Source organism: Paenibacillus herberti (assembly GCF_002233675.1).
GTDB lineage: Bacteria > Bacillota > Bacilli > Paenibacillales > Paenibacillaceae > Paenibacillus_O > Paenibacillus_O herberti.
In genome coordinates this window covers 795,519-902,504 of record NZ_NMUQ01000001.1, presented here as the reverse complement: position 1 = coordinate 902,504, position 106,986 = coordinate 795,519, and the positions used below count along the sequence as shown (strand labels likewise).

General features: G+C 51.3%; 79 protein-coding genes, 2 pseudogenes and 1 other annotated feature. Of the genes and pseudogenes, 14 read left to right on the top strand and 67 right to left on the bottom strand.

The genetic code is table 11. The annotated features are described in order from the left end of the window. A pseudogene (locus CGZ75_RS04125) lies at window positions 1–675 on the bottom strand (Y-family DNA polymerase); the annotation flags it as partial. A 328-nt stretch (window positions 676–1,003) separates the two neighbouring features. On the opposite strand from CGZ75_RS04125, the gene CGZ75_RS04120 reads away from it, so the two are divergent. Beyond that, window positions 1,004–1,549 carry a hypothetical protein gene (locus CGZ75_RS04120; RefSeq protein WP_089522997.1) on the top strand — a complete coding sequence of 182 codons (546 nt, stop codon included), beginning with the start codon at window positions 1,004–1,006 and terminating at the stop codon, window positions 1,547–1,549. Window positions 1,550–1,669: 120 nt separating this feature from the next. Here CGZ75_RS04120 and CGZ75_RS04115 read toward each other — a convergent pair whose 3' ends face one another. The 9 genes from CGZ75_RS04115 to CGZ75_RS04075 all read right to left on the bottom strand — a co-directional run bounded on the left by CGZ75_RS04115 (window position 1,670) and on the right by CGZ75_RS04075 (window position 11,705). Next, window positions 1,670–2,350 (bottom strand): ABC transporter ATP-binding protein, encoded by a 681-nt coding sequence (locus CGZ75_RS04115; protein WP_089522996.1) that lies wholly within the window; start codon window positions 2,348–2,350, stop codon window positions 1,670–1,672. A gap of 4 nt (window positions 2,351–2,354) precedes the next feature. Then, window positions 2,355–3,998 carry an ABC transporter permease gene (locus tag CGZ75_RS04110; protein WP_089522995.1) on the bottom strand — a complete coding sequence of 548 codons (1,644 nt, stop codon included), beginning with the start codon at window positions 3,996–3,998 and terminating at the stop codon, window positions 2,355–2,357. A gap of 3 nt (window positions 3,999–4,001) precedes the next feature. After that, on the bottom strand, window positions 4,002–5,129 hold the full coding sequence (locus CGZ75_RS04105; protein ID WP_089522994.1) for a Fe(3+) ABC transporter substrate-binding protein: 1,128 nt from the start codon (window positions 5,127–5,129) through the stop codon (window positions 4,002–4,004). A 192-nt stretch (window positions 5,130–5,321) separates the two neighbouring features. After that, window positions 5,322–6,386, bottom strand: coding sequence for an extracellular solute-binding protein (locus CGZ75_RS04100; protein ID WP_176444672.1), 1,065 nt, complete (start codon window positions 6,384–6,386; stop codon window positions 5,322–5,324). Beyond that, window positions 6,370–7,824, bottom strand: coding sequence for a HAMP domain-containing sensor histidine kinase (locus tag CGZ75_RS04095; RefSeq protein WP_089522993.1), 1,455 nt, complete (start codon window positions 7,822–7,824; stop codon window positions 6,370–6,372). Before CGZ75_RS04095 ends, CGZ75_RS04100 begins: the two co-directional genes overlap by 17 nt. Continuing rightward, window positions 7,821–8,498, bottom strand: coding sequence for a response regulator transcription factor (locus tag CGZ75_RS04090; protein WP_089522992.1), 678 nt, complete (start codon window positions 8,496–8,498; stop codon window positions 7,821–7,823). The genes CGZ75_RS04095 and CGZ75_RS04090 overlap by 4 nt, the downstream gene beginning before the upstream one ends. A 125-nt stretch (window positions 8,499–8,623) precedes the next feature. Then, window positions 8,624–9,472: a GNAT family N-acetyltransferase gene (locus CGZ75_RS04085; RefSeq protein WP_089522991.1), complete on the bottom strand. Its 849-nt coding sequence runs from the start codon at window positions 9,470–9,472 to the stop codon at window positions 8,624–8,626. 351 nt (window positions 9,473–9,823) lie between these two features. Further along, window positions 9,824–10,759 (bottom strand): DUF4037 domain-containing protein, encoded by a 936-nt coding sequence (locus tag CGZ75_RS04080; protein WP_089522990.1) that lies wholly within the window; start codon window positions 10,757–10,759, stop codon window positions 9,824–9,826. A 139-nt stretch (window positions 10,760–10,898) separates the two neighbouring features. After that, the gene (locus CGZ75_RS04075) at window positions 10,899–11,705 is read right to left on the bottom strand and encodes a class I SAM-dependent methyltransferase (protein ID WP_089522989.1); all 807 of its coding nucleotides are present in this window, start codon (window positions 11,703–11,705) and stop codon (window positions 10,899–10,901) included. Window positions 11,706–11,768: 63 nt separating this feature from the next. Further along, window positions 11,769–11,996: a binding site (T-box leader), on the bottom strand. 309 nt (window positions 11,997–12,305) lie between these two features. Between CGZ75_RS04075 and CGZ75_RS04070 the strand changes: the two genes are divergently transcribed. Further along, window positions 12,306–14,429, top strand: coding sequence for an RICIN domain-containing protein (locus CGZ75_RS04070; RefSeq protein WP_176444671.1), 2,124 nt, complete (start codon window positions 12,306–12,308; stop codon window positions 14,427–14,429). Between the two features lie 36 nt (window positions 14,430–14,465). Here CGZ75_RS04070 and CGZ75_RS04065 read toward each other — a convergent pair whose 3' ends face one another. Together CGZ75_RS04065 and CGZ75_RS04060 are read right to left on the bottom strand one after the other, a co-directional pair. Next, complete coding sequence (locus CGZ75_RS04065) at window positions 14,466–14,882, bottom strand: adenylosuccinate synthetase (RefSeq protein ID WP_483869962.1); 417 nt, start codon at window positions 14,880–14,882, stop codon at window positions 14,466–14,468. A gap of 38 nt (window positions 14,883–14,920) precedes the next feature. Then, window positions 14,921–15,791: pseudogene (locus CGZ75_RS04060) on the bottom strand (DUF2332 domain-containing protein). A gap of 80 nt (window positions 15,792–15,871) precedes the next feature. Between CGZ75_RS04060 and CGZ75_RS04055 the strand changes: the two are divergent. Further along, the gene (locus tag CGZ75_RS04055) at window positions 15,872–16,762 is read left to right on the top strand and encodes a LysR family transcriptional regulator (RefSeq protein ID WP_089522986.1); all 891 of its coding nucleotides are present in this window, start codon (window positions 15,872–15,874) and stop codon (window positions 16,760–16,762) included. A gap of 15 nt (window positions 16,763–16,777) precedes the next feature. Here CGZ75_RS04055 and aroA read toward each other — a convergent pair whose 3' ends face one another. The 4 genes from aroA to CGZ75_RS04035 form a co-directional block, all read right to left on the bottom strand. After that, entirely contained in the window at window positions 16,778–18,142 is a 1,365-nt protein-coding gene (gene aroA / locus CGZ75_RS04050; RefSeq protein WP_089522985.1) for a 3-phosphoshikimate 1-carboxyvinyltransferase, read from the bottom strand. After that, entirely contained in the window at window positions 18,099–19,337 is a 1,239-nt protein-coding gene (locus CGZ75_RS04045; RefSeq protein WP_089524545.1) for a Coenzyme F420 hydrogenase/dehydrogenase, beta subunit C-terminal domain, read from the bottom strand. Before CGZ75_RS04045 ends, aroA begins: the two co-directional genes overlap by 44 nt. A 62-nt stretch (window positions 19,338–19,399) precedes the next feature. Then, on the bottom strand, window positions 19,400–20,533 hold the full coding sequence (locus CGZ75_RS04040) for a DUF1611 domain-containing protein (protein ID WP_089522984.1): 1,134 nt from the start codon (window positions 20,531–20,533) through the stop codon (window positions 19,400–19,402). Continuing rightward, complete coding sequence (locus tag CGZ75_RS04035) at window positions 20,530–21,696, bottom strand: DUF1611 domain-containing protein (RefSeq protein WP_089522983.1); 1,167 nt, start codon at window positions 21,694–21,696, stop codon at window positions 20,530–20,532. The genes CGZ75_RS04040 and CGZ75_RS04035 overlap by 4 nt, the downstream gene beginning before the upstream one ends. 318 nt (window positions 21,697–22,014) lie before the next feature. Here CGZ75_RS04035 and CGZ75_RS04030 point away from each other — a divergent pair, with 318 nt between their 5' ends. After that, window positions 22,015–23,280, top strand: a complete 1,266-nt coding sequence (locus tag CGZ75_RS04030; RefSeq protein ID WP_245850694.1) for an MFS transporter — start codon at window positions 22,015–22,017, stop codon at window positions 23,278–23,280. Window positions 23,281–23,435: 155 nt separating this feature from the next. On the opposite strand, the gene CGZ75_RS04025 is transcribed toward CGZ75_RS04030, so the two are convergent. From CGZ75_RS04025 to CGZ75_RS04005, 5 genes are all read right to left on the bottom strand, one after another. Further along, entirely contained in the window at window positions 23,436–24,275 is an 840-nt protein-coding gene (locus CGZ75_RS04025; RefSeq protein ID WP_089522982.1) for a sugar ABC transporter permease, read from the bottom strand. Continuing rightward, window positions 24,272–25,582: a carbohydrate ABC transporter permease gene (locus CGZ75_RS04020; protein WP_089522981.1), complete on the bottom strand. Its 1,311-nt coding sequence runs from the start codon at window positions 25,580–25,582 to the stop codon at window positions 24,272–24,274. The genes CGZ75_RS04025 and CGZ75_RS04020 overlap by 4 nt, the downstream gene beginning before the upstream one ends. A gap of 99 nt (window positions 25,583–25,681) precedes the next feature. Further along, a complete protein-coding gene (locus CGZ75_RS04015; protein ID WP_089522980.1) occupies window positions 25,682–26,998 on the bottom strand; it encodes a sugar ABC transporter substrate-binding protein in 1,317 nt (438 codons plus the stop codon). A gap of 531 nt (window positions 26,999–27,529) precedes the next feature. Further along, window positions 27,530–28,564: a LacI family DNA-binding transcriptional regulator gene (locus tag CGZ75_RS04010; RefSeq protein WP_176444670.1), complete on the bottom strand. Its 1,035-nt coding sequence runs from the start codon at window positions 28,562–28,564 to the stop codon at window positions 27,530–27,532. A gap of 182 nt (window positions 28,565–28,746) precedes the next feature. Next, window positions 28,747–29,946, bottom strand: a complete 1,200-nt coding sequence (locus CGZ75_RS04005; RefSeq protein WP_089522978.1) for an iron-containing alcohol dehydrogenase — start codon at window positions 29,944–29,946, stop codon at window positions 28,747–28,749. A gap of 280 nt (window positions 29,947–30,226) precedes the next feature. Here CGZ75_RS04005 and CGZ75_RS04000 point away from each other — a divergent pair, with 280 nt between their 5' ends. After that, window positions 30,227–31,105 (top strand): GNAT family N-acetyltransferase, encoded by an 879-nt coding sequence (locus tag CGZ75_RS04000; protein ID WP_089522977.1) that lies wholly within the window; start codon window positions 30,227–30,229, stop codon window positions 31,103–31,105. A gap of 279 nt (window positions 31,106–31,384) precedes the next feature. On the opposite strand, the gene CGZ75_RS03995 is transcribed toward CGZ75_RS04000, so the two are convergent. The 11 genes from CGZ75_RS03995 to CGZ75_RS03945 all read right to left on the bottom strand — a co-directional run bounded on the left by CGZ75_RS03995 (window position 31,385) and on the right by CGZ75_RS03945 (window position 54,016). After that, complete coding sequence (locus tag CGZ75_RS03995; RefSeq protein WP_089522976.1) at window positions 31,385–32,782, bottom strand: MFS transporter; 1,398 nt, start codon at window positions 32,780–32,782, stop codon at window positions 31,385–31,387. A 63-nt stretch (window positions 32,783–32,845) separates the two neighbouring features. Next, a complete protein-coding gene (locus CGZ75_RS03990) occupies window positions 32,846–33,313 on the bottom strand; it encodes a MarR family winged helix-turn-helix transcriptional regulator (protein ID WP_245850693.1) in 468 nt (155 codons plus the stop codon). 129 nt (window positions 33,314–33,442) lie between these two features. Continuing rightward, complete coding sequence (locus tag CGZ75_RS03985; RefSeq protein ID WP_089522975.1) at window positions 33,443–33,622, bottom strand: hypothetical protein; 180 nt, start codon at window positions 33,620–33,622, stop codon at window positions 33,443–33,445. Window positions 33,623–33,828: 206 nt separating this feature from the next. Beyond that, window positions 33,829–35,520, bottom strand: coding sequence for a DUF2515 domain-containing protein (locus CGZ75_RS03980; protein WP_245850692.1), 1,692 nt, complete (start codon window positions 35,518–35,520; stop codon window positions 33,829–33,831). 852 nt (window positions 35,521–36,372) lie between these two features. Beyond that, on the bottom strand, window positions 36,373–42,468 hold the full coding sequence (locus CGZ75_RS03975) for a family 78 glycoside hydrolase catalytic domain (RefSeq protein WP_245850806.1): 6,096 nt from the start codon (window positions 42,466–42,468) through the stop codon (window positions 36,373–36,375). A 49-nt stretch (window positions 42,469–42,517) separates the two neighbouring features. Further along, window positions 42,518–43,528, bottom strand: a complete 1,011-nt coding sequence (locus CGZ75_RS03970; RefSeq protein WP_089522973.1) for an S-layer homology domain-containing protein — start codon at window positions 43,526–43,528, stop codon at window positions 42,518–42,520. A gap of 210 nt (window positions 43,529–43,738) precedes the next feature. Further along, window positions 43,739–49,051 carry a family 78 glycoside hydrolase catalytic domain gene (locus CGZ75_RS03965; protein WP_176444669.1) on the bottom strand — a complete coding sequence of 1,771 codons (5,313 nt, stop codon included), beginning with the start codon at window positions 49,049–49,051 and terminating at the stop codon, window positions 43,739–43,741. A 240-nt stretch (window positions 49,052–49,291) separates the two neighbouring features. Further along, window positions 49,292–50,374 carry a rhamnose ABC transporter substrate-binding protein gene (rhaS, locus tag CGZ75_RS03960; RefSeq protein ID WP_089522971.1) on the bottom strand — a complete coding sequence of 361 codons (1,083 nt, stop codon included), beginning with the start codon at window positions 50,372–50,374 and terminating at the stop codon, window positions 49,292–49,294. 69 nt (window positions 50,375–50,443) lie between these two features. Next, a complete protein-coding gene (locus tag CGZ75_RS03955; RefSeq protein WP_089522970.1) occupies window positions 50,444–51,433 on the bottom strand; it encodes an ABC transporter permease in 990 nt (329 codons plus the stop codon). 4 nt (window positions 51,434–51,437) lie between these two features. After that, window positions 51,438–52,487, bottom strand: coding sequence for an ABC transporter permease (locus CGZ75_RS03950; protein WP_176444668.1), 1,050 nt, complete (start codon window positions 52,485–52,487; stop codon window positions 51,438–51,440). 14 nt (window positions 52,488–52,501) lie between these two features. Then, a complete protein-coding gene (locus CGZ75_RS03945; protein ID WP_089522969.1) occupies window positions 52,502–54,016 on the bottom strand; it encodes a sugar ABC transporter ATP-binding protein in 1,515 nt (504 codons plus the stop codon). A gap of 461 nt (window positions 54,017–54,477) precedes the next feature. On the opposite strand from CGZ75_RS03945, the gene CGZ75_RS03940 reads away from it, so the two are divergent. Together CGZ75_RS03940 and CGZ75_RS03935 are read left to right on the top strand one after the other, a co-directional pair. Further along, a complete protein-coding gene (locus CGZ75_RS03940) occupies window positions 54,478–54,924 on the top strand; it encodes an SRPBCC family protein (RefSeq protein WP_089522968.1) in 447 nt (148 codons plus the stop codon). Window positions 54,925–55,445: 521 nt separating this feature from the next. After that, window positions 55,446–55,883: a hypothetical protein gene (locus CGZ75_RS03935; RefSeq protein WP_089522967.1), complete on the top strand. Its 438-nt coding sequence runs from the start codon at window positions 55,446–55,448 to the stop codon at window positions 55,881–55,883. Between the two features lie 98 nt (window positions 55,884–55,981). Here CGZ75_RS03935 and CGZ75_RS03930 read toward each other — a convergent pair whose 3' ends face one another. Then, window positions 55,982–56,551: a Type 1 glutamine amidotransferase-like domain-containing protein gene (locus CGZ75_RS03930; RefSeq protein WP_281255105.1), complete on the bottom strand. Its 570-nt coding sequence runs from the start codon at window positions 56,549–56,551 to the stop codon at window positions 55,982–55,984. A 187-nt stretch (window positions 56,552–56,738) separates the two neighbouring features. Between CGZ75_RS03930 and CGZ75_RS03925 the strand changes: the two genes are divergently transcribed. Further along, entirely contained in the window at window positions 56,739–57,164 is a 426-nt protein-coding gene (locus CGZ75_RS03925) for an NUDIX hydrolase (RefSeq protein ID WP_089522966.1), read from the top strand. Between the two features lie 290 nt (window positions 57,165–57,454). Here CGZ75_RS03925 and CGZ75_RS03920 read toward each other — a convergent pair whose 3' ends face one another. The 3 genes from CGZ75_RS03920 to CGZ75_RS03910 are packed head-to-tail and all read right to left on the bottom strand — an operon-like array spanning window position 57,455 to window position 61,945. Continuing rightward, window positions 57,455–59,092 carry a helix-turn-helix domain-containing protein gene (locus tag CGZ75_RS03920; protein WP_089522965.1) on the bottom strand — a complete coding sequence of 546 codons (1,638 nt, stop codon included), beginning with the start codon at window positions 59,090–59,092 and terminating at the stop codon, window positions 57,455–57,457. A gap of 2 nt (window positions 59,093–59,094) precedes the next feature. Further along, entirely contained in the window at window positions 59,095–60,900 is a 1,806-nt protein-coding gene (locus tag CGZ75_RS03915; RefSeq protein ID WP_089522964.1) for a sensor histidine kinase, read from the bottom strand. Then, window positions 60,890–61,945, bottom strand: coding sequence for an autoinducer 2 ABC transporter substrate-binding protein (locus tag CGZ75_RS03910; protein WP_245850690.1), 1,056 nt, complete (start codon window positions 61,943–61,945; stop codon window positions 60,890–60,892). Before CGZ75_RS03910 ends, CGZ75_RS03915 begins: the two co-directional genes overlap by 11 nt. 215 nt (window positions 61,946–62,160) lie before the next feature. On the opposite strand from CGZ75_RS03910, the gene CGZ75_RS03905 reads away from it, so the two are divergent. After that, window positions 62,161–62,859, top strand: coding sequence for an SOS response-associated peptidase (locus tag CGZ75_RS03905; protein ID WP_089522963.1), 699 nt, complete (start codon window positions 62,161–62,163; stop codon window positions 62,857–62,859). A gap of 172 nt (window positions 62,860–63,031) precedes the next feature. Here CGZ75_RS03905 and CGZ75_RS03900 read toward each other — a convergent pair whose 3' ends face one another. Beyond that, entirely contained in the window at window positions 63,032–63,967 is a 936-nt protein-coding gene (locus CGZ75_RS03900; protein WP_089522962.1) for a TauD/TfdA dioxygenase family protein, read from the bottom strand. Window positions 63,968–64,247: 280 nt separating this feature from the next. Continuing rightward, window positions 64,248–64,958, bottom strand: coding sequence for a GNAT family N-acetyltransferase (locus CGZ75_RS03895; RefSeq protein WP_089522961.1), 711 nt, complete (start codon window positions 64,956–64,958; stop codon window positions 64,248–64,250). Window positions 64,959–65,183: 225 nt separating this feature from the next. On the opposite strand from CGZ75_RS03895, the gene CGZ75_RS03890 reads away from it, so the two are divergent. Further along, window positions 65,184–66,203 (top strand): phosphotransferase enzyme family protein, encoded by a 1,020-nt coding sequence (locus CGZ75_RS03890; protein WP_089522960.1) that lies wholly within the window; start codon window positions 65,184–65,186, stop codon window positions 66,201–66,203. 113 nt (window positions 66,204–66,316) lie between these two features. Here the strand turns inward: CGZ75_RS03890 and CGZ75_RS03885 are convergent, their stop codons facing one another. The 4 genes from CGZ75_RS03885 to CGZ75_RS03870 all read right to left on the bottom strand — a co-directional run bounded on the left by CGZ75_RS03885 (window position 66,317) and on the right by CGZ75_RS03870 (window position 71,696). After that, window positions 66,317–66,772 (bottom strand): hypothetical protein, encoded by a 456-nt coding sequence (locus CGZ75_RS03885; RefSeq protein WP_089522959.1) that lies wholly within the window; start codon window positions 66,770–66,772, stop codon window positions 66,317–66,319. 14 nt (window positions 66,773–66,786) lie between these two features. Further along, window positions 66,787–68,613 (bottom strand): ABC transporter substrate-binding protein, encoded by a 1,827-nt coding sequence (locus CGZ75_RS03880; RefSeq protein WP_089522958.1) that lies wholly within the window; start codon window positions 68,611–68,613, stop codon window positions 66,787–66,789. A gap of 117 nt (window positions 68,614–68,730) precedes the next feature. After that, window positions 68,731–70,239 carry an ABC transporter permease gene (locus CGZ75_RS03875; RefSeq protein ID WP_089522957.1) on the bottom strand — a complete coding sequence of 503 codons (1,509 nt, stop codon included), beginning with the start codon at window positions 70,237–70,239 and terminating at the stop codon, window positions 68,731–68,733. 14 nt (window positions 70,240–70,253) lie between these two features. Then, a complete protein-coding gene (locus CGZ75_RS03870; RefSeq protein WP_425436433.1) occupies window positions 70,254–71,696 on the bottom strand; it encodes an ABC transporter permease in 1,443 nt (480 codons plus the stop codon). A 122-nt stretch (window positions 71,697–71,818) separates the two neighbouring features. On the opposite strand from CGZ75_RS03870, the gene CGZ75_RS03865 reads away from it, so the two are divergent. Beyond that, complete coding sequence (locus CGZ75_RS03865) at window positions 71,819–73,555, top strand: ABC transporter ATP-binding protein (protein ID WP_089522956.1); 1,737 nt, start codon at window positions 71,819–71,821, stop codon at window positions 73,553–73,555. 191 nt (window positions 73,556–73,746) lie between these two features. On the opposite strand, the gene CGZ75_RS03860 is transcribed toward CGZ75_RS03865, so the two are convergent. From CGZ75_RS03860 to CGZ75_RS03835, 6 genes are all read right to left on the bottom strand, one after another. Continuing rightward, window positions 73,747–74,943: a YeiH family protein gene (locus CGZ75_RS03860; RefSeq protein WP_245850689.1), complete on the bottom strand. Its 1,197-nt coding sequence runs from the start codon at window positions 74,941–74,943 to the stop codon at window positions 73,747–73,749. 227 nt (window positions 74,944–75,170) lie between these two features. Further along, a complete protein-coding gene (locus CGZ75_RS03855; RefSeq protein ID WP_089522955.1) occupies window positions 75,171–75,458 on the bottom strand; it encodes a stage VI sporulation protein F in 288 nt (95 codons plus the stop codon). 110 nt (window positions 75,459–75,568) lie between these two features. After that, window positions 75,569–77,632 carry an ATP-dependent DNA helicase RecG gene (gene recG, locus CGZ75_RS03850; RefSeq protein WP_089522954.1) on the bottom strand — a complete coding sequence of 688 codons (2,064 nt, stop codon included), beginning with the start codon at window positions 77,630–77,632 and terminating at the stop codon, window positions 75,569–75,571. Then, entirely contained in the window at window positions 77,629–78,486 is an 858-nt protein-coding gene (locus tag CGZ75_RS03845; RefSeq protein ID WP_089522953.1) for a DegV family protein, read from the bottom strand. Before CGZ75_RS03845 ends, recG begins: the two co-directional genes overlap by 4 nt. 81 nt (window positions 78,487–78,567) lie before the next feature. Next, window positions 78,568–80,385, bottom strand: a complete 1,818-nt coding sequence (locus tag CGZ75_RS03840) for a DAK2 domain-containing protein (RefSeq protein WP_089522952.1) — start codon at window positions 80,383–80,385, stop codon at window positions 78,568–78,570. Between the two features lie 20 nt (window positions 80,386–80,405). Further along, window positions 80,406–80,765, bottom strand: coding sequence for an Asp23/Gls24 family envelope stress response protein (locus CGZ75_RS03835; protein WP_089522951.1), 360 nt, complete (start codon window positions 80,763–80,765; stop codon window positions 80,406–80,408). Window positions 80,766–81,061: 296 nt separating this feature from the next. On the opposite strand from CGZ75_RS03835, the gene rpmB reads away from it, so the two are divergent. Beyond that, window positions 81,062–81,250, top strand: a complete 189-nt coding sequence (rpmB, locus tag CGZ75_RS03830) for a 50S ribosomal protein L28 (RefSeq protein ID WP_089522950.1) — start codon at window positions 81,062–81,064, stop codon at window positions 81,248–81,250. 138 nt (window positions 81,251–81,388) lie between these two features. Here the strand turns inward: rpmB and spoVM are convergent, their stop codons facing one another. The 19 genes from spoVM to CGZ75_RS03735 form a co-directional block, all read right to left on the bottom strand. Continuing rightward, a complete protein-coding gene (spoVM, locus tag CGZ75_RS03825) occupies window positions 81,389–81,469 on the bottom strand; it encodes a stage V sporulation protein SpoVM (RefSeq protein WP_089522949.1) in 81 nt (26 codons plus the stop codon). A gap of 200 nt (window positions 81,470–81,669) precedes the next feature. After that, window positions 81,670–81,939: a hypothetical protein gene (locus tag CGZ75_RS03820; RefSeq protein ID WP_089522948.1), complete on the bottom strand. Its 270-nt coding sequence runs from the start codon at window positions 81,937–81,939 to the stop codon at window positions 81,670–81,672. A 9-nt stretch (window positions 81,940–81,948) separates the two neighbouring features. Continuing rightward, window positions 81,949–82,593, bottom strand: coding sequence for a ribulose-phosphate 3-epimerase (gene rpe / locus CGZ75_RS03815; protein WP_089522947.1), 645 nt, complete (start codon window positions 82,591–82,593; stop codon window positions 81,949–81,951). 2 nt (window positions 82,594–82,595) lie between these two features. After that, the gene (gene rsgA / locus CGZ75_RS03810; RefSeq protein ID WP_089522946.1) at window positions 82,596–83,543 is read right to left on the bottom strand and encodes a ribosome small subunit-dependent GTPase A; all 948 of its coding nucleotides are present in this window, start codon (window positions 83,541–83,543) and stop codon (window positions 82,596–82,598) included. Continuing rightward, window positions 83,530–85,734 carry a Stk1 family PASTA domain-containing Ser/Thr kinase gene (gene pknB, locus CGZ75_RS03805; RefSeq protein ID WP_089522945.1) on the bottom strand — a complete coding sequence of 735 codons (2,205 nt, stop codon included), beginning with the start codon at window positions 85,732–85,734 and terminating at the stop codon, window positions 83,530–83,532. Before pknB ends, rsgA begins: the two co-directional genes overlap by 14 nt. Window positions 85,735–85,744: 10 nt before the next feature. Next, on the bottom strand, window positions 85,745–86,500 hold the full coding sequence (locus CGZ75_RS03800; RefSeq protein ID WP_089522944.1) for a Stp1/IreP family PP2C-type Ser/Thr phosphatase: 756 nt from the start codon (window positions 86,498–86,500) through the stop codon (window positions 85,745–85,747). A 12-nt stretch (window positions 86,501–86,512) separates the two neighbouring features. Then, window positions 86,513–87,583: a dual-specificity RNA methyltransferase RlmN gene (gene rlmN / locus CGZ75_RS03795; protein ID WP_089522943.1), complete on the bottom strand. Its 1,071-nt coding sequence runs from the start codon at window positions 87,581–87,583 to the stop codon at window positions 86,513–86,515. Window positions 87,584–87,853: 270 nt separating this feature from the next. Then, window positions 87,854–88,363, bottom strand: a complete 510-nt coding sequence (locus CGZ75_RS03790) for a hypothetical protein (RefSeq protein ID WP_089522942.1) — start codon at window positions 88,361–88,363, stop codon at window positions 87,854–87,856. An 803-nt stretch (window positions 88,364–89,166) separates the two neighbouring features. Then, window positions 89,167–90,993 carry an LTA synthase family protein gene (locus tag CGZ75_RS03785; protein ID WP_089522941.1) on the bottom strand — a complete coding sequence of 609 codons (1,827 nt, stop codon included), beginning with the start codon at window positions 90,991–90,993 and terminating at the stop codon, window positions 89,167–89,169. A 777-nt stretch (window positions 90,994–91,770) separates the two neighbouring features. Further along, window positions 91,771–93,354 (bottom strand): 16S rRNA (cytosine(967)-C(5))-methyltransferase RsmB, encoded by a 1,584-nt coding sequence (gene rsmB / locus CGZ75_RS03780; protein WP_089522940.1) that lies wholly within the window; start codon window positions 93,352–93,354, stop codon window positions 91,771–91,773. After that, on the bottom strand, window positions 93,351–94,361 hold the full coding sequence (gene fmt, locus CGZ75_RS03775; RefSeq protein ID WP_089522939.1) for a methionyl-tRNA formyltransferase: 1,011 nt from the start codon (window positions 94,359–94,361) through the stop codon (window positions 93,351–93,353). Before fmt ends, rsmB begins: the two co-directional genes overlap by 4 nt. Before the next feature lie 5 nt (window positions 94,362–94,366). Then, window positions 94,367–94,858 carry a peptide deformylase gene (gene def / locus CGZ75_RS03770; RefSeq protein ID WP_089522938.1) on the bottom strand — a complete coding sequence of 164 codons (492 nt, stop codon included), beginning with the start codon at window positions 94,856–94,858 and terminating at the stop codon, window positions 94,367–94,369. 107 nt (window positions 94,859–94,965) lie between these two features. Beyond that, window positions 94,966–97,440 carry a primosomal protein N' gene (priA, locus tag CGZ75_RS03765; protein ID WP_089522937.1) on the bottom strand — a complete coding sequence of 825 codons (2,475 nt, stop codon included), beginning with the start codon at window positions 97,438–97,440 and terminating at the stop codon, window positions 94,966–94,968. Beyond that, window positions 97,437–98,657, bottom strand: a complete 1,221-nt coding sequence (gene coaBC, locus CGZ75_RS03760) for a bifunctional phosphopantothenoylcysteine decarboxylase/phosphopantothenate--cysteine ligase CoaBC (RefSeq protein ID WP_089522936.1) — start codon at window positions 98,655–98,657, stop codon at window positions 97,437–97,439. The genes priA and coaBC overlap by 4 nt, the downstream gene beginning before the upstream one ends. A gap of 162 nt (window positions 98,658–98,819) precedes the next feature. Further along, a complete protein-coding gene (rpoZ, locus tag CGZ75_RS03755) occupies window positions 98,820–99,023 on the bottom strand; it encodes a DNA-directed RNA polymerase subunit omega (protein ID WP_089522935.1) in 204 nt (67 codons plus the stop codon). Window positions 99,024–99,039: 16 nt separating this feature from the next. Continuing rightward, window positions 99,040–99,660, bottom strand: coding sequence for a guanylate kinase (gene gmk, locus CGZ75_RS03750; RefSeq protein WP_089522934.1), 621 nt, complete (start codon window positions 99,658–99,660; stop codon window positions 99,040–99,042). Between the two features lie 14 nt (window positions 99,661–99,674). Further along, window positions 99,675–99,935 (bottom strand): extracellular matrix/biofilm regulator RemA, encoded by a 261-nt coding sequence (remA, locus tag CGZ75_RS03745; protein ID WP_006036475.1) that lies wholly within the window; start codon window positions 99,933–99,935, stop codon window positions 99,675–99,677. A gap of 639 nt (window positions 99,936–100,574) precedes the next feature. Beyond that, window positions 100,575–101,405 (bottom strand): diaminopimelate epimerase, encoded by an 831-nt coding sequence (gene dapF / locus CGZ75_RS03740; protein ID WP_089522933.1) that lies wholly within the window; start codon window positions 101,403–101,405, stop codon window positions 100,575–100,577. A gap of 207 nt (window positions 101,406–101,612) precedes the next feature. After that, a complete protein-coding gene (locus CGZ75_RS03735; RefSeq protein ID WP_089522932.1) occupies window positions 101,613–104,414 on the bottom strand; it encodes a calcium-translocating P-type ATPase, SERCA-type in 2,802 nt (933 codons plus the stop codon). 244 nt (window positions 104,415–104,658) lie between these two features. Between CGZ75_RS03735 and CGZ75_RS03730 the strand changes: the two genes are divergently transcribed. Then, the gene (locus CGZ75_RS03730) at window positions 104,659–106,581 is read left to right on the top strand and encodes an Rqc2 family fibronectin-binding protein (RefSeq protein WP_089524537.1); all 1,923 of its coding nucleotides are present in this window, start codon (window positions 104,659–104,661) and stop codon (window positions 106,579–106,581) included. A 152-nt stretch (window positions 106,582–106,733) separates the two neighbouring features. Continuing rightward, window positions 106,734–106,986, top strand: a 253-nt coding sequence (locus tag CGZ75_RS25065; RefSeq protein WP_176444667.1) for a hypothetical protein, incomplete at its 3' end; no start/stop codon positions are given.

Genomic DNA, 106,986 nt, shown 5'->3' with positions numbered 1-106,986 from the left:
TGACGACCGGGCTGGGATCAATGCCACGCGCCGTCTGCCAGTAATAACCGGCCTGAATGTCGCTTTGTTTGCCCATCTCCAGCCGCATCCGCCGCTTGAACTCGGCCAAGTCCATACGGGCGATATCGCCGATCGTATTCAGCCCCATCCGGTTGAAGTGCCGAGTCATGCGCGAGGCTACCATAAACATCTGATGGACGGGAAGCGTCCACAGCGTCGATTCCAGCTTGCCGGGACTCAGCTCGTAGATGCCTTCGTCGTTCTTTTTTGCGTAATTGTCCGTTGCCATCTTCGCCAAAATTTTCGTCGACCCAATGCCGATCCGTGACCAAACGCCCGTGGACAACAAAACGTGGTTCTGAATATCCTCCGCGATACGCTGCGTCGATCCGTATAACGCTCAAATATCCGTGTAATCAGCAGTGAAAGCTCGATGTATCTGCCCATCCGGGGCCGGATGACAACAAGCTCCGGGCATTTGGCCAGTGCCTCGCCGACCCGAGAGGCCGTCGTGACGCCCCGCGCTTTAGCCAGCGGGCACGCCGCCAGCACGATGCCGCTCATCCGCGACGGGTCACCCACCGCAACTGGCTTGTCGTGATACTCGGGATGCGCGGACTTCTCCACCGAAGCGTAGAACGACTGGCAATCAGCCAGCATAATAACTCTTTCCATCGGACACCTCCTTTTTGTGCGGAATCGGAGTCGGGAGCGGCTCGCGGAAAGTCTGCCCCACGGGAGAACGAATATATGTTCGCATCTTGTTCTAAACGTATTATATAGCGAATGTATGTTCTCTATGCAAGGGGGAAAATAATACATTTGTCCCATGACCAGAAACGCCAAATAAGCCTACCGAGAGGATCCGGCAGACTTATTTAAAAACTATCAGGACAACTGCCAAGTTCAACAGTCTTTCTTTTTGAATAATATGTTTATAGGAGCTTCATCCTAAACCGGAGATAAGCACCTTCTATCGCAATCCAAAATTGGAGGGTTAAAAATGGACAGTATGAAATCCGCTTCAATCAGCAATGTTAAAGGCTCCAGCTTAGGCATCATTCTCGTTTTGTTTATTTTGCTAGTCATCGTAACATGTGTTTTCTTCCCTGCTTCTCCGTACCCCGCAAATGGAAATGCCAACGGAAACAGCAATGGTAATGGCGGCGATTCTACCGGTATCCTAGCCACAAAAGGATTCAATCTCGAGAACCGGATGGCAGTAGGGTATACGTTAGTTTTCATCGAAAAATTTTACGATGCCTATGACCCCAATCCGACAACGCCTATTGGATTCAACAGCAACGCCCACTTTGAGGTACAAACCAAAGTATTAGGCGTAACTACTGGCGGGGCCTGGTATGACGTTCACTTCAGAGGCGAAAAGGTAGGCGAGCTTACTTTTTCAATGATTAATCGCAATGCAACGGCTTTCGGGAACAATGAGATCAAATACGTTACCTTAACGAGCGAGCCCGGTTACAATTTCAATTACCAAACATCGTCTCCTTCAAGAAGCGGCGACCCTTGGCTTCGAATAACTCTTTAGGTTAGTACAACACGAAACCTTTAACCCAACCCAAAAAAACCGATCAAAGAGCCGCTTTGAAAAGGGCTCATTGATCGGCTTTTTTGCATTCCTATACCTATCGTATATACCCGAGGTCACTCACCGGGCAAACTCAGCACTCCCGAAGTCGCTTGCCTCCACCGCTCGGACATGCAGGCTGCGGTCGCAAATCGCGTCTACATCCGCCTCGTCATGCGACACCAGCAGGCAGGTCGTGCCGGCCTGCCGCAAAATCTGCCGCAGCTCGCTGCGAATCGCAGCTTTCAAATGAGCGTCCAAATTGCTGAACGGCTCATCCATTAACAGCACGGACGGCTGCGGAGCAAGCGCTCTCGCCAGCGCGACCCGCTGCTGCTGCCCGCCGCTCAGCTCATGTGGATAACGCCGGACATATCCGCTCAGTTGCACCAGCTCCAGCATCTCCTCCAGCCGCAGGCGGCGCTCTTCCCGTTTCAGCTTATGCAGTCCGAATACGATATTATCGGCGACGGTCATGTTCGGAAACAGCGCATAATCTTGAAAGACCATGCCGACACCGCGCTTTTCCGGCTCCACAAAAACACGCTCGTCTACGATCACGCGGCCATTAATAGAGATGCTCCCGCGCTCCGGCATTTCAAGTCCAGCAATCAGCCGAAGCAGCGTACTCTTCCCGCTGCCGCTCGCCCCTAACACACCAACGGTTTCACCCCGTGACATCGCGAACGACAGATCTTCAATAACGGCGGATTGCCCAGCGGCAAAGCGAAACGTCACTCCATCAACCGCGACAAACGACATTCGCTCAGCTCCTTTCAGCTTTAAGGATAAAGAGTACGGAGATTAGTCCGATCAGAACTAGAAACAACGAGGGCAATGCGGCGTCAAAAACACGTTCATCCGTCGCATACTGATAAGCGCGGGTCGACAGCGTGTCGTAATTAAACGGTCGGAGCAGCATTGTCAGCGGCAACTCCTTGACGACCTCCACGAAGGTCAACACAAACCCGCTCAGCAGCGAGCCCCTGAGCAGCGGCAATTCCACCCGGAAGAAGGTGGCCAGGCTGCTTCTGCCAAGCGTCCGTGACGCCTCTGAATAGGCTTTTGGCATTTTTTCGTAGCCGGCTTCCAAAGCCCCATAGCCCGTTGCCATAAAGCGGATCACATAGCCAGTAATGAGCATCGCCAGCGACAAGCTGAGCACAAGCGCCCCTTCTTCTTTGCCCAGCATTCCGTAAAATGGAGCGAGCCACTCATCCAGCGCAATAAATACGGCCAGCACGCCGATCGCTACGATCGCGCCCGGTACAGCGTATCCTGCCGACAACAGGCGAGTCAGAGCTTGCATGAACGGCGAGTCGAACATCCGCGCCGCCCTTGAGGACAGAATCGCAATCAGCAGCACAATCGCCGTTCCCAATCCAGCACCCTTTAACGTGTTTACGGTCAAATCGAGGAAATCGGAGCGCCATACCGTGCCGCCAGTCTCAATCGCCCAAACGACCAACTGGGCAATCGGAAAGAAGAAAGCCAGCAGAAAAACAAGGGTGCAGAACAGAGTCGCTCCCCATGCAGCAATCCCCTTCAGCGGCTGTGGCTTGAGCGGATTGCTGCGGCTCGTTGGACTGGCATACCGCCTGCTGCGCCGCAGTAGACGCTCCAGCATGAAGAGGCCAAGAACAGCGACCATGAGCCATGCTGCCAGCTTCATCGCAGACTGCACATCGTACATCCCGAACCAAGTTTGGAAGATAGCCGTTGATACCGTCTGTACGCCAAAATAATTGGCGACCCCGAAGTCGCTGAGCACCTCGAATAGGACGAGCATAACGCCTGCCATAATGGCGGGCCGAGCAAGCGGCAGCACAACTCTGAAAAATACGGAGAGCGGCTTATGTCCAAGCAGCCTCGCATTTTCAATAAAGGAGGCACTTTGACGTTCCAGAAAAACGCGAGTAAGCATGAAAATATACGGAAATAGACAGAGCGTCAGCACAAAAATGGCTCCGCGATCCGACATCACATCGATCGTACCCGGCGGCAAAACGAGATCAAAACGATTGCGCAACGTCGCTTGAATAACACCTGTATAACCGGTCATCGAGCTATACGTGTAAGCGGCTATATAGGGAGGCATTGCCAGCGGCAGCACAAGCGCCCACTTGTAAAACCGGCGCAGCGGAAACGAATACCCTACAACAAGCCAAGCAAGCACAACCCCGATGAAAGTGGCAAAAAAGCCGGTGAAAATCACCAGCTTTGCCGACCCAAGTATATAATCCGTAAGCAAAAATTGTTTAACCTTGTCCCAATTTTCGTTTGCCGGACGGAACAACCCGGTCAGCACATAAAGGATGGGCAGCAAAACAACTGCCGCCCCGATTACGCTTGCCATCGTCCATCCGTTGATCTGCCTCCTGGCCGATCTCGGAAGCAACGACTTTTTCATGGCTTATTCCCAGCCGACCTTATTAGCGATTTCAACCGCTTTTGGATTCAGCTCGCCGTATTTCGCAAAATCAATGTTCTGATGTTTGAACGTTCCCCAGCTTGTCAGCAGCTCAGGAAGCTTCGCTTCGCTGTTGACCGGGAACTCGAAGTTAGCGGCCGAAATTTTCGTTTGCGCTTCTGCTGCGGTCAAAAACTCCAGCAGCTTGATTGCATTTTCTTTGTTTTTGCTAGTTTTGAGGAGACCCGCGCCACTCAAGTTCAAATGAGTTCCAGTCGTTTGCTGATTCGGGAAGAATACGCCGATTTGCTCAGCGACCTTTTTCTCCTCGGCATCTTCGGAAGCTGCCAGTTGGCCAACATAATAAGTATTCATAATCGCAACATCAGCTACGCCAGCTACGACTGCTTTGGCTTGATCACGATCGCCGCCCTCAGGCTTACGCGCCAAGTTTGCTGCGAAACCTTTAGCCCAAGCTTCTGCTTCTTTCTCGCCCATAACGTCGATGAAGGAAGCCAGCATCGATTGGTTGTACAGGTTCTCCGACGATCTTACGGCGATTTTGCCCTTCCATTTGTCCGTAGCCAAGTCCTCGTAAGTGGAGAGCTGCTCCGGCTTCACGCGGTCTTTAGCATAAATGATAACGCGAGCACGTGACGAGAGTCCGATCCAGTTGTTATCCTTGTCGCGCAGATCCGCTGGAACTTGCTTGTCGATCACCTCGGATGCGATCGGCTGCAACAGCTGTTCTGTTTTGGCCGAATTCAGAATGCCGCCATCCACCGTAATGAACAGATCGGCTGGCGTGCTGGCGCCCTCGCGCTTCATGCGCTCGATCAACTCTGGCGCTTTGCCTTCCACAACATTTACTTTAATGCCCGTTTGCTCGGTGAATGCTGCATGCAGTTCCTTATCCACATCATAGTGGCGAGCCGTATAGATATTCACTTCACCGCCGGACTTAGCTGGCTCCGGGCTGGTGGATGGAGCTGTCGATGGCGCCGTTGATGGTGCAGGCGTAGCTGCGCCTGTATTGTTTTGACCTGCGTTGCCGGCTCCACATCCTGCCAGCAGCGTTGCTGCGGTCATAAGCGAAACAACTAGAGTAAGTGGACTGCGTTTCGTGAACATTCTTTTGTTTCCTCCCCATATCGGTGCAACTGATGATAATATTCATTCTCATTTACTCTCGAAAAAAAAGAGTTTGTTAAGCGTACTTGCAAATGAGAATCATTATTACCGTTGCTGTCTATGGAACATTGTATCAACCGAAAATGAGAGAATGATGTGAAAAAATATTTTTATCCGCTAAACGCTCGGCCCTTACTCCCAACCACTTCGCTTGAAAATATCCGTCGCTTGCTGATGAAGGAGCGCGAGGCTTGTAACATCAACCTGCTGCCGCTTGAACGTCTGCCAGCTCTTGAGCAGCTCCGGCATGTCGGCCTCTACGTTAACCGGAAATTCATAGCTGCCTTGTGTAAGCAAGGTTTGCGCCTCTCGCCCCGTCAAATACTCGGCAAGCTCCAGCGCATTGTCCTTGTTCGGGGCATGCTTGGCCAGTCCAATCCCGCTAATGTTCATATGGGTGCCTGTCGTCAGCTGATCCGGGAAGAACACCCCGAGACCTTCCGCGATCTCCTTCTCCTCTGGGTCCTTCGAAGCCAGCATCTGGCCGATATAGTACGTATTCATAATGGCAACATCGCCGACTTTATCCGCGATTGCCTTAGCTTGGGCTCTGTCGCCGCCTTCCGGCTTCCGGGCCAGATTCCGCACGATGCCGCTCGCCCATTTCTCCGCCTCCTGTGCGCCGTTCAGCTCGATAAACGAGGCAAGCAACGATTGATTATACAGGCTTGATGCAGACCGCACTAACACCTTGCCCTTCCAACGCTCGCTCGTCAGCTCCCCATAGGTGGACAGCTCCTCCGGCCGCACGCGGTCCTTGGCATACACGATGACTCTGGCACGCGTGGCAATGCCTATCCAGTATTGCTCGGGATCACGCCACTCCGCTTGTACATTTTGCAATACAGCTTCCGACGACATCGGCTGAAGGACGTCATTCTGCTTCGCAAGCTGGAGACTGCCCCCATCAACAGCGATGAACAAATCCGCAGACGAGGTTTCCTCATCCCGCTTCATGCGCTCCACCAGCTCCTCCGGCGTCCCCTTCACTTCATTGACTACGATGCCGGTCCGCTTGGTAAAATCTTCGAACAACATGCTGTCAACCTCATAATGCCTTGCGGTATAAACGTTGACGACTTTTCGATTGCCATCGGATTGGAGGACATTTTGCCGACTCTCACCGCCGGATGTGCAGCCCGCTATAAGAAAAATAGCCGCAGCGAGAAGAACCGTGCTTTTAATCCGCCCCTTCACTGGAATCGACCTCCCTCTTCTCAATATATGGACGACATGCCAGCGAAATCGTGGCCGTCGTTCCTGCAGCTACCTTGCTGCGAATCGTCATGCTGCCGTTGTAACGCTCGACCAGCCGCTTGGCAATTGCCAGCCCAAGGCCTGTTCCGCCTTGCTGGCGACTTCTTGCCTTGTCCACCCGGTAGAAACGATCGGTCACAAGCGGCAAATCCTGTTCAGCAATGCCGATTCCACAGTCCGCGACTTCGATGAACGCCGCACCGTCCCGCACAGAGCCAGCAACGCGCACAGCGGATCCAGGCTCGGAATATTTCACGGCATTGTCTAGCAGAATCATCAGAATCTGCTCCAGATGCCCCTCGGAAACGACGATTTCCCAGTCCGCCAAGCCGACAAAGGCCGTTTCAAACGTATATTCGGGATGCAGCTCCTCCCATTGTCCAATCAGGCTCAGCATCGTCCGATCCGCTCGCTGTGTACGTTCATCCGCGGTGTCGCTGTCCTTTTCCTCTCTTGTGAGCAAAAGGAGATCCTGCACGAGCGCTTTCAGCCGCGTGAGCTCATGATAGGAGATGTTCAAGGATTCTTCCAGCGCCGCAGGATCGTTTTTGCCCCAGCGCAGCAACAAGGACAGATGACCGTCCATGATCGCAATCGGCGTCCGTAATTCATGCGAGGCGTCTTCAACAAATTGGCTTTGCTGATGAAAAGAACGCTCCACTTGATCCATCATGCCGTTGAACATTTTCATCAAGGTCGCGATCTCATCCTCGGTGCCCGGCAGCACCATCCGTTCCTGCAGCCCCTTCTGTTCGACGTTCCGTATCGTCTGAGCCATCGACTGAAGCGGCTTCAGTAATTGCCGCGCCAGCAAACCGCCTCCCAAGCCGCTTAACACAACAGCACCGAGGCCGGTCAGCAAGAACAGCCGCAATATCGCTTCGGTCAGCTGTTTGAACTGATCCATGTTTTTGACGATTTCGACCGTCCCATGGAATGAATAGATCGTCAGCGGACTTCTCATCACCAACAAGGAGTGGCCGGAATATTCAGTAATAGCAATTTCCGTTTTCCCCTTGGGCGAAGGTGCAATCCATTCCTCGGGAATGCCATTGGATACTGTAATCACCCCATTACCTTGCTGGTCAACGATGCGGATTAGTTCGTCACTCTCGTTTTTCTTGTCTAAGTAGCTTCGGAGCTGTGGCAACTCGGCTTCGGTAAATCCACTCTCCTTCTCCAGCAATTCATTGAGGATCTGACTCATTTTTTGCCGTGTGTCCGTCTTCTCCTGAGCGATCATCCATTTTTCAACAACTACATATTGTGCACTATTATAAGCAATAAACAGCACAAAAATAAGGAAAGCCGCCCCTAGGGTTAGCTTCCACCTAATCGGCACACGCGACAAAACCCGCTTCATCGCTTGAAGCGTCATAGCTTCATCACATAACCGATGCCGCGCACGGTATGGATATAGCTGGCTTGTCCTGGCTCGTCTATTTTATTACGCAAATAACGGACGTACACATCCACGACATTCGTATCAACTGCCGCGTCGAACCCCCACACTTTATCAAGCAGCAATTCCCGGTTCATCACCCGATTGACATTTTCCATAAGCGCTGTCAGCAGATCGAATTCACGTTTGGTAAGCCCGATCTCGGTGCTGCCTTTTTTCAGAACCCTCAAGTCCCTATTGACGGATAAATCCTGAAACGTAAGCAGCGCTTGAGCGGGTTCATCACGATCCGTTTGCCTTCTAAAAATCACTCGCATGCGAGCCAGAAGCTCCTCAATCGCAAAAGGCTTAGGCATATAATCATCGGCGCCGCAATCGAGGCCCGAAACTCTGTCTGTGACGCTGTCTCTCGCCGTCAGCATGATGATCGGCGTGTTTTTGGCCAGACGGATTCGCCGGCATACCTCCAGCCCGTCCAGCTTAGGAAGCATCAGATCCAGCAAAATCAGATCCCAATCCTCGGCAAGCGCAAGCTGCGCACCTGTCTCCCCGTCATACGCCAAAACCACGTCAAATGTTTCGCGCCGCAACTCCATCTCAACGAACCGCGCCATATGCCGCTCGTCTTCAATGAATAAAATCCGCTTCATCCCGTCCAATTCCTCTCATTCCGAACCTATCCTGATGTTATGCCCTTAGTATAACCCAACGAATTCGAGATGAGAATCCTTATCAGAACACGGCTAAAAATCGGACAGCCCTGCATCCAAAAGGATCAGGGCTGTCTGTCAAATTTGATATCTTCGATTTTCCCTGCTGGCTGGAATCCGATGCTGCGGTAGACCTTGTTGGAATCCGGGTTCACGCAGTCTGCGTACAGCATCGGAATCAGTCCGCGCTCCACGAGCAGGCCGGCTACTTCGGCCACGAGCGCACTGCAGTAACCTCTGCGGCGCCGATCAGGCGGCGTGTACACCGCATTGATGCGTCCATGCCTCGGCGAAGTTCCGCCGATACCCGCCATAGCGGACGGATCGCCGGTGTCCCCTATCCAAAAAAACAGCCTGCCGTCTCGGATCAAATTATCCGCCACCGTCAACTGTCCCTGCCCATCCGCCGGCTTCCCGTATACATCCCGAACCATACCGGCGAGAAACTCCGCCGCGAGGAGCCGCTCGGTAGCTTCGACCCGCTGCATGCCGCCCTTTACCCCGCGTGGCGGATTGACGATCGGACAATGGTACGCCTCCATCGTCATGCTGGAGGTCCAGCATCCGACGCCCGCATACAGATCGGAGAATAGCCGCGCTATATGCGGCTTGGCGGATATGCCCGGAAGCTCGAAGCTAGTTGGGGCAGCCTCTTGAAGGGTCGCCCTGGTCATGAGAGCATTCTTTAACTCTTGCATTCGGGCAAGCATCTCCTGCTCCGCCAGTTCTGGATCGAGCCACAGCCAACCGCTGCGGCCAGGTGTCTGGGCAAAAATCATTCGTCCGTCGGGCGATTTCAGCCGCCATGAATCCGACGAAGCACTGATCGTATGAATGAGATTAAAGGCCGCCTCGTCGCGGCTGAAACTTTCCTGGCTCAACACTTCATCTTCAGGTTCAAATGGTTGCAGCATCGCATTTCTCCCTTTCCGTGCTAGAATTATCCGCTTTATATCTCCGCTATCCAGCTTACTCTCTCAAATTGGGTATGTAAGTAACTCCCACAGAAGGAAATAGAGTGCCTGGTCGGAAAACGCAGAGTAACTCCCGCACAAAGAGGCAGAGCGCTTAATCAGCAAACGCAGATCATGTTTGTCTCGTTTACCTGTACAGCTACTCACTCCGCACTAAGGTTAAGCCGGACTTTTATCCACTTTCGAGGAGTTTTTAAAGTTATTCGAACTAACCTGCCCGTTAACGTAATAAAGCTGCTGGTCGAATGCCGGCAGCTTTATTATCTTAAGCTATTCAGCTACTCTGGCCCGTTAGGTTAATGAGAAATTCCTGATTTCTAAGTTCTTTATTGAAGCATTGATCCCTTTTGAGAATTCCAATAATTTAATAGTTTCCTTTGGATAGGCCGCCTCTGGCATATCATTTGGTTCAAATCCGATTTTTCTCAGCTCATTTATTAGCACAGCTTCGATTTGCTCCGTTATGTAAACAATATCTTTTATCTGATATATACCTCTTGAAATTAGATCTCCTAATTCCTGTCCTAAATGGGGTAACTTTCGAAACTGTACATATAACCATTTTTCATAAGGGGCATATTCCCGATTCAAAAGAAATCCAACTTTCATCACATGCTCCGCGAATCTTCCCCAAAGTACGCCAGCAGTAACAAAATCACCGCGCTTTGCAGCTCGATTCACGTACTGTACATTCCACCGCCAAAGTTCATGGATATGATGCGACAGTCGTTTTTTCCAAACATCCTCAGTATAATATTGTTTAAACGAAGTAAATCTGCGAGTCGTTTCTCCAGTTGCATCATAGAAGATGTGGCAATGTGTTATCTCAAACAATCTTTCTTCAGCGATATTTAGCCAATCGACCTCATTTGAAGGCGCTTCGAAAACTCCAACTTTCACTTTGATAAAATCATCAATATTAAGAATCAGACAAGCGTACTTTGCTTCCTCTTCATCAGCCCAACCATATCCCATAAATTGTTTTGGGATCCGATCTAGGACAGCCCTTAGTTCCGACTCGAATTGTTCTTTATAATCTTTTCGTAGCCAAACTCCAAAGCCTGGTCCCCAACAGTGATCGCGGGAAATCTCATCATCATTTTCATGACACTCAGAACCTCCACCTAATCCTGCAGCTAGATAGGGCATAATCTCTGGTAACTCCTGCTGAATTTTTGGTAACCCAACCTCGAAGAAGAATTGTTTACATAAATGAAGTCCTTTCATTTCACCACTCCCATACTGGGTACTGCAATCCTGTGTATAGGTATATGTCTATTTGATGTTGAACATAACTGTCCGTTAACGTAATAAAGCTACCGGTCACATTCCGGTAGCTTTATTACGTTAAGCTATTCAGCCACTTTTACTTCCTTCTCCCTATATACAGCAGATGGGATGAAATTCCCAAAACAGATGGATCATTAGCAGAGGTAATCAGAAAGTTAACCAACTTTTCATATTCATCTTGGTCTGTCCAATACTGTTTTTGCTCGTTGCTCAGCATGGCTCCGATGCTAGATGAGCCAATTAAATCAATGGTTTGAAATCCGTTCTTCTCCATAAAAGGTTTTACTTCATCAATGTTAAAAAAGTAGGCTCCTGTAAATCGGCCTTTATCATTATGATTGAAAACCCCGTTTTCATAAAAATCATGTATTGATTCTATGTTGTCATTTGGTTTCCAATATTGAGGAAACTGTAGTGATGTAATTGTCATTCTCATTCGACTTTGGAATGCTACAAAAACGATACCGTTCCTCTTTGTCACACGAAACAATTCCTTAACTGCTGAAACTCGCTCCTCTTCCTTTTGTAAATGATATAGTGGGCCTAACATGAGAGAAGCATCGAACTTCTCGTCTGGTATTCCTTCTAAATGTGTTGCATTCAACACATGAAAACCATTAAATTGTTCAGTTAACGCTAACTCCGATACCTTCTGCTTAGCAATTTCAACTAGCTTAGGTGTTAGGTCAGATAGAGTTACGTTATATCCGAGTTTAGCCAACTCAATCGAGTATTTGCCTGGTCCTGCGCCATTATCTAGCACAAACCCAGGTGTAGCTAAATACTTTTTTATATAGTGCAGATTAATAGTAAACTCGAGTGGTTCCCTATCCAACCTTCCCCACTCATCAAATTGGGAGTAATAATCAATAACGTTTTCCATCACCAAAACACCTACCTTCATTTAGTTGTTTTATTGTAGAGAATCGAAAAAACCTATCGCCTACAAAGAGGCGATAGGTTTAACCTTCGCGGTACCACTCTTCTTGATCATTGTTTTAATAAAAAGACAACGAATCTTAGAACCCGATTACGGAGGGTTAGCCGTTAAGATCTACTCATTTTCAATCTTACCGCTCATGGGTGAGTTGGGGAATCCTATTGACTGTCTTACACCAATCGACAGTTCTCTGGGCAATAGTTATTCCTTATTACTTTCAATCATTGCGTTTAGTCCGTATTGTATTTTGACCCAGTATACAATTTCCAAATAATCCCTGTCAATATATTGCTATAAACTTATGCCTCTAGCTCTAGAAGAGAGAGAAGCTATTCCTCAGTCATATGCCGCTCGTCTTCAATGAATAAAATCCGCTTCACCCCGTCCGCTTCCATAAGCTCAAGGCTATGGTCAAGAACCGCTTTCTATAGCTTCCCGACACAAGCCCTCACTTTTCCCCCCTCATTGAATATACAGTATCAGCTTGCATCAATCCCATTTCCGTTCTGCCAGTCTCTCATTTCACATTTAAGGAGATTTGTGATGGCCTCGATTATTCAGACCTTAATTGACGATGCGCTTGCTGCCCACCAAAGTGAAGTCACTATCCCGCCTGGAACCTACCTTCTTACGCAAACAACGGTCATTAATGGAGTGACCGATTTTACCGTTATAGCCGATGACTGCTTTTTTGTTATGACGAATTTCAACCGGGTATTTAACATTAACAATTGCGTAAACCTGACCATTCAGGGAGTAACCATGAACTACGATCCTCTCCCTTTCACGCAAGGCGTTGTTATAGCCAGCGATCCGGTGGCGCTTACGATTAAAGTGCAAATCGATCAAGGGTACCCTGTGCAGGCGTACAGCGCGAGGATTATTATTTTCGACCCGTTTGTAATGAAGCAAAAAGAAGGCGTGAATCTCTTTTCCGGACATGTCACCTTCGATCCTGTCCTGCCAAATACGTTAGACATCACCAATGTCAGTTCAGGAATCAGCGTTGGAGATTGGGCGACATTATCGACAAGCCCGGCGGTTCCGCACAGCATAGCAGTGACTGGCTGCACTTCTACGGTTTGGAGGAATTGCACCCTTCATACGTCCACCGGATTTGGCTATATCGAAGGCTCCGGTGTTTGCGGAACGCTAATGGATAACTTTCATATCGTGCCGGGCCCCAAGCCCGCAGGCGCCATAGTTCCCCCATTGCTGTCGACCATCCTTGACGCGATCCAATACAATAATATTCAAATAGGCCCAACGTTGCAGAACTGTGTCATCCAAAGCGCGGGGGACGATTCCTTCAGCATTCAAACTCCGGATTATATGGCTGTCTTGAACGCCTCCGGGACTTCGGAGTACATCGCTTTCAGATCCGCCCCTCTCCCGCTTCCAGCCGGTGATACGCTATGTCAATTTTTCGCAGAGCCCGCTACGATCGTCAGCGCGACGCTTGTTCCATTCGGAAGTTTTCCGATCCCACCGGCAATCGCGGCGGCAATTGCGAGCGCTCAGCCCGGGGACCCGTATGACATTAATAAAAACGCTATCTACCTCATTGTGTTCACGGACGTGCCCGCATTCGGCGTAGGAGATTTTGTGTTTAATCCCCGTTTTTCCGGGAGCGGGTTTGTTTTTCGCAATAACACGATATATAGCCAGGGTCGGGGAATGCTCCTGAAAGCGATCAATGGCCTCATTGAGAACAATATGTTTACCGCCGCCACCCAGTGCATCGTCGTCAATCCGGAGGGAAATGCCAATACTCAATCGGGATGCTCTCAGAACTTGACCATTACAGGAAACTACTTCCTGAGATCGGGATACCATCATTTGAATTTTGACTCCGACGAAGCCGGTTCAGTCTGTTTTAGCGCAGCCAATGTAACTGGTGCAAAAGCGTTTAACGGGATGCTGATCGAAAACAACATCTTTGACAGCGTTCAGGGGCTGAACCTTCAGATCATCAACTGTGAGGACTTTCAAGTTAATGACAACAATTTTTTAAACACGCATTGCAACGGCAACGGATTCCAAGGCGGCAGCAGCAACATCGATCAAACGACCGTCGTTTTTATCCGGAATTCCGACAGCGTATCTTTTCAAGGCAACGTCATTGATTTAATCGGTTCGTACGGTTCTATCCCGATTGTCATTTCAACTGGCGTAACCAACGTTACTGGACTTCCCGGCGGGCTTAAGCTATTAAATAAAATCAACATTCCTATCGATACGACCAAAACATACGCCATCATCAACCGCAATTCCAACAAAGCTTTGCAAACCTCAATGGGCGGTGTAACCGACGGGACGCATATCGTGCAACAAACGTTTAACTCGGCTGTTGCCTCCCAGCATTGGCAGTTCATCGTGAATGGCTTTAACTTCAACATCCTGCATGTGGCCAGCGGCAAATATTTAGATATCAGCGGAGAATCTATCGTATCCGGGGCAACTGCCGACATCTTCACGCCAAACGGAAGCTTAAGCCAGATATGGGCATTTGCCAACCAGGGAGGCGGGTTTTTCAAAATCAAAAACGTCAACAGCGGCCTTAATCTTAATATGCAGGGCAATGGAACGGGCAACGGCGTCCTGTTGGTTCAACTGCCTGACGGAGTGTCTCAAGTTCAAAGTTTTAGCATCGTTGAGGTCCCTTAAAAAAGCTTGCGGGCCTGCTGTGCGACGCATTAATTTCTATCCGCACAGGATCGTCTGGCCGCGCTCCGGCCCGACCGAAACATACTGCACCGGCACGTCGAGCGCCTTTTCTACGAACTCGACATAGGAACGCGCCTCGCGAGGCAGATCGGCCATCGTCCGCGCGCCGGATATGTCGCATCGCCATCCGGGCAAGCTCGCCAATACTGGCTTGGCGCTCTCCAGACGCCCGGTTACAGGGAATTCGTCCGTCCGCTCCCCATCAATCTCATATTCTACGCATATAGGAATCTCGTCCAAATAACCAAGCACATCCAAATTCGTCAGCGCGATGCCGGTAGCTCCCTGCACACGGCAGCCGTATCGCGCCGCCGGCACATCGAACCAGCCCATTCGGCGCGGACGGCCTGTCGTAGCGCCATACTCGCCTCCGCTGCCGCCGCGCTTGCGCAGCTCCTCCGCCTCCGCGCCATATACAGATAATAGTTCAATTATGATTCAAACCATCTGAACCACCGTCCGTGACCTTCCGTTTCTGCTAGCGTATGGCGGAACTCCTGGCTGTCCTTCCAATAATCCAAATGAAGCCGAACATCCTCCATGTTATTGTAGAGATGATAGACTTCTCTTGTATGCCCTAACGTTTGGATGTATTCAGTCAGCTTTTGTTTTGTTTCTGCAGGAAACTGATTGGCGACATGCGTATGAAAAATGACGAGCGCTGCGTCCTCAGGCATGGCTGCCGCCGTACTGGGCAGCAATTCCACAGCATCTCCTTCCAGAAGCTCAGGGGGCTCCTTCAGAAGCACCGCCGCCGCTTGATCCAATTGAATCTGACGGTCCGCATGCTCCGGCCAAATCAACGCCTTCAGCCAAAATAAATGCTCCGCGGAGCGAAGATCGTTGACATGCAAATCGATTCCAACGGCCGCAGCTACCGGGGGGCATACGGGATGAAGCAGCGGCGCAATAGCTCCCTTTGAAACCGTATGCAGGATACAGGTAGGCGCATCTTCCCACCTCATTCGTTTGTACAAGCCGGCGCTTAAGCAATAATTCAATTTGTCCGCGATGCTCGAAGCAAAAACTTCTGAAAGATGGGAACGCTCCGGCAGCAGGCAATGGCGTTCCACGGCATGTGCTAGGATAATAATTCGAGAGCCTGTGCTTGACGCCGCTTAACAGCAATTCATGAACCGCAGCGAACAAAAGGTTGGGAACCGGCTGCCCTTCGCGGGCGGAAGCTGCCACATGCAATAGCTGCGAATCTCTAGAGATGCTCTCGGCGAGATGTTCATAGAGCGGACTGCTTTTTTTGCATTGCTCAGCAAAACGGCGAAATTGAAGTGATATCTGTTCCATACCCAACCTCCATTCCTGGATTTGGAAATAAGATATCACGGACTACGCATAAATGATATTTTACATTTTCTTTATACCGCATGAATCCTAATCTGGAATGGTATCGGGTATTTTACTGGATCGCACGGACCGGCAGTCTGACTCGGGCGGCGGAGCGCCTGCATATTACTCAGCCTGCTGTAAGCCACTCGCTTAAACAGCTGGAGCAGTCGCTGGGCGGCCCTTTGTTTGTGCGCGATGCCAGGGGAGTAGCATTGACGGCAGAAGGCGAGATGCTGATGCGGCATGTCGAGGAAGCATTTCGTTCCCTGGAGCAAGGGGAAAAACAAGTCGGAGATATGAATGGCCTCTCGGCCGGTGAAATCCGCATTGGAGCGGGCGACACGTTATGCCGCCACTTCCTGCTGGAACATCTGGAGCGGTTCCGCCAGCTGTACCCTGCAGTCGCGATTCGTGTAATGAACCGCACAACGCCAGAAACGGCAACCCTGCTCAAGGAAGGGCTGATCGATCTTGGCCTGATCAGCCTGCCGCATGCCGATTCTGCGCTGGAAGTGCGCCCCGGTCCGCTGCTTAATGATTGCCTCGTTGCAGGCGAAGCTTATCGGCATCTTGCCGACCAATCGCTCTCATTGCAGGAGCTAGAGCAATATCCACTTTTGCTGCTCGAAAGCGGAAGCACCCGCCGCTACCTCGAAAATTATGCAGCAGCACATGGTGTTCTGCTGCAGCCAGAACTTGAACTGGGCAGTCTGGATCTGTTGGCCCAGTTTGCACGCAGTGGTTTCGGCCTTACTTTTCAAATTCGGGAGTACATAACTGAAGAACTGGCCTCCGGCACGCTGATCGAACTTCCCTTGATTCCGCCCTTGCCGCCCAGACATATTGGCATCGCCACGCGCAAAAACGCCCCTCTATCCGCCGCGTGTAAAGCCTTCCTCAAGCTGCTGAATAATAAAGATGGTTCCTAATCTTCCCCAGCCGCTTCAATCCAATAGCTCAATCTCAGCGAACTGCGCCAGATCAGCCAGAAAGTTAGGATAGGACACGGCAATGCAGCCGCAGTTTTTTATTATCGACGGCTCGTCCAGGCTGCTGGCGAGCACGGCTGCCGTCATTGCAATGCGGTGATCCCCGCAGCTGTCAACAACTGCAGCTGAAGGCCGCTGTTCGCCGTGAATCACCATTTCATCCTCGTTGTAGTCCACTTGTATTCCGAACGCGGCCAGCATGCGTGCCGTTGTCTCGATCCGGTTTGTGTCCTTATCTTTAAGCTCTCTGCAGTTCCTAATGACGGAAGTCCCTTCAGCTAAGGCGCAAATAGCAGCCAGCAGAGGGATCTCGTCGATTAGGCTCTGCACCTCTTCGTCTCCTTCCACAAGCACCGATTTCAAGCTGCTTCTAGGGGAGCAGTGAAGATCGGCCTGCGGCTCGCCCGACGGCAGATCATGCTCTCCACTCAGCTCAAGCTCCAAGCCCATTGCCCGAAGCGCGCGGAAGAAGCCGAGTCGAGTGGGATTGACGCCGACGTTGCGGATAGCCAGCTCTCCCCTCTGCTCGTCATTTCGAATGACATAGGCGGCCAACATAAAGGCTGCGGAGGAAATATCTCCGGGTACCCAGACGTCAAGGCAGGCGAAAGAGCTCGTCCCCTGAATAGAGGTGACATTCTCTTCCGTCTTGATAGCTATGCCAAAATACCGCAGCAGCCGCTCGGTATGATCCCGGCTCTGGCACAGCTGCCGATAATGGCTTGTTCCTTCCGCATACAAAGCCGCGAACAGCATCGCGGACTTCTCTTGTGCACTCGCCACAGTCGCTTCCACATCCAGTGGGAGCAAGGGGGCCCGCCCCTCGATCGTCAATGGCAAACGACCTGGATTGCCCAAATAATCGATCCGCGCACCCATACGGATTAGCGGATCTACGACCCATTCCATCGGCCGGGTCGAGAGCAGGCGGTTGCCCGCAAGCTCGACACGGAAAGGATGTCCGGCCAGCACCGACAGGAGAAGCCGAGCGGAAGTCGCGGTATTCCCGATATCCAGCTCGAATTCCGGCGGCTTTAACCCGCGCAGCCCTCTGCCGCTCACAGCCAGATCGTCACCATCCCAGATACATTCCACTCCTAGCTGGCCCAGTATTGCAACGCAGCTTTCAATATCTCGCGACCGCAGCACATTGTGGACAACTCCTCGGCCCTCTCCTATAGCATTCAAAATGATCCCCCGCTGAGAAACAGACTTGTCGCCCGGAACGGAGTCAAACAGGAAAGATTGCCCGCCCGGCTTCGACCTCACCGAAATATCAAAGGTTACGGACTGGCTCGCCTTGCTCTGAACCGATTCCATTTTGAATCACCTCCTCATCCGTAAGAATGCGTGAATACTTGCTGTCGCTGCCAGGTGCGAGCGGAATTTTCCTGTCTCCTCTTTCAACATAACTGCGATACCGCTGGCGTTTGCGCTCCAGCCCCAAATTATTGCTGAACACATAATCTGTCAGCTCAATCGCGCCGCGCCGCAGCGCCGCCTCGATCAGCCTTTTTCCCGTATCGGTCCGAACCATTACAGTTGACGACGGCTTGACCGATTTACCGTTTTTGCTGGAATCAAATATATTGGGATCGCCATCCGAGATGGATATATCCGCAATTCCTGACCACCAGTCGGCGCAGGATAGGCAGCGGAAGGTTTTGAACTTTTTGAATTCCTCCACCAGCCGGTAAAAAGGCAGTGTATATTCCTCTCCTTCGTCCGTCCTGACGACGAATTGGCCGGGATATTCACCTTCCCGATAGCGCATATAAACGACTTTTTCCAGTGGTATCCCTAAAATTTCGGTAATTAAATGCTCGGTTCCAGCTCTAGAGGTGTTGGAGGCGCAGCCCAGCTCAATCGTGAAAGCCACCTTGCGGGCAAGCGGTGATGCAGCTGAGGATTCCGGCAAATTCAGCAGCTTGTTGATCCCCTGGATTTGGCAAGGAACACCGATGATGCCGACCCGTTCATAGCGGGGATCGTTCAACAGATCCAGATTCGGCGTCAGGCTGTAGCTGGTCTGGGCACACTCGATAATCGCCTGCGGCGAATCTGCAACATAGGCCTTGGGAACCCAAGGCTGCTCCCGGTCCCGACCGACAACAATTACCGCATCGGCTATTTGCTCCTCAAGCGCTGTAATGGCAAGCGTCGTGCCCGCTCCTCCGGCCGCCACCCGCTTCAGAACATCCTGATTCGTAGTCGTGAGCTGGTAGGTGGACTGGTTTATCCCTGTCCAGCGCTCCTCTTCGGAACGGTTTCGGCCAAAAATCCGCAGTTCGGACTCCAACATGCCTGTATCATAGCCCGGGCATACATCCGAACAAAGCGAGCAGTCTAGGCAAATTTCCCGTGAACGCTCCAGTGATTCCCGAAATACGGGGAGCGAGACGGTATCGGCGCTCATGGACACAAAACCTCCCGGACATACGGCTGCGCAAAGCCCGCAGGACGTGCAAAGCTCGTGATCCAGAATCTCTTCTTTTAATCTGATGAATGAAGTCATGGAATCTCCCTTCTCCAATACAGATAAGACAAACGTTTGCATAAATAGGCGTGACAGCTCTCCTACTCCACCACTGCAGCGATTGTCGCCTTTTCCAGCAACAAATTCATAATCTCCTTGGAGTGCTCAATTCGTGCCGCGTGAATGCCGAAGCGCTCCTGCAGCTCTGCCAGTCGCAATTCCCTTTGATCCTCGGAGAATGTCTCGTACTTGCCATAGGATGTCTCCATCTTGTCCGGCAAGAGCAGAGCAACCGGAGCAGCGGAATAAATTCTTAGCATATCTAGAGCGTCCCTGATCTGCCCGTCGTCGCCATATCCGACAATCAAAAGGGAATAAGCAGGGCGAAACGCCTTAAGCATGGCAAAACGGAGAGAGTTGAAAGCGATATTGTCCGTTGGAAGAATGGAGCTCTGAGCTGACATGATGATCCAATCCTTGCCCTCGCGTTCAGCTTCACTGACGACAGTATCGATATAATAGGGGTACTGCTCAAGGGGACGATGCGCCAGAAATTTAAAAATATCTCCTTCGGGCTGACCGAACAGGCTGCCGGTCGGCTCCGTAATAAATGCTGTCGATCGAACTCCACTGTTGTGGAATTCACGGTATAAGCCCATCTGCGACGTAAATTTGCCGAGGCAGCCCCGGGTAGCAAACACCCCAACTGTGCGGATTCGACGGCTGCGAGAGAACATCCGGTGTTCATTCTCGAACTGCTGTAAATAGTTCTCGATATCCGTTCCGCCGAAGGCGTAGCGCTCGTCCATGACGCGAAACAACTCTTCGCTCATCGTTCCGTGCACCTCAATGTGGATCCCGTTATCGCTCAGCCATTCCAGGGTAGCCTTGTCATAGATTTCATGCACACTGACAAGCCGGATGCCCTTCTCCTTGGCCAAGGAAACCAGCTTCCGCCACATCCCGACTAAATCATGCTCATCGAAAACGCCTTTATTCCCTCCAAAAGTTGTTCCGGGATCGTTGAGGACAAGCGTATCTACCCCTGCCAGCCCCACTTCCATCAATCGATGGATCCCAATTCCGGCATATGCGCCGTCCACCAGTTCTCCGGCATCCTTTCCAGCTTCGAATACGAAGTCGATCACAGATACAATTTCCATCGACAGCAAATCCCGGAAGCGGATTAGACCCTGCGATATTTTGTTAAACGGATAAAGAGCTATTTTATTCATCCCGCCACCATGCCGGACTCCCGGCTAAGAGCACCATTTTTGTACTCGATCAGCTTCTGGGCCAGCTTGCCTATATCCAGCACGCTTTCCACATGCTCAGCGTTAAACAGCTGTCGTATTTCCTCCTTGCGGCTTTCCATTTCTTCCGGTGTCTTGGTTACATAAGCCCCAAAGCCCACCTCATATTTATCGGGGATAAGAATAGCAAAAGGCGCTTTTCCGTTCCCGTAAATCCGTAGCAGATCCAGGCTGTCTCGAATCTGGTCATTATCGTCATAACCGGCAATAAGTACGGTATGGTCCGGCTTGAACGCACATAGATAAGAAATTTTCGTTGCAGCGATGACAAAATTCTCGTTTGGCAACAAAGAGCCCTGTCCGGAAAGCAGGACGAAATCGCAGCCTTCCTCTTCTGCCTCACGAACGGCCGCGTTTATGTAATAGGGATAATGGCTTAGCGGTCTGTGCGCAATGAATTTCATAATATCGCCGCCCGGCTGACTGAAAAAAGGAGCTGTAGGCTCTGTAATAATCGCCTTCGCTTGCTCACCCGCCAACTTCAGTCCTCTAAACAGAGTCATCTGAGCCGTAAACTTGCCGAGGCAACCTCGAGTGGCGAATATACCCACCTTGCAAATGTTTTGGTTGAAGGCCGATAGTCTGGAGTCGAGATCGAAGTAGTTTAAATACACGGCCGTTTCGCCACCCTGGGAAGGGAACGCGTATTCCTGGTTCAGCCGCTCTTCCAGTCGGCTTGGAATCTGCGGTCCGACTTCGATAGCAATCCCGTGCTCTTCCATCCAAAGCAGCGTGTCCTGCTCGATGATTTCATGGACGCTGACGATCCGTATCTTTTTTTCAGAAGCCGTCATTACCATCATGCGCCAAAGGCTCTTCAGATTGTACTCACCGTATACGCTCTCATTATTGCCAAAAGGAGTGCCAGGATCGTTGAGAATCAGAACATCCGCTCCTTGAAGCGCTTCTTCGACATGATCCGTGACTGGAATTCCAGCCCCCTCTTCCCCAATCAAGACACCTGCATCGCAGCCCCTGTGCTGAACAAAGTCGACCACCGCCTTGACTGTGAAATCAGTCAAATCCCTGAATCGAATCATCCCTTGTGTAATTTTGTTGAAGGGATACAACACTGCGTTTTCCATGATGGATCACCTCTTCCATTGATATGAACCGACAAAATAACAGCCAAATCCCAAGTCATGACCAAACCCTTTCATTGTTTACACTTGGATGATATTACATTATTTTTCATTTTATATCAACACAAAAAAACTTATTTATTTTTATATGTAAATGATTTCATCTATTGACCTATAAATACAATCATGGTAATATGTTTTATAATGAATAAGCATAAAATAAATACCTTATTTAATCGAAAAAAATCTGTGCTTTCAAATTATCAACAACATATTGTTTTTGAACGTCACTCCGTGATTCTAGTGAAAGGAGAGTCAACTTTGAGCGAGCCCGCCCTCCGCACTTCTGGGACTGCAGTGATGCAGTCACATCCGACGATTTGGCATAACAGGAGGTTTTTGCTGCTGTTATGCTCCTTTTCAATCTCGTTATTCGGCAACACCTTCCATAGCATCGCCCTGAATCTATGGGTGCTGCAGACGACGGGAAGCGCCAAGATGATGGCCGTTATTACCGTAGCCAATTTGTTGCTTAGCTCATTGCTCGGTTCAATAGCCGGCACACTTGCCGACCGGTGGAACCGCAAAAGCATCATGCTCGTTGCAGACCTGGTCAGCTGCTGCATTTTGCTTGCACTGGCCTACGTTATCTCTCTACAGCAAGTCCCCTTCCTGCTTATCGTTGTCATGACCGGACTCGTCACGGTCTGCTCACTGTTCCAATCCCCCGCTTATCAATCATCTATCGTTAATGTGGTCGGCAAGGAGCATGTTCAGAAGGCGGTCGGAATTCTCAACTTGTCGGAAAATATTTGCCGCACAGTCGGTTTCTCCGCCGGAGGAGCTTTTGTTTATGCCTACGGCGCGCCTACTGCCATTCTCTTTGACGGCGTCACCTTCCTGATCTCCTTCTTGCTTGTGCTCTGCGTCGGCGCGATTCCTATGCCCGTTCGTGTGAATGCTCCGCCCAGGGAAGAAAGAAAGTTCATCCAGGATCTGGCGGACGGTATCCGCTACGTTTGGAAATTCCCCTTCGCTCGCTCTGTCGTTGTCATGCTGCCCGTGCTGACGATGCTGTTCATGCCCTCACTGATGCTGATGCAGGTCATGGCGGTCAAAAACTGGAATGCCAGCCCCTTTCAGTTCGGGTTGATGGAAGCCTGTATCCCACTCGGCTACATGATCGGTTCGGGAATGATTCTTCTGCTCGGAGATAGACTCAAAAGACGCGGCCTCATCATCATGCTTGGACTGTTTTTAATGGGGCCTCTGTACATACTATTGTCCTTGGTCGACAGCGCGACGCCCGCCATCCCGATCATTCTGCTAATCGGACTTGTCTTCTCGCTTTGCACATTGTTCATTAACACCATTCTGAGGCTGGAAGTGACGGAGGAGCTACAGGGCAGAGTATTCGGCGTGCTAGGTTCCATCATGAGCTTTGCGCCTTCCGTGGGGCTGACAGCCTTTTCTTTTCTGTCCGACTCCTTCACTCCCGCTCTCGTCATGGCCGTGATCGGCAGCCTCCTGCTGCTGTTCGCCATTACTTCCTGGCATGGCTTCAAGGTGATTCGGGATTACAGATAACAAGTCGGCTGCGAATGCGATCTGCAAAATAGTTATCAAAAAAACTCCAAACCCGCCCAAAAGCGGATGTGGAGTTTTTGACGTTCAAACCTGCATGGGGCGACATCGGACATCAGCCCTTTGTCCCCGACATTATGCCCTTGATATCCCGAATATCAGCCCTTGGAGGCCCCGGACATCATGCCCTGCACGAGGAAGCGCTGCAGGAAGAAGAACAACAGCGTGATCGGCAATGCGATTAGTACCGCACCGGCGGCGAACAGCGTAAAGTTACTGTTCTGGAACGAGTTGACGAGGTCCCACATGCCGACGGCCAGTGTCCAATTCTCTTTCGTACGCAGTACGAGTCGAGCGAAGATGAAGTCGATCCATGCGCCTGTAAAGCTCGTCAGGGCCACATAGGTGAGCATAGGCTTCGACAGCGGCAGCATAATTTTCACGAAAACCTGCAGATGTGTGGCGCCGTCAATACGGGCCGCCTCGTCGAGACTGCGCGGAATGGTGTCGAAGAAACCTTTAACGACAAACCCGCCCAGCACCGAACCAGCCGAATAAACAAGAATGAGCGCCGCATGAGTGTCCAACAAATTCAGCTGTAACAGCAAAATAAAGATCGCGATCATACTCATGAAACCTGGGAACATGCCCAGTACCAGCATCGCCGTCAGAATGCTCTGCCGACCGCGGAAGCGAAAACGGGAGAGTGCGTACATACTGAGCGTGATGAGGATTGTCGAGAAAATCATCGTCAGCGTGGCGATTTTCAGCGTGTTGAGGTACCACTGACCGTACTGGAAGCTTGGGTTATTGAACAGCTCTTTATAATGCACCAGTGTGAACGTCTCCGGTATAAGCCGTTCGCTGAACAACGAGGCGCCAGGGCGGAAGGAAGACAGTACAATCCAAAGCGCCGGATAGATTGCCGAGACTGCTAATACAATCAACACGACATATTTAAGCGTAAGAATGACGGCCGAGCGCATATTATTACTCATTGAATCATATCCTCCTCTTTGAACGACCGGGAGCGTCTGTAATTCCAGATGGAGAAGGAAGCCACGATCAGGAATATGACGATACCAATCGCCGATGACATATTGAACTGGCTGTTGTTGAGCGTCAGCTTATACAACCAAGTAACGAGCAAATCTGTGCTGCCCGCATACTGGTAATCACCATTGACAGGATCACCGTTTGTCAGCAGGAAGATAACGCTAAAGTTGTTGATGTTACCGGCGAACTGAGTAATCAGAATTGGAACCGTCGAAAACAGAATGAATGGCATCGTAATAATGCGGAATTTCTGGAAGCTCGTCGCCCCATCTACCTCTGCCGCCTCGTACATATCCTTCGGAATTGCGGTCAGGATGCCGAGAATGAGGACCATGGAAACCGGAATGCCGATCCACATATTGACCATAATGACGGTAACTTTAGCCCAGAAAGGATCGGTCAGCCAAGGCAGCTTGCCAAGGCCAAAATAACCGAGATACTGGTTAATCGGTCCGAACTGGCCGTTAAACAGATTACGCATAACGAGCAGCGAGATCAGTTGAGGAATCGCATACGGGAGAATAAAGATTGTTCGCCACATTTTCTTGAAATATACGCCCTTGGACTCAATAAGCAGCGCGACGAGAATGCCGCCTATGTAGGTCGTCACCGTGGCGATTATCGCCCATATGATAGTCCAGGTCGCTACACCGATAAAGGTTGCGCTCCATGTTTTCAACGTGACCAAGTTGGCGAAAGTGTCGAATCCAACCCAATCTACGAGCGATTTTGGTGGAATATTATTCGGTGCGGCGTAATTGGTGAACGCCAGCATAATCATGAACACAATTGGCATGACCGTCAGGAACAGTACACCGATGATCGGTACGCTAAGCATCAGAAGCGGGAATTTTTTATCCGTAACGTAAGCGAGCGTTTCCTGGAAGGACGGAATGGCAATTCCAGCTTCGCGGCTTTTGCCGGTCCGGTACGCATCGCGAATAGTCATGATATAGATGAGAATAAAAATAGCCAGTACGAACAGAGTAATCAACCCGCTGATTAGCAGATAAATGGAATGATCGCCTTCAACGCGTACATTCAGCTTGCCGACTTTCTGGAACCCTTGCGTTTTCTCTCCGAGCGTATAAACGCCCCAAAGCGCTTTGCCGATGTTCGGCATCAGCCAAATCAGCGCGGACACTTCGATGGCTGCAAACAGTAAACCCTTGATGTATTGACGATTGTACAGTTGTCCGAGTCCCATGAAGAGCGTGGACAACACAGCTGCAATGCCCCGTTGACGCATTCTGCCGGCTCCCTCCTCTATCTATCTATGTTGCTTCGCCTTATTAACAGAGGAGCCGTCGGGGGCTCCAAGCTCCCGACGGACCGCCTCAAGCTCCGTTTATTTCTTAGGAGCAGTTCCGTTATTGGCATCTTTGATTTGCTGTACAGCATTATCAAGCGCTGTTTTTGGATCTTTGCCTTTGTTCCAAACATCGGAAATAGCCGCATCGATCGGGCCCCATACGTTGGTCATTTCTGGAATGGACGGCATTGGCGTTGATTGGTTGAACTGATCCAGGAAACCTTTCACGATCTCGCTGCTTTGCACGGAAGGATCATTCGCCGCTTCTTTGTTAGATGGCAGCGCGCCCGTAATTTCGAAGTTTTTGAGCTGAGCTTCCTTCGTCGAAGTGAAGTAGGAGAACAAACGTGCTGCATTTGGATATTTGGAGAAGGAGTTGACGTACCAGCCTTTGATGCCGGAGAAGGAAGATGCCGGTTTGCCGTTAATCGACGGCAGCGGAACTACACCGAAGTCGATGCCGGCATTGCGGTAATCACCGATCGACCAAGGACCATTGATGTCCATTGCCAGCGTTCCAGACGTGAAGAGACCTTTTTTGACATCATAAGTGACGTCAGCAGAGTTCAACGGCACCAATTTGTCTTTCAAGGTGGCAAAATAAGTCATGCCTTGTACGGCTCCCTCGTTATTCAAGCCGATGTCGTCTTTGTTCGTGCCGTTGTCGCCGTAAATATATCCACCGGACAGGAACGGATAGTTGAAGTATAGTTTTCCAAGTTCCCACATCATAGCGTACTTATTGTTTTTAGGATCGTTGTACGTTTTAGCGAATTCAACCACTTCGTCGAATGTTTTTGGAGGTGTGGAAACGAGCTTTTTGTTGTAGAACAGGGCATAAGTCTCAACGGAGCGCGGATAGCCGTAAAGCACGCCGTCATAAGTTACAGCCGTAAGTGCGATATCCGAGTTTGCCGTTTTTGTTTCTGCCTCATAGTAATCATTCGGCAACACGAGACCAGCCTGAACCGCTTTGCCCAAGATATCATGCGGGAACAGCACAACATCTGCGCCGAGACCGGCAGGACCGTCATTGATCAGCTTGGTTACCTGGTCGGCGGCGGCCACTTCTTCGAACTTAACAGGAATGCCGTATTTGGCGGTGAATTCTTTGGCAATCGCCTCGACAAACGGGCGCTCCTCTTTACTTTCCCAAACCATCAGCGTTGCGCCTTCCTCCGGTTTGAGCTCCTCTGCGGCAGCTGGAGGAGCACTTGCCTCTGTATTTGCCGCTGGGCTGCTGGCAGGAGTATTGGTGGCAGCCGTGTTCCCATTGTTGCTGCCTCCGTTGTTACCACATGCAGATACAAGTGCCATTGCTGCGACTAATGTCCATACATACGTTTTTTTCATTTTCTTCTGATCCCCTTTCATGTCGTTGACCCATGAATTTGAACGATGCCGAGGTCGTCCGCATTAAAGTGCGCAAACGTTTGCAAATATTGCAGCATTATACTCTCGCTTTTTTGCAAGCCCCGCCCCGGCATCGCTTTAAACTTGTTAACGGCTAATACATCCGGAAAAATGTAAGCGGTTCACTAAAAGTCTCACTCATCATACAACAGCCAATATCGTTTGTTAAATCGTTTGCATTGACCGTATTCGGGCATATTAAGATATTATTCTGCATTTTAAACGATATATCTCCGTTTTACGCATAATAACTCTTTATTTCTTTCTTTTTTAGCAATCATTCGTCGTCTTCAAATCCCAACCCACCCTAATGATGCAACAACATAAGTAAGCGTTTTCATCAAAGATGAACGCCTCCCTCATACACCATTCGCTTCTTGCAAGCAGTGCATTGGCAAATTGAAAAAATTCACCAGGAAACGCCCTCTCCAAAGCAATAAGCACTGAGGTGATGTTAAAAAACCAACATCGTTAGTCCTTAACACGCGCTGCGAGCGGCGCTGTGCTCTGGCGAGGTACCAGTTCCACGCCAAGTGTCACCTGACGCTCGACGCTATGATCCCGCTCGATCTGAGCTGTAAGCAGACGAACAGCTGTCCGACCTTTTTGGACAATATCCTGACGAACCGTCGTCAGGGCCGGGATGCAATAACGAGCACGCTCATCATCATCAAATCCGACGATAGACATATCCCGGGGAACTTGGATACCAAGATCATGCAGACCCTTGATCAGCCCGATGGCCACCATATCGGATAAAGCGAATACGGCCGTCACGCCGCCCCCCTTGGCTCCGATTCTCGATGCCGCCCGGTAACCTCCAAGCGAAGAAGTAGGTTCCTCATATACAAGCTCAGGCCGATAAGGAACGCCTGCCTCCTCTAATGCACGTCGATAGCCTTGCCAGCGGCAGTAGTTTACGCCATCCTTCTTCAATAAACCGGTGAGCAGCACGATTCGTTCATGTCCTAGCGACAACAGATGTTTGGTCCCGATATAACCGCCGAGCTCATCGTCAAGACTTACCTGGTAGAAATCTGAGTTGTCGATCAGGCTGTCCATGAAAACGCAAGGAACATTCAAGCGCAGAACGCTCTCCACGACTTCGGTGTCCTCAAAAGCGCCGACAAAAATCAGGCCGTCGAGATGCTGTTCACGGATAAACGAGAAAGACTCGTCTGGACCGATCCCCACTAGAATGACATGCAGCTTCTCGTCTCTGGCGCTTTCTTCAATGCCTCGTACCAGATGCCAGTAGAAGGGATTATCCTGAAGCCTGCCTTTCTCCAATAGCGGGACGATAACGGCAATAAGCGACGATTTTTTATCCTTCAGGTTTCTGGCGGAAGCGCTTGGCGCAAAGTCGAGTTCCCCGATAGCCTGTTCCACCTTGCGCTGTGTATCCAGCGATACCCGTCCCGTGCCATTGATGACATTGGAGACAGTTGCAATAGATACCTCTGCAAGCTTGGCAACATCTTTGATCGTAACTCGGCTCCGACTCATGCATGAACTCCTCATAAAAAACAGATTAAACGTTTCATCAAATAACACGGAAAAACTGAAATTCACTTCATTGGTCAACCATTTAACTAAGTAATGATTAGGTTAATTTTGATTAAACGTTTCATGTTTGACTATAAGTCGACGGATAAAGTTTGTCAATACCAATCCGTCAACTTTTTCCATCAGCCTTTCAGGGACCGGAAAAGAACCTCTATGTCACTTCGATTAAGCAGTCTCGGAACCGGATAAAGCGGGTTGGCTTCTTGAATAGCCCGTTTGGCCAAAAAGGGTATATCCTCTTCCCGGATGCTGCTTATGCAGCTTGGGATTCCCATGTTTTCGTTCAAGCCACGGATGGCGGCAATAAAAGCCGCTGCCTTCTCCCCCATGTCGGTGAATCGTTCTCCAAGCCCGGCTTCATCGGCCAGTTCGGCTAAGGACTTGTTCACGGACTTGCCATAATAGTCCAGCACAAAAGGCAAAATAATCGCATTAGCCAGTCCATGAGGCGTACCGTACAGGCCGCCCAACGCATGAGCCATTGCGTGTACATAACCAACATAGGCTCGGGTAAAAGCAGTCCCAGCCTTGTATGAAGCAAGTAACATCGCCTCTCTAGCTTCCGCATTGCTCCCATCAGCGAATACTTTAGGAAGATACTGAAAAATCATACGTACCGCTTCGCGGCTCAGGGGACGCGTCACTTCCGTACTGCCTCGGCCGATATAAGCCTCGACTGCATGAGTGAGAGCATCCATACCCGTAGTCGCTGTAATATTCGGCGGTAAGCCCAGCGTAAGGGAAGCATCCAGTACTGCAACGTGCGGAAACAACACCGGATCATTGATCACATATTTGTGATGAGTGTCCGGATCGCTCACTACGGCAGCTAGTGTAGCCTCACTTCCCGTTCCAGCTGTCGTTGGGACGGCAAACAGCGGCGGAATCGGCTTTTTGACTTTGAGTTGCCCTTTCATTTGGACAATAGTCCTGTCCGGCCTAGCTACCCGTGCGCCGACACCTTTGGCACAGTCGATCGCAGAGCCGCCGCCGAAGCCAATGATTGCCTGACAGCCGTTGTCGATGTATAAACGCAAAGCTTCTTCAATATTGCCGATCGTCGGATTAGCGACCGTATCGCTGTAGACGCTGGCGCTCACGCCATTTTTCTCCAGACCTACGAGCAAGCTGTCGATAAGGCCAAGGGAAAGTATTGTCCTGTCTGTGACAAGAAGCACACTGGAAATGCCCTGCTCCTGGATCGTACCAGCCAACTTGTTGACACTGCCAGCGCCCTCGATCAGCTCCGGCATGCGCCAGGAAAGAAAAGAAGCTACGCCTCGCATCGCAAGCTGGTAGCTTCGACAATATAGGTTATACATTCCAGCGGCCTCCTTTATGGATAGCTTCAAAAAATCTCGATAATTAGTAAACGTTTCCAATCCTTTTCATCATGCCATAAACCCTCAGCGCTTCATAGTGCGAAATCGCTTCAAATAGGGATGAAAATCGCTCATCATTCTTCCTCTTTTTCAGGGATAATTTGGTGCTAAACTAGTGGAACAAACAACGTTAAACATATGTGGACTACGAGAACTACGAGAACTACGAAAACTACGAGGCCCAATTCCCGTTATACCATTCCATTCGGAGGAGGATTACATGAATATTACCTTCCAACCGTTAAGCGAGCTGCCGATTCACCAGGCTTCTGAGCTGTGGAACCAATGTTTTGAGGGCTATATATCCAATATGTCTATGTCTGCCGACCGCTTTTTAGCGCGCATTGCTCATGAATGTCTGGCTCTGGAGCATTCACTCGCCTGTTATGTCGACGGGCAACCGGCAGGCATTGTGATGAATAGCCTCAGAGAGGATGACGGGATTCTCGGCGCTTGGAACCGAGGTACGGCTATCAAGCCGGAATTTCGCGGCCAGGGCGTCGGCAAAGCATTGATGCTTCGCAATTTGGAGCTGTATGAGCAGCTCGGCGTTCGCCGGGCGCTCCTCGAAGCGATCACAACGAATGACAAAGCGGTACAACTCTACACGACTATTGGGTATGAGGTGAGTGATCGGCTTGTCATCCTGGCGGCAGATAAGCCGTTTCGGCATGTGGATGATACGTTTGACCCCTATTCGATCATCAAAGGTCGGGGCATGGAGGCGATGACCATTCCGTGGTTCGTTAACGGGGACATTTGGCAGAACGGCCTTCCAAGCCTTAAAGATGCTGACCTTGCCATTGTCCAGGATGAGGACGGAGCAGCCGGCTTCGCCTTGTTCAAACAGTCGTTCGATTCGTCCGGCCTCCTCTCCAGCATCACTCTGTTCCGCTGCGAAGTCCGTCCCGGACATTCCACTGCGACTGCAGTTGCAGTCCGTCGGGCTGCGTTGCAAGCGGTATGGCCAGCTAAGTTCGAAGGGAAGCGGACGGCGTTTAACATTCGCCGCTCCGATGCCGACTTGCTTGAGCTGTTGGGCGAGCTCGGCTTCACGGAAACGATGGAACAGGTATTTATGGTGAAGGAAATGAGCTGACTAGAGGCCCGATGAAGTGGGATTGGCGAAGCGGAGTGAGGGAAAGAGAGTTTTGAACAGTGAGGGATAAAATACTCTCAATGGCTATGAGAGCAGAGAGAGCATTTAACCGTAAGGCAAAAATGTTCTCATGAGTGAACAAAAGAAGAGCATTTTGAACCGGAGGGCTCAAAATGCTCTTTTTGCTACGAAAAGTGGATAAGTGAGCGTGGAGCATTCCATGTCCATCCGTCACACTCCGCACTGCGCACTGCGTTCTCTACGCTGTCGTAGAGAAATCTAAGCTTCACTTTCTTGCAGCGTTGTTTTCAATTCGGCTTTTGCTCCAGACGAGCGGAAAGCGAAATAGTAAATACCCAAGATAATTACGGCAAGTATCGCTAAGGCAAAGAAAATATTGCTGTAAAGGTAGGCTCCTTCATGAAGAGCGAAAGGATTAATTTGCAGTTTCGTTTCCTTTGCATCCAGCAGCTTGCCTAAAACACTAGTTGTTATCGCGCCGGAAATAAAATTGAGCAAGGACATCAATCCCATGCCAACGCCGACCTGATCCCGCGCCAGCGTGCTGGAAATCGTGTTCGAGATCGCAATTTGAATAAACGTCTGACCCAGGTTTCCGAATAGGAGGAACAACATAATCCAGTAAGGCGAAGCTCCGACAAAGATCGAGAGGAGAACTAAACAAACGAAGCTAAACGAAATGGCCGTGTAGGCTAAAAAGGAGTTCCCTTTTTCATCTGCCAGTCTGCCTCCCCGTCTCCCCACTGAAGCAGAAATAATAGCCGCCGGAAACATAACAAAACCAATAATGGCTGGTGAGAGATTATTCAAACTTGAGAGAAATTGCGGCGTTATAAACGGCATGCCAAAGCTTAAAGCAGTCGCAAGAAGGCTGACGCATAAGCCGAAGGAATACTTTTTATTGCGGAACAGCCCCGGTTGAATGAAAGGCTCTGCCGCAGTATTAATGCGTATAACGAAGAGAATGAACGAAACGACTCCTGCAATAAAAAATAATACATTTCCGAGCGCAATCGATGCGAGTATTAGGGCGACGGATACGCCAAGTAATATTCCACCCAAAAAATCTATTTTTTGCGCTGCGCCCCTCTGGTCATCCAAATATTTTCGGAAGAATGGCAGTCCAATCAACGGGACCAACGATAACAGGAAAAGGAATCTCCAACTAACCACGCTCGTAACCAAGCCTGAAATGATCGGAGCCAGTGCCGTGCCTAGTGCCAATGCAGCAGCTACTGAGCCTAGTGCTCTGCCGCGCTTCTCAGGCGCGAAATAACGGACAGGAACAATCATCGCAGTCGCAGGGATGACAGCAGCTCCGCCAGCCTGCAAAACGCGACCAAGAACAATCATCCAATACTGGCTCGCAACTAACCCTACGATTGAACCAAGTGCAAAAAAGATCAAACCGAAGGTCAATAAATCCTTTAATCTATACTTATCTGCAAGCTTCCCATATGTAACGGAGCCAATTGCAAATACGATCATATAACCCGTGACGAGCCAGCTTACCTGCGACGGCGTAATCGCGAATTCTTCGCTAATGACCGGCATGACGACGTTGAACATGGACGCATTCATAACGGAGAGCACTAGTGTGAACGCTAAAATAGGCATGACCTTTTCGCCATTACTTTTAACACTTGCCGTTTCCATTTTTTAATCTCATGCCCCTTCCTTTTAGTTTGAATTCAAACCAAATGATCAAACTTACCAATTCTACTCATAAGCTTTGATGATTTTTTTGAGCAGGAACTGTAAGGTTGCGGACTCTTTAGCTGTCAGTGCTTGATTGGATTTATCCTTGGCTTGCTTAATCGCTGTTGAAAAGAGCTTACACATTTCTTCCCCTTGTTCGGTCAAATAAATCCGCTTCATTCTTGCATCCTGTTCGTGGTCGCGACGAACGACCCAACCTTTTTTGACCATTCCATTGATCAAGCTCGTGACGCTCGATTTATCAATAAACAGCAATTTTTCCAAATCGGCATTCATTGCTCCTGGCTTCAATGCCAGCAAATGAAGAGACTGGGACTGCTGCGGTGTTAGTCCAAAAGGTCGGAGTGTTGCTTCGATTTCACGACGGATGCTGATGAAAGCAACTTTGATGAGCGTAGAATTGGTGTCCTCTTGCTCCCAAGGAAGGCGGAAAATAGACTGATCTTTTGAGGCTTCCCCCATTTCCATATGAACCGCACCGCCTTCAAACTTGTTTGAATTCAAACTAATGATAGGATGGAATGGGCGGACTGTCAATATGAAAAGGTGTTAACTGAATATTGAAAACGCTTGGCCAATTGGCCAAGCGTGAGGAATTTAACTAAGATTCAATATTATTGATGATGAAATAATCCAGCCCATAATGGCGAATAATATCGAGGCCAAAAATTTTTGTCCTTCTTTTTCGTCCTTTAGTATATTCAAAAATAAATACATAAAGAAAAAAGATACAACTGGCATGACAAACAATGCTGCAAAAAGAATTACAACTTCCACAAGTCCGCTCCTTTGGAACTATATAAAATTACTTTGAGGGTAATACAAAAAACTACTTCGAGAATCATACCATTAGACCTAACTCTATATCAATAACGACAAATTTTGAAAGGAACGAGGAACGAAGGAAGAAGGAACGGAGAGAGTTAATCGTCCTGGACGAGCAATAGCATCGCCGTACTCTTGGATAAAAACAAATAGACCCATCAGGTTGATGAGTCTTCTTGTTGTTGCGGCTGGGCTCTCCCTTCAGAGCGGTGAACTACATGGCTGCTTCCGTTGCGGCCTTCTGGGGACACCGCGGTTCGGTTGGGATTGATTCCCGCACTTTGAGCGGCAAGCACGGCAAGCTCCACCTTGCCAAGCGCAATACGATAATCGGCAGTTAGCTCGAAGCGCTCCGGCGTAGGTAGCGAGCGAAAATAGGGCAGGACGTCTTCCGGACCTTTGAACCAGTCCCCCGGCTCGGGCTCATCAAACGGTCGATCCGACCAGACCGCTGATAGCGGCGGACTGTATAGAGGCTCGGCACCGGGCAACAGCCGCCCTCCTCTCAACCGTTCCTGGTAGGCAGCCGTCGGTTTACCTCGGCGAATCTGAGCAAACAGCTCTGGCGCGTAATCGGAGCGCGAACCGGTATGGCGGATTGCTTTTACGAAAGCGAGTACTCCCTTGGACACTCCCGGCATGCCGAACAACAGCGCGTACAGTCGCTTACCGAACTCGATGCGTTCATGCAAATCGGAGAAGTCCTCGAGGATTAGCCCCGCCACGAGCGGATCTCCCCCCTCGTCTTTGCCATACGGGAATACGAGCTGGTTCAGCTGCAACACCGACTGCATACCGAAAAAGAACGTATTCAGCACTTTGCGCCGGTAATAGGGGTTCTGTACAACCCTCTCCTCGATGAAATGCTGTTCGTTGACGATCAGCCCGATCGTCAGCGGCAAAGCATCGCCGGTACGCAAAAACTGCTGCCATATCGGCTGCATGAATACGGACACGCCGAAGCGTGGGAGCAGATGCAGCTGACTGCGGCCGCTGCGCCGGCTCTCTTCATAGAGCAGCAATTGGGGATACGCATCGTGGAAAATAAGCGCATTTGCACGCTCCAGCATGCCAAATGTACAGCGCCGCTTGGACATATCGAGCAGTCTGGGCAGCCATTCACCCTGCAGATCGGTCATGTTCCAGCCGCCGTTGCGGGATACCATATGGGCGAGCAGCGCCCAGTGCACCTCCGGCCGACGGAGGTAAAACGCGCGATAAGCCTCCGTGCGCGTCACATTGTTGCGGTTCATCCGCGCCGTTTCCGCGCGGATGCGCTGCACTAGCGCTGCGTCGCCGGCCGGTCCGCCCGGCAGCTGCGGCACAGCTCCGAAGGCGGCCGCAGCCTCCGCGGACCAGGCTGGGCTGGCCTTCGGCAGCCCGGCCCACGCGGCGGCTTTGCCCGCCGGAGGCGCATTGGCGCCCGGCTGCGCAGCGGGCGCACCGTTATGCGCGGCCGCCGCCTTGGCTGCGGCGCGCTCAAGCTTTCGCCATGCGGCGCGAAGCTCCGCAATGGCTGGCGCCGCCAGGCGCAGCGGCGGTGAGCCGGCCGCCAGCGCAGCGGCGGCCTTGCGGCTGCGCCGCTTGCCGGCGGCATAGGCGAATATCGCCGCCGGAATCGCTGCTGGCAACAGCAGCAGTTCCAACAGCCGGTTGCTTGAACCGGCGGTGTGTGCGTTCTTTTCCTTTTCCACGATTGCTTTTTTTTCCGCTATCATGGGTTCTTTCTTTCCCGCTAGTGTTGCTTTCTTTTCCGCTATCACAGATGCTTTCTTTTCCTCTGCCGCCTGTACTGTCGCTTGTCCCCCTGCGTCTGCTTCCGTTCCGTCCTGACCTGCCCGTGTCTTCATCCGATACTTCCTCCCGAGCTGTAAAAGTCCGGTGATCGTTACCGCGAGCCAAAGGCTCGGCCCGCCGATAACTTTTCGCCCCAAATCCCCTTGCAGCAGAACCTCTCCATAGAAACGAGAGGATTCCTTCAACTAATGCTGGCGTTTGATTAGACTCGCCCCTCGCTCCGCTCGTTCTCACCCGCATTAAGCATCCTATTAGAAGTATAGTCGGGAATGAAGCCCCTTAACCCCATGCCTGGACGGGACGAGGCGGAACGGAGCGGAGCAGGGCGAGACAGGGCAGACCGGGACAAACATTATCAGCGAAAAGGGAAGAAACTGAGCCACGCTCAGCTTCCTCCCGTCTTTCTGTAAAAGCTCTTATCGCATCATTTCGCTTCTACAGCAGCAAAACTCGAAGCGCCTCAGCTCGTCCATTCATGCACAAGCGAATCTCATCTCACATCAGCTCGTCCTTGCACTTACTAACGGACCTGAGCGGCGTTATATGAGTCAAAAATGATGAAATTATCGAGAAATGCCCTCAATAGCGTCTCTCAGATCCGTTACGCCTCGAAAACCCTCCATTTTTCTGAAATGAGGCTTCAGGTCCGTTGCGCATGGAGGCGCTCAAATCATACATAAAAAACATCAAAACGCCTCAGATTCGAAACGGTTCAGTGCGATCAACCCATGCTGTACTATACTGGCCGGCCTAAGTAATTAAGAGACCGCCCCTAAGTCATCTAACGATGACTTGGAACGGCCTCTTCTCTCGCAGAACCTGCATTCATTACCCTACACTTACTGCACTTACTGCACTCTCACTTCAGCTTCGCCTTCACTCTCACTTCACACTCTCACCCTACCCTACTCCACACGCCACTCATCCAGAATCATTTGAGCAACGGCGGCCAGAGCACGAATATCAATAACATTGTTACCCAATACATCTGCTTTTTCGATCTCTGACCAGTTAGGATCCTGAGAGGTTACACCATAAAATTTCGAAATGATGGACAGATCCCGAATCGTAATTTTCGTTTGGCCAGGGATTAATGTGACCAGCTTCTCCGAGAATACCTGTACAGCTCGGTTCAGCGTTATCACAGCTTCATCAATTTGCGACTGGCTGCCTCCCGCTCCTTTGGCTGCATTGATCGCCGCTTGCAGCACGGCTTTGGAGCCTGCGGCATACTTGCCGAGTTTGCTTCCTTCCACTGCTTTGTCATGTTTAACCTGCGCCGCTGCAATCGCTGCATCCAGCTTCGTTCTGTCCACAGGCACCGATGGATTCATGGAGTCCGCAAATACTTTCACGGCCGCGTTCAAAGCGTTCAACGCAGCAGCAACCTGTTCGCTTGTCGCATTTGCAGCGTCCCTTACGGCCACCGCGCTATGAATTGCAGCTTGCAAAGTCGCTTTTGAGCCTCCCGGATACTGTCCTGGGCTGCTGCCCTCCGTGGCGGTATTATGCATCGATTGAGCTTGCTCAATCGCCGCCTTCAGCGCTGTTTTGTCAGCAACAATCACTTCCATTTCGTGGGAAGCTCGTGATACGTCGAGAACTGCCCCTTGGCCATTAGTGGATACGGCAAAATCAGATAATGACGCGGTTGTACTGCCGGCGCTGGCATCTGCCCTCACTTTGCCATGCAGGCTGAACAACGGACCGCCGTCTATTGCTCCCTTCGAATCGCCAGTAACGGCCATGATAATCCGAATCTGCCCCAATTCCGGTTTCACCGCGCTGCCGAGCACCGCCAAATTCGGCTTCAACGACTCGATGGCAGCCGGGTCCAGAACGGATGAGCCTCCTTCGCTGTCTTGAACGGTCTGGAATTCGATTTTCCGCGGGTCATAATGGAAGATAACATCAAGTGCCGTAAAAGCTGGACTTACGTTTTCAGCACTAACCGTCCACTCCGCATCCTGTCCCGCCAAAACCTTTTTACTGCCGGACAAAATAGCTACAGCCTCACCCTGCTCGGCAGCCGCTTTTACAACAACATTCAGCGACGCGGTTTTGTTCCCCTCTTCGGTAACGGCGGTAATGACGCCTTGAATCGGTTCCTTTCCCTTATTCGTTGCCGTAACGGTTGCTTTAGTCGCTTTGCTGGCTTCATCATAACGGATATTCGTAACAACGATAGCTGCGCTATCCGAATCAAAACGAACCTTTTTGTTCGTTGCGTTATCCGGCAATACAGACGCCGAAATCTCCGCGCTCTCGCCGTCCTTCAGCTCCATGGAGGAACGGTCCCATACAATTCCCGTCACAGGAATAACCTCATCCTGCTTGAACGGCATCGTCCAAATATCGGCAATCGACGGGTCGTAATTGCGTCCTTCCTCGTCCTCTTGAAAGCGAACCTTGACCTTATCTGTCTGCAGTAAGGAGGCATCGTCAACGACGAACTGATAGGTCGCCGTGCCTCGGCCGCTCGTTTGATTGGCTCGGCTGTGCACCTTTTTGCCGTTTACGAGCACATAATAATCTTTAAGCTGCGCCATATCATAAGTCTCTATGGCTCTGATCATGAAAGGCTGTCCCGGCTCAATCGCCATATCAAACTCAAAATAACCGTTGGCATCGCCGCGAAACACATACCTTCTCGTCAAACCTTCTTCAACGCTAGCGCCCGACTTAGCAGAAAATTTCACATTATGCGCTTGTTCGGATTGCGCATTGCCGACGTCGACATGGTCAATAAACGAAGCAGGAGGATTAGCGTAACGCACCTGGACAGTCGTGCTCGCCCGGTCTACTTCAGCTCCGTTGTAGGAAACGATTGCTTTCAGCTCTGCCGCCGTTTCGGATGTTTCTTTAGGCGATGCTACGCGGAATACAATGCTCTTTTCCTCGCCTGCTTCGAGACGGTAGGCTTGGCTTGCAGCTTCTGTCTTCCAGCCTGCAGGCACGCTTAATTCGACGAGGCCCTCAACGGTTGAACCTCCTGAATTTTGAAGAGTCGCGCTGATCGTGGCCGCGCCGCCAGGCTCGACAGCCCCTGGTTCAGCCTTTAGTTGCTTGATTGTTACTAGAGAAGCGACCTTCAAGGATGTCTGCAGAGGCACTTCAACGGTGGCGTCATTTATTTTGTAGCTGCCGCTGCCTGTTAAACGGATCGATTCCGAAATAGGTTGATTTGGCGCTACTTTTACTTTAAATGTAGCCGTAAACGTCTCGCCCGGCTTGATGAGAGCGATCCCATTCTCCCCTACCGGCGTTACTTCCCAACCCTCGGGCTGGAGGAGGACGGATCGGACGTCATTAATCGTTGCCGTTCCATTGTTGCTTGCTTTGATGTCGATCGTGATCGTTTCACCCGGCCGCACCGTATCTTTTGAAGGCGTCATCGACCAATTGATTCCAAGCTCATCCGTGCTTATTGCCGACAAGTGCATGGATATATTGGTAACAAATTGAGCCAGTATTCCTGCGGTCTCGCCGCTCAATTGCCCCGCATCCTTTTGCTCCTGCACCCATCCCTGCAATTGTGCCGCCGCATTTAGCGCATGATGCACCTGCTCGATAAAGGTACCGCTCTGAGCGCTGTTGTAAGCTTCCACGCTTGCTTCAATCCGGCCCGCAAGCTCTTTGCTTTTAACAGAAATGACTTCCCCTTGTGCCTGCGTGAGCTTGCCGCTGTCTAATAAGCCGACCACTTCAATAGTTAACTTATCCGTTTCATCCAGAGCGTTTCCGAGTTTGCCGATAATCGGATCCACTGTAAACTGGTAGTCTCCCGAACCAAGCTTGAATACCGCGTTTCCGTCTTCCATGCCGACAAATTGGACGCCTTCGGCCGAATGTGCAAACCCTTTTCCTTCCGTTACCGCCCATTTGCTGTCCGCCGGAATATAAAGCGTAGCGGTTGTGTTTACCGGAACCGTTACATGCTGTTTATAAACGGCGCCTGCTTTTTCCCATTTGCTCACTATCGTTCCGTATACCGATTCATAGGACCCGCTTGCTTTCGTTAAATCTCCGCCCGGCAAAGATTTAATGAGGATATGTTTGTACCCAGGATTGGTAGGGTCCGACTGTATGCCGGCAATATTTTGATACATCCAATCTCCTACTGCACCATAGGCGTAATGGTTAAAAGAGTTCATGCCGGCGTCTTGGAAGCTGCCGTCAGGTCGGATCGCATCCCAGCGTTCCCACATCGTTGTTGCGCCTTTTTTAATCTGATAACCCCAGGAAGGATACGTGTCGTTGTTCAGCAGCCGATAGGCAACATCCAGATTTCCCGTATCGCTTAGTACGCCCAGTAAATCTCTTGTTCCCAGGAATCCGGTAGACAAATGCCAGTTGCGTTCCTTGATCTTGGCTACAAGATGGCCCGCCGTCGCTTCGCGTTTAGCTTCGGGAATCAGATCCATATACAGCGCCAGCACATAGCCAGTCTGAGTGTTCCCCCTTACACGGCCGTCCTCGCTCACATAAGTTTTGATAAAAGCGTCCTTTACTTGCCCTGCGAGCTGTTCGTATTTGTCAGCATCAGCCTGGCGGCCGATTGCCTGCGCCATTTCAGCCACCAGACGGGTGCTGTAGGCAAAATAAGCGGTAGATATTAAATCTCCCGGAGTGGGGTCATTGACATCCAGCCAATCGCCGTAACTCGACGACGGGCGGATGAGGCCCGTGCTGTTCCGCTTCAAATATTCAATCCATTTCACCATCGCATCATAATTTTCCTCGATAACGCGGGTATCTCCGTAGCGCTGCCAGATGGTGTACGGAACCGTAACACCTGCGTCCCCCCAGCCCGCATTGCCATTACTCGTAAGGACGTTAGGAGCGACATCGGGAAAACCGCCGGCGGCCGACTGGCCGTCCCGCATATCACGCATCCATTTGCTGCCGATAAATTTGGCCACGTCCATATTGTAAGCAGCAGCTCCAATAAAAACGTTGATGTCCCCCGTCCAGCCGAGCCGTTCATCCCGTGCAGGTGTATCGGTCGGAACTTCCAGGAAATTTCCTCTTTGGCCCCATGTAATGTTGCTTTGCAGTTGATTCAGCATACCGCTCGACGTTTCAAACTGGCCGCTGAACGGCGCTGCCGTATGCATAACGAGACCGGTAATCGCGTCCTTCGTTGGCACTCCCGGATAACCCGTCACCTCCACATAACGGAAGCCGTGGAAAGTAAATCTCGGCTCATAAACCTCTTCTCCGCCGCCCTTTAACGTGTATTGATCGGTCGCTTTCGCCCCACGCAAATTAGCGGTATAAAAGGTGCCGTCCGGGTTAAGCACTTCGGCATGGCGCAGCGTAACGATTTTGCCCCCTTCGCCGTTTACTTTCAACCTGACCGCCCCGACCATGTTCTGGCCCAGATCGAATACATATTTGCCCGGTGCCGGTTCCGTAATCGCAATCGGCTTGATTTCTTGAATTTTTTGCACCGTTGGACCGTCCTGCGCAATAAGCTTGCCTGCAACCTTCCCTTCCAATATCCGAACCGGACTCCAACTCGTAGCGTCATACTGCGGGGTGTCCCAGCCCGTTATTTCCTTTCTTGCGTCATACATCTCTCCCATCAAAATGCTGGCGGAATCAATCGGTCCGTTCGCCCATTTCCAAGAACCGTCCGTTCCGATTGTTACGGATGAACCGTCCGTGTACTCAATATTTAGCTGCATGAGCAAATAATTTCTGTCGCCATAAATGTTTGGCCCAATAAACCCGACATGACCGCTGTACCATCCATCCGCCACGATGGCGCCAACGACATTATCACCGCTCTTGAGCAGATTCGTAACGTCATACGACTGATACTGAATATGCTTCGTATAATCCGTCCATCCCGGCGCAAACAGGTCCTGGCCTACCCGTTTCCCGTTGACGCTAGGTTCATAGATGCCAAGAGCGCTGGAATAAAGACGGGCTTTGGCAACCGTTTTATCCAAGGAAAAGCTTTTGCGGATATAGGGCGGCGATGAGGAAAACTTCACATTTTTCCCCCATGGAGACTGGCCGTAAGTAGCTATAGAAATCGAGGCCGCCCATTTGCTGTCATCAAATTGGGGCTGCTCCCAGCCTTCCTTTTTTTCCTTTTCGGCCTTCATGCCTTGATCCATATTAATCTGCAGCGGCGCGCCTTCAGTGAAGTCCACTTTTAAGCTGCCTAAAAGCCCCGCTGCTGCGCTGGTGTTTTTTGTTTGGATGGCAATCGTGTTGGCTCCAGCAACGAGAGCGCTTGAAACGTCTATAATTTGGCCCGTCTTCCAAGAATCCGCTGTTTCAGGGGAGGCGCCCATTTGTTTGCCGTTGACATACAATACAAATCCGTCATCCGCCGTAATGAGGAACTTCCCTGACGCTCGGGTCCGGTCCGCTGGCAATTGAATCGTTTTGCGAAAATAGCGGTTTCCAGCCGGTGCGCCTTGTGCAGGATTTCCTTCCGGATACCAGATCCACTTCAGCCCTTCCGGGCTAAAGCTGTTGGTATCGCTCATCCCAATCCACTTGGCTTGCCAATCCGCTTCATTCAGAAGGCCCATCTCCCACCAGGAGGGGCTGCTCCATTCGGATGGCGCCGCATTACTTTTATCCCATACCTGCACCCGCCAGTAGTATCGCTTGCCTGATTCCAGAGGTTTGCCGTTGTAGGCGATGTTTACCGACTGGTTGGACTCGACTTTGTCCGTATCCCACATGTCTGGATTGTTAGCCGACAGATTAGCGCTGCTACTGGCCACCTGTATTCTGTACGCTGCCTGAAGCTGAGCCCTCGTGTCCGAACTCAGCTTCCAGCTCATTCTCGGCTTCATCACATCGATACCGAGCGGATTGTTCATATACTCCGTATTTAAATCCGTTATTCCCAGCGCGTTCGCCGTTACGCTGCTTGCAACGCTTTTCCCCGTATCACCATACGCCGTGCCAGTCATAGGCAAACATAAAGAGAGGCCAATGGCCAACGATAAGGCAAGATTACCAGCTTTCCTCATTTTCAATCCCTCGCTTTTCCTTGGGTATTGGTTATAGGGCTGTGAATCCTTATTTCTGCTTCAGCATCGCAATAAGCACCGTTACCGCCTCAGCGCGCGTCGCGCGGCCGTCCGGCACAAAGCGGTTGCCGTCCCGCCCTTTGATTACGTCCAATTCAACGGCTGCGGCAACGGAGTCGGCAGCCCACTCCGGAATAGATTCGGCATCGGCAAAGTTTAGCTTAGCATCTTGCGCTGCTTGAACAGGAAGAGCTCTCATGATAATTGCTACCATTTCCGCCCGGTTGATGAGCTGTCCGGCACGGAAGCTTCCGTCGTCATAACCGGTTAACAGATTCGCTTTAGCGGCTGCTGCGATATAGGGCTTCGCCCACTGTGGAATTTTGCCGGTATCGCTGAAAGTCAGTCCATCGGCTGGTTCTTGCTGGAGCTGAAGCGCCCGAACGATCATCGCCGCGAACTCAGCGCGCGTCACCTCCCGATTCGGAAGAAAGGTTCCATCCGTATAACCGTTTACAAATCCGAGCTCTGCAGCTTCCCTAATCGCCGCTTCCGCCCAGTGCCCTTTAATGTCGTTTAGCTCCCCGGTTGTTCCGGGCGCCGTCACCTGAACCGCAGGCTTCAGCTCTTTCATTTCCAACTTGGAATTGACGAGCTGAACCGTCCCAATGCTTGCCGTTGCATTTCCCTCTGCGATTCGCTCAAAGCTTATTACGGCCAGCTCTTTGTCGCCTGACTCACCCGCTGTTTTGCCCGTTTTTGTATGGGCGAACCGAATCGTCCCATTTTTAACGATTGGGTCGATGGAAAATCCCGCCCATGCCGTGCGCGCCCCAGTAAATTTCAAACGGCCCGAATCGAACTTCATCGATATGTCGTAGGCAAATACATCGGTTAACTTTTTGCCTGAAACGGTTATATCAATCCCTTTACCTTCAGCCTTCATCTTTAGTTCAATCGCGGGGGCAGCCGCGTCGGCCATTGCCGGAAGGACCGGCAAACAGAGGAGCAGACTTAATACGGCGGCGATTACTGCACTCATACGAGCTAATCTCGACATATCACATAACTCCTTTCATGAAACAATTTAGAAAAACGGTGAAAAACTACCCGCTGCGCCAAAGATCGGCCCTCCGATCGCTGTTGATCTCAGATTTCTTTGAATTTACCGCCGCAGCGGTAGAAATCCGACATCAAAGGCGAACGCTGACGCTTCTCCGGGCTCGATCTTTGGCTTCACTCCTTTTTTCCACCGGCTTTCTAGAGCTGCTTACTCTTTGCTCCAATCATCAAGAATCATTTGCGCAACGGCGGCTAACGCGCGAATGTCGATGACATTAACGCCTAGCACATCCGCCTTCTCCATTTTGGACCAGGTCGGATCCGTTGACGTTATGCCATAATAGCTGGCCATGATGGAGAGATCTCGAACGGAAATCTTCGTTTGGCCTTCCACCAGCGTAATGAACTTGAGCGAAAATTGCTGCACAGCCCTGTTCAACGCCGCAACGGCTTCATCAATTTGCGCTTGGCTGCCGCCAGTGTTTTTGGCAACGTTGATTGCCGCTTGCAAAGTCGCTTTTGAGCCTGCCGCATACTTCCCGATCTTAGTTCCTTCTACTGCTTTGTCATGTTTGCTTTGCGCCGCTGCAATCGCTGCATCCAGCAATGTTCTATCCCCAGGGAGAGACGGAATGATAGAATCGGTGAACGTTTTTACAGCCGCTTGCAAAGCGTTCAGCGCACCGGCTACTTGCTCTACAGTCGCATTGGCATCATTTTTCACTGCTGTCGCGCTGTTGATTGCCGCTTGCAGGGCCAGTTTAGCTCCACTCGGATATTGACCCGGCTGACTGCCTTCAACTGCCGCATCATGCATCGCCTGGGCTTGCTCAATCGCAGCATTCAGTGCGGCTTTGTCAACAAGGGTCACATCCATTTCATGAGAAGCCCGCGATACATCCAGCGTTGATGCCGTACCATTATTCGATACTTGGAACTCAGCGAGAGAAACGGTTGTTTTGCCAGCCGGCGCATCAGCTTTCACCTTCCCGTGAAGGCTGAACAATGGGCCACCGTCTATTTCGATCGGCTGCTCGCCCGATACGGCCATAATAATCCGAATCTGGCCTTTGTCCGGTTTGATTGCGCTTCCCATCACCGAAAGATTTGGCTTGAGCGATTGGATGGCAGACGGGTCCAGCGACAGATAGGTCTCTTCCCCAACCGTCTGAAATTCGATCTTCTGCGGATCATATTGGAAAACAACATCAAGCGCTGTAAAACCTGAGCTTACCTGCTGAGCTCCGATCGTCCATTGCGCAGCTTGCCCAGCCATAACGGCTGAATCACCCCACAAAGTGGCGGCATGGGGTTGTTGCTCACCCGGCGCAACCGCAACGTTCACCGCAGCCGACTTGCCTCCGTCATCCGTTGTTGCGGTAACAACGCCGGTTATCCGCTCCGTTCCTTTATTCGTAGCTGTAACGGTCGCTTTTGTCGTGTCGCTCGTTTTGTCGTAATGGACATTCGTGATAACGATGTTTGAGTTATCCGAATTAAATCGGACTAACTTATTCGCAGCGTTTGTCGGCGCGATCGTTGCGGCAATTTCGGTGCTCTCTCCATCCTTCATTTCCAGCGTGGAACGGTCCAAGCTTATTCCCGTAATCGGCACCACGCCGCCTTGATTGTCATACACCTCCATCTCCGCCAATTGCAGCCGGTAATAAACGTCGTCGGCCGGCATATCGCCCAGCCTCTTCACCGAAAGCCTTACATATCTGGCTGACTGGTTTTCGAATGTATACAGCTGGGGCTGCATCAGTGGATTCGGCTCTCCGCTAATGCTCTTCACTTCCGTGTAGTTCCCGCCATCAGGCTTCACTTGAATGCTAAAATCAACAGGGTAAGAGGCCGTATTGGCTTCCTTGGAACTGGCGTCCGTTCTTGGATACAACATAACGCTATTCAAATTCTGATTGGCGCCCAAGTCGATCTCCACCCATAGGGGATTACTTTCCATGGATGGCGACGGAGAACCCGTGGTTGAATATTTCCTGCTCAAGCTGCCGTCAGTCAAACCCGCGGCGCTCCATTCTGGCGGTGCCTCCAGCGTATCGCGCGCCGTCGCCCTTTTGCCCAAGGCCAGATTCGCCCCGGAAACAACGATGAGCCGAGTAGAGGCGGATTTTTCAATTTCCCCCAGCTTAACTTTCACTCGCAGCTCAACGGTGCCGGAACCGACAGCCGTAACGATGCCGTTATTCGTAACCTGGGCAACTCCATTGTTGCTGCTCTCATAATGGATTTCCGCATTCGCAAGATCGGCGTTCATTCCATTGTCCAGGCTGCCGTTTAGTGCAAGCTCCGTCGTCTCTCCCTTTTGCAGCTTCGCCGTTTTGCTGCTCAGGCTGACGCTTGCCAACTTAACGTTTGATTCAGCCATTGTGCTGGCGAACGAGTAGCTTCCCGACCCTACTGAATAAACCGCCTTATCCCCTTCCATGCGCAAAAACTGTACGCCGACGGCTTCATCGGCGGGTTTGCCGCCTTCGCTCACCGTTGACGGATCAACGGCTGGGACGTATACCGTCGCCGTTGTGTTCACGGGAATGGTCACATTCAGCTTGAACGCGGCGCCTTCCCGCTCCCATCCGCTCTTGATCTCCCCGTAAATCGACTTGTATTCCCCGTTGGCATGGTCAAGCTCTCCGCCAGGCGTAGGCTGGATAATGATATGTTTGAAGCCGGGCTGTGCCGGATCGGCCTCGATGCCGGCCGCATAGCGATACATCCATTCCCCGACAGAACCGAGAGAGTAATGGTTGAAAGAATTCATTCCCGCATCGCCGAATCCGTCCTCCGCCGTATAGGAGTTCCATCTTTCCCAAACGGTTGTAGCGCCGTTTTTGATGCTGTAACCCCAAGATGGATAAGTGTCATTCGTCAACAATCGATAAGCCACTTCCGGGTAACCAGCCTCCGTCAGCACCGGCAGCAAATAACCGATTCCAAGAAATCCAGTTGATAGATGCCAATTTTTGTTTTTAATATTTTCAACGAGATGTTCGGCAGCCCTCTGCTTGACGTCTCCGTCCAGCAAATCCATCTGCAAGGCGAATACATAGGCAGCTTGCGTATTGCCTTTGATCCTTCCGTCGGCCCCAACAAAAGCGGCGTTAAAAGCGCTTTTGATGTCATTGAACAGACGGTTGTATTTGTCGGCGTCATCCGTTTTGCCGATAACGGCCGCCATCTTGGACAATAGATTTGTACTGTAAGCAAAATAAGCGGTGTTCACGACATCCGTAGGAGTCGTTTCATTCACGCCCAGCCAGTCGCCGTAACCGCCGGCAGGACGAATGAGTCCTCTGCTGTTTGTTTTGAGGTACTGGATCCATTTTGCCATTGCGTCATAATGTTCTTTGATAATAGCCGTGTCGTTATAAGCCAAGTACAACGTCCAAGGGATAATGACACCCGCGTCGCCCCAGCCGTTGCTGCCATTGCCCATCCCGCGGACATTAGGAGCTACATCCGGGAAGGCGCCGTTCGCTCCTTGGGCATCCACAACATCTCTCATATACTTTTCATAGAAACCGGGAACTTCCATATTGTAGGTAGCCGTTCGCACAAATACTTGAGCGTCTCCCGTCCAGCCCATTCTTTCGTCGCGTTGAGGGCAGTCCGTCGGAATGCTTAAAAAATTGCCGCGCTGGCCCCAAGTAATATTGCTGAAAAGCTGATTGACCATCGCGTTCGAGGTGTTAAATGCCCCTGATTTGGGGGTGTCGGTATGGATAACTACGCCTGTTAGGCTATCCAGTGTTGGTTCGCCGGGATATCCGGTCACCTCGACATAGCGGAAACCGTGGAAGGTGAAGCGCGGTTCATACAGCTCAACCCCGCCGCCTTTCAAGATGTACTCGTCTGTCTGTTTGGCCGTACGCAGATTTGCGGTATATAACGAGCCGTCGCTGTTCAGCATCTCGCCAAAACGCAGCTTTACTTTTGAGCCCGCGCTGCCTTCAACCTTCAATTTGGCCCAGCCCGACATGTTCTGCCCCATATCAAAAATATAAGTGCCGGGAAGGGGCTGTTTCACCGTGATTGGCTTTAATTGCTGTGTTGCTTTGACGGTTGGCCCGACCTGCGCGACAAGTTTGCCACGGGATGGATTGACCGTTTTTACGGCGCTCCAGGAGGAGTCGTCAAAGCTATTTTTGTTCCAATCGAGCAGTTCTTTCCTTGCATCATATGATTCGCCCATCAGAATATCGGACGAGCGGATCGGTCCCGAAGTCGTGGAACGCCAAGAAGGATCGGTCGCCACCGTTTCACTCGTGCCGTCCTCGTATTCAATCTTTAATTGGGACAGAAAGGACACTTCCGTTCCATACTGGTTAGGCCCGACATGCGCCACACTTCCCGCATACCAGCCTTCGCCCAGCATCGCTCCAATCGCGTTGCCGCCTTCAAGGAGCATATCGGTTACGTCATAGGTCTGATACTGCAGCCGCTTTGTATAATCCGTCCATCCGGGATTAAAATAATCGCTGCCTACTTTTTTCCCGTTCAAGCTGAGCTCATACAATCCAAGCGCAGTCGAGTATACGGTCGCTTTGCGGACCGGCTTGGAAATCTGGAATTCTTTCCTTAACATCGGGGCGCTTTTGCTCTCCGCCCTTTGATAAAAGGTTGCATTTTCCACAAGCAGCTTGCCGTCTTGCGTTATCGTTCCACCGTCGAAGGTGTTGGTTCCAAAATCAGCAAAAAAGAGCTGTTTGCCACTTCCATCCTTAATGACGATATTATCGAACAGGGCTCGTTCATTGGTGCGGGCGTCTTTAAATTGACGGAATCCGATCGGCCCGAACGAAATATTGTTATTGGTCATCGTATCGATGAGCTCGTTGTTGATATAGGTTTTAATTTCTTTCCCGTTCACTTCAATTTTAAGGTGATAGGCGACATTCAACTGTTTGTCGTTTGGAATGACACGCGAAATATCTACTTCCTTTATCAGCCTGGTGCCACCTACGTTCGTATGCGGACGAAGCTGGGCATAAGGCTTATCCTTGACGTTGAACTGCCAGAAAAAATTAGCGGAAGCGTTGGGCCCTCCAAACAAAATGGCCGCTCCATCGCTCAATAGAGTAAAGTCCATCTCTATCGAATAATTTGCCGGCCCTGCAGCGGCAGGAGCTGAGGCTCCAATCCACTGCGCCTGCCAATCGGCCGGAGCGAGCAAGCCCATCTCCCAGTATCCCGGTTCGCTCCATGCCGATTCACGGCCATTGTTATCCCACACTTTCACTTTCCAGTAGTAACGTTTGCCGGATTGCAGGCCGTTTCCTTTGTATTCCACATTGTTGGAATCTTCGGATTCGATTTTGCCTGAATCCCATTGATCTCCTTCATTGGCAGCAAGCCGCTGCTCGTCAGATGCAACAAGGATACGATAAGCAGATTGCATCTGCGCTCGCTGGGATGATTTCATTAACCAGCTTAATCTAGGCTTTGTGTTATCAATTCCGATTGGATCATGGCTATACTCCGTATGCAAGTCATATGCAGTCATTTGACTTGCCTCCTCAGCTCCGAATGCAGGCGCAGGTTGCCATAAAGTTATGACAAGCAAAGCTGCGATCAATCCGCATCCTATCTTTTTGAGTAATAGGCTCAAGCTCCTCACCTCATTAACACTTCCTTTCTCCAATTTTGATATGCATAAAAAATAGCCGGAGCACACGATCAAGGAGCTTACGCAAGCTGCTGTCCTTAAGCGATGAACCCGGCTATCCTTCACAACCATTAAGTTTTAATAAACGCCCTTCCATTCGGCGATGTTAGAGGCATCGAATTTGAAAGGATCGCCAAGCATAATCTGCGAACCGTCCCCGTCCTTCACAACCTCTTTTTCGCCTAGCTTGCCCGCAGTCAGCTTATCTCCAACCTTGCCGCTGATCGTACCCTTCACGAGCGCGTCTGCCGCAAAACCGGACAAGTACCCAACATCGATCGGATTCCACAGATACATCCACTGACAAACGCCGCTTTCAATGTATTCCGCCATTTCGCTTGGCAAGCCAAGACCGGTCAATTGAACTTTTCCTTTAAGCCCCTTATCCGTTAAAACTTTGCCCGCTGCCGCAATGCCAACCGTTGTTGGTGCAATAATCCCTTTCAGATTGGGATATGATTTCAATAGCGCTTCTGTCTCGGACACGCTCTTATCGCGCAAGTCGTCGCCATAGGCCACTTTGACCAGCTTGATTTTGCTGTATTTGGAATCTTCCAGCTCTTTTTTCATCCATTCAATCCATGTGTTCTGATTCGTCGCTTGCGATGTCGCGCTTAAAATAGCGATTTCGCCTTCTCCGCCGATCATTTCGGATACGCCTTGGATCAAGGTGCGACCGATTCGTTCCGGATCGGCTTGGTTGACGTGTACCATACGGCTGGCGGCGTTTACCGCGGAATCCAGCGACAGTACTTTAATGCCTTGATTCATCGCTTTTTTGAGCGCTGGCTGCAGCGCGTCGGGATCGTTGGCCGCAATGGCAATTACGTCTACTTTTTGCGAAATAAGCTCTTCAATCATTCCAATTTGTGCTTCGGCAGTCGGCTGATCCGGCGCTTTCAAAATCGCTTCATAACCGAGCTCTTCCACCGCATTTTTGAATCCTTCCATCTGTTTCTCGCCGTATGGATTGCCCGTGTTTTTAAAAATGATGGCATATTTCTTTTTTGCATCCGTGGCGTCGCCGCCTTTGTTGGCAGCTTGGTTTTCACCCTTGCCACCATTCGTATTGGATGGTGTGTTATTACCTCCGCAAGCGGCCAGCATGGAAAGCGAAAGCAAAACGGTCAAACATGTCAGTAGTAGTTTAGATTTTTTCATTCCGTTACCTCCCTTTTTGTGTACCCAACATTTATATACAAAACAGTCGCTTGACTGAGTTGCTCCAGCTTAAGTGTTTCTCGTGAGCCTGTTGCTTCGTTTAAGTTGCGGAACTGCAACTGCGGCTATAAGCAGAACGCCGATAATGATGAGCAATATTTGTGCTTGCACGTTGACCAATCCTAATCCGTAACGCAGAAATCCGATCAGAAAAACGGCTAGTATCGCGCCGATCATCCGTCCTTTGCCTCCGGCTGTGCTAATGCCTCCGAGAACAACCATCGCAATGACGTCCAGTTCATAACCCATGGCAATATTGGGCCTGGTGCTACCCATACGGGAAGTCAGGAACAACGCCGTCACCGCTGCCATTAAACCTGCAAGTGTAAATACAATGACCTTGATCCGATCCACACGAATGCCCGAAAAACGAGCCGCAGTGGTGTTATTGCCCATTGCATACAATTGCCGGCCGAACACCGTTTTGTGCAGCAATAAGCTGAACAGGACGGCAAATACTGTAAATACAATCAGAATGAAAGGGATCGATCCTACATATCCCCAGCCCAGATAGCTGAACCAATCGGGAAATGAGCCTGCTGCTTGATCCTCCAGGATCATGTAGGCGATTCCCCTGTAAATAATCATCGTTGAGAGCGTGATAATAACCGAAGACAGTTCCTTGTATTTCACAATGAGCATCCCGTTAATCCAACCGCACACCGTCCCTACCACCAAACAAATGATCATCGCAAGCTCGAGCGGGACACCTCTGTTAAATAAATCCGCCATAATAACGGACGATAGCGCCACAATCGATGCAACGGAAATATCAATGTCCGCCAATATAATGACAAATACCATCGGAAGAACGATAAATGCTTTGTCCAGGAAACCCATCGTTGCGTCTCGCAGATTCTCGTAATCCCAATAAAACTCCGATAAATTCATATTCATGACGGTTATGGCTAGAAACAACAGGACCAGCATCCATTCCCATTGAAGGAAAAACCGTTTATAGGAAAAAGGCTGTTTATTCGTTACAATTCTCGGCTCCATAACGCTAGATTTTCCTCCTCATGAGATGATTGCGATCAACGCCCCGTTTGACGATTGCATTTATAAGCACGGCGGCTAAAATAATCGCTCCTTGAATGCCGGTTTGCCAAAACGCCGATATGTTGATCAAGGGAAGAGCATTATTCAAAATACCGAGTAAAACGGAGCCAAGGATAATGCCCGATATTTTACCTGAACCGCCTGCAATGCTGACGCCGCCCAGTACACATGCCGCAATGACGCTCAGCTCATAACCCGAAGCCGTATCTCCTTGAGCCGAGGCAAATTTGGATACCCACAGCACTCCTGCGAGACCGGACAGTCCGCCCATAATGGAATAAACGAGCCATAATATTTTGTCCCTATTAATTCCGCTGATGACCGCCGAATCTGGATTGCTGCCTACGGCATAAATCTGTCTGCCCGTACGGGTATGATTGACAAAGTAATAAGCGATGACATAAATGATGATGGCAATAACGATTAAATTGTTGATTCCGAATAATTTACCTGTGGCGATTGCTTTGAAATCTACCGGCATCTGATGTGCGCTAACCCATTTGCCGCCGCTGGTCCAAAAGGTTAACCCCCGGAAAATATTCATCATCCCGAGCGTAGCGATAATCGGCAGGATGCCAATTTTGGAAACTAAAAACCCTATCACGATACCGCTGACAAGCCCCGTTACAGTGCCAATTAGTAGAACAGCGACAGGCGGTATTTCAGGAAATGCACTAACCGTCTGCGCGGCAATCATGCCGGATAGGGCGAGTGTCGCTCCAATGGAAAGATCAATCCCGCGGGTAACGATAACGAGCATCATCCCTACCGCCAAAATGCCCAAAATTGCGGTATTGGTGGCCATATCGTTTATATTTTCCAAGGTCAAAAAGCTCGGATTGCGAAGCTGTACGCCAATTGAAAGTAGAATAATAAACCCAAGCAAGCCTAGTTCTCTGAATTTAGCAATCCTTGCGCTGAGCATGCTTTTAGGCCAAATGCCTCTAGGCGCTGCTGCAGGCGGATCGAAGGTGTTCATTCTTCTCTCCTGCATCGTCATGCCCACCTTTAATATTGTTGTTGGAGAGGCCTCTCATCAGCCATCGCTGCTTGAAGAATCGCTTCCTGTGTTATGGAATGGCGCTCGAGCAAAGCGGTAATTCTGCCCTCTCTCATTACCGCTACACGATCACACATTCCGATGATCTCCGGCATCTCAGAAGATACCATTAAAATGCCATACCCTTGGCAAGCCAGGTCGCTAATGATTTCATAAATGGCGGACTTGGCGCCCACATCCACCCCTTTGGTCGGTTCATCCAAAATGATCACTTCCACATCAGTCGTAAGAAGTTTAGCAAACACGACCTTTTGCTGGTTGCCGCCCGACAAGGAGCCCGCCAGATCGAATATGCTTTTTGCCTTCACATTCATTTTCTCCGCCAAGCTCTTTGCTAGGTTTGCTTCCTTCTCTAGGTTGAGAACTCCCTTGCCCGATACCTTCTTTAAGGAAGATAACGTTATATTCCTGCCGATGCTCCATTGCAGGACGAGCCCTTGCTTCTGCCTATCCTCCGGCAAATAGCCCATTCCTTTACGCATCGCGTCATCCGGTTTGCGGATGTTCACTTCCTGACCGTTTAGAAACACCTTTCCTTTATCCGATCGTTCAATTCCGAAGAGACTTTGACATACCTCGGTGCGGCCTGCCCCGACGAGCCCTGTCAGTCCTAAGATTTCTCCTCTGCGCAGCGTAAAAGAAACATCAGCGAAGTATCCCGTTCTTCCAAGACCTTCAACACGAAGCAGCTCTTCCCCGATCTGCGCCTCCTTTTTCGGGAACAGTTGCGTAATTTCGCGGCCTACCATGGCAATAATCAAGTCATTGTTCGTAATTTCATCCACATTCCATGTGCCGATATATCTGGAATCCCGGAACACCGTCACCCGACTTGCTAAGCGATACATATCCTCAAAACGATGGGAGATGAAAATAATAGCGGCGCCCTTGTCTCGAAGACCTTCGGCAATCCGATATAAATCCTCGCTTTCCCGCTTGGTGAGAGCCGCGGTCGGTTCGTCCATGATGATTATTTTCGCATCGACAGAAAGCGCTTTCGCAATTTCAACGATTTGTTGCTGGGCCACGCTTAGCGAGCCCATGAGCGTTTTGGGGCTGAACCCCGCTCCAAGCTCCTTCAGCAGCCCTTCAGCAGCCGTATGCATATCGTTCCAAAGAATTCGTTTTGTACGTTTTTGAATTTTTTCATGTCCCATAAAGATGTTTTCCGTGACGCTTAGATCGGGATAACAAGTAACATGCTGATAAATCGCTGCTATCCCCATTCGCTTCGCATCCGTAGGATTTTTTATATCAACCCGTTGTCCGTTGAAATAGAGCTCACCTTCATCGGCGGGATGAACACCTGTTATTACTTTTATAAATGTCGATTTCCCGGCTCCGTTTTCGCCCATCAGTGCATGAATCTCGCCTGGCTTCAGCTTGAAATAGACATTGTCCAGCGCCTTGACGCCTGGGAACGTTTTGGTAATGCCTTTCAGCTCTAACATGTATTCGGCCATTGCCGAATCACCCTCCTTGTGGTGAAAAGCGTCCGCTGCGCCAAAGGTCGGCCCTCCGATCGCTCTTGAACTAAGATTTCCTTGAACTTACCCTTTCATAGAGGTGGAAATCCGACTTCAAAGGCGAACGCTGACGCTTCTCCGGGCTCGACCTTTAGCTCCGCTTCTTGCTTCACCAGCCTTCTAAAGCTACCTTACCGAAATTGAAGGGCTCGAAGTAGGAGACATTCGTTACATATGGGGGGTGTTTATTCGCTTTATTCAGCAGCTCTTAACGATATCGCTGTAAATCTTGTCGACAAACATAAATATATACAGCCTTAAAATCATCAATGCACACGGAGACTGATAGGAAGGATTTTCATTTTATAGGGGGAATAATGGATATTAGATTAGAACCAGCACTTCGACGCACTGGAAGAACACTTCAAGACCATGACTACAAAGGAGGAACAATGAACATGCACTCATCCGCACCGGAGTTCACCATCACCCGCACCCTGAATGGACGCCCCGAACTCGTGTGGCGCGCCTGGACGGAGGAAAAAGAACTCGCCGGCTGGTTGCCTTCAACACCCCTGGAGTCCATATTCTTCGACGTCCACGAAGGCGGACGCTACCGTTACACAATGATCAATAACGAGACCGGCCAGGAGTTTCTCACCGGAGGTGTGTTCCTCGAAGTCGTACCCCTCGAGCGGCTCGTCTTCACCTGGGGTTACCCCGATGATCCCATCGAGAACTCCCCTGTCGTGACCCTAACCCTCACCGCACAAGCCGACCGCACCGAAATGAACTTCCACCTGCGCGGATTCGCCGGTCACCCCGGCGATAAGTACGTGTACGACGGCTGGTCCGGAACACTCGACAATCTGGCGACTCATCTACGCGATCAAAGTTCCCTATAGTGATATTTGTTTGAACTCATTCAACTCACTATCAAATGCAAAAAAGCACGCCACATCCAGCATGTTTTTTTGCATTTGGGGACATAGTTGGAATCGAACCCAAGTCCTCGCTAATAGCCGCTCTTCTGGGCTCCAGCTGTTAGAAGAACATTAAGTATTAGACTGGAATCGGCCAGTAAGCTAACTGGAAGTTTAATGGACTAATTTACCTGTATTAGAGTGAGGACCCAGATGCTAAAGTAGAAAATGAATAAGGATAAGCCGTACAAAATCTAAATAATTTTCAAAAAAAGAGCAGTTCGTTGTTGAACTGCTCTTTGTCTTCAAGAAAAATGAATTGGACTGGTTCTTTGCAATAACTTGTTGGCTAATTTCTTTATTGGCAATTGGATATGTTTTAAAAAATTCTGCCATGGTGGCTGGCGAGATGTATTCACTGTGGAATTGGTATTGGGACGTTTTTATTAGGGCTACATGAATTGAGTTATTAATACTATGAAGATATAAAGGGGTATTGCAGGTTGAAAAAATGGGCTTTTTTCTTTATCTCCATTCTTATTATCGGCTTAATAATTTTGAGTTACAAGTATGTTGAAGCAAATACGAAGGCACAAAACTTACAAAACTCAATTGATGCAAAATTTAAGGCTGAACTTAGCTTTACTCGTGACAGTTTTAACGTAAAAATGAATGATTATGCTTATCGATCTATATTATCACGTGTTTCTACTGTGGCCTCTATTTCTGAAATAACTTCTTATGAGGATCAGAATGATAACTTGGATATTAGTTTGTATAACCTATATGTTGCTTTAAATAATGATAGATCTAAAGAAAAAGTTTTATCTCGAGCAGATGAATTAAGAGATATATTTATGATGCTGGTAACTAATCCTGCAAGTAAAGAGGCGACGGATAAACTAATGCAAATTAATGATGAAACATTTTTTAGAGATTGAGCTAATCACCCTTTCAGTAGGGTGGTTTTTTTGCTTCGACGATGTTAAAACTTACTGTTAATTTTGTCCAAATGAAAACCGCCTTCGGAAAAGGAGGCTTATTTTATTACTGAAACCGAGTGGTCATCATTCAATCTCGTAATTTCACATTTTTCAAGGTATTCGAACTCTTTTATTCTATCTTCTATTGTCTTACTTTTATCATCTTTAAATAAATCTTCTCTATCGTAATGAGGAAAAATAAGTTTGTCTGTTAAATTTAATGCAGACAAATCTTCTATACCGAGAGTATTCATTTGCGGAGTAAAAAACCGAACAACTTTAATATGCGGTCCAAGTAAGATTGCACCTGCACTTACTCCAACAATGATTACATTCTGTGATGCTAAATTCTTTAGAATTTCATCTGCACCACTTTTCTTCGTATGATATAACAAATTAAACGGGTTCCCGCCACTGATGTATATTATATTTTTCTGTGTAAGCCGTCCTGGGTTTTCGAACTCTAAATCCGTGAAATCAACGTTTTGGAATCCCATTTCATTAAAATCTTTTTTTGCCTTTTGTACAAACTTATTGCCCTCTTTTTTTGGAGAGGCTGTCGTAATAATAGTAACATTCAACTGACTGCTTTCTCTGTCAATTAGCTTTAAAAACTGGTTCTTAATATTCTCTGTTTAGAAACTATTAGAAGTTAGTAATAATTTAGTCATAGACAACCCTCCGCTACTTATTATACTTATTCTAACAACTTTGAATTGATTCTTCCGCTAAATTAGCAAAAAAATCCTGCACATCGAAGTTTGCTGTAGTCCAATCTAAACAGCTTATCACTTAAGACGGGAGGACGATGAAGTGGCTCCAAAACATATCGTTTCTGCGGCAACAATAGTAGTTAATGAGCGTAACGAAATCTTATTGATAAAAGGACCTAAACGAGGATGGGAAATGCCAGGAGGACAAGTCGAAGAAGGTGAATCATTGAAGGATGCAGCGATAAGGGAAACAAAGGAAGAGAGCGGTATTGAAATAGAAGTGACAAAATTTTGTGGTGTTTTTCAAAATGTAGGTAGTAGTATCTGTAACACTCTATTTTTAGGCAAACCAGTCGGAGGAGAATTAACCACTACCCCAGAGTCTTTAGAAGTAGGGTATTTTCCAATCGATACAGCATTAGAGATGGTAAGCTGGGGGAACTTCAAGGAAAGAATTGAGCTTTGCTTGAATGAAGAACATCATCCTTTTTATGTTGAGTTTTCCATCCCGCTTAAGGATTGCTAAAGCTCAGTAAGTTTTTCCGTTAAACCGCGTTAACCTAACGAGTAGCGATAGCTCAATGTTAACCGCCTTTTCAATAGGGCGGTTTTCTTTTTGGATCCTTTATGAAAAATGAAAAAAGAGCGGAGCCAAAGGTCGAGCCCGGAGAAGCGAAAGCGTTCGCCTTTGACCTCAGATTTCTTTGAATTAACCGCTATAGCGGTTAATTCAAAGAAATCTGAGGTCAACAGCGATCGGAGGGCCGACCTTTGGCGCAGCGGGCACTTATTCATCGTGTTTGCATCTATATGTACTTACTTCGAAAGCTTAAATTCCCGATACTTGGATGGCGTATCACCGACCCATTGCTTGAATAATTTACTGAAATATTTCACGTCCTGATAACCGACCTGAGCACTAATGTCGTAGAGCTTTAATTGCGGATTCATAAGCAGCTCTTTGGCTTTGGCCATACGAAGACCTGTGATGTAATCCAGAATCGTTTCGCCTGTTTGCGTTTTAAAATGCCGGCAAAAATAAGAAGGATTCATATGAACCTGCTCCGCGATAAGTTTGATAGTCAAATCATGTTGAAAGTTAGCGATGATCCATGTTTTGGCTTGCTCAATCGGCTTCATGCTTCCGCTTTGACGAATTTGCCTGATTTGATGAATAAGCTGAGCGATCTGTTTATCCAGCTCTGATCTCAGCTCATTGAGATTAATAGCTCGTTTAATCGTTAAAATACGGTTTTCCAACGTATCGATTCCAACCGTGTTTACCTTCATCTCAACACCGACCGAGTGAATGAGAATAAAGGCATTCATTAACGCTCGTTGAATGGCAATCGGCGAATTCATTTGCTCCAGCCTCCCGAAAAACTCCTTCGTAAGCTGAACAGCCGTCGTTTCGTTCAACTGCTCTATCGATTGCTTCATTCGTTGCACAATTGCCATAAGCCCTGGATCGATTGGATCCAAGGAGGTGTCAGCCTGCCGCTGAATTCCTTCACGGTTAAACAACTGGTTGCCGCCATACAGCAGACGGTTGTACATCAATGATAACGCCCCATCCTTCGCTTCAGGCAGCATGTACAGATCCTCGATCTGGCCTCCGTAAGATACGGACACTGTAAACGGCGTATAAGACCGAACAGCCGACCTAATATGATCGGAAAACTCGTTCACCGTCCCCTCCAAGTTCTCCCTGCCATTTTCGAGGGCGCACAGCAGTACCCAAAAATTCAACTCGTCCCCTCTCCAGCACCATCCGATGTGTTCTGTATCGGATCCCCGTTTTTCAACAACTTCTTTAATTATATTTTCTAAAACATAAGCGTAAGCTTCCCAATCTTTGGTCGTGTAACTTCTTGTTTTGACTGGCAAAGCGTCGAGGCTAATATAAAGAAGGGCATAACAGCCTTTCGGAAACCCATCTACCCAATAGCCCAAACGGGAACTATCGAGTCCGGCCGAAGTGACATAACTTAACAGTTGAATTTGCTCTGTCGTTTTCAGCCTTTCTGATTTGCGCTCCAACTCGGTCCACTTCATATGTTGAACTCGCCCGCTTTGGATTTTCACTTTAATTTCCGCCATTCGATCTCTGAACTGCTCCCGGTCGATAGGCTTCAAAAAATAATCAACCGCCCCTTCACGAAGTGCGGACTGAATATATTGAAACTCATCATAACCGCTGATTACGAGTGGGAAAAACGAATAATGCCGCCTCCCCTCACTAATTAAGGTCAATCCGTCCATCACAGGCATTTTGACATCCGTAATCAGCAAATCAACGGCTCCAAGTGACTGAATCAAGTAGTCCATCGCTTCTTGCCCATCAGACAGCGTCGCAACGATCTCCCATTCCTCCCCGCAAGAATGAACGAGTCTGGCAATGCCATTCCGAATCATTTCTTCATCATCCACAATTAAGGTTCGAATCGTTTGCAAGCTCATTCCTCCTTGTTGATCACAGGAATACGGATCATTACCTCTGTTCCTTTGCCATGAATGCTATGTAGCTGCAAACCGTATTCCTCGCCCAACATAATCACTATTCGTGCATTAACATTACCTAGACCAAACCCCGAATCTTTGCCGACCAATGTTTCCGATCTAAGCATTCTCTCAATCTCCTCCAGCCGCTCCTGTTCAATACCCGGCCCATTATCCCGAATCCGAAACACGATGTCCTCTTCTCCTGAATGCGCGCCAAATTCCCGGCTGATGCTTAACTTAATATCAAGCACTTTGCGCGTTTCCAGACCGTATTTGATGGCATTCTCAATAACCGGCTGCAAAATAAATTTGGGTGTAAAATACGAGTCTATATCCGTTTTTTTATCGATTTCAAACAACAGTCGATCTGTAAAACGATATTTTTGAATGGTCAAAAAATTGCTAATATGCTGCACCTCATCAGCGATCGGTACATATTTGTTCTTGTTGCTCACTGAGAAACGCAGCATTCTGCCAAGCAAAGTAACCATTTCGACAACCATTTCCGATCTGCCTTCCTCAACGGCCATATTGATCGTCTCCAGCGTGTTGTACATGAAATGAGGATTAATCTGGGATTGCAGGGCGTACAATTCGGCTTCCTTCTGCCGGATTTTAATATCAAAGTTCGTTTCGATCAGCTCGTGAATCGTCGCAACCATCGAATTAAAGCTTCGTGCAAGCGTGCCGACCTCATCGCTGCTGTTAATCTGAAGATCCACCTGAAATCTGCCCATCTCCACCTCTTTCATCAAACGGGAGAGCTTTTTGATCGGCCGTGTTACTTTCATAGCGAAAAAAATAAAAAGAACTGAGGTCATTAAAACAAAGCAAATAAATACAAAAATGGTTACGTTTCTAACCAAATCCGTACGCTCGGTTAAATTTTTGAGTGGAATGCTGTGAGCCAGCACCCAATTAAAATCGAGGGATTCGCTTAAGCTGACAATAACCGCTTTATTTCCAGATCCCTTTCGAAAACTGCCGTTCAGAATGGGATAACGATTAATTTCAGTATCAAAATCTCCAATCTTCTCTTCATCCGTATGAAAAATGATTTCACCCTCGCGGTTCATCAGCCAAAGATCCGCCGTATTATTCTGTTCGAAATCGCGCAGGACATTATTGATAAAGGATAGCTTCACCGCAATCAGCATCGTGGCCAGGCTTTTGCGATTATCCACATCATTCATCTGTTTCATAATCAGCACATAGGGCTCGTTATTTTCAAACACGAGGTTAATCTGACTTGGAAGAATGATTTTGGCCTTGCCTGTCAAATTAAGATCCTGCCCGTAAGGAATCAAGGCATCATCCGCACCCAACCCGGCAAATTTGGATCTCGCACTGTAAAAAAATCGGTTTTTAGAGAACAAAAACACACCCAAAATATCCGGATTTCCCGTGTTCAAATAGGTTCGCGCCAAATAATTATTGACGTCATATTGATCTTGATTCAACTTCGATCTGCTTTGATAAGAGTCGCGCCTCAATATCGCCAACATGTTGTCCGAGTTGAACATCAACGTATCCAGCTCAGCAAAGTCCTCCATATGTTTGGTAATATTGGCGTTAGCTTGCATTAAAAAGCGCGGCATATATTCGCCTATCTGCTCTTCGATCGACTTTTCGTATTGCCAGTAAGAGAATAAACCGAGCAGCGACATTGGAATAACGCTAAGCAGGACATAAACAAGGATCAACTTGGAGCTCAGTCGGTAGTTTTTGAAACGAAATAGCGTGGACGGTTTAAAAATCATACTGATCCACATTTTCCGCCGTAAAATCGAGTGGCTCCCCCATAATGACCGTATCCCCATTTACTCTGATGTGCCCGACATTATAAATGTCATCCCCATCATAGGGCGGCTTGCCTTCAAGCAGATTTTTGGCAAGCACAATCGTTAGATAGCCTAATTTCTTAGGGCTCCAAAGTGTCGCCATCTGAGCCGATCCGTCCTTTAAATAATCACGCATCAGATTCGGAGTTGAGAGACCAACAACTTTGACCTGACTTGTCTTCCTTGCTTCTCTTACTGCTTGCGCCGCAGCTGGAGGACTAACGGAAGAATTGCCTATGATGCCTGACAGCTTTGGGTGCTCCACCAGCAGCTGCTTGGCTGTTTCATATGCTTTTTGCGGGTCATCGTCGGTAGCAACGATATCCACCAGCTTCATTTTTGGATAATACTCGCGCTGCTGCTGCCTAATCCATTTTATCCATTCATTTTGATTTGAAGCGGACAATGCGCCCGTCATAATTGCGTATTCACCCTTCTCTTCCGTGTTCCATGCAAGTGTATCTAGCAAATGACGCCCAAGAGACTCGGTTTCCACCATATTGACAAAAAGCTCCCTGCCTTCCGGCAGCGTATCGGCATCCCAGGTGATCACCTTGATTCCTTTGCTCTTCGCTTCCAACATGATCGGCAGCAATTTCTCCGGATCGTTGGCGGATATCGCAATAGCATCAACAGGGATGTTAATCAGACGCCGAATCACTTTTATCTGTTTTGCTGCGTCTGCGATTGGAGGACCCTCATAAATCACGTTAACGTTCAAATCATCAGCCGCTTCCATTGCCCCCTCTTCTGCGACGTTAAAGTAAGAGATCCCCATCACCTTCGGAACGATTCCGATTGTAAACTTTTGATGAGTGGCTTGCTTCTCGGAGCCAGAATTCGCATCAATAGTGTGGATAACGGTATAGGAATTGTTGGACCCACTGCTACAGGCGGTTGCGGTAAAAACCATTAAAAGCATTACGGTGAACATGCCACGATTCTTTTCTAATGACCGTTTCATTCTATGACCCCCTTATCTAACGCCAACAAAAATCGAGATTGGATAATACACGTTCTGAAAGCGTTTACTAAAATGGATCTGACATTCCCTTTTTTATTCACCTTTTCCTTTTAGTTATTTACTATTCCACATTGTGGCTAGCTATCCTCCCATCATTTCAATACATCCGCTATAATAGAACCATTCCATCCTACCTGCAAAAGGAGCGATTGGCCATGTGCGGACGTTATACCCTAGTCATTACGCTGGAAGAACTGATGAGCCGATTTCTAATCGGCGACACTACCATACCGTTTCACAGCCCCCAATATAATATTGCTCCAAGTCAAATGGTACTTGCCGTCATCTCGGATGGGAAACGTAACCGTCTCGGCGAGCTGAAATGGGGGCTTGTACCGCCATGGGCTGAAGATCCCAAAATCGGCTTTCGCATGCTGAATGCCCGCGCCGAGACAGCCGCTGCAAAACCAGCATTCCGCGAGCCGCTCCGGCGTAAAAGATGCCTCATTCCAGCAGATGGCTTCTACGAATGGCAAAAATCCGGCTCAGACAAACAGCCGATGCGTATCACTCTTAAAAGCGGCGAGCCTTTTGCCATGGCTGGGCTTTACGAAACATGGCTGTCGCCAGCCGGAGAAAAGCTATCTACATGCACCGTGCTGACAACCGAGCCAAATGAACTAATGACGGGTATCCATGATCGAATGCCCGTCATTCTCCGCCCGGAGGACGAGCCGCTCTGGCTCGATCACCGCATTCAAGACGTAGCTCAGCTCCAGCATCTGTTAGTTCCGTACCCACCCGCAGAAATGCGGGCCTATCCAGTCGGCCGCGAGGTCGGCAATGTGCGTCATGATTCTCCATCATGCATCGAACCTCTAGTTCACTCGGATCTGCTTATGGATATGGACTAACATACGCCCCGGCGCTCTTCCATGCTGCCGATGGATGGTTCCATTCCTTCCCTATACGCTATCCATACGTAAAAAAAGCTTCCGAATCCGTCTGTCCACGGTTTCGGAAGCTTTTCATTTTAGGCTCCAGCCGGTTTAAACACTGGCAGAATCCGTCTGCGGCAGAGGCGCTTTACGCGCTTGCCGGGTCCAGCTGCCCCTTCGGCGCCCCCGCATTTCGCGTCCGGCTCCGCTCACCTTGTACACTCACCGGCACATCGCCGGCCAGTGTAACCCGCCGCACAACGCGATGCTGGCCGCCGTAGTCGTTTACCGCCACATGCTGCGTTGCCCGATTGTCCCAAATAACGACGTCGCCTTCCGCCCAGCGCCAACGAACCGTATGGTTCAGGCGAACGATGTGCTCTTGGAACAGCTGCAGCAGATGTCCCGAGGCGCTGCTAGACGCATTCAGAATGCGTTTGGCAAAACTTCCGAGCAGCAGCGCCTTTTCTCCCGTATCCGGCAGCACCCGGACGAGCGGATGTTCCGTCTCGTATACCGTTGAAGCAAATACCTGCCTGTAATTCCGCTCTTCCTCCAGCGGCACTCCCTTGCGTTCTGCGGCAACCGCATAGTCGAAATCATTGCTATGCAGCGCCCAAAGGCGCTCCGCCAGCCCCTTCAGCTCTTGAGACAGGCTTTCATAGGCGGCAACTGTGTTGGCCCAGATCGTATCGCCGCCCGCCTCCGGCACAACAACCGAGCGCAGGATCGATGCCGACGGATAAGCATCCACGAAAGTAACATCCGTATGCCACTGGTCCGCACGTCCTCCGTGATGCGAGTCAAGTTCCAGAATGTAGCCGGAGCCGTCTTTTACCGGAACGGTCGGATGCGCGAACGGCTGCCCAAGCAGCGCGGCAAGCGCCTCCTGCCCTTCATCGTCCAAATGACCCTGTCCGCGAAAAAACAGTACTTTATGCTTCGCCAAAGCATCCCTCAACCCTGCTAATTCCTCTTCGCTCAGCTCACCAGTCAGCTTAGCGCCGCGTACCTCTGCTCCGGTGTTCGGGGTAATGGGGAGAATTTCCCATCCGCTTTCATTGTTAGCCTTCTGTTCGCTCATCCTTTTCATCCTCCTTGGCCCTTGCATGGAATGTAAAGCCAAAAAGGCCCATCGCAGCTCCTGTACGCTGCAATGGACCTCCGGTTAGACCGGCCGGCCATATCCCGTGTATTCCGGGGTATATAATCGGTTTTATTGAATTCATCATAGAATAAGACGATTTATTTGTCAATCTTAATTAAGTCCAGGAGCAAAATTGTCTGGCAGTACTTTCAGTCCACTTCCAACCTTCCGCCTGTCGACAGTGTTATCCAACTGTAGAATCCACTTTTTCAAGAACCTACAGTCCCATCCCAGCTCTCAGCCTTCTTCTCATTCGAATTCCCGCTAACGGCAAGCCCTCTGGCCCCTGCATCCGCTTAACACCATATGGCTCCCAGCCCAGCCCGCTATAAAGTAGCAGCGCACGCGTATTGAGGTTGTGGCAAATCAGATGCAGCTCCTGTGCGCCGTTCCGCTCTCTTGCCAGTCTGCACAACTCCAGCATAAGCGCCTGTGCCGCCCCTTTTCCGCGAAAAACCGGATTCACTACGACGTTGCCCAGCCACAACTGCCCCTCATTCTCATAACAATTTGCATAAGCAGCTGGTTCGCCTGTTGCATCCAATAGCAGCGTAGGAAAATGTCGGCTCCGTGCCTTTTCGAGAAGTTGATTACCGTCCAGAGGCCAAGAGCCGCTTGGAAAAAGGAAAAACGCTTCCTGCCGACTTTGCGGCCAACGGGCAATAACCTCAAAGTCCCCCTCAACAGCAGCACGGCTGAAATAGGGGCGCAGCTCACAGAGAAATCGCTCCACGCCTGGATATTTCTCGCCCAGACTTTGCACCACACAGCCTATGCGTCTGTAGAAACCGGCGTTTTCTCCATCGGTTTCAGCGATTAGTAGAGCTGCCCCCGACTGCCGCAGCCCCCTTTCAACGAGAGCTTTGCCGATCCCCCTCCGCATCAGCTCTCGTTGCACGGCCAAATGCCATTCAGAGGTTCGCACCATTCCCAATCCTGCTGCGGTTCCTTCTCCGGTTTCTGCTCCTTCATGCCGATTCCGCGTTCCTCCCTGTGTTTAGGCTCATCCATCCTTCTACTGTAACGCATATCCGGGCGGAAAGACTCGGGCAAGAAATCCTTTAGCTATTTAATCCCGGACGGAGACAGCCCGCTGCGTATAAAATAGAATGGACCGTTTGACCGCAAATGACCATCAGGAGGCTGAGACAGCTTGTCCACATTTAAAAACGACGCTTCGCCCGTCCCCCTGCTGAATAGCAGCAAAAGGCTGATCCAATTTAAGCAAGCCGCGCTGAGTGCGCTGCAGCAAGCCAGCTTGGACTGGAGTTCTATCCGCTTCCTCCAGCTTTCTGATGCCTGCACCTTCAAAATCGAACATGGGGATGGGATTAAGCTGCTACGCCTGCATCCCGATACCAGCTTGTCCGAATTGAAGTCAGAGCTGGCGTGGCTGGAAGATCTCCACAGCAAGGTTGATTTCCCCATTCCACACGGCATCCCTTTTCAGAATGGCGAGCTTGCGATCATTCTGGAATCATATGGAAGTCCGCCATGCAGCGCCACTTTGATGCAGTGGGTGGAAGGCAGCCATTCCGAAGAAGCCATCTCGCTGGAGGAGGCCTTTCGGGAAGGTGAGTTGATCGCCAGACTCCACGAGGCATCGGAGGCGTATCAGCCTTGTCACCCTTTTGACCAATCAGTATGGGGCTTTGATTCCTTTCAGACCGCCTCAGAACGCTTTTTCCAGTATGCTTCAGCCTTCGTAGATGATCAGGGACTGGAGCTCTACTGCGATGTCACAATCCCTTTGCTGGAATGGCTGAAGAAGCTTCCAATAGAACAAAACAGCCACGGCATCATTCACGCCGATCTTCACCAAGGAAATATACTTTTTCATGAAGGCCAGCCTCGACCGATTGACTTTGGCCGCTGCGGCTTCGGATTTTACATGTACGATCTAGTTCAACCGCTACTGGGACTACCACCTGACCAGAGGCAGGCATTGTGCCGGGGTTACGCCTCACTTCGCCCTTTCCCAAGTAATTGGATAACTCAATTGGAACGCTTCTTTCTTATCTCCATGATCGAGAATTACGCCCATCACGGTCCAAATCCAGCAGAAACTGAATCGATGCGTGAACAGCAGCCTTATGCTCTGGCGATGATAAAACGATATTTGGATGGACAACCCTTTTTATTTGAGCATGTGCCGCCCTATATCATGGAGTGATGACTGCGACGGGCTCGCATAAGCTATATTCACTTGCCGTTACACAAAAATACACTCTCGCAAAAGTGCGTGAGTGTATTTTATGACTAGCAGATGAATATTTTCCCCTTATCTTATGCTCTAATAGGCGCGACTCTATACGGGGCTCTTCCGTCCCCGTCTTGCGCTCCCTCATGGGGGGATAAGCCCCATCCGAATGACAGGACGGACGCTAGACGCTGCGCGTCAGCTTCTGACAAATGGACGATGACTACTTCCTTCTCCGGCTCCAAAATAAGCTCCGCTTCTTGCTTGAGCGCAACGAGTATCCAGCTGTGAATACCGCGAATCGTGTTGTACTTGATTTGGTAGCCGTTCATTACGGCTTGCGAGAAGGTCTCTGCGTCCCCATTCGCCAATTCGGTTAAAGCGGCATACTGAAATTGGAACTTGCTTTCATCCGTAGGCAGATTACCAGCCTGAACTCTACTAATGAGCTCACTACCTGGCCAACCGTATACCTTCAGGGATTCCAACATTAGAGCATCCCATTGTGATAGTTTCGTTTTGGGCTTCAATTTGTCAGCCATTCGTGATTTCTCCATTACTTGCTCGCTTTGTAGGCGTTTAGGAATTCTTTCGCTTTTGCCGGATCGGCTTTCAGCTCTAAGCCTGTATTGACAATCGGGCTAAGTGTAGAGAAGGCTTTGAACTTGTTGCCTTTGTAGAAAGCCAAGATTTCATCCTGGTTAATGGAGTAAAGAACAGCTTTCCGCAGGTCTGCGCTTTCCGCGACTGGGCGGTTTTTCGTATTGAAGAGCAAGTAAGAAACAGCGTTGCTCTGTACCATTTGAAGCGCCAGCTTGCTGTCGCCCTTCACGACGTCGAATTTCGTCTCCGATACGCCGTAGTAGAGATGAATCTCACCACTGCGAAGCGCGGACAAGCTGCTGTCTGCGTCCTTAATGAAGCGGATCTTAATATTAGCAATATTCGGCTCATTTTCCGTGCCTGTCATATAAGCAGGGTTTTTATAGAAAGTCGCCTCGTAATCGTTTTTGGAGGACAGGATGTAAGGACCGCTTGTATATAGTGTATTGTTATACGCATTGCCTTCCGTTACCGTATTTTGGTCGCCATAAGGAATATCTTTGTTCACATCGAATTTAGCTACGTCGTACGTATTGATGCTCTCTACTTGTTTCTTGGACACGATGCCTGCCGACTGGTGAGCCAAATAGTTCAGCACTTGAGGGAATGGCTCAGTCGTTGTAAGCTTAACGACTTGGTATTTGCCCTCTTTGTTGTTCGCTTGTTTCTTATCGGATACGAGCTCGGAAATTTTTGTTCCAAGGCCTTGCTCAAGTGCGGATTTCACAGTGTCGCTGCCACCGGAGAGCTTAACAGCTTCCAGTGCTGCGGCATCCGTTACCAGCTCCACATTCTTGATATGCTCGTGAAGAGTGAATGTGCGGTGGTCAGGCACCGAGTTTTTGTCCTTCGCGCGGTTCAGCGAGAAGATCACATCGTCAGCGCCAACACGTTCGCCAGTATCTGCCGCGAGTTTGTTTTTGATTTGGGCAAAGTTGATATCGTCTCTTAGGATAAAGTAATAATCAGAATTGCCTTCGGCAATGGCATGATTTAAAGATAGGGAACCTTCCGATGTGATTTTATCGTCATCTGTCAGATTCACTAACCGAGCGTACATATTGGTATTGATAATATTAATGGAGCCGTCGTTGCCTTTGATCGGATCAAGCGACGTCAGCGTCGGCATAGTCGACTGAAGGACTAGCGCATCTTTTTCGCGCTTCGAAGTGTCTTTAAAATCAACGTCTTCCCAAGGAAGGGAACGTGACTTCGAGATTCGGACAGAGTCCTTGTTCAGTACGTCCTGATTCAAAGCCTGTGCTTTCAGTGAGTTGTATAGCGGCGCGATATAAGCCTTGTCGAAGACGAGCTGCTGCTCGAATTGCTTGTAGGTTTCCGTGTACTGTTCTGGCGTTTGAGCACCGGCAGCATCAATCAATTTATCGATTTCTGGATCAGCAAGGATGCTATAGTCTCCGCCAGTTTTGAAGAGCGAGCGTACCGCGTAGTCGGGATTGCCTGTAACGGTAGTCCAGCTGGACAAAGCAATATCAAAATTGCCCGCGTCCTGCTGTGATTTGTAGCTGCCATAATCGGCCTGTATGTTCAATTTAACTTTAAATCCGTTTTTAGTAAGCTGGTCGCGAACGATGTTAAGGTCAGCCTCGTTCGAGCTCATGCCAAGCAGTTCGATGTCAACAGGATTACTGTCAACAACAGTTCCTTGCGTTGGTGCAGGTGATTCCTTCACGTCTTTCTTAGTTGTTAATTGGCAGGCGCTAAGCATAATCGAAAAAATAAGTAGCACCAATGCGGCGAATTTGCCTTTGTTCTTCATGGTAGTCCCCTCCTGGGTTATCTTTGTATGTTAACTCACATTCAGTTATCGTCCGTTCATGTTTCACAACGTAGAAGTCGATGGAATATGAATGAGGTTAAAAAAGGAATGAAATCATTAATCAAGCTTTGGATCAAGCGCGTCGCGCAAACCGTCTCCAAGGAAGTTGAAGGAAAGCACAAGCGCGATAATCGCAAGTCCCGGATAGACAGCCGTAAAGGCATGCGTCTCGAGATAGGCGCTTCCGAGCTTTAAAATATTGCCCCACTCCGGAATATGAGGCTCTACGCCGAGACCCAAATAGCTCAAGCTGCTGGTCGAGATGACAACGGTGCCAATCGTCAGCGTAGATTTTACAATCATCGGCGCGATGGAGTTCGGTACGATATGCTTGAACAAAATAGTCCGGTCACTAGAGCCGAAAGCTCTAGCAGCCTGTACATATTCCAAAGTGGATACGAGCATGACATTGGCTCTCATTGTCCGTGCATAAGTGGGGATCGCGCCTACACTGAGTGCCAAAATTAAATTGACCGTACTTGCGCCGAATGCCGCGATAATGGCAATGGCTAGCAGAATGCCCGGAATCGCATAGAGGATATCGAGTATTCTCATAATAATGTTGTCTGTATGCCGTCCATAATAACCGGAGACTGCACCCAGTACGCCCCCGATCAGGAGGGGTATGAGTGTTGACAATAGGCCAACGGCCAATGAGATGCGCGCGCCGAAAACTATACGCGAGAACAGATCTCTACCGAAGTTATCCGTTCCTAGCGGATAGGCCAGCTCAGGAGATTGAAGAATTAAGCTGTAGTTGTTCTCAATCGCAAGTCCGTAATCAAAAGTCAGGTAACTGGTTATGGACAACGTGAGCAGGAACAGGATGAAGAGCAGTCCCAACATGGAAGTCGAGCTTCTCGACAGCCGCTCCACGACTTCCCCCAGCTTGGAACCGGATGAATAACCCTTGTCCCGCAGCTTGGCAATCAGCAATAACCCAAGAAATAAAGCGAACAAGTTGCCGGACACCGAAGTTAAAATAAGTATGCCGGCAATGAGTCCCATCCAGCGTGGCATAACTGCTTTATCTGCATGCTTGGCAACTAGAAGCAATGCTGCGAGCTGCAGGATGGCGGCAACGATCAGCAAAAACATGCCGATTAGAAATCCGTTAGCTACATAAGGCTTAAATAGATTGAGGGCTGACACCGCGAATACGAGCAAAGTCGTAAGCAGCGAATAAACGGCTAGTGTGTACGCCGCACTTTTTTTCTGCTTAATGAGCTGAAACGCCATGGTTGCCACGAACACGTTAGCGGTTAGAATACTTAACAGCAATACGTAACCAAGCATCCTTGTAGAACGTCTAATGGCGCCAGAACGGATAAGATCGTTTCGAATGAGCGCCCATACCGCCAGCTCAAGCAGCGCGAAGGCAAAATAGGCAATGCTTGCAATGAGTACTGCAGGCTTAAATGACCCGTCTCCGGGAACATAACTGTTTAGCAGAAGAACAAAACCCAGCGCCAAGGATACGATGCCAGCGAAGCTCGCTTGACTGTATTCTTGATTTGATTTCAGTCTGAATCTGACTTCTTGCTTGCTGATAGTAGGATTCGTCAAGAGTAGCACCTGCTTTAGTATTGTTTCATTTTCGAACGGATTCTAGGATCAAAAAACGCGTACATCAAATCGACGATAACGTTCACGATCGAGATGGTAATGGCTGTATAGACGACCCCGCCCATCACGCTAGGAATGTCAGGAATGAACTGCTTATCTACGATATAACTACCTATACCGCTAATATTGAATACTTTCTCTGTAACCGCCGCTCCGCCGAGCATTCCGCCAAACTGCAGGCCGATGACCGTAATAATTGGGATAAGCGCGTTACCTACGGCATGTTTCCATATGACAGTTTTTCGGGCAAGCCCTTTGGCCCTTGCGGTTGTAATGTAATCCTCGTGGATGACCTCCAGCGTTGATGATCGGGTCATTCGGGCTACAGCAGCCGTTAGGCCCGTACCTAAAACGACGATCGGCATAATTGCAGACAGCCAGTTCTCGGGGTTATACGTTGCGGGCAACCATGGAAGTTTAATCGAGAAATTCAAAATAAAAATAAGAGCCTGCCAGAAATTCGGGATCGACAATCCCAGCAAAGCGATGAACATAAAGGTATAATCAAAGAAAGAATTAGGTCTTGTAGCCGAAATAATGCCGATTGGCAGAGCGATCAATACAGCAATCAGCGTCGAGATAGCCGTTAACGTTAGCGTCACCGGGAATTTATTCGCGATGGCTGCAGTAACATTCTCGTTGCCTGCGAAAGATTTGCCGAGATCGAAAGTAAATATGCCTCTAATCGTGTCCCATAGCTGAACAAAATAGGGTTGATCCAAACCATAAAGATGGTTGAACGCTGCGATTTGCTCGGCGGTCGCTGTTTCTCCTAATAAGTTAGCCGCTGGATTCATAGGCGATATATATAGGATCGTAAATACGAGAAAAGCGACTCCCAAAATTACGAATATAGACATCACCATTCGTTCGGCAACGTATTTCAAGTATGGCATTGAATAGATTGCCAACAGTAAGTACATTGGAAAACCGATAATTACTGATAATGTAAAAAAGGCAGGATTCAAGGCTAGCCTATGATACGTGTCGCCAAACGAAAACTTCAGCCCGTTCTCACCGGCAAGCCGTTTCTCCAGCTCATGGTTGAACGTTTCCTTGAATTTGATCTCAGCCATCCGGTTCGCTTCCAGTTCGGTCTGCCCTGTGCTGACGGTTTGCCCGAAGAAACGATGCTTACGAATAAGCTGATCCTTAGCCTCCAGCAGCAATTTGTCCCGGTACCCGGTTGCAAGCAGCTTGTTCCTCGTCTCCTCAGCGATGAGTTTGTAGCCGTACTTGAATTTACGATATTGAAGAACGACATACACGATGGCGGATACGGGTGCTCCTAACAGCAATATAAGCAGACTGTAGGCCGGATGTAGTAACATTTTGCGGTAGATGGCGGCAATAGGATCAACAAAGCCATTACCCGTTGCAGTTGCATGCCCTTTCAAGCTAGTCCGCTTCCTTTCATCCTAATAATTTTAAATTGAATTATTCCGATCAGTATAGTAAATTTTATTTTAAGGATTGGAATATGTCAATATCGGAAAACGACAGAATTGCAGGTGCATACATGGACACATTATTACAAGTTAATGATCTATCGGTTTCTTTTTTCACCCGTGACAAAGAAATAGAAGCTGTTCGCCATGTCAGCTTTGAAGTCCGTAAAGGCGAAACGCTGGGAATCGTAGGCGAATCCGGCAGCGGCAAAAGCGTTACCGCACGTACGATTATGAGGCTCCTGCCCTCTCCTCCTTCCATGGTGAAAAACGGCGAGGTGCTTTTTCAAGGCCAAAACCTTGCCTTTAAAACCGACAAAGAAATGGAAGCCATACGCGGAAGGGATATCGGGATGATCTTTCAAGATCCCATGTCCTCCCTTAATCCTACGATGAAGATCGGCAACCAAATTGAAGAAAGCTTGATCAAACATCGCAAGCTGGACAAGAAGCAAGCCCGGACGGAAGCTATTGAAATGCTGAAGCTCGTAGGTATTCCCAACAGCGAAACCCGCTATCATCAGTATCCTCATGAATTCTCTGGCGGGATGCGTCAGCGGGTCATGATCGCCATTGCGCTGGCGTGTCGTCCTTCGCTCCTTATCGCAGATGAGCCGACAACATCGCTTGACGTGACCATACAAGCACAGATCCTTAACCAGATGAAGGATATACAGAAGCAGCTGGGTACCTCCATTATTTTAATTACGCATGACCTCGGCGTCGTGGCCGGCATGTGTGACCGCGTCGTCGTGATGAAGGACGGAGAAATCGTCGAGACGGGGACAACGGAGCAAATTTTTGCAAATCCGCAGCATCCATACACCATTAAGCTTCTCAACGCATTACCGCGCTTGGACGAGAAGAAAAAAACAAAGCCCGTGCCTTCAATGGTTCAGCGTGAAGAGGGCGTGCCTCTACTGCAGGTTCGTGCCTTGAAGCAGTATTTTGATATGGGAAAAGGACAGATTGTTAAAGCGGTTAACGATATTAGCTTCGATATACAGGCAGGCGAGACGCTCGGCGTTGTAGGTGAATCCGGCAGCGGCAAGTCGACGACTGGGCGCACGATTCTCCGCTTACATGAAGCGACGGGAGGCGAGGTGCTTTTCAAAGGGATACCACTCCAGCAATTAAACCGCTCAGAGATGAAAACAATGAGGCGGCATATGGGAATGATCTTCCAGGATCCCTACGCATCGCTGAACCCAAGACTTCGCATCATGGATATTATCGGCGAGGCTCTTGATGTGCACGATATAACGACCTCCAAGCGGGATCGTCAGAGACGTGTCGAGGAACTGCTTGAGATGGTTGGGCTTGACCCTTCTCATGCCATGCGGTACCCGCATGAGTTTTCCGGCGGCCAGCGCCAGCGGATCGGCATTGCGCGGACGCTCGCCGTGGAACCGGAATTTATCGTCTGTGACGAGCCGTTGTCCGCTCTCGACGTTTCGATTCAAGCCCAGATCGTGAAGCTGCTTGAGGAACTTCAGCAAAGGCTTGGTCTCACGTATCTGTTCATCGCCCATGATCTATCGATGGTGAAGCATATTAGCGACCGCGTGGCGGTGATGTATAAAGGGAAGATCGTGGAGCTTGCCGAAAGCGAGGAGCTTTACACAAACCCGATCCATGCCTATACGAAGTCGCTGCTGGCGGCCATCCCGGTACCCGATCCCAAGGTTGAATCGCAGAAGAAGCTAGTGACGCATGAGGAAGCTTCCAAAGCTGATCCCTACGGGCTCGAACGCTCCGAATTCGTGGAAGTGAAAAAAGGGCACTGGGTAGCCGTTGCAACCGGCTAAACCTGCAAACCATACCGTAAGATAGCGCTCCGTCCAGATCAAGCAAATTCTTGTCATCTAAGAGGGAGTAACCTAAAAAACCTGCCACAAATTCAAAGGGCAGGTTTTTTAGGCTATATAGTCAATTCTAGTTTTTTATAATATTTCTAATCTATTCCATGTAAATTTATTTATATGCTTTGCCGATCCGGCTACCCAGCCAGCCCGAACGCCTGGACAAGGAAGAAACCAAGTACGGCCAATAACACCGAGCCGGCCAATCCGGCAAGGAACGCTTTGCCGCCAAGACGGCGGAAGACGCGAAAGTCGACGCCAAGACCGAGCCCTGCCATAGCCATGGCGATCAGCAGATAAGCTGCAACGACCATCGCATCTGCAACGGACGGCGGGATGATTCCTAGAGTATTAACGCCGCTCATCGCCAGGAATCCAAAGATGAACCATGGCACTGGAATCGGCTCTTTGCCGCTGCGGGTTCCCGCTTTTGCAGGAGAAGCGGTATGTTCAGCTGCGGAGTTTCTTGCCGAGCGCTGTACCCACACACCGAGCAACAGTGCTACAGGCACAAGCATCGCCACCCGCGCCAACTTGACGAGCACGGCCATGTCCAGCGCTTCCCGGCCCATCGGCGCCGCTGCTGCCAGCACGTGAGCGACCTCATGCAGCGTCGAGCCTGCCCAGGCCCCATAACCGACAGCCCCGAGTTTCAAGACGGGATAGAGGAGCGTATAGGTGATCGTAAAAATCGTGCCGAGAATCGCCACCACCGCTGCTGCAACTGCCGTTTCCTCCTGACGCGCTTTCAGCTGAGGAGATAGGGCAGCCACGGCAGCGGCGCCGCAGATCGCCGTGCCGCAGGCGGTCAACATACCGAGATTTCTATCCGCTCCAAGCCGCTTGGACACCCAGTATACAAACGGAATCGTCACCGCGATATGAATGGCATCCAGCAGCAGCACCTGCGGTCCCGCCTTGATAATATCCATGAGATTAAGCCGCATTCCGAGCAAAATAATGCCCAGCCGCAGCAACTGGCGGGAGGAAAAGGTTATGCCTGCGGCAGCACCAAGCGGCACGCCGCCCATCAGCTCGCGATAAGCCATACCGAGCAGGATGGCCAGCACTAGCGGTCCGATCACGCCAAGCCCTGGCAGCTCGGAGAGCATACGTGCTACAGCGGCGAGCAGTGCCGTCAAGAGCAAGCCCTGCAATAGCCGCGGCTTGCCGAGCAGTTGGCGCAGCGAAGGCACGCGCGCCGCCAGACGGCTCAGTCTGGTATGCGCCACAGACGCACCAGTCGCTACCCCATCCTCCATTTTCTCAGCCACCAAGCTTGCCTCTCTCCGATTTTTCCATTTGGCACCCAAGCTTTCAAGCGATCTCGCCATTCCCTTCCCCTCCTTCCAACCATGCTTCGATGGCTTAACTATAGGTCAGGGGAAGCCGTTTGTGAAATCCGGATGTTGTATGCTTTCCATCAGAAAAGCTTATGTACGAGATACAAGCCTGCTTTCTCCGGCAATGGTCGGGCACAGATCCAGATGAGGAAACAAAAAAACGGCCCTGCAGATGCAGGGCCGCGCCGAATAAAACTTGGCTATAGAAATTACCGCATCTAGCGGAACATTCCCCATAGCTTGATGAGATGGAACGTATTGTTCGGATCGATTTTTTGACTAAGTACGAATTGAACGAGTTGCTCTTCCTGGGCATCCGTCAGCTTTTCCTGCAGAACGCTCGCTGCGCTCTTCACCAGTCTGCGTACTTTAGCTCGGTCGGCAAGATCAAACTTGGTCAGCCCGTTCGTCAGCATCGTTATCCGTTCTTTAATTGCGGGATTTTTCATTTTGAGCTTCACGCGCTCGACGAATTCGGGCCGGATTCCATATTTGACGTAGCTCATGCAGTAGGGCACCTCCATCGATTTGGTCGGGCATCCGCCCCAATAACCACCGATGTTACTATATGCCCCAGACTGCCGAGAGTTGCCTGCTCGCGCAATAAACTGCCGGATCAGTCCAACTGCTCACCTTGGAAAATCTGATCCTTGGCCAGCATCGCTCGCAGTCCCGCATATGTATCCGATGTCCAAAAGTCGCCCTCGGCCGCAAGTTCAGCCGCATCCTCGCGAGCTACCTCCAGCACCGCAAAGTCAGCCGCCATATCCGCCAGCTTGAAGTCCGGCATGCCGCTTTGCTTCGTTCCGAAGAAATCGCCCGGTCCGCGTAGCTCCAGATCACGGCGAGCTACCTCGAAGCCGTCATCCGTATCCTGCATGACAGCCATCCGCTCTCGCCCTGTCTCCGTCTTGGGATCGGCGACCAGGATACAGAACGAGGCATGCGAGCCCCGTCCAACGCGGCCGCGCAGCTGATGCAGCTGTGATAAGCCGAAGCGCTCGGCATCCATTATGATCATCAGCGTAGCATTCGGAACATCGACGCCGACCTCAACAACGGTCGTTGCGACGAGCACCTGAACTTCATTGTCGCCGAATGCCTTCATGATCTCATCCTTCTCGGACGTAGTCATGCGGCCATGCAGCAGTCCAACCTTCAGGTCGGGAAACTGCTGCTGCAACTGCACGAACTGATCAATCGCATTTTGCACATCCAGCTTCTCCGATTCCTCAATCAGCGGGCAGATGACATAGGCTTGACGACCGGCATCCGCCTCTCGACGAATGAAGCCGAACACCCGATCCATCATGGAATGTTTGATCCAGTGCGTCTGGATGGGGATGCGACCCTTCGGCCGCTCTTTAATCGTTGAAACTTCCATATCGCCAAAAGCCGTTATCGCCAGCGTGCGCGGAATCGGCGTTGCCGTCATCGTCAGCACGTCAGGGCTTGGCCCTTTGCGCCGCAGTATGCTGCGCTGATTAACACCGAAGCGATGCTGCTCGTCGGTAACGACCAGGCCGAGCGACCGGAAAATCACATCGTCCTGGATAAGCGCATGTGTACCGATCAGCACGTCGATCAGCCCCATCTGCAGTCCCGCGAGCAAGTCGCGGCGCTTCCGCTCGCTTACACTGCCGGTCAGCAGCGCCGTCTGCAGCCCTGTAACCTCATAGAGCCTTGTCAGAGAGCGCATATGCTGCTCAGCAAGGATTTCGGTCGGCACCATCAGCGCTCCCTGATGCCCCGCCTTAACAGCGGCCAGAAGCGCTATGGCGGCGACGACCGTTTTGCCGGCGCCAACATCCCCCTGCAGCAGTCGATTCATCGCGAACGGCTGCCGCATATCCGCCAAAATCTCGTTGACCACCTTTTTTTGAGCGTCGGTCAGCTCGAATGGTAACGATGCGGCGAATTGGCGGATGATCTCTGGATCGACGCGATGCACGATGCCATCCGCCTTGCGGCGGTTCATCATCCGGTAAGCCTGTAGCTTGAGCTGGAACAGGAATAGCTCCTCGTACACGAGGCGCCTGCGCGCCCCTTGACCATCCTTAGGATCGTCGGGATGATGAATATGGAACACTGCATCTTGGCGCGGCATCAGCCGGTACTTGCGAACTAGCTGCTCCGGCAAATTCTCCTGTAGCAACGGACCGAGCTGCTCCAGCGCCTGCCGAATCGTCTTGCGCATCCAGGATTGTGTAATGCCCCCACCTACCGAATAGACCGGCTGCAGAGTGCCCGTCTTGGCGGTTCCCTTATCCGGGAATTCCGAGTCGACCACTGTAATCTGCATCCGGTGGGCATCCCACTTGCCGGTGAGCGTAATTTCGCGTCCAAGCTGCAATTGATCCTTAATGAACATCCGGTTGAACCACACCGCTGTAACAAGCTGCCCGTCGATTTCGGTCTTGGCTGTAATCCTCGCCTTCCCCTTGCCGAATCGGGCCACCATTGGCAACCCCCGAATCACACCTTGGATCGTAATCTTCTCTCCGTCCTTCACTTCCGTAAGCGAGCGTAGCCGATAATCCTCGTAGCGGAAAGGGAAGTAGTTGAGCAAATCCTGTGCGGTATAGATGCCAAAGGCGTGAAGCTCCTGCTCTTTCGGAGCGCTCACGCCTTTGATTTGTCTCACCGGGATGCTCTCCAGCGAGGCTGCGGGGGTATTCATATCTTTTGCATAAAGACGGCTACGGTACCGGGTCCAACATGGGTGCCGATGACCGGACCGAGCGTCGTGGTTGAAGTGCTGGCTACGTTAAAGTTGGCATTGACCGCTTCATACAGCTCCAGAGCTGAACCCCTCTGACTCGTCCAGGCAAAATGAACCGAAACCGGTACATCCGCTGGAAACTTGCCTTTGAGCAGCTCGATAATGCGTAGAATGGCCTTTTTGGTCCCACGGACTTTGTCTACCGGTACGATAACGCCAGAGGAATCAATCGAAAGAATCGGCTTGATGTTCAGAATAGAACCGATAAGTGCAGATGCTTTGCCGATTCGACCGCCTTTTTGTAAGTATTCCAGCGTCTCGACCAGAAAATAAAGCTCGGTCTCACTACGCATCCGCTCAATCTCCCGAAGGATCTCTTCCTTGGAGCTGCCGGACTGCGCCATCTCAGCCGCCTTGACGACGAGCATGCCAATCCCGCACGAGGCGGTGCGAGAATCGAATACCGAGATATCCGCTTCCCGCTCCAGCATAGTACTCCCCAGCATCGCGGACTGATACGTTCCGCTGAACTGGGAGGATAGATGGATGGATAGGATAGACGCCTCTGGAGTTTCATCCAGAAGACGCTCATAAACCGTAATGAATTCCGCAGGAGAAGGCTGTGAGGTCGTCGGCAAGCCATTGAAGGCGATCAGCTTGTCATAGAACTGCTCCGACTTCAGCGTAACCGAATCCAGGAAGGATTCACTGCCGAACAGAACCTGCAACGGCACCATCTCGATGCCGAGACGCTCGCGGATCTCCTGCGGGATATCCGAAGTGCTGTCGGTCACAATACGAACCTGAGTCATTGTCGCTACCTCCACGGACTCCATTCCGTCATCGCTGTTGCGCGCGGAAAGGAGCCAAGTAATGAGGCGCCATAGCGCCGGTTATTCCAGAGCGAACAGATATGGGTAGAGCGGCTGTCCGCCTTCATGTACTTCGAGCTCCACATCCGGGTACGTCTCCGTTACCCAAGAAGACAGCTCATCTGTATGTTCTGCCTCGGAGCCTTCACCTGTCAAAATCGTCAGCAGATCGCCGCCGTTCTCCAGAAGCTCGTTAATGAGGCCTCGGCAGGCAAGCTGTAAGTCCGCTTCGGATACGACGATCTTCTTCTCAACGATGCCGATGAAGTCGCCTTCCTGCACTTCTACTCCGTCGATCTCGGTGTTGCGCACCGCCTGTGTGACGCTGCCGGAACGGACCACTTCCGCCGCTCCGCCCATCAGTGCGATGTTGCGATCTGGTGTCTCACTGTCCTTAAAGGCTAGCACTGCGGCTAGGCCTTGCGGCACGGTGCGGGTCGAAATGACCGATACCGAACGCTCGGACAGCTCGGCCGCCTGCTCAGCAGCCAGAATGATGTTGCTATTGTTGGGCAACAGGAAGATATGCTCGGCCGGAAGGGAATCAATCGCCTTGAGAAAATCTTCTGTGCTCGGATTCATCGTCTGTCCGCCGGAGAGAACAATGTCGACATTATTGTCCAGGAAAATGCCGGAAATGCCCTCGCCGATAGCTACGGCCACGATGCCGTAAGGCGCCCATTCATGAACGGCTTCCGCGCCCCCTTGCGGTACGGAGCCAGCCAGCACCTCGGCAACTGCCAAAGCTTCATCAGGAGCCAGATCAGTTGCAGCCCCGTTGAAGTTGATCTCTTCGCCGACAAGCTCGCGATGCTGCTCCCGCATATTGAGGATATGAAGCTCGGTCAACTCGCCATAAGGCATTGCTAGGCTCAGTACGTCGCCGGGACGGCGGGAATGAACATGAATTTTGATGATATCCTCGTCCGAGATGACGATAATGGAATCCCCGTCCTGGGCCAGAGCCTTGCGGAACGCTTCCTCATCAAATGCAGGCGCTCCCGGAGCAGCCAGCTTGCGCTTGATGAAAAATTCCATGTCGTAGAAAAACTGGATCTCGTTCGTCGACAGTTGAGCTTGAGCCTTGCTGCCAGCGTTAACAGCCGGAGCCGCTTGCGCATAACCGCGCGCAGGTTCCGTAGAACGGGCAACCGTTCCAGGCAGATCCTTGAACGATTCTACCGGGGCAGCCTCAGAGGCCATCTCGGCTGAGTCGGAAGACCTTCCCACGAGATAGTCCAGAAAGCCCTCGTAAATTAATACGAGACCTTGTCCGCCGGAATCGACAACGCCGACCTGCTTCAGCACGGGCAGCATATCCGGCGTGCGTTGGAGCGTCTCATGGGCCTTGTCATAGACCTCTTGCATGAGCGTCTCCATATCGCTTATACGCCGCGCCACCTGCTGAGCATGGCGAGCTGTCTCCCTAGCTACGGTCAGGATCGTGCCCTCAACTGGCTTGACCACGGCCTTGTAGGCCATGTCGACACCTTGCTGCAGGGCAGCGGCAAACTGGACAGGACCAGCCTCGTCCATTCCGGCGAGCGCCTTGGCTGTTCCGCGGAACAGCTGCGAAAGAATAACGCCGGAATTGCCGCGTGCACCCATCAGCAGACCCTTGGACAGCGCCTCTGCCGTACGGCCGATTGAGTCCGAGCGTTTGCTTTGCAGCTCCCGGACACCGGAGGCCATCGTTAAGTTCATATTCGTTCCCGTATCTCCGTCCGGAACGGGAAACACATTCAGAGCGTTGACATGTTCCGCGCCACGCTGCAAATTCTCCGCACCGAGCAAAACCATACCGGCGAAGTCTGAACCATTAATAGAGCGCTTTCTCAAGCAAAATTTCCCCTTCCTGTCTAACTGATGACCCGCACGCCCTGGACAAAAATATGGACATGGTCGACCCGCAGGCCGATCACTTCATTCAGTACGTATTTGACCTTAGTCTGGATGTTATGGGCGACCTCGGAAATCCGGGTACCATAGCCCACGATGATGTGCAGGTCGATATGTGTCTCCTCGTTCTCGCGTCTTACTTCGACGCCGCGGGAGAGGTTGTCCCTCTTCAGAAGCTCGGCGATGCCGTCCTTGAGCTGCTTGCGGGAAGCCATGCCGACCAGGCCGTAGCATTCCAGCGCTGCCGAGCCTGCAATAACGGCGATAACATCGTCTGTAACATTGATTTTACCTAGTTCGTTGGTTAGCTGCATAGGCATGGCAGGGTAACACGCTCCTTCTTATCGGGCCGCTCGTCTTGAGCCGCCTGAGCCCTAAGGCCCCATATTAGCCGGGACTGAAATTCATTGTACTATAAATGAAGCCGATTATGAAGTCTGAAACACCTTTCCCTTCCATTTTCTCGCTTTTTCTCCCGTTTGGCCGCAAACGGAATCTGCCAAACGATGGTTGAAGAGCCGCTTGTTCTATGTTAAGATAACCAAGTATGTTTGCCTACGGAATCGACCTTAGATTTCGTACTTGCAACCTGCTAGCTCTAAAGGAGGTGTACCGCATGTCTCGCAAATGCTTCATTACGGGTAAAACACCCGGCACAGGAAATAACGTTTCACACGCGAATAACCGCAACCGCCGCACTTGGGGCGTCAACGTTCAGAAGGTCCGCATTCTGGTCGACGGCAAGCCAAAACGCGTTTGGGTCAGCACCCGCGCACTGAAATCCGGCAAAGTCTCACGTGTATAAGAGACTTCACAGGTAGCGTCTGCCGTCCTTCTGGACAGCGGACGCTGTTTTTTAAAGGAAAGAGAGCACCCTTGCCGTCGGCCGGGTGCTCTTTTTTTTATCTCATAAAACGGGCGGCCGGCAGCTGGCTATCGTTTCTCAGCTTTTTTGGAAGGTGTTCAAGATGGCCTTGACGAAACCGCCCAGAAACTTCGGCAGCTTGATCGTATAAAATCTCATGTTTCATCCCCCCTCGGAATCGCTGATCGTAGTCCAAAAGCACTGCCGGGCCTGCATGTTCGTCCCTGCTTCAGGCCGTCCTGGGTACATTCCCATGGGAAATAAAAAATGGCTACAAGAACCTGAAGTTCATGTAACCATCCTATGCGGGTCGTGTGCGTCCTATTCCGGGGGACGAGCCCAATTGTAAACGTCTAGCCCTACGGAGCAGTCGGCATTCCATCTCTGAGGAACGTTACCATCGTAACGTATAACACGATCAAGATGAAAAAGACGAACGAACAGACAATAAAGCCGATTCGTCGGGCAATAGAGCTATGGGAGCGGAAAAACCGCACGCCCAGCCATAGAGCCAACAACGAGAAAGCGAAGCGCACAATGCCTGGCACGAGTACAAAAAGAGCCAGCAGTGCGCCTCCCAACAATCCATAACCAGCGACCAGCGCAAAGCTCTTGAGCTTGGATCCCATCGCTTCGCCCTACCTAAGCGAAGAAATCGCGGCGGAAGGCGACTCATTGCCGAATACATAGCTGCCTGCTACAAGCACATTTGCCCCTGCCTGGCGCACGAGAGATGCCGTAGAAGCGTTGATACCTCCATCTACCTGTACATGGACTCCGCTTAGCCCCCGAGCGGTCAGACGCTGCCTCAGCTCACGTAGCTTCTCCAACGAATAAGGAATGAAGGACTGTCCTCCGAACCCGGGATTCACCGTCATGATTAGCACAAGGTCTACATCCTCCAGAACTGGCTCCAGCAAGCTGATCGGAGTCGCAGGATTAATAGCAACACCAGCAGGCAAGCCAAGATCCTTGATCTGATGCAGGGTCCGGTGCAGATGAGTACAGGCTTCTAGATGGACCGTAATCCGATCTGCCCCCGCTGCGGCATAATCGGCTATGTAACGCTCCGGCTGAGAAATCATCAGATGGACATCGAAGGCCAGAGCCGTCGCGTTACGTACAGATGAAATTACCGCAGGCCCGAAGCTTAGGTTCGGCACAAAGTGTCCGTCCATGACATCCACATGAATCCAGTCAGCTCCAGCTTTTTCGATATCGGCGATTTCTTGTCCAAGCTTGGAAAAGTCAGCGGCTAGTATCGAGGGTGCAATAATCGTCATAGTTAGTACCTCCGCTTTTGTTCTTTCATTTCGTTCAAAAACTGCACATAGCTGTCGTAGCGACTCTGCGCGGCTTCACCCGCATCAAGCGCCGCTGTAACCGCGCAGCCTGGTTCATGGGTATGAGTACAACCCCGGAACTTGCAGTTTGGCGACAGCTCACGGAATTCCCGGAAGCCATAACCGAGATCTTCAATACCGAGCTCCTGAAAATCAAGCTGGCTGAAGCCAGGCGTATCAGCCACATAACCCGAATGGGGTCCGTCTCCCACGCTCACGAGCTCGACATGGCGAGTCGTATGCTTCCCTCGGCCAAGCTTGGAGCTGATTTCGTTCGTCTCCAGCGTCAACCCAGGAATAAGCGCGTTAAGGAGCGAGGACTTCCCGACACCGGATTGCCCGGCAAATAGCGCGAGCCTTCCGTGAAGCACTTCCCGCAGCTCTTCTAGACCCGAGCCCTTGCGAGAGCTCGTGCCGATGACCTGATAGCCGATCCTACCGTAAATGTTCTGTACAGTATCGGCGATTCGGGCCGCTTCCTCAGCATCCTTGCCTTCCAGCGACAAGTCCTGCTTGCTCAGGCAAAGCACCGATTCCAGCCCCGAATGCTCGATATGGACGAGAAACTTGTCCAGCAGAGTCAGACTAAGTGAGGGCTCCGTCACAGAGAATACAAGCACAGCCAAATCGGCGTTGGCAACCTGTGGACGCACCAGCTCCGTACTGCGCGGCAAAATTTCTTCGACCGTGCCTTCCCCGGTCACGCTGGCACTGAATACAACTCGATCTCCGACGAGTGGAGACTCGCCGCGATTTTTGAATATACCCCTGGCCCGGCATTGCAACGGGGGCTCCTGCCCCCCATCCGGCATAACGTAATAAAATCCACTCAGAGCCTTAACGATCAATCCCTCGCCCTTGCGAAAGGGAGGCTGGTTAGCCGTTGTCATTATTCGGCCCCCCGCCGTTTCTGTCATCTCCACCATCTCTATCTCTGCCGTTCCTGTCGTTCCAAGCGGTCTCATCAACTTCACCTGGATTGCCCGCATTGGGATCATTGGAAGGACTCGGCCCTGGCGAATTGCTCGGCAGAGGAGTCGGATCCAGTCCCGGTACGGTCGATGGTCCCATATCGCTGCCGTTCTTCACTTCGTCATACGTCCGAGAGAACGTATCGACCAGTTGACCGTCGCGATATACGCTCACAAATGCTTCCGTATTGGGAGCGAGCACAACCTTGACCGGGAAACTCCGCGTTTCCTTGATGGCCCGTTTATGAGCCTGGATGTCTTTGCCGGTCGCATCCGTAAAGACGATGCGGATCTCGCTCGCCTTGTCAGCCTGAGCCGGTGAGATGAGCAGATCAAACGTAAATTCAAGCGCATCCTTCGGTAAGCCGGAGCTGACGGTAACGGACACCTGTGCTCCCTTGCTGGCCTGACTGCCCGCATCATAAGGGAATTGCGACAGCACCTCACCTTCCGGTTTGTAGCTGCCTTCATTCACGATATTGTCATCGCTCATCTGAAGACCGGCCTGGAGGACCAGCTTCCGTGCCTCTTGCACCGATTTACCGACGAGATCCGGCATCTTCACCGTCTCGGCTCCCTTGCTCACAGTCAGCGTAACCTTGCTCATAGCCGGGTCAAGCTGGCTGTTCGCTGCTGGATTCTGACTAAGCACGATGCCAGGCTCTGCCGAATCATCGAATACCTCAGTCTGGGCAATCGATTCAGCCGGAATGCCAAGAGCTTGCAGCGCGGCGACTGCATCTGCCACCTTTTGCCCTTTGTAATCTCCAAGCAGCTTGAGTTCCGGCCCGTCGCTGATGGAGAGCCTTACCGGCGCACCCTGCTTGACGCGCATATTCGACGATTTGGACTGGGCAAATACCTGGTCCTTCGGAATATCCGGCTTGAAAGCACGAATTGACGGCTCCTCAAGGAGCAAGCCAGCCTCCTCAAGGGCAGCTTTGGCGTCAGCCTCCGTCATGCCGACTACATTCGGCACAGTAACATCAGCCACGTCCAGCGATCCGGAAACGAGCTTGAAAGCCCCATAAACAGCGCCCAGCAGAGCTAGTGTAGTCAAAACAATAATAAGCGGCTTTAACCAAGCTTTGCGCCGCTTCGGCTCATCCTCTTCCTCCTCATTGGCAGCCTGCTGACGCGCAGTAGAGAATGACGGATCCTCCTGCGCCGCATCTGAAGCTGCTGTGTGAGAAGCCGACTGTTTGAAATCTCGTCCTGGACGGATAGCGGGCATGACCCGAGTCTCGTCAAAGTCGTTGGCGCCGAATTGCCGCTTCGGCTCATTGATTCTATCCGGCGACAGCGCCGTTTCAAGATCTACGAGCATTTCACCTGCCGTGCGGTAACGCTCGGAGGGATTTTTACGCATCGCCTTGATAATAATATTCTCGACGCTTTGAGGGACTAGCGGGTTGATGGTCCGCGGATCCTCCAGCGGCTCCTGCAGATGCTTCAGAGCTACGCTGATTGGGCTTTCTCCCAGAAAAGGAAGCTTGCCTGTAACCATCTGGTACAGCACGATGCCGAGTGAATAAATGTCGGACTTCTCGCCTGTGCTGACTCCCTTGGCATGCTCTGGAGAGAAGTAATGCACCGATCCAATTACCGATCCGGTTTGTGTAATCGTCGATGACGTCACTGCCCGAGCAATGCCGAAGTCGGTCACCTTCACCCTGCCGTTGCGGCCGATAAGAATATTATGGGGCTTGATGTCCCGATGAATAATATGATTCTGATGGGCATGATCGAGTGCATCCGCTATCTGAGCTGCAATACGTACAGCCTCATCCGCTTGCAGGGACGCCCGTTCCTGTATGACTTCGTTGAGATTATAACCTTCGACATATTCCATGACGATATAATGTACTTCATCCTCTTGTCCCACATCGTAAATACTTACTACGTTGGGATGGGACAGAGCTGCGGCCGATTGGGCCTCGCGGCGGAATCGCCGAATAAATTCCTCATCATGCACGTATTGCTGACGGAGCACCTTAACCGCTACATTGCGGCTAAGCAGCAGGTCATGCGCTTTGTAAACAAGCGCCATGCCGCCGCCTCCGATGCGGGTTAAAATTTCGTAGCGGCCTCCAAGTTCTCTTCCGATCATAAGTCCGTCCTCACTCCTCTCCGTCCGTACCAGCTCCGGATTGCAGCAGGACTACCGTAATATTATCGTCTCCACCAGCTGCAAGAGCCATGGAGATCAGGCGGTCCGCCTTCTCTTCCAGCGATGCTTGCGAGCGTGCGACTTCCAACATTTCCTCGTCACTCACCATGCCGCTTAAGCCATCGCTGCACAACAACAACATGTCCCCGGAGTTCCAATCCAGCACCTGCAAGTCCAACTCAACTTCCTCATCCGTGCCGAGTGCACGTGTCAGTACATTACGGCGCGGATGATGAGCCGCTTCCTCAAAGCTGATCTGCCCGGAGCGCACCAGCTCATTCACCAAAGTGTGGTCCTCCGACAAAAGCGAGATCGCCCCCGCAGAAATACGATAAGCGCGACTATCGCCGATATGACCAATGAGCAGCAGCGACTCCTCGATGAAAAGAGCCGCAACAACGGTCGTACCCATATTGTGATACTGCTCGTTGCGGGATGCCATGTCATAAACCACTTCATTAGCGCGGCGGATTGCTGCGCGCAAATACTGCTGGGCTTCTTCCGCCGAGACTCCTGCTTGCATCGGCTCCATCGCCTCGCGGAACGCGTCCACGGCGAGCTGGCTAGCCACATCTCCGGCCTGATGGCCGCCCATTCCATCGGCTACGATAGCGAGTGTCAGCCCCCCGCTCGTAACGCCCGCCCAAGAGCGGTCCTCATTCGCCAAGCGGATGCGGCCAATATCACTGCGGTTCACTGTTAACATCCCGTCACCTCGTTACGTTAGTTCCATATGTTTAGCGCGGAGCTGCCCACAGGCAGCTGCGATATCATGGCCCTGCTCGCGGCGAATCGTCGCGTTAATGCCGTTTTTCTCGAGAATGCGCTGGAATTCAAAAATATCCTCCCGCGGCGTACGCACATACTTGCGCTCCGGAACATGGTTGACCGGAATCAAGTTTACGTGACAGAGCATGCCCTGCAGCACTTCCGCCAGCTCCTGCGCATGCTCAGGACGGTCGTTGGTTCCGCCGATAAGTGCGTACTCAAAGGTAATGCGGCGACCCGTTTTGGCAATATAATTGCGGCAGGCGTCGATAACCTCTTGGAACCGATAGCGCCGATTGACTGGCATTAGCTTAGAGCGCAGCTCGTCGTTCGGGGCATGGATCGAAATCGCCAGATTGATCTGGGTGTTCTCGTCTGTGAACTTGTACATGCTAGGCACAATGCCGCTAGTAGACACTGTAATATGGCGCTGACCGATGTTCAGTCCCTTAGGATGAATCATCAAGCGCAGAAACGCCATCGTCGCCTCATAATTCTCAAAGGGCTCGCCCGAGCCCATAATGACGATACTGGAGACGCGTTGGTCTTCCGGATCGAGCATCTGCTGTGCCTTGACGACCTGGGCAACGATCTCGCCCGAGGTAAGATTGCGCTTCAGTCCACCCAGCGTCGAGGCGCAGAAGGTGCAGCCGATGCGGCAGCCGACCTGTGTCGTGACGCAGACGCTGTTGCCATAGTTATGGCGCATAATAACCGTCTCGATCGCATGGTTGTCATGCAGGCCGAACAGGAACTTAACCGTGCCGTCCTTCGACTCAAAGCGGGTTATTTCGGACAAGGTGATGAACTGGAAAGAGCTCGTAAGCTTGTCCCGCAATGGCTTCGGCAAGTTCGACATCTCTTCGAAGGAAGAGACGCGCTTCACGTACAGCCAGTCGAATAGCTGACCCGCACGGAACGTTGGTTCATCTTGCTCCTTCATCCAATCCTGGAGCTGCTCCAGGGAATAATCATATATAAAAGGGGTTTCTACAACGTAAGGCTGATCAAAGGCTTTCATGCTTGTCACTTCATCTCATTTCATTAAAGTTCAATTGCCGCCCGGTGTGCCGTCTATTTCCGGCATGAGGCCGCTCGTCGCTTTAGTTTACCACAAACGCCCATTGAAAGACACATGCATGGGGCGTGAGAAAAGCGCCCGCCCGGCGGCAGTTGGCTCGGCTAAGGTCTTCTAAAGCAACTGCAGAGGCTTATCAAACCTATGCAGCTTGTTCTGAAATGGCAACGCTGCGGAGCCGCCTTATTGGGTTTGGCTATCTTTCATCACGATTCAAGCCCCCATTAGCTTTACCCGAGGCTCCTGGGCCGAAAGCTTGGCAAATACGGGGTCCTGCTCCCGGATTACTGTTTTAATGCCGGTGAAATCGAGGTCCCAGCTATCGAGCGTGACGTCCGCCATTACGCGGTCACCTTTGAGGAAAACGAGTTTATTGAGCGAGTCATAGCACATTTCGCACCCAAGCAGGAACTCCTTTTCCATTCTGTATCCGAAGTACGTTCGGGCGGTCGTCCACTGGACTCCTTTTAATTCTTCCATCATGTCCCTTGATGTATAGGGTCCCATAACGACCATCCGATCCCACTGAAACGGAGTCAGTTCGACCAGGCGCATCGGCTCATTCCGCTTCGCCCTTTCCAAAAGGCGCTCCTCAAATTGGGCTGCCTTCAACGTACCCACTCGAATCGTATTGTAATGATAGATGTCCGGAATAAGCGCAATCATCATTGCGATAACAGCAAAAAATAATAGGCGGGTCAGCCGCTTCAACACTTTTTTCATGTTGCCAATCTCCCTATCTCTCGGAATTGTGCTGCAATACGGAAATGTGGTCCTCCATACTAGACGGGGAAAATTGGATAGATGTATCAACTAACATATACACTTACAGATATTTACACGCGGAGAGATAAAGAGAGAAATATGTTTTCAGCAGAACAGCCCGAACTATCCTATCTATTCATCATACTATATAGATATTAGTAGATATTGGAGGGATTAATATAGAAATCCATAAGGCTTTCACAAGTAACTTTAATGGCTCCAGACTTGGGATGATTTTAGTCTTTTTTATTTTGCTTGTAATTGTAACTCAGCTCTTTGAAAGTTCTGTACGAGAGGGGCTGGAGCAGGATAGCGAATCATCGATATTACACGAATCCGTTGGATTTAATATCTACAACCAAACAACAAATTATATATTAAAAGCGGTGAACATTAACGGGAATTTTGCCGAGGTTATTCCTCCTGCACATACAATACCTTCTGGAGGAAGCCGTCACTATCTGGTAAATGTACCAACAACGGGCACTAACACAACATCGGTTCGTTTTCAAATGCTTGGATCCAATATTGAAGAATATGTCACCATAATCATGAAAGTTACGTGGGTATACTATGATGATCCTATACAATCCGTAAGTTATATTACTTTAAGCCATGGAAGGCCTGGTACAGTTTCCGTTCAAACTGGCAGAACGTGGGCTACCGTCCGAACTCTATAACCCTTTGCTTGAATAGAAACAAAGGCTGTCCCGAGCCATCGTGTCAGATGCCAGGGATAGCCTTTGTTGTGATTGAATGCTTTATTCCGCAAAAAGAAGCTTTTTGGAGTATCCCTCGCCCTCCATCAGATCGTACTGTACCATCCGATAATCGTCCAGCAGCAGCTTCTGGGCGTCCGTCAGAGAAGCCTCGTCAGTCACTCCGCTTTGGGAGAGCATGACCTTTTTGTTCAGGCCTGGCAGCTGCTTCCGCACCTCTTCCAGCATTTTGTAAAATGGCGGCAAGGACAGCCCGGAGTAACGAAGCGCCGTCGGTCCGAGGAAAGACGGGCTAATCGTACCCAGCGGCTCGCTGCCGATATCGTAGTTCGCCAACAGCAGCAAAGGCGTCTCATGACGCAGGCGCTCGTCCGTCCAGCCCGCGTCTTCATAAACAAATTTAGGCAAGCCCGGCAGATGGTCACCCCACAATACGAGCAGCGTCGGCCGATCTAGATCCTGGATCGATTGGTACAGATACGACAGTGCGCCGTCCGTATGTTTGATGCCCTCGGCGTATGTCTCCACTTGATCTTCATAGGCGGAGTTGACACCTTCAGCCGATATCGTGTTGCCGCCGTGGATCTCCTTATTCGTATAAGGGTAATGGTTTTGCATCGTCACAAGATGGAGAAAAGTCGGCTTGTCGCCGGCTTCCTGCAACTGCGAGACAGCCTCCTTCATGGCGGACATGTCCGATACGTAGCTGCGTGAGCCGAGCCAATCTTTATTTTTCATATCCTCCTGGCCTGTGAACCTCTCGAAGCCGAGCATCGGATACACCCGATTGCGACTGTAAAAGGTTTTGTCGTAAGGATGCAGCGCCAGCGCTTGGTAACCTTTGTTTATCAGAATGCTGACGATCGACGGCAGATCGGTTTGCGATGTGAGGTTCTGCTGAAAAGGCACGGAACCATCAAACAGAAACGACATGGACAGTCCGGTAAGCGCCTCGAACTCCACATTTGCAGTGCTGCCGCCGAACTCCGGAGACAGGACGTAACCGGATGGCTGTTTCGCTGTTGCATCGTGCACGAACGGGATTGGGTCCTCACTGAGCTTGTAATCTTTCATGCGAGTGACGTCAAAAAAGGCTTCGTTCATGACAAAAACGATATTCGGCTGCTCAGCAGGACTAGCTGCTGCCGATTGATCAGGCATTGCGCTATAACGCTCGGCAATTTCCCGGACGGCACCTTCACTGTAACCCTCGGGCTTAGCGATTATCTCCTGGTTCATATTGGAAGCAAAGGCGATCACAAATCCGTTGTAGCGGTAATTCGCCTTTTGATCCCAGAAAATATTCTCATAGCTGAGCTTGTTCAGCAGGGTTGGATATTTACCGCCTGCGACCTGTACAAACATGGCAACGGCTGATATCGAGAACACAGCCAGTACGACCCGCCACGCGAGCGGAAAACGCAGCTTCGGCAGCTTAAAAATGAGTAAGCCGAGGCCAAACAGGACGAGCAGCGTCAGGATGATCATAACGGGCGAAAACATATCCCTTGCCATTGAAGCCATCTCGGATGCATTTTTGAGCTGAAGCAAATCCCACGGATAAAGCGGCTCTCCAGTCGCTTTCATCTTCTGGTAGATAGTAGCTCCCGTTAATCCGGATATGATGCTGATGAGCAGCGTGCCTCCGTATATGTTGCGGAAGAGGGCTGCAGCGCCGCATAACAGGAAGAAAAAGAACGTGCTACCCCAGAAAAACAACGGCGGCTGACTCGCTACCCAGTCCCAGGTGTTTTCAAGATTAAACTCCAAAGCGGAAGCTTGAATGAAAAAATGAAGGATTATGCCAAAGATATAAAGGCCCAGCAGCGTTGAACCATGCTTGATGCTCGGGCGTAGTTTGTTGGTCAAATCGCATCTACTCCTGATTATCTTTTACAATAGTTTAATCTATCCGGCCCATAACTGCCAATAAAAATGCCCTCATTATTGATATAAGCGGTACCATATTGGGTGTGAAATCAGGCGTGATGCGCGGCCTGTCACCTCCGTAGGCTGGTTCCGGTCGAAACGGAAATGGAGTTCGCAGCACTCCAGCTCGGTTCTGTTAGATGAGTCGCAGCCTGTGTTTGAAGGGGAATAAGCTGAGGTGTGATGAGGTTCGCTTGAGCATTAATTATTGAACTTCCTTCCTTGCGTAACGGAACTGAGAATCCTTATTTTAGCAGAATCGAAGGCTTTCGGAGCGTAACGGACCTGAGAGACGCTATTGAGCGAATTTCGCGGTAATATCATCATTTTGACTCAAATAACGTCACTCAGATTCATAGCCTGTTTTGAGGCGAAATAAGCGCTCTCAGGTCCGTTAGCTACCACATTGATGGTCGATTCGAACTGAGGCACGATGAGTTTTGATGGCTTCCGCCCTCTTGGTCCGATTCGCGTACGAGTAAAACGAGTAGTATGGCAACCACCTTCTTGGTCGGATTCACATGCGAGTAGGACGAGCAGTAGCGTATCCTTCCTCCTAGGCGGATTCGTATGCGAATGAAAGAAAAAAGCCTTCCCGCTCCGCTTACGGCGGAGTTGGAAGGCTTGCATGCGCGATCTGAGCTGCGCGGGGAATGGTTTACTGGAACTAAGTACGCAGGTGCATAGTGGAGATGGCGCAGGGCTGCACCATTTCTGTTAAATTCTTTTCAACCGTGCAATGTAGAAGCCGTCGCTACCAAAATGCTGTGGAAGCAGCTGCAACGCGCCGTCAAAATGATCTGCTGAAGCTGATTCTACGCCCGCCGAGCGGAGCGGCTCAAGCACCTCAGCAGGCCAGCCCTCTGGATCGAGCGAGAAATCGGGATGTTTCGCAAGGAAGTCGGCGATTTGCTTGCCGTTCTCCTCCTCCGCAATCGTGCAGGTGCTATACAGCAGCGTGCCGCCCGGCTTCACAAGGCAGCTGGCCGAATCCAGCAGACGCTCCTGAATGGCGGCGATGGCTTCGATGTCATCCGGGGTTTTGGTCCACTTGATCTCTGGCTTGCGTCGAATGACGCCGAGGCCTGAGCAAGGAGCATCCAACAATACCAGATCGAAGGAAGCTAGTGCAAAATGCTCCGCCAGCTCCGCCGCATCGCCGGATACAGCCTGAATATTACTGAGGCCAAGGCGAGCTGCCTGGCTCTCAACAAGCGCCTGTTTGTGCGGATGCAGATCATTAGCGATGATCTCGCCCTTACCCTCCATCAGCTCCGCCATATGGGCCGACTTGCCGCCCGGGGCAGCGCAGCAATCGAGCACGCGGAATCCAGGACGAGGATCCGCGGCTGCGGCGACAATCATCGAGCTCTCGTCCTGGATGGACCAGAGCCCTTCGGTGTAACCGTCGGTGCCGGCAAGATTGCCACCACGCGCTACTACGACGCCCGCCCAAGGTGCAGCGTCCGACAAGCGTGCATTCAAACCTGCCTGCTGGAGTTGAAGCAGTGCCTGCTCGGGGCTTGTCCGCAGCCGGTTAATACGCAGACTGCTGTGAGGAGGCTCGTTGCCCGACTCCATCATCGCCTCCGCTGTCTCGACGCCATAGGCAGAGATCCAACGTCCGACGAGCCATTCGGGATAAGAGTGACGAAGCGACAGACGCCGAACCTCATTCGTCTCACCGGCAAATGTCTCTGCCTTGAGCTGTGGCAATTGGCGGACGGCGTTGCGCAGCACGCCGTTGAGCATACTTGAAATGCCGGCATGACCGCGTCGGCGACCGATATTGACCGCTTCATTAACCGCCGCATGGGCGGGCACGCGGTCGAGATAAACGAGCTGGTACAGACTCATCCGCAGCAGCGAAAGTACCCAAGGCTCCAGCTTCGCAAAGCCTTTGGTTATGAACTGCTGCAGCCAGTGGTCCAGCGTCAGACGCCGCTGCAGCGTGCCGTACACAAGCTCGGTCGCGAGTCCGGCGTCGGCGCGCGACAGGCCGGACTCCTGCAGCGCTGCGTTCAGCTGCAGATTGCTGTACGCGCCGTCGCGTGATACGCGGACAAGCGCATCCAGCGCAAGTTCGCGCGCGCTGCGCGGTTGCCGCGCCCGCGGCGCGCTAGCCCCGGGCCCCCGCCCGGGCCCCGCGCCAGGCGCGGCGCCTTTGCCGCCGGGCGCACCGCCCCGGCGGCGAGCCGTGCCGCCGGCCGCGCCTTGCCGGCCGGCGCTGCCGCTGCCGACGCCGGCTTTGCCCGGCGTCGCCCCAGGCTCCCGGCGGCCGCTACGCGGGCCGCCGCTCATCGGCCGCCGCCTAACTCGGCGGCCGGGCCGTCTGCGCTGCCGGGCTCATCCGCCGGCGCGCCAAACAGGGTGCCCGCTTGCAGCCGGGCACCTTTCAGCCATTCGGCAGCGGGCATAACCCGCTTGCCGGCTGGCTGGATTTCCAGCAGCCGCAATACGCCGCTGCCAGTAACTACCCGGATGCCGTCAGCTCCGACATCCAGTACCTGCCCTGGCGCCGCGCCCATCGGCCCGGGCTTGTCCTCGGCGGCGCATAGGCGCACCTTGAACGGCTCGCCGCCAAGCAGCGTGAAGCCGCCGGCCATCGGCGATAGGCCACGTACTTGATTGAACAGCTCCCGCGCGCTGCGGGACCAGTCCAATTGCTCGTCCTCGCGCTTCAAGTTCGGCGCATAGGTCGCCTCCGACTCCTCTTGCGGCACGCGTGGCGCGCGGCCCTCCAGCAGCTCCGGAAGCGTTTCGGCCAATAGCCGAGCTCCGGCTTCGCTGAGCTTTTGGAACATTGTGCCCGAGTCGTCGGCATCGGTAATTGGTACCTCGACACGGCTGATCATATCGCCTGTATCGAGACCTTCAGCCATATACATGATTGTCACGCCAGTCCCCGACTCTCCGTTCATGATCGAGCGCTGGATCGGCGCTCCTCCGCGGTATTTAGGCAGCAGCGAGCCATGCACATTGATGCAGCCAAGCTTTGGCATTTCCAGTACATCGCGAGGCAAAATTTGACCGTAGGCAGCGGTCACAATCAGCTCTGGACCGAGCAGCTTCAGCTCCTCCACCGCCTCCGGGCGGCGAAGCCGCTCCGGCTGCAGCACAGGCAGCCCATATTCCAGCGCGGCCGCTTTGACCGGCGTAGGGGCAAGCTCCTTTTTGCGGCCCTTAGGCCGATCGGGCTGCGAAACGACACCAACAACCTCACAGCCGAGCCTGCGGGCCTCATCGCCCATCAGCCAATGCAAAGAAGGAACTGCAAACTCCGGCGTTCCCATGAATACAATGCGCATTCGCCTCACTCCTCGTCGCTGTTCCGACGATCGCGAGCCGAGCCGTCGTACAGCTCCTCCGCCAGATCGATGAACAGAATGCCATTCAGATGATCAACCTCATGCTGGAAAGCGCGAGCCAAGAAACCTTCCGTCTCCACCTCAAAAAACTGTCCGTTCCGGTCCTGTCCCCGTACGCGAACCTTTTCCGCACGACGCACATCGCCGTTCAGATTCAGAATGCTGAGACAGCCTTCAGGTCCAAACTGCTCGCCATCACGCTCGACGATCTCCGGATTGACCATTTCGATCAGGCTGCTTTCCTCTCCAATATCCACAACGATGACGCGCTTGGAAATGCCGACCTGAGGTGCAGCTAGACCAACGCCCTCCGCGTCGTACATCGTTTCTGCCATATCTTTCAACAGCTTGTGGAGATTTGAATTGAATTTTGTTACTTCCTTGGCGACCTCGCGAAGAACGGGGTCGGGATTTTGTACGATGAGACGAATTGCCATGTTGAACGCACCTTCCTTATCTAAAATAACCATTGCCAAATCAGCCTGACACATGAAGTATCTTATGCCGCAAATAGCGGGGAAAAGGCCAATCCCTTGTCACTAATCTATAAAATCATCTGCGGATCGACGTCCACACTGAACAACACGCCGGATTTGGAAGACTCGGCTTCCGTGAGTCGGATCGCCTCCGTCACCATTGTAGAAGCTGGAACCGATCCGCGATATTTGATCATGCACTGGAACCGATAGCGGTCTTTCATGCGAGAAATTGGTGAAGCAACCGGACCAAGCAGCTCCATTGCCCGCTCGCTGCTACCTTGCAGCGACTGTAACACGCCGGACTGAGCGGCCAGCTCCCGTAATCTATGAGCGAATCGCTCGCTTGTCGCAGACAAGTTCGCTAGCCCCTCATGAGACATCGTGACGAGGATGAGCCGACAAAACGGCGGATAACCCATCATTCTCCGATGCCGAAGCTCCTCCTGCACGAAGCTGTTATAGTCATGCTGCTGCGAGGTGGTCACCGCATAATGCTCCGGGTTGTACGTTTGGATGACAACTTCGCCGGGCAAATGATGCCGTCCGGCCCGTCCGGCGACCTGTGTGAGCAACTGGAATGTGCGCTCGCCCGCCCTGAAGTCCGGTAAATTCAGCGAAGTATCCGCGGCGATTACGCCGACCAGCGTAACATAAGGAAAATCCAGCCCTTTGGCAACCATCTGGGTTCCGAGCAGCACATCTGCCTTGCGCTCACCGAACAGCTTGAGCCATTTTTCATGGGAATTTTTCTCGCTTGTCGTATCCACATCCATGCGGATGACCCGGATGCCGGGGAAAAGCTTTGCCAGTTCTTCCTCGACCTTCTGCGTGCCTACCCCGAAGTAACGGATCTGCTCGCTGGAGCAGGAAGGACAAGTGCTCGGCGCGATCTCTGCATGGCCGCAATAGTGACAACGCATTGCCCTCGTCTTTTGATGATACGTAAGCGAGATATCGCAATGCGGACATTGGGCAGTGTAACCACATGAGCGGCAGGTGACAAAAGTGGAGTACCCCCGCCGGTTGAGCAGCAGCACAGATTGTTCGCCCCGCTCCAAACGAGTCTGTAGAGCCTCGTGCAAAGCGCGGCTGAACATCGAGCGGTTGCCGCTCTTCAGCTCTTCGCGCATATCGGTAATTGTAACCGGCGGCATCGCCCTCGCCCCGACGCGCTCCGACAGCGAAAGCAGCGCGCCACTTCCCGCGCCACCTCGAACGGCAGCCGCGTAGGTTTCAAGTGAGGGTGTCGCCGAGCCGAGCACAACAACAGCTCCCTGCTGGCGAGCCCGCTGAACCGCTACCTCCCGAGCATGATACTTAGGCGTCTCTTCTTGTTTGTAGCTGGACTCATGCTCCTCGTCGATAATGATAAGGCCAAGCCTTGTAAAAGGAGCAAAAACCGCCGATCGAGCGCCGATGGCTACCTTGGCCCCGCCGCGCCGGATGCGTCGCCACTCATCATATCGCTCACCGCTGGACAGACGACTGTGCAGCACCGCCACCTCGTCGCCAAAACGTCCCTTGAAACGTTCCACCATCTGCGGCGTGAGCGAAATCTCCGGTACGAGTACGATGGCCTCGCGGCCGAGTTCGAGCGCGCGCTGGATCGATTGCATGTAGATTTCGGTTTTGCCGCTGCCGGTGACACCATGCAGCAAGAAGGTTGCCGGAGCTTCCATCTCTACCGCATCGCGAATGCGCAAAAACACTTCCTGCTGAGCAGCGGTCAACGGCAGCGGAGACGATCTCTGAAAATCCCGGCCCGCATAAGGATCGCGCTGTTGCTCCGCCTCCTCGATGAGGATGTACCCTTTTTCGGCAAGCGCCTTGGCGGCAGAGGCGCTAGCGCCCGTGTCAGCCAGCATTGCTTGCAGCGTGACCGGATCGGCAAGCTGGAGTACATATTGAAGAAGCTCACGCTGACGCGCAGCCCGAGCAGGCAGCGCAGCCAGAGCAGCCTCAGTCGCTAGGCGGTCCTCAGGCGGATACACAGTGAGCAGCATGCGCACCGACAGCCGATCGCGGATCGTAGTTTCCTCAATCAGCAGCCCATCCGCAAGCGCCCCTTTAATTGCTCCTCCCGCCTCCGGGTAGCGCTTCTGAATCGATTCCAAGCGTATGCCTTCCGAGGAGCGTTCCAACTCCTTGAGCAGTCCCGGAGGAAGCGAATGCTCCCCCTCTTCCGCGAGCCGGATATAACGCTCCGCCTTGCCCTTGATCGCAGAAGGAACCATCGCCTGCAGCGCGGCTGTCCACGTACAGCAGTATTTCTCGCTGATCCATTTTGCCAGCTCCACCAGATCCGGCAACAGCGGCGGCAACGGGTCGAGCAGCTCCGCAATGGCTTTCAGCTTCGTCGGTCCTTCCGCAGGAAGCTCCTCCGTCAAGCTGACAACGAAGCCTTGCAGCGTCCGATTGGCAAAAGGAACGCCTACCCTGCTGCCCGGTTCAATCCAAGCTTGCATGTCCGGTGGCACTAAGTAGCTGAACGGACGATCCGTGTTGCGGCTCGGCACATCCACGATGACGCCGGCAATCACAGCTTGACCCCCGCTTTGGCGCTGCCCGCCAGCCGATCCGCGACAAGCCGCATGAGACGGTCGGCCGTTTCTCTTTTGCCAAGCACGGGCAAAGCCTCGACAAGCCCGTCCCGGTCGAAAATGCTTACTGCATTTGTATCCACGTTGAAACCGGCGCCCTCCATAGTAACGTCGTTGGCGACGATTAGATCACAGTTTTTGCGCTGCAGCTTGTCCATTGCATGCTCTTCCAACCGATCCGTTTCAGCCGCAAAGCCAACCAGAAACTGGCCATTTTTGCGCCGTCCAAGCTCCGCCAAAATGTCAGTCGTTTTTTCCATCTCTATAATAAGAGTATCGCCCGTCTTCTTGAGCTTCGTCTCATGACGAATAATGGGACGGTAATCCGCCACAGCCGCCGCTTTCACGACGACATCCGCAGAGTCAGCACGCGACAGCACCGCATCCAGCATCTGCTGAGCGGATTCCACTTGCACGAGCTCGACGCCTCCCGGGGTGGGCGCTGTCGTCCGTGCCGCAATTAGCGTTACCTGGGCGCCAAGGTCGCGGGCAGCTTCGGCAATGGCAAAGCCCATTTTGCCCGAAGAATCATTCGTCAGGTAGCGGACGGGATCGAAGCGCTCCACAGTGCCCCCGGCAGTGACAACGACCTCTTTACCAAGCAGCATGGATCGAGACGCCAAATAAAGCTCCACCGCTTGCACGATCTCCTCCGGCTCGGCCAGTCTTCCTTTGGCGACATAACCGCAAGCCAGCTGTCCGGTGCCAGGATCAATGAAGCGGACGCCTCTGCGCCCGAGCGTCTCCATGTTAGCAACCGTCGCCGGATGCTCGTACATATGCACATTCATGGCGGGTGCTGCTATAATTGGCGCCGTAGTCGCCAGCAGTGTCGTGCTCAACATATCGTCCGCCAGACCAGCCGCCAGCTTGGCCAGCGAATTGGCTGTCGCCGGTGCGATCAGCACCAGATCGGCGCGATCCGCCAGGTTGATATGAGCCACTACAGCTGGATCTTCTTCATTAAAAGTATCCGTATGAACCGGATTGCGCGAGAGCGTCTGCAGCGTAAGCGGCGTAATGAAGCGAGCCGCGGATTCCGTCATGATGACATGGACCTGCGCGCCTTTTTGCACCAGCTTGCTGCATAAAACAGCCGCTTTATAGGCGGCTATGCCGCCGGTGACGCCGAGTAGGATCGTTTTGCCGTCTAACATGACCGTATCTCCCCCCGTACCTTGAAGCTGAACTTCCCTATGATAAAAAAATAACAACCGCAAGGGTTGTTAATTCAATTCCGTATGCGAGTGGCCCGAATCAGCCCGGTTTAATACCAGGCTTGACCCGTAAGCCGGCTTGCGGGATGCATGCCCGGATGTTTAGTCCTCGTTGCGTTGCTCCACCTGAAGGATATCATGGTAGATTTCTTCGAGGGCGATGCCGACCTGCTTGTGGGATTTAGCCCCGCGCAGCTCGCTTTTCTCACCTTCGCGCAGACGACGCGCACGTCGGCTTGCCGCAACAACCAGGGAATACTTGCTGTCGACCTTTTTCATCATTTCATCAATAGAAGGATACAACATAGGTCAATCACTCCGTTCAGGCTTTTTCGGATGCAGCTTGCATGCTCTCCGCCAGGCTGGCTAGGTAACGCTCCTTGCGGCAATGTTCCGCAGTCACGATACTTTGGATTCGGTGACAGGCCGCTTCAATCTCGTCATTGACAACCGCATAATCGTAGTAGCGGATAAGGTTAATCTCCTCCGCTGCGATCGACATGCGAGAATCAATAATCTCTTGGCTCTCCGTGCCGCGTCCGGTAATGCGCTGTTTGAGCACTTCCAGCGACGGAGGCATGAGAAAAATGAAAACGCCTTGGGGGAATGTTTCCTTGACCTTCAGCGCGCCTTGAACTTCAATCTCAAGAATGATGTCCTTGCCGCTGTTGATGGTATGCTCCACAAAGTCCCTCGGAGTCCCGTAATAGTTATTAACGTACTCAGCGTATTCAAGCATGGCTCCGCGCGAGATCAGTTCTTGGAACTGTTCCCGCGTTTTGAAAAAATAGTTGATGCCATCCGTCTCGCCTAGCCTCGGCGAGCGCGTCGTTGCCGACACAGAATAGACCAGCTCAGGCATCTTGTGGCGAAGCACCGAGCATACTGTCCCCTTGCCTACACCCGACGGTCCGGATAAAACGATTAATAATCCCTTATTCATAGTACTCCCCGCTATTATTCGTCGTGATCGTCATCTTTGGCGGACAGCCGGTGCGCTACCGTCTCCGGCTGGACAGCCGACAAAATGACATGATCGCTGTCCGTAATGATAACAGCGCGTGTACGTCTTCCGTAAGTCGCATCAATCAGCATATGGCGATCACGCGCTTCCTGGATGATTCTCTTAATCGGAGCCGATTCCGGGCTGACGATCGAAATGATCCGGTTCGCCGATACGATGTTCCCGAAGCCGATATTGATAAGCTTGATAGCCATGTCAGGTTCTCCCTCCGGACGATATGGAACAGAAGCGGACTCTACTGGCCGGGTCCATCATCTGGCAATGGGCGGAACCATTGCAACTAGTGTTGACAAATTTTATGCTGCCCAAACGCTCTGACTGCCGCCCCGGGCTGCTTGAAAGCGACTTGCCTATGCCATGCAACGAGTCTCCTCGGGCGGGCATTCGTGTACCTATTCTAATCGATAATCGTCAAACGAACAAGTAACAATGCGAAATCTCAAGCAATACGGTTAACACCGATTGAAAATCGGTGTACGTATGCGAAGGGAAATACGAGATGGGACATGCATTCGTCCCATTCTAGTATGGGAAGCAATACGATTAACACCGGGTATTTTTCGGTGTACGTATGCGAAGGGAAATACGAGATGGGACATGCATTAGTCCCATTCTAGTATGGGGAGCAATACGATTAATACCGATGGAAAATCGGTGTACGTATGCGAAGGGAAATACGAGAATCAGTTCGTACTGAGATTTAGAAAAACGCGCCGCTCGCCCTTAAGGGGCGGCTGGCGCGTTTCGTTTCGAACATTACGAATGGATGTGGCAGGATCACCGGAATGATATTCAGGCGAACCCACAGCTTTAGTCACTTGTTGCAAGTTGGCTTACAGCTTGCCGCGGAACACTTCAGCAGCGGGACCTGTCATGTACACATGATTGTCGACCTCGCTCCACTCGATCAAAAGATCGCCGCCCTTAAGCGATACAGTAACCTCGCGATCGGTCAAACCGTTCAATACGGAAGAAACGACCGTCGCGCAGGCGCCGGTGCCGCAAGCCAGCGTTGGACCTGCTCCACGCTCCCAGACGCGCATATCCGTATGATTGCGGCTATTAACCGTTACAAACTCCACATTGGTTTTGCGCGGAAACATGGGATGTGTCTCCAGCTTCGGACCCCACGCCGCCAGATCGAAGCCTGCTGCATCATCCACATAGATAACTGCATGCGGATTGCCCATCGATACAGCTGTGAAGCTGAATTCGCGGCCATCCACTTCGATTGGATGGGCAACAATGCGCTCAGCATCAATTGTCGTCGGAACACGCAGCCCTTCCAGGATCGGCTCACCCATGTCTACACGGATGAACGCCGCCTTGCCGTCCTCTACCGTCAGCTCTACTTGCTGCACACCAGCGCCGAGCGTCTCGATTGTCAGCCACTGTTTGTCCGTATGACCATTGTCGAATACAAATTTAGCGACGCAGCGAATTGCATTGCCGCATTGCTCCGCCTCTGAGCCGTCGGAGTTGATGATGCGCATGCGGAAGTCCGCACGCTCGGAAGGTAGAATATAAACAAGGCCGTCCGCACCAATGCCGAAGTAACGGTTGCACAAGTCCACAGCGAGTTTGTCCACGCCAATAGGAAGGTCCTTTTCTCCAAATACGACGATAAAGTCATTGCCCAACCCGTTCATTTTTGTAAATTCCATCTCTATGTGCACTCCCTTGATATCATTATTCACTCTTCGAGATTCTACTAGCATAGCGTATTCCCCCCTCCAAAGGTATTCCCAAATCAGATGAAGATTTGCACTTACTATCATAAAAAGCCTTCCGGCGCAGTAGGCCAGAAGGCTGTGAGGTTACAGGAATGGATGCTCCGTAGCATTGGATTGCATCTCTTCTCTTTGCATCGTTTAGCGCAGGGAAGGTTGGTTGCCGTTGCTCGTATAGCTGATGCGGGACTTCGGTCCGCGGCGCTTGGCGCCAAGCACGCTGCCCATGCCCATGAGGAACGTTGGAATGCCCGCCGCCACGAGTACGAGACACCATTCGCGCATACCGATTGGCACCGTCTTGAAGATCGGCTGCAACGCAGGTACGTACAGTACCGCCAGCATCAGAACGAGTGAGGACAGCACCGCGAACACGAGATATTTATTTTGCAAAATGTTGCGATGAAAAATAGAGCGCGAGCTGCGGCAGTCGAACACATGGATCAGCTGCGCCATGACCAAGGTCACGAATGCGACGGTTTGCGCCAGCGCCAGCCCTTGAGCGCCTTGCGGCGCGCTCTTCAGCGTCAGCCAAAACGCACCAAGCGTACATACACCGATCAGCACGCCGCGGCTGATGATTTTCCAGCCAAGCCGCCGGGCGAAAATACTTTCCCGAGCCGGGCGAGGCTTCTGCGTCATCAGATCGTTCTCCGCTTGGTCAACGCCGAGCGCCATGGCTGGCAAGCCATCGGTGACGAGATTGACCCACAGAATCTGGATCGGCACCAGGGGCAATGGAAGACCAGCCATCATCGCCAGGAACATCGTCAGAATTTCACCGACGTTGGAAGCTAACAGATAACGGATAAACTTGCGAATATTTTCATAAATGCTGCGCCCTTCCTCAATTGCCGACACGATGCTGGAAAAGTTGTCGTCTCCCAGCACTAACGAGGAAGCCTCCTTGGACACGTCGGTTCCGGTAATGCCCATGGCAATGCCGATATCAGCCGCCTTGATAGCCGGGGCGTCGTTGACGCCATCACCGGTCATCGCCACGACATGACCTTGCCGCTGCAATGATTTGACGATGCGCAGCTTGTGTTCCGGCGATACACGCGCATAAACATAGATGTTGTCGACTACCCCATCAAGCTCATCATCCGACATCGCTGCCAGCTCACGCCCGCTGATCGACAGAGCGCCTCGCGGCATGATGCCGAGTTGGCCCGCGATCGCCTCGGCCGTCAGCTGGTGATCGCCTGTAATCATCACCGTTTTGATACCGGCGCGGCGGCAGGTGGCGATTGCTCCTTGAACTTCGCGGCGCGGCGGGTCAATCATGCCGGTCAAGCCTGCGAACACGAGCTGGCACTCTGCCTCATCCGCTGTGGAGCAGAGGTCATGAGGCTTGAGATCGCGGTAAGCAAGTCCGAGCACACGCAGCGCTGATTGGGCCATTCCTTCCTGCGCCTGTTGCACTTTAGTGCGGAGTGTGCCGGTGAAAGGTACAACTTTGCCTTCCCACAAAATATAATTACAGCGCTCAAGCAGCATATCAGGAGCACCTTTGACGTAGATGATGCGACCGCCCTGATGCGACACAACGACCGACATTCGCTTTCGCTCCGAGTCAAACGGGAATTCCTGCTCACGGCGGTATAGTCCCTCCAGTGAGCCCGCGGTCATGCCCATTTTGGCTGCCAGTACGACCAGTGCGCCTTCCGTCGGATCACCCTTGAGCTCCCAAGCCGCCTCCGGCTCAGGGGAACTACTGCGAGCTGTCGGGACAGCGTCTTCAGACGGGACAGTTCGGACCAATGAAGCATTATTGCATAGGGCTGCAATCTGCAGCATGCGGCGGAGCGAGGAGTCATCTTTCGCCTCAACGTGTTTAGCGCCGTCGAAGCAGCCACCATGGGGGGTGTAGCCCTCGCCCGTCACTTCCAGCTGGCGACTTCCCGTCCATACACGCGTAACCGTCATTTTGTTTTGCGTGAGCGTGCCGGTTTTATCGGAGCAAATGACCGAAGCGCAGCCAAGCGTCTCGACCGACGGCAGCTTGCGGACGATTGCTTTGCGCTTAATCATGCGCTGCACGCCGAGCGCCAGCGCTACGGTCACAATGGCCGGCAGCCCCTCAGGAATGGCGGCGACCGCAAGGCTGACGCCGGCCAGGAACATGCCGTAGGCTGGCTGGCCGTGCAAGATACCTGCCACTACGACCATTACGGTGAGGAAAAGGGCAACTACGATAAGGATTTTGCCCAGTTGTTCCAAGCGGCGTTGCAGAGGCGTCTCCATTTCCTCCGTCTGCTGGATGAGATCGGCGATCTTGCCCATCTCTGTTCCCATGCCGGTGCATACAACGATGCCTCGGCCAGTGCCGCCGGTCAGCATCGTGCCCATGAAGCCCATATTACGCCTGTCCCCAAGCGGAATATCGTCCTCGTCAATCGCTTTCGCATGTTTGGATACCGGTACCGATTCACCGGTGAGCGTCGATTCCTCGGCTTGGCAGCTGTTGGCTGCCAGGAAACGGATGTCCGCCGGGATTCGGTCACCACTTTGCAGCACAATGACATCCCCTGGCACTAGCTCGCTTGCGGGCACTCCATTGACTACTCCACCTCGCAGCACATGAGCCGTTGGAGCCGTCATTTCTTTAAGCGCCCGCAGCGAACGCTCCGCCCTGAACTCCTGAACGAAGCCCAGCACGGCATTGATGATAATAATCGCCATAATCGTAATCGCGTCCAAGTACTCTCCGAGGAGACCCGAAATGAGCGTAGCGCCAATCAGCACCAACACCATAAAGTCCTTGAACTGATTGAGCAACAACTTGATCGGTGACAGCTTCTCACCTTCAGACAGCTCGTTGCGGCCATGCTCCAAAAGTCGTTTTGTCGCTTCCTCCGGAGCTAGTCCATTTTCCGGCGAGCTGCCGAGCTGAGTCAGCAGCTCTTCTTCTGACAGCCGATGCCAATTCCTATTTTCCATTCGACTCTTCTCCCTCCTGCAGTCGCACGAATGCTGCGACCAGCATCCGCAAGGCTCTAGGACACTATATGAGGACAATCCCCGAAATATCCCTTGTCCCTAAGTGGGAGGTGCATACCGTCGAGATGTTCCGGCCTACTCCGGTGTGGTACACTTGGAGGAGCAGCGCATTCATTTTTTGCTACGGGAAATTCATGAATTTCCGCAGATTCCCGCACGCAAGCAGGAGGAGAACAATACAGCCATGGCATTAGACGGTTTCGTAACACGCGCTGCCGTCCACGAGCTGCAGCAGCTCGTCGGCAGCCGCATTCATAAAATCCATCAACCAACGAAGCGTGATCTGGTGCTGCAAACCCGCGGCTCCGGCGGCGGATGCCGTCTGCTTCTGTCGGCCAACCCAACCTATCCACGCGTACATCTTACCGAGCTCAGCTATCAGAATCCGATGGAGCCTCCAATGTTCTGCATGCTGCTCCGCAAATATTGCGAGGGCGGCCAGATAGAGGCGATCCGTCAGATTGGGATGGAGCGGATTATCCACATCGAGATCCGGCAGCGGGATGAACTAGGCGATTTATCGCTGAAAACAATCATCATTGAGCTGATGGGACGACATAGCAATATTATTTTGACCGATACGGCAAGCGGTATCATTCATGATGGCATTCACCATATCACACCAGCCATTAGTAGCTTCCGAATCGTCATGCCCGGCTCCCGCTACACCTCGCCTCCCGAGCAGGGCAAGAGCAATCCGCTGGACATACGCAGCAGTGAGGAATTCCTCGCGATTATGGGGGCGGTCATAAGCCCTAAGAGCAACTCTATCGATTTTGAAGCGGAAGCGACTGAAGAAGCAGCGGCATTACCCGAGCCGCCCCAGAAGCGCCTCGTCTCCGCTTTCAGCGGTTTTAGCCCGCTGCTGGCCAAAGAGCTTATGTTCCGCGCGGCTGCACGATCCATTGCTGATCAAGCGGTAGAAAATACTGGGAACGATGCAGAGGCAAGTTCTGCTGCCGCTACCGCTCGACAGGGGGACGGAACTGCACATGACTCAGCAGCGAATTCAGGTTCGCTATCGGATGATTCCGTGCAGGCGCAAGAGCTTTGGCCCGTTTTCAATACTCTTTTGAACGCCGCCAGAGACCATGACTATGAGCCGAATATCGTAGACAAACCGGATGGCAAATCGTTTTTCTCCATTACCACATTGACCCACGTGGAAGGTGAACGCCAAGCTTTCGGCACTATAAGCGAATGTCTGGAAGCATTTTACGGCGACAAAGCCAGCCGCGACACCGTCAAGCAGCGTGTTTCGGATATGCTTCAGTTCCTTAACAACGAACGAGCCAAAAACGCCAAAAAGCTGGATAAACAGGCAGCGACTCTGGAAGAGGCTAAGGAAGCGGAGAAATACCGGATTTTAGGCGAGCTTTTGACCACCTACATGCATTCTTTCCAAAAAGGGGATCGCACCGTCGAGGTCGTTAACTACTATGACGAAAACGGTGCATCTGTGACGATCGAGCTAGATCCACAGCTCAGTCCGTCCGAGAATGCGCAGCGGTACTTCCGTCGCTACACCAAAGCCCGCAACAGCACCGGAGCGGTGCTCCAGCAAATGGAGCTTGCTCGCGAGGAGATCCGCTACCTGGATTCCCTGCTGCAACAGCTTGCCTCCGCGTCTCTACAGGATGTCGAAGAAATCCGCGAGGAACTAGTTGCAGGCGGTTATTTGAGAGCTCGGGAGAAACGCGGCGCCAAGCGCAAAAAGCCTACCAAGCCGGTGCTGCTCTGTTATACCTCCTCGGAAGGCATCCAGATTTTTGTGGGCAAAAACAACACGCAAAACGAGTATTTGACCAACAAACTTGCCGCCCAAGGTGATACCTGGCTCCATACGAAGGATATTCCTGGCTCCCACGTCGTCATCCGCTCGCAAGAGTTCGGAGATTCGACGCTGGAGGAAGCAGCGATGCTCGCTGCTCATTACAGCCAGGCGCGCAGCTCCAGCATGGTGCCAGTCGACTACACACTTATCCGTCATGTGCACAAGCCGAGCGGCGCCAAGCCCGGTTTTGTCATCTATGACCGCCAAAAGACGCTGTTCATTACGCCTGACGAGGATCGTCTCAAGAAACTGCCATCGGAGATCACATCTTAATTAGGTACAGCCCAAAAGGGGAATGTCCACACTCATGCGGACATTCCCCTTTTGCGTAACCGCGGATCGCCATCTGCAAAATTCAAGTAGCTCGAACTACTTGAGCCGCAGCGTCGGAGCCGCTTTGGCTCGATTCAAGTAACTTTAATTACTTGAATGCAGCGTCGGAGCCGCTTCGGCTCGATTCAAGTAGCTTTAACTACTTGAATGCAGCGTCGGAGCCGCTTCGGCTCGATTCAAGTAGCTTTAACTACTTGAATGCAGCGTCGCAGTCACCTTGGCTCAATTCAAGTAGCTTTTACTACTTGAATGCAGCTTCGGAGCATCTTCGGCCCGATTCAAGTAACATTAACTACTTGAACGCAACGTCGGAGCCGCTTCGGCCCGATTCAAGTAGCATTAACT

What these genes read in the sequence shown, in the direction of transcription:
- CGZ75_RS04120 (WP_089522997.1), top strand. Translation starts at nt 1,004, where the DNA reads ATGGACAGTATGAAATCCGCTTCAATCAGCAATGTTAAAGGCTCCAGC.
- CGZ75_RS04115 (WP_089522996.1), bottom strand. Translation starts at nt 2,350, where the DNA reads ATGTCGTTTGTCGCGGTTGATGGAGTGACGTTTCGCTTTGCCGCTGGG.
- CGZ75_RS04110 (WP_089522995.1), bottom strand. Translation starts at nt 3,998, where the DNA reads ATGAAAAAGTCGTTGCTTCCGAGATCGGCCAGGAGGCAGATCAACGGA.
- CGZ75_RS04105 (WP_089522994.1), bottom strand. Translation starts at nt 5,129, where the DNA reads ATGTTCACGAAACGCAGTCCACTTACTCTAGTTGTTTCGCTTATGACC.
- CGZ75_RS04095 (WP_089522993.1), bottom strand. Translation starts at nt 7,824, where the DNA reads ATGACGCTTCAAGCGATGAAGCGGGTTTTGTCGCGTGTGCCGATTAGG.
- CGZ75_RS04090 (WP_089522992.1), bottom strand. Translation starts at nt 8,498, where the DNA reads ATGAAGCGGATTTTATTCATTGAAGACGAGCGGCATATGGCGCGGTTC.
- CGZ75_RS04085 (WP_089522991.1), bottom strand. Translation starts at nt 9,472, where the DNA reads ATGCTGCAACCATTTGAACCTGAAGATGAAGTGTTGAGCCAGGAAAGT.
- CGZ75_RS04080 (WP_089522990.1), bottom strand. Translation starts at nt 10,759, where the DNA reads ATGAAAGGACTTCATTTATGTAAACAATTCTTCTTCGAGGTTGGGTTA.
- CGZ75_RS04075 (WP_089522989.1), bottom strand. Translation starts at nt 11,705, where the DNA reads ATGGAAAACGTTATTGATTATTACTCCCAATTTGATGAGTGGGGAAGG.
- CGZ75_RS04070 (WP_176444671.1), top strand. Translation starts at nt 12,306, where the DNA reads ATGGCCTCGATTATTCAGACCTTAATTGACGATGCGCTTGCTGCCCAC.
- CGZ75_RS04055 (WP_089522986.1), top strand. Translation starts at nt 15,872, where the DNA reads ATGAATCCTAATCTGGAATGGTATCGGGTATTTTACTGGATCGCACGG.
- aroA (WP_089522985.1), bottom strand. Translation starts at nt 18,142, where the DNA reads ATGGAATCGGTTCAGAGCAAGGCGAGCCAGTCCGTAACCTTTGATATT.
- CGZ75_RS04045 (WP_089524545.1), bottom strand. Translation starts at nt 19,337, where the DNA reads ATGACTTCATTCATCAGATTAAAAGAAGAGATTCTGGATCACGAGCTT.
- CGZ75_RS04040 (WP_089522984.1), bottom strand. Translation starts at nt 20,533, where the DNA reads ATGAATAAAATAGCTCTTTATCCGTTTAACAAAATATCGCAGGGTCTA.
- CGZ75_RS04035 (WP_089522983.1), bottom strand. Translation starts at nt 21,696, where the DNA reads ATGGAAAACGCAGTGTTGTATCCCTTCAACAAAATTACACAAGGGATG.
- CGZ75_RS04025 (WP_089522982.1), bottom strand. Translation starts at nt 24,275, where the DNA reads ATGAGTAATAATATGCGCTCGGCCGTCATTCTTACGCTTAAATATGTC.
- CGZ75_RS04020 (WP_089522981.1), bottom strand. Translation starts at nt 25,582, where the DNA reads ATGCGTCAACGGGGCATTGCAGCTGTGTTGTCCACGCTCTTCATGGGA.
- CGZ75_RS04015 (WP_089522980.1), bottom strand. Translation starts at nt 26,998, where the DNA reads ATGAAAAAAACGTATGTATGGACATTAGTCGCAGCAATGGCACTTGTA.
- CGZ75_RS04010 (WP_176444670.1), bottom strand. Translation starts at nt 28,564, where the DNA reads ATGAGTCGGAGCCGAGTTACGATCAAAGATGTTGCCAAGCTTGCAGAG.
- CGZ75_RS04005 (WP_089522978.1), bottom strand. Translation starts at nt 29,946, where the DNA reads ATGTATAACCTATATTGTCGAAGCTACCAGCTTGCGATGCGAGGCGTA.
- CGZ75_RS04000 (WP_089522977.1), top strand. Translation starts at nt 30,227, where the DNA reads ATGAATATTACCTTCCAACCGTTAAGCGAGCTGCCGATTCACCAGGCT.
- CGZ75_RS03995 (WP_089522976.1), bottom strand. Translation starts at nt 32,782, where the DNA reads ATGGAAACGGCAAGTGTTAAAAGTAATGGCGAAAAGGTCATGCCTATT.
- CGZ75_RS03990 (WP_245850693.1), bottom strand. Translation starts at nt 33,313, where the DNA reads ATGGAAATGGGGGAAGCCTCAAAAGATCAGTCTATTTTCCGCCTTCCT.
- CGZ75_RS03980 (WP_245850692.1), bottom strand. Translation starts at nt 35,520, where the DNA reads ATGAAGACACGGGCAGGTCAGGACGGAACGGAAGCAGACGCAGGGGGA.
- CGZ75_RS03975 (WP_245850806.1), bottom strand. Translation starts at nt 42,468, where the DNA reads ATGAGGAAAGCTGGTAATCTTGCCTTATCGTTGGCCATTGGCCTCTCT.
- CGZ75_RS03970 (WP_089522973.1), bottom strand. Translation starts at nt 43,528, where the DNA reads ATGTCGAGATTAGCTCGTATGAGTGCAGTAATCGCCGCCGTATTAAGT.
- CGZ75_RS03965 (WP_176444669.1), bottom strand. Translation starts at nt 49,051, where the DNA reads ATGACTGCATATGACTTGCATACGGAGTATAGCCATGATCCAATCGGA.
- rhaS (WP_089522971.1), bottom strand. Translation starts at nt 50,374, where the DNA reads ATGAAAAAATCTAAACTACTACTGACATGTTTGACCGTTTTGCTTTCG.
- CGZ75_RS03955 (WP_089522970.1), bottom strand. Translation starts at nt 51,433, where the DNA reads ATGGAGCCGAGAATTGTAACGAATAAACAGCCTTTTTCCTATAAACGG.
- CGZ75_RS03950 (WP_176444668.1), bottom strand. Translation starts at nt 52,487, where the DNA reads ATGCAGGAGAGAAGAATGAACACCTTCGATCCGCCTGCAGCAGCGCCT.
- CGZ75_RS03945 (WP_089522969.1), bottom strand. Translation starts at nt 54,016, where the DNA reads ATGGCCGAATACATGTTAGAGCTGAAAGGCATTACCAAAACGTTCCCA.
- CGZ75_RS03940 (WP_089522968.1), top strand. Translation starts at nt 54,478, where the DNA reads ATGCACTCATCCGCACCGGAGTTCACCATCACCCGCACCCTGAATGGA.
- CGZ75_RS03915 (WP_089522964.1), bottom strand. Translation starts at nt 60,900, where the DNA reads ATGATTTTTAAACCGTCCACGCTATTTCGTTTCAAAAACTACCGACTG.
- CGZ75_RS03910 (WP_245850690.1), bottom strand. Translation starts at nt 61,945, where the DNA reads ATGAAACGGTCATTAGAAAAGAATCGTGGCATGTTCACCGTAATGCTT.
- CGZ75_RS03905 (WP_089522963.1), top strand. Translation starts at nt 62,161, where the DNA reads ATGTGCGGACGTTATACCCTAGTCATTACGCTGGAAGAACTGATGAGC.
- CGZ75_RS03900 (WP_089522962.1), bottom strand. Translation starts at nt 63,967, where the DNA reads ATGAGCGAACAGAAGGCTAACAATGAAAGCGGATGGGAAATTCTCCCC.
- CGZ75_RS03895 (WP_089522961.1), bottom strand. Translation starts at nt 64,958, where the DNA reads ATGGTGCGAACCTCTGAATGGCATTTGGCCGTGCAACGAGAGCTGATG.
- CGZ75_RS03885 (WP_089522959.1), bottom strand. Translation starts at nt 66,772, where the DNA reads ATGGCTGACAAATTGAAGCCCAAAACGAAACTATCACAATGGGATGCT.
- CGZ75_RS03880 (WP_089522958.1), bottom strand. Translation starts at nt 68,613, where the DNA reads ATGAAGAACAAAGGCAAATTCGCCGCATTGGTGCTACTTATTTTTTCG.
- CGZ75_RS03865 (WP_089522956.1), top strand. Translation starts at nt 71,819, where the DNA reads ATGGACACATTATTACAAGTTAATGATCTATCGGTTTCTTTTTTCACC.
- CGZ75_RS03860 (WP_245850689.1), bottom strand. Translation starts at nt 74,943, where the DNA reads ATGGCGAGATCGCTTGAAAGCTTGGGTGCCAAATGGAAAAATCGGAGA.
- CGZ75_RS03855 (WP_089522955.1), bottom strand. Translation starts at nt 75,458, where the DNA reads ATGAGCTACGTCAAATATGGAATCCGGCCCGAATTCGTCGAGCGCGTG.
- recG (WP_089522954.1), bottom strand. Translation starts at nt 77,632, where the DNA reads ATGAATACCCCCGCAGCCTCGCTGGAGAGCATCCCGGTGAGACAAATC.
- CGZ75_RS03845 (WP_089522953.1), bottom strand. Translation starts at nt 78,486, where the DNA reads ATGACTCAGGTTCGTATTGTGACCGACAGCACTTCGGATATCCCGCAG.
- CGZ75_RS03835 (WP_089522951.1), bottom strand. Translation starts at nt 80,765, where the DNA reads ATGCCTATGCAGCTAACCAACGAACTAGGTAAAATCAATGTTACAGAC.
- rpmB (WP_089522950.1), top strand. Translation starts at nt 81,062, where the DNA reads ATGTCTCGCAAATGCTTCATTACGGGTAAAACACCCGGCACAGGAAAT.
- spoVM (WP_089522949.1), bottom strand. Translation starts at nt 81,469, where the DNA reads ATGAGATTTTATACGATCAAGCTGCCGAAGTTTCTGGGCGGTTTCGTC.
- CGZ75_RS03820 (WP_089522948.1), bottom strand. Translation starts at nt 81,939, where the DNA reads ATGGGATCCAAGCTCAAGAGCTTTGCGCTGGTCGCTGGTTATGGATTG.
- rpe (WP_089522947.1), bottom strand. Translation starts at nt 82,593, where the DNA reads ATGACGATTATTGCACCCTCGATACTAGCCGCTGACTTTTCCAAGCTT.
- rsgA (WP_089522946.1), bottom strand. Translation starts at nt 83,543, where the DNA reads ATGACAACGGCTAACCAGCCTCCCTTTCGCAAGGGCGAGGGATTGATC.
- pknB (WP_089522945.1), bottom strand. Translation starts at nt 85,734, where the DNA reads ATGATCGGAAGAGAACTTGGAGGCCGCTACGAAATTTTAACCCGCATC.
- CGZ75_RS03800 (WP_089522944.1), bottom strand. Translation starts at nt 86,500, where the DNA reads ATGTTAACAGTGAACCGCAGTGATATTGGCCGCATCCGCTTGGCGAAT.
- rlmN (WP_089522943.1), bottom strand. Translation starts at nt 87,583, where the DNA reads ATGAAAGCCTTTGATCAGCCTTACGTTGTAGAAACCCCTTTTATATAT.
- CGZ75_RS03790 (WP_089522942.1), bottom strand. Translation starts at nt 88,363, where the DNA reads ATGAAAAAAGTGTTGAAGCGGCTGACCCGCCTATTATTTTTTGCTGTT.
- rsmB (WP_089522940.1), bottom strand. Translation starts at nt 93,354, where the DNA reads ATGAGCGGCGGCCCGCGTAGCGGCCGCCGGGAGCCTGGGGCGACGCCG.
- fmt (WP_089522939.1), bottom strand. Translation starts at nt 94,361, where the DNA reads ATGCGCATTGTATTCATGGGAACGCCGGAGTTTGCAGTTCCTTCTTTG.
- def (WP_089522938.1), bottom strand. Translation starts at nt 94,858, where the DNA reads ATGGCAATTCGTCTCATCGTACAAAATCCCGACCCCGTTCTTCGCGAG.
- coaBC (WP_089522936.1), bottom strand. Translation starts at nt 98,657, where the DNA reads ATGTTAGACGGCAAAACGATCCTACTCGGCGTCACCGGCGGCATAGCC.
- rpoZ (WP_089522935.1), bottom strand. Translation starts at nt 99,023, where the DNA reads ATGTTGTATCCTTCTATTGATGAAATGATGAAAAAGGTCGACAGCAAG.
- gmk (WP_089522934.1), bottom strand. Translation starts at nt 99,660, where the DNA reads ATGAATAAGGGATTATTAATCGTTTTATCCGGACCGTCGGGTGTAGGC.
- remA (WP_006036475.1), bottom strand. Translation starts at nt 99,935, where the DNA reads ATGGCTATCAAGCTTATCAATATCGGCTTCGGGAACATCGTATCGGCG.
- dapF (WP_089522933.1), bottom strand. Translation starts at nt 101,405, where the DNA reads ATGGAATTTACAAAAATGAACGGGTTGGGCAATGACTTTATCGTCGTA.
- CGZ75_RS03735 (WP_089522932.1), bottom strand. Translation starts at nt 104,414, where the DNA reads ATGGAAAATAGGAATTGGCATCGGCTGTCAGAAGAAGAGCTGCTGACT.
- CGZ75_RS03730 (WP_089524537.1), top strand. Translation starts at nt 104,659, where the DNA reads ATGGCATTAGACGGTTTCGTAACACGCGCTGCCGTCCACGAGCTGCAG.